Source organism: Streptomyces sp. NPDC058457 (assembly GCF_042720695.1).
Taxonomy (GTDB): domain Bacteria; phylum Actinomycetota; class Actinomycetes; order Streptomycetales; family Streptomycetaceae; genus Streptomyces.
Genome location: NZ_JBHXLU010000021.1, coordinates 41,970 through 130,762, shown reverse-complemented (window position 1 = coordinate 130,762; position 88,793 = coordinate 41,970). Strand labels below are relative to the sequence as shown.

Sequence of the window (88,793 nt, the reverse complement as noted above, 5' to 3'; positions counted from 1 at the left end):
CGAGCACGAGCCTTGCCTCCTCAGGCATGCGATGCGCTGACCGACCTGCTTTTAGGGGCGCGGGGAACTGCGCGACCAGCCACAACGCACCCGCAGACGGCAATGGCGAGTGACGACAACGGCGAGGGGCCACCGTCTCCCTGCTGACGGCGACCCCTCGGTCCCTGCGGCTCTGCGGACGTCACATGTGAACAACCGGCGCCGCGTCCGCGTCCTGCTGCGGCACCCCCCGGCGGAACAGCAGGAAGGCGATCACCGCACCCGCCGCGTACATCCCGGCCGACCACCAGAACGCGGTCGTGTAGCTCTCGATCGTCGCCTGTGCCTGCACCAGCTTGCTGGTCGCGTCCTTCCCGGCCAGGTAGTCGGTCGCCGCGCTCGCCGCGAGCGTGTTGAGCAGCGCTGTACCGATCGAACCGCCCACCTGCTGCATGGCGTTGACCGTCGCCGAGGCGACACCCGCCTCGTCGGCCGTCACCCCGCCCGTGGCCAGCTGCATGGCCGCCGGCATGACCAGGCCGAGGCCGAGGCCGGTCACGATCAGCTGCGGCAGCACCGCGCTGGCGTAGCTGGAGCCGACATCGATCCCGGCCAGCCAGGCCATGCCGACCGCGGAGACCGCGAAGCCCAGCGGAACGACCGCCTTCGGACCGATCCGCGGCACCAGGACCTGGGTGCCGACCTGTGCCGTCACCATCAGGGCGCCGATCATCGGCAGGAACGCCACACCGGTCTTCGTCGGGCTGAAGCCGAGGTTCAGCTGGAGGTAGTAGGTGAGGAAGAGGAACACGCCGAACATGCCGCCCGCGGAGATCAGCACGGCGAGGAACGAGGCGGCCCGGTTGCGGTCCAGCAGGATGCCCAGCGGCAGCAGCGGGTACTTGGCCTTGGTCTGCCACCAGGTGAAGGCCGCCAGCAACACGACGCCGGCGATCAGGAAGCCCCAGGTCAGCGGCGAGCCCCAGTCGTGCGTCTCGGCGTTGGAGAAGCCGTAGACCAGCGAGAACAGACCGGCCGCGACCAGGACGGTGCCCGGCACGTCCAGCTTGGAGCTCCCGGCGTCACGGTGGTTGTGCAGCAGCGCCATGCCGCCCGCGAAGGCGACGACGGCGATGGCGACGTTCACGTACAGGGTCGAGCGCCAGTCGAACGTGTCGGTGAGGACACCGCCGAGCAGCAGGCCCACCGCACCGCCGGCACCGGCGATGGCGCCGTAGACGCTGAACGCCCGGGCCCGCTCACGGGCGTCGGTGAACGTGGTGTTGAGCAGCGAGAGCGCGGTCGGGGCGAGCAGCGCGCCGAAGGCACCCTGGAGGGCGCGCGCGGTGACCAGCATCCCGAAGCCGTTCGAGGCGCCGCCCAGCGCCGACACGGCGGCGAAGCCGACGACTCCTATGAGGAAGGCGGTCTTGCGGCCGAACAGGTCGGCGATCCGGCCGCCGAGCAGCAGCAGGGACGCGAAGCTGAGGGCGTACGCGGTGACGATCCACTGCCGGTTGCCGTCGGAGAACCCGAGGTCGGCCTGGGCGGACGGGAGGGCGATGTTCACGATCGTGGCGTCGAGCACCACCATCAGCTGGGCGACGGCGATGACCGCGAGGATCCACCACCGCTTCGCGGAGGCGGCGGCCGGAGGTGCCTCCGCGGCACCGACGCGGGCGTCGTCGGTCAGAGTCTTCTCAGACATGGGGGAACCACTCCAGGGAAGTCGTTCGGGATTTGCGGGGCCGCGAACGAAACGGTTTCGTACACATCGAGACTAGAGCACTTTCAGCGAAACGGCAACGTTTCGCTGGGGACGGAGACCGATCATGACCGACGGCATGCTCGCGGTGGCCGGCGCGGACCTCTACTACGAGGTGCGGGGTGCCGGCCCGGCCCTCCTGATGATCAGCGGCGCGGGCGGCGACGCGGGCTACTACTCGGCGGTCGCCGAAGACCTCGCGGACGCCTTCACCGTGATCACCTACGACCGGCGTGGCAACTCGCGCAGTACAGGCGGGAACGGTACCCCGACGACCCTCGACGAACAGGCGGCGGACGCCCGCGCGCTCGTCGAGGGCCTCGCCGGCGGACCCGCCCTGGTGTTCGGCAGCAGCGCGGGCGCGATCGTCGGGCTCACCCTGGCCGCCCGCCACCCCGAGGTGCTGACCGGCCTGATCGCCCACGAGCCGCCCGCCGTGAACGTCCTGCCCGACGGCGACCCGGCCCGCGGCTTCTTCCGCGAGTTGGCCGCGGTCCATGCCGAGGGCGGGGCGCCGGCCGCGGGCCGCCGCTTCGCCCAGGGCGTCCGGGGTGAGGGGACCTACCGCTGGCCGGACGACCTCTGGAAGCGGTTCCTCGGTAACCAGGACCACCTCTTCACCGCCGAGTGGCCCGCCCTGGCCTCCTTCCTCCCCGACGGGGAGGCCCTGCGCTCGGCGCCGTTCCCGATCGTGCTGGGGGCGGGCAGCGAGGGCCGCGGCACGTACTACGCCCGCCCGTCGATCGAGATCGCTCGTCGAATCGGCGCGCAGTGGGCGGAGTTCCCAGGCATCCACATGGAGTACCTGCGCGATCCGGCGAAGTTCACGGCGGCGCTCCGCGTGCTGGCCACGCTTCTGCACTGGAAGGGAGCGGCAAGTGCACCCACCTAGGGGCGCGGGGCTGTATCGATATGCGGCTCCGCCGCGCGGGCGCGACAAGCCCCCACCGGCCTCAGGTGTCTGTGACAGCCGTCGGTGGGGCCGTGTATTCCTTGACGAGAATATAACCGTGAAGGCATATTGAACGGATGTCCGCCGACACCCTCTGGACCGCCCTGGCCGACCCCCACCGCCGTGCCATAGTCGGCCTCCTCCTCACCCGCCCCCGCCCCGTCGGCGAGATCGTGGACGCCTGCGGCCTCAGCCAGCCGAGCACCTCCAAGCACCTCAAGGTGCTGCGCGAGGCGGGCCTGGTCCGGGTACGGCAGGACGCACAGCGCCGCGTCTACGCCCTCGACCCGGCACCCATCGCCGAGCTGGACGCCTGGCTGGCCCCCTACCGCCGGCTGTGGAACAGCAGCCTGGACGCCCTGGGGCGCCGCCTGGACGAGACAGCGCACGTCCCGGACGCCCCGGAAGACCCCTCCTCGAAGGACTGATCCCGATGCCCGCCGAACTCACCGGCACCTACGTCACCCTCGACGACGGCCGCCCCGCCGTCCGCTTCAGCCGCGTCTACGGCCATCCGATCGACCGCGTCTGGCACTTCGTCACCGACCCAGGCGAACTCGCCGAGTGGTTCCCCTCCCGCGCCGAGATCGACCTGCGCCCCGGCGGCGGCATCAAGTTCACCGGCGACCCGAACATGCCCGAGTCGACCGGCACGGTCCTGGCCGTCGACCCGCCCCGGCACCTGTCCTTCGACTGGGGCGGCGACGAACTCCGCTTCGACCTCGAACCGGACGGTGCAGAGCACACCCGCTTCACCCTCACTCACGTCCTGGGCGAGGAGAACACCGCCGCCCGCAACAGCGCCGGCTGGGAGGTCTGCCTCTCCGCCCTCGAAGCGAAGGCCCGCGGCGAGCGTTTCCAGGGCCCGCACGCCGGCGTCACCACACCCTGGAAGGAGTACTACCAGGGCTACCTCGACGCCGGCCTGCCCTCCGGCGCCCCCGTCCCCGGCGCCTGACCCGTCACGTCAGCTGCCGCCGTACCAGCTCGTGCAGCCGCCCGCCGGTGTCGGCGAGCAGCTGGGCCGGCGGGCCCTGCTGGGCGACCTTGCCGTCCTCCATCACGATCACCCGGTCGGCGTCCATGACCGTCGACAGCCGGTGGGCGATCACGATCCGGGTGGCGTTCAGTTTCCGCGTGCTCTCGATGACCGTGCGCTGGGTGTCGTTGTCCAGCGCGCTGGTGGCCTCGTCGAAGAAGAGGATGCGGGGCCGCCGGATCAGCGCCTGGGCGATCATCAGCCGCTGCCGCTGGCCGCCCGAGATCGCGCCGCTGCCGGCGACGATCGTGTGCAGCCCCATCGGCATCCGCTTGATGTCCTCCGCGAGCCCCGCCAGCTCGGCCGCCGCCATCGCCTCCTCGGGGGTGTACGGCTCGGTGCCGCAGATGACGTCCAGGATCGAGCCGGTGAACGGCTGCGCGTGCTGCAGCACCACCCCGCACTGGCGGCGGACCGCGGACTGGTCGAGGGCGCCCAGGTCCTGGCCGTCGTAGAGCACGCTCCCCGAGACCGGCTTGTCGAAGCCGATCAGCAGCCGCAGCAGCGTCGACTTGCCGCAGCCGCTGGGGCCGACGACCGCCACGAACTCGCCCGGGCGGATGTCGAACGAGACGTCGTCCAGGACCAGCGGACCGTCGTCGGTGTACCGGAAGGAGAGGCGGCGGGCCTCGACGGCGCCGGACAGCGGGCCGGGGCGGGTGCTGGCGGTGCGGACCTCCGGGGCGGCCTCCAGGACCGGCTTGATCTCCTCGAACAGGGGGAGCGCGGCCACCGCCGACACGAAGGAACCGGTCAGGGACGTGACCGCGGTGAGCAGCATCGTCACCGAGGTGTTGAAGGTCAGGAAGGCCGCCGCGTCCATGGCGCCCCGCGCCGGGCCCGCGAGGAGCATGAACATCAGGAGGGTGCAGACCGGGAGGTAGACCGAACCCAGCACGCTGGTGAGGTTCTTGATCCGGCCCACCTTCTGCTGGAGCTCCCGGCTGCGCGCGAACTCGCCCGCCCAGGCCGCGTACGCGTAGTTCTCGGCCGCCGCCACCCGTAGCTTGGGCAGGCCCCGCAGGGTCTGGAAGGCCTGGTTGTTCAGCTTGTTGCCGAGTACCACGAGCTTGCGCTGCCAGCGCACCTGCCACAGCCCGAGCCCCAGGAACAGGGCGGCGATGACGACGAGCATGCCCAGGGCCGCCAGCGCCATCGGCACGCTGTACCAGAACAGCAGGCCCAGGTTCATCGCCCCGACGGTCACCGACTGCGCGACCACCGGGCCGACCCCCGCCAGCACCCGGCGGATCGCGCTGACGCCCATCGCCGCGCTGGCCAGCTCACCGGTCGAGCGCTGGGTGAAGAACTTCGTCGGCAGCCTCAGCAGCCGGTCCCAGACGGCCGGTTGGAGGGTCGCCTCGATACGGCCTTCGAGGCGGAGGATCGTGAGGTTCTCCAGGAGCGTGAACGCGGCCGACACCACCGCGCTGATCATCACCGCCAGGCAGACCTGCACGATCAGGTTCGTCTGGGCCTTCGGCACGTAGTCGCCCAGCACCTTGCCGGTCGCGATCGGTACAAGCGAGCCGATCGCCACGGTCACCAGCCCGGCGAGGAGCAGACCGCCGAGGTCGCCGCGGGTGCCGCGCATGCTGAACCGGAGCAGGCCGAGCGGGCTGAGCGCCTTGTCGGGCAGCGGCCGGTAGAACATCACCGCGCGCGGCTCGAACTCCGCCGCGTTCGCCTTCTCGATCGGCGTCTCGCGGCCGGTCGCCGGATGGACGGCCACATAGCCGCCGCGCCGCCACAGCAGCGCGACCGGGGCGCCGGACAGGGCGCGGTGCCCGACCAGCGGGCCCACGTTGTCGCGCCACCAGCGGCCGTCGAGCCGTACCGCCCGGGTCCGCACCCGGGAGGCCAGCGCCACCCGCTCGACCGGGTCGATCCGGTCGCTCTCGGTGCCGCTCTGCGCGGGCTCCGCGAGGGTGATGCCAGCGGCCTCGGCGACCAGTCTGCAGGCCGCGTAGGAGGCGTCGGCGTCGGCGGCCGTGGTGCGCTTGGCCGCCTTGCCGATGGAGGCGAGGAGGGTCCGGTCGGCCTGGGCGCGGACCGCCTCACCGGCCTTGATGCCGGCCGCCGTACGCGTCTCGTGGGTGCGCTCCAGCTGCTCGATCCACCGGTCGAGGGTGGTCAGCAGCCGGTACTGCTGGTCGACCATGCTCTGCCACAGCGCAGGGTCCATCAGCAGGTCGGCGGCCGCCTCCGCGCCGTACAGGGAGCCGTACTGCACACTGCCCGGCGGCACCTGCATCCAGAACACGTCGTCGTCGGTGGGGGCCGCGGCGCGCTCGCCGGCGGTCATCGGGGCCTGGAAGAGGATGGACAGGCCGCGTCCGACGCCGAGCGCGAGGGCGTACTCCAGGGGGCTCGTGGTCGGCGGCACGTACTGGGGGTTGCCGTACTCGTCGTAGGACCAGGTCTGGGTGCCGGCGGTCTGGTACAGCTCGCGCAGGCCGATGCGGTGCACGACGCAGTCGCGCAACGGGCGGGCCACCAGGGTGTGCTGCGGTCCCGCGACCGGACCGAGCAGCAGCGCGCCCGACTCCAGACGGCCGAGGTGGTGCCAGTGGCCCTGCTGTTCGGCGTCCACCGCGAACAGGTCCAGGGCGCCGGACGCGACCAGCCACAGCGTCTGCGGGCCTTCGAGGTCCAGTCGGTTGAAGCCGGTGCAGTCGATCCGGGCGCCCAGTGAGCCGAACGCGCCGAGTACGAGGTCGCCTTGGTCCACGGTCGTCATCTCATCGCTCCCTGACCAGCGCGGCGTACGTCCCGCCGTGTGCCACCAGCTCGTCGTGCCGCCCGCGCTCCACGATCGTGCCGTGCTGGAGCACGACGATCTCGTCGCTGTCGCGCACCGTGCTCAGCCGGTGCGCGATGACGACACAGGCGCAGCCGCGGCGGCGCAGGTTGTCCATCACGGTCAGCTCGGTCTCGGCGTCCAGGGCGCTGGTCACCTCGTCGAGGACCAGGATGCTCGGCCGGCGCACCAACGCCCGTGCGATTTCGAGGCGTTGGCGCTGGCCGCCGGAGAAGTTCCGGCCGTCCTGCTCGACCCTGCTGTGGATGCCGCCGGGCCGGCGCGTCACCACGTCGTACAGGGCCGCGTCCCGCAGCGCCTCCACCACGGCCTCGTCCGGGATGGACGGGTCCCACAGCGTCACGTTGTCGCGCACCGACCCCTCGAAGAGGAAGACGTCCTGGTCGACGAAGGAGACGGAGGCGGCGAGGGCGCCGCGCGGGATGTCCTCCAGGCGCTGTCCGTCGATGCGGATCACGCCCTCCCAGGGAGAGTAGAGACCCGAGATCAACCGGGAGACCGTGGACTTGCCGCTGCCCGAACCGCCCACCAGGGCGACCTGGCGGCCGGGGCCGACGGTCAGGTCGAAGCCGGTGAGCAGGGGCTTGTCGAGGGGGCTGTAGCCGAAGGTGATGTTCTCCAGCTCGACATGGCCCTGCAGCCGCCGGGTGGAGTCGCCGGCGCCGGGGCGGGCGTAGACCGGGTCCGCCTGGAAGTTCTCCACGTCCTTGAGGCGGGCCACGTCGGCCGCGAAGTCCTGGATCCGGCCCGCGACGCCGTTCAGCCGGGTCAGCGGGGCGGTGAAGCGAGTGACCAGGGACTGGAAGGCGACCAGGAGTCCGACCGAGATGCCGCCCTCGACCGCCCGCATGCCGCCGATCCACAGGATCAGCGCGCTGTTGAGGGTGGCCAGTGTCGGGGCCACCACGCCCAGCCAGGCGCTCGGCACCCCGAGCCGCTGCTGCTCCTCCAGAGTGGCCGCGTGCTGCCCGGCCCATCTGCGGAAGTAGCCGTCCTCGCCGCCGGTCGCCTTCATCGTCTCGATCAGCTGGAGGCCGGTGTAGGAGGTGTTGGTGAGCCGGGCGGTGTCCGCGCGCAGCTTCGCGGTCCGGGTCGCGCGCAGCCGTATGACGAGCCGCATCGCCACGATGTTCAGCAGGGCCACGCCGATGCCGAGGAAGGTGAGCTGCGTGTCGTAGGTGTAGAGGAGCACCGCGTAGAGGACGACGACGACCGCGTCCACGCCGGCCGCCGCGAGATCGCGGGCCAGGGTCTCGGCGACCTGGTCGTTGGACTGGAGGCGCTGGACCAGGTCGGCGGGGCTGCGCTGGGCGAAGAACGTCACCGGCAGGCGCAGCAGGTGGCGCAGGAAGCGGGCGCTGGACAGGGTGGAGGAGACGATGCGGCCGTGCAGCAGGTTCGCCTGCTGCAGCCAGGTCAGCACCAGGGTGAGCAGGACGCAGGTGCCCATCGCGGCGAACAGCACGGTCAGCAGCGAGGTCTGGCCGCCGATGAGGAACAGGTCGATGTACTGGCGGCTGAGCGCGGGCACCGCCGCGCCCACGACCACAAGCAGCAGGCTGGCCAGGACGGCGGCGGGCATGGTGCCGGCGGTGCCGCGCAGCCGGGCCGGCATCGCGCCGAGCACGCCGGGACGCCGGCCGCCCTTCGCGAAGCCGTCGCCCGGCTCCAGGGTCAGCACGACACCGGTGAAGCTGCCGTCGAACTCCTCCATGGGCACGAACCGGCGGCCCTTGGCGGGGTCGTTGATGTAGACGCCCCGGCGGCCGAAGCGGCGGCCCACGCCGTCGTAGACGACGTAGTGGTTGAACTCCCAGAACAGGATCGCCGGCCCCTGCACGTCGGCGAGGGCGGCCAGGTCCATCTGCATGCCCTTGGCCGTGAGGCCGTAACTGCGGGCCGCCTTCAGCAGGTTGCTGGCGCGCGAGCCGTCGCGGGAGACACCGCAGGCGATGCGCAGCTCCTCCAGCGGGACGTGCCGGCCGTAGTGGCCGAGGACCATGGAGAGGGAGGCGGCGCCGCACTCGACGGCCTCCATCTGGAGCACGGTGGGCGTACGGACCGTCCGGCCGCGGCCCTTGGGGACCGGTCGCTTGGGCGGGGCGGCGCGCCGGCGGCCGCGGGTCTCCTGGGCGGTGGTCACGGGAGCAGCCAATCGACGGGACGCTGGTCGGCCAGCCGGATCGAACCCGAGGCCAGGGTCATGGAGTCGAGCCGGAACGGCGGCCCGTCGGCCGAGGACCACTTGTAGCCGCTCTTCGTCCTCCTCGACGTGTCCAGCCGGACCAGTACGGCCACCGGACGGCCCTTCTTGGTGAACTGCTCGCCCAGCTGGCTGTCCCCGAGGAACGCGGCGATCGACTGGGCCGACTGGGCGGAGCGGTCCACCGACTTCACATGGCCGCGCAGCACGCCGTACTCCTGCGTGGACACCGACGACACGGTCAGGTCGACCCGGGCGTTCGCCGGTATGGAGGAGGCGTTCTCGGCGGGGACGTAGACCGTCGCGTACAGCGGGTCCGAGGTGTGGGCGACCTTCTCCACGGCGGCGACGTTCGCGCCGGTCTGGATGATCTGGCCGATGGTCGCGGCGAGCGCGCTGATCCGGCCCGCGGCGACCGTGCGCACGACCGAGTCGCCCTGACTGGTGCGGACCTTGAGCACGGGGGCGTCGGCCGGCAGCCGTTCGCCCTGCTCGGCGAGGACCGCCGTGACCTGCCCGGCGACCGGGCTCTGCAGGATGTAGCTGCCCTGCCCGTGGGTGAGGATGGCCTGCGCGCTCACCGTGGAAGCGACCGAACCGGTCACCGCCCACACCGAGGCCGCCGCCATCACGACGACCGAGACGGACAGCGCGAGCCAGCCCTGCGGACGGGCGAAACGCACCGGGAGATCGAGCTCCTCCGGTGACTGGAGCTTGGCGAGGGCCTGTTGGCGGAACTGCACGGAACTTCCCTCACCTAGGGGAGAGGCACTGGTGAAGAGGGTGCTTCAGAACAAGGGGATGTTTCGGAACACCCGAGAGCCCCGGGGCCGGGATCCGGCTCCGGGACTCAGCGGCAACGAGGTGCGGTCAGAGACCGGCGACCAGGTTGGTGACCGGCTGGGTGTTCAGGCCGGTGACACCCTCGACGGTGCCGACGACCGTGTTGACCAGGCCGGAAACCGGGGCGACGCCGTCCACCAGGCCGGTGACGGTGCCGAGGGCGTTCAGGGACAGGCCGCCGGAGACGTTGTCGAGCTCGGCGTCGGAGATCTCGACGGTCTCGACCTGGGGGGTGGAGTTCATGATGGAACTTCCCTTCATATGGATATTCACAAGGGGGGAGCGGCCCCCCGACGCCCTTCGGGGACGAACAACGGCCCTTGGGGGACGAGCGGACGGCCGTGACCGCGGGCGCCGGACGCCCGTTTCCGGGAGCCTCGGCGGCCCCTGCGGTGCGATGGATCAAAGCACGCCCACGGTCCGCGCTTCCAATCAACCAGGCGCCTCACCTGGGAACTTGGGCCGCAGTAGGGCTCATCCGTGCAGGCGTGCGCACCGCTTGTCGGCGACTCCTTCACAAGCCGCACGACTTCGCCCCTGCCGCACGGCTTGCCCTCCCCGCGGCGAATCCGGCACTCCGGGCCAAGGGCACGGCAGGGGGCGCGCGGTTGTGCAGATCCGCCGCTCCCCGTGACTTGCTTGGGTATGGGATGTGCAGATTCCCTGAAGCAAGGATTCCGGTCCGTGATCGCAACAGACCGTCAATGACCGGTTGCTGACCGTGTCGTTCGGGTCAGCCCAGAAGTGCGTAGACCGTGCTTGCCCGGGCCGCGAGCGCGCCCGACCTCTGATCGCGCATCGTGATGTCGGCGAACGCCATCCGGCGGCCCAGTCTGGTCAGCACCGCTTCGATCAGGACATCCGAACCGGTCACCGCGCGCTGGAACGAGGTCGACTGCTGCACCGTCGTCATCGGCACGAAGCCGCCCCGGGCCGCCGAGACCGCGATCACCGTCGCCGTGTCGGCCGCCGCCATCAACGCCTGCCCCGACAGCCCGCCGCCCTCCCTGGACAGCCGCTCCGACCAGGGCAGACGCAGTGTCGCCCGGTCCTCGCCCAGCGCCTCGACGGCCAGCCCGAGATCGAGCACCCAGGGTGCGAAGTTGACCGAAAGGATCTTGTCGGCTTCGGCGGTGGTCATCGTCATATGGGGGATTGTTCCCGGGCCGGCGGCCCGGCACGCAGACCTGTTCGACCACGGGTGCGCCATGGCCGATTCATCACCGGGTCAAGGAAGTTGGGAACCGGAATTGAACGCACCACGTGACCCGCCCGTACCTATGGCCATCCAGGCGCCGCTCACGAACGACTGCCCCGCAACGGCAGGCACTCCGTCCCTTGGAGGTCGAGAAGTTTGAGTCACAAGCGAATTCCGAAGCGCAAGGCCGCTATCGCGGTGGGCGGTGTCGCGGCGCTCGGAGCTGCGGCGTTTCTGCTGCCGATGGCCAACGCGTCTCAGGACAACGCCTCCGGCGCCACCGCAGCCCCCAAGACCCTGAAGGCGACGGGCGCCTCGGACCTCGCCGCGCAGCTCCAGCAGCTGCTCGGGCAGGCCTTCGCCGGGTCTTATTACGACAGCGCCAAGCAGCAGCTCGTCGTCAACGTCGTCAACGGCGACAACAACGTGATCGTCCAGGCGGAGAAGGCCGGCGCGGTCGTCCGCGAGGTGCAGAACAGCACCTCCGAACTGGCGGCCGTCGCCCAGACGCTGAAGACCAAGGCGACCATCCCGGGCACCGCCTGGGCCGTCGACCCGAAGACCAACAAGGTCGTGGTCAGCGCCGACAGCACCGTCACCGGCACCAAGTGGGACACGCTGGAGTCGACGGTCCAGGGCCTCGGCTCGAACATGGCGACCCTCAAGAAGTCGTCGGGCACCTTCAAGACCCTCGTCTCCGGCGGCGACGCGATCTTCTCCCAGGTGCAGGACGGCACCGTCCGCTGCTCCCTCGGCTTCAACGTCACCGCCTCGGACGGCACCCCCGCCTTCCTGACGGCCGGTCACTGCGGGGTCGCCGCCAAGGACTGGTCCGACTCCGAGACCGGTCAGCCGATCGCCACCGTGGACCAGGCCCAGTTCCCCGGCAACGGCGACTTCTCGCTCGTCAAGTACAACGACGCCACCACCCAGACGACCAGTGACGTCAACATAGGCAACGGCCAGACCGTCGCCATCAACCAGGCCGTCGACGCCACCGTCGGCGAGACCGTGTTCCGGATGGGCTCCACCACCGGGCTGCACGACGGCCAGGTCACCGGCCTCGACGCCACCGTCAACTTCCAGAGCGAGACCGACCCCAACGGTGTCGACACCGTCACCGGCCTCATCCAGACCAACGTCTGCGCCGAGGCCGGCGACAGCGGCGGCTCGCTGTTCACCCAGGACGGCGGAGCGGTCGGCATGACCTCCGGCGGCAGCGGCGACTGCACTTCCGGCGGCGAGACCTTCTTCCAGCCGGTGACCACCGCCCTGCAGGCGACCGGCGCCACCCTCGGCGGCGACGCGGGCGCCGGTGACGCCGGTGCCACGGCCGACCCGTCCGCCACCGCCGGCGACCAGGCCGGCGGTGACCAGATCGGCGGCACCGCCGACCCGTCCGCGACGGCCGCCGACCCGTCCGCGACGGCCGGCGACCAGAGCGGCACCGGCACCGGTGACGAGACCGGTACCGGCGACGCGACCGGCACGGGTGACGCGACCGGCACGGGCGACCAGTCCGGGACCGGCGCGGACGACGGCACCACGTCGTCCAACTGACCCATCGCACGGCCAACCAAGCGGTTCCCGGCCGACGGTGGACGGTCCGGCCCTCCGGCGGGAGGGCCGGACCGGATCGCTTCCGGCGAGGGCCGGGCGAGGCTCAGTGGCCGGCCTCCGCCCGCAGCAACAGCACCGCGACGTCGTCGACACGCTCCTGCGCCGCCGCACTGTGCCGCACGAGCGTGTCGGCGAGCTTGTCCAGCGGCTGGTCGCCGCTCTCCGAGAGCAGTTCCCCCAGGTCGACCAAGGCGTCCTCGATGTCCACACCGGGGGACTCGACCAGCCCGTCGGTGTAGAGGGCGAGCACCGAGCCCGGCGCGAGCGACACCTCGGTCGTCGGGTACGTCGCCTCCGCGTCGATGCCCAGCAACGGACCCCCGGCCAGGTCGAGGACCCGTACCCGCCCGTCCGGACGTCTCAGCAGCGGCGGCGGATGCCCCGCCCGGGCCATCACCGCGCGCCCCCGCTCCGGATCCAGCCGCAGGTACAGACAGCTCGCGAACAGATCGGCGCCGGAGTCGATCAGCAGCCGGTTGGTGCTGCCCATCACCTCCGCCGGCGTCTGCCCGACACTCGTGAAGGCCCGTACTCCGGTACGGATCTGGCCCATCAGCCCGGCCGCCGTCACGTTGTGCCCCTGCACGTCCCCGATCACCGCCGCCGCCAGCGGCCGGGTGGGTACCAGGTCGTAGAAGTCGCCGCCGATCTCCATGCCGTGCATCGCCGGCAGATAGCGGGCCGCCGCCTCGATGCCGGACGGCGGGGCCAGCGAGTGCGGCAGCAGGGCCGCCTGCAGACCGTGCGCCAGCTGGTTCTTCGCGTCGTAGAGCAGGGCCCGTTCCAGGGCCTGTGCGATCAGCCCGCCGAGACTGGTGAGCACGGCCCGCTCGTCGGCGGGGAAGGCGTGCGGCTCGGCGTAGGCGAGGACACAGGTGCCCACCGGCCGGCCCGACGCGATCAGCGGCAGATACGCCCAGGCCGCGAACCCGTCCGGGGTCTCGTTCCGGTCCGGATACAGGCGCTCCAGTTGCTGCTTCGACTCGAAGAACGCCGGTACGCCGGTGTTCAGGACATGGGTGCCGGGCGTCCGCTCGGCCAGTGGAAGGCCGTCGAAGCGATCCACGATCCGTGGATCCTCGTACCCGCGCTGCCCCAGCACGTGCAGCCGTCCGCCCCGTGACGCGAGGACCACCAGGGCCTGGCTGCCGACGGCCGGGGCGACCTCGTCCGCCACCAGCTGCACCACGTCCTGCACCCCGACGGCCTCGGTCAGCGCCGCGGTCAGGCTCAGCACCTGGGAGATGGTGACCAGCCGCGGGGACGGCGTCGCATCCGCGCGCGGCGCCGCGCCCACCATCTCGGCGACCGCCCGCGCCCGGCTGATCCGGGTGGTCAGCCCGGTCGTGCTCGGATACATCCGGAACGACAGCCAGTCGCCCGGCGGCCTCAGCGCCACGAACGACGTCACATGCTGGCTGATCAGCGCCGCCCGGTAACGGTCCTCGTACATCGGGTCGTTCAGCCACGGCACCGAGACCCACGGCTGGGTGCCGAGCAGATCGTCGACGTGCACGCCGAGCAGCTCGGCCGCCGCCGTGTTGGCGAAGGCGACCCGCCCGTGCAGATCGAGCGAGGCCAGCCCGTACGGCAGCCGCGCCACCATCCGTGCCGCCTCCACCGTGCCCAGTGTGGCCGCCACCCCCGACGACGGCGCCGCCAGCAGATCCGGCTCGCTGCGCGGTGCACGGTTCTCCCGGGCGGCCCGCTCCAGCCGCACCGCCAGCCGGCCGCACGCCGCCGTCAGCGACTCCCGCTCCCGGTCGGACAGCACCGTCGGATGGGCACCGGGCCAGGTCACGTACACCGCCCCGTACACCGTGTCCGCCGTCGCCACGGGCAGCGCGGCCAGCGCGAACGCGTACGGCAGCACCACCGCGATGCGCGGGTACCGGCGCGCCATGTCCTCCTCGCCGCCCACCCACACCAGCCGCCGCTCGCGCACCGCCTCCGCGACCGGGATCGGCGAGCTCAGCCCGACCCGCTCCCAGGGCGCCACGAACGCCCGGGGCAGACCCGCCGTCACCGCCATCTCCAGGACCGGCTCGTCGGTCGCCAGCAGATAGACCCCGCCGGAGTGCGCCTGGACCTCCTCCATCATCGAGGCCAGCGCCAGCGACAACAGCGGCGTGCCGGGTCGGGTGCCGTCGGCCGCCGGGGCCTCGACGCCCGGCTCCGCACCCGCTGGAGGTGCCCCCATCCCGTCGGACACGCCCGACCACCTCCTCGTCCGGCCGCCGTCGCGTCCTCGGGATCAAGGCTCCCTCGTGGCGGCGACCGGCGCACGGCGAGAGCAGCGGGGACACACGGACCGGGCCATCTCCGGGTACCCCGTTCGCCCCGGCCCAGTCCCGCACGGCCGAAGCGCGCGGCAGGCGTACGGGCGCCGGGTGCGTGTCCCCCTGACGGCGGCACCGCGCCGTGGAGCGGCCCGGCCCGGGGGAGCCGCCGTTCGCGGCGGCGCGGCGCGCGGCGCCCCCGGGGCACCGGCAGTACCGGACGCGGCCCGGTCGCGGACAGTCGTGTCCGGCGCGAGACCGCCGTGCGGAGTGCTCGGGGGCAGGACATGTTCGGTGCGTTTCGGGCGCACTCGCCCACCCCGCTCTCCACGGAACAGTCACAGGGGCTGCGCAGACGCCTCATAAGCGCTGTAATGGCGGCGTGGTCAGTGAGGGCGCTGCGGTACGCGGAACGAGAACTGATCGCGCCGAAATCGCCCTCGAAACGCTCACTGGCGATTCCGGCGCACCCGATCGGCTCCGTCGCGTTCTCGAGCAGGCACTGGTGTTCGCCGGCGCGGCCTTCGCCGGGGTGTACACGCCGGGCGACGACGGCACCGTGCTGCGTCTCGCCGAGTCGGCGGGCCTGCCCCGCACCCTGTACGGACTGCGCGACGCCTACCCGGCCATCGGGCGGTCGCCGGTGGCCGAGGCGTACGGCAGCGGGCGGCCCGTCTGGCTCGGCCCCGACGAGCTGGCCGACTGCCCGGAGGCGCGGCGGACCCCGTCCCAGGAGTTCTGGCTCGCCGCCCTGCCGGTGCCCGGCGCCGCCGGACTCCTAGTCGCCGTCGGCGAACGGGACGACGGATTCGGCCCCGAGGACCGCGCCTGCCTGGAGCTGGTCGCCGACGCGATCGCCCTGCCCGCCCCGCTCCCCACGGCCACGGACACCGGCGAACTGCCCGCCGACGCCTTCAGCCTCGCCATGGACACCGGCCGGATCGCCGTCGGCGACGGCATCCTCGACCTCTTCCGGATGGGCCGGGACGAGTTCGACGGCAAGGTCGAGACGCTGCTGGGCCGTACCGTGCCCGAGGACCTGCCCGCCCTGATGTCCGTCGTCGAGGCCGACCACATGTCCATCGGCGACCGCGAGCTGGAGTTCCGGATCCTGCAGCCCTCCGGCCCGCCCAAGTGGCTGCGGCTGCGCGGCCGGCTGGTCCCCGGCGGCGAGGGGCGCCCGGCCCGCCTGGCCGGCACCGTCGCCGACGCCTCCACACTCCGCTCGGACGTCACCGATGTGACCCGCGTGCAGCAGCTGGCCGCCGCCCTGGCCACCGCCGGCACCGTCAAGGACGTCAGCCAGGCCGTCGTCACCGCCCTGCGCGCGCCGCTCAAGGCGGACCGGATCGCCTTGGCCGAACTGGAGAACGACCGCCTGGTCGTCATCGTCCTCGACCCGCCCGAAGCCGAGTGCTGGCCCGAACTCTGGCGCAGCGAGTGGCGCACCGAATGGCCCGACGCACCCGTGCGCGCCATGCCCACCCTCGCCACCGCCCTGCGCGAGGGCCGGGCCCAGATCTGGCCCGCGGCGGCCGCCCTGGAACCCGCGCTCGCCGAGGTCGGCCCCGGCGGCCTCGCCATCCTTCCGCTGCCCGCCGCCGGCCGGATGGCCGGCGCCTGCCTGATCGGCTGGGACAGTCCGCACGACTTCGGCCCCGACGAACGCGCCCTGCTCACCGCCTCCGCCGGCCTCGCCGGCGAGGCCCTGATGCGGGCCCACTCCTTCGACGCCGAGCACGAACTCGTCGGGATGCTCCAGCGCGCCCTGCTGCCGCGCCGGCTGCCCGGTCTGCCCGGCGGCGAGGCCGTCGCCCGCTACCTGCCCACCACCGTGGGCCTGGAGGTCGGCGGCGACTGGTACGACGTGATCCCGCTGTCCGACAACCACGTCGCCCTCGTCATCGGCGACGTCCAGGGCCACAACGCGAGCGCCGCCGCCCTCATGGGCCAGATGCGCACCGCCCTGCGCGCCTACGCCGCCGAGGGCCACACCCCCGACGTCGTCGTCTCGCACGCCAACCGGCTCCTCCTGGACATGGAGAGCGACCTCTTCGCCACCTGCTGCTACGTCGACGTCGACATGGAGGACGGCACCGCCTGGTGTGTGCGCGCCGGACACCTGCCGCCCGTCCTGCGCGACCCGGACGGCACCACGCGGATCACCGAGACCGAGGGCGGCCCCCCGCTCGGCGTGCTCGACCAGACCGAGTTCCCGATGACCCAGCTCAGCCTGAGCCCCGGCAGCCTGCTCGCGCTCACCACCGACGGCATGGTCGAGTCGCCCGACGCCGACATCGACGACGGCATGGAGCGCTTCGCCCGCGACCTCGCCGCCGCCGACCCCGCCCACCTGGGCCTGGCCGCCGACGCCCTGCTCGGCAACGCGCACCGCGCAGACGACGTCGCCCTGCTGGTGATGCGCTACGACGGCATGGCCGTCCGCCCGCTGCGCGAGAGCTGGACGGTGTGGCGGGTCCCGGAGGCCGCCCGGCACGCCCGCCGCTTCAGCCGCCGTGTGCTGCGCTCCTGGGGCATCACCGACGATGCGATGGACGCCGCCCTGCTGGTGGTCTCCGAACTCGTCACCAACGCGCTCATCCACACCGACGGACCGGTCCGGCTCGACCTGACCCTGGTCGACCACCGGCTGCGGATCGCCGTGGCCGACGCCTCTCCGCGCAGTCCGGTGAAGCCCACCAACATCGGCTGGGAGGCCACAGGCGGGCGCGGCATCCTCCTGGTGGAGGCCATGTCGGCGGCCTGGGGGACCGTGCCGGCCAGCGGCGGCAAGCAGGTGTGGGCGGATCTCGTCCTGGAGGACTGAACCCCGTCGGGCCCGCTCTCGACAGGCGGCGCGGGCCGACCCTCCTTAGTGTCCTTGACGTGGCACACACCTTCGAAGAACTCGTGGCGAAGCACCGCGCGGCCGACGCGGCCCACGACAAGGTCCTGGAACTGCGGGACGCCTACGGGCCACCGGCCCGGCAGCAGCCGGGCGGCGCCCAGTCGGCGACCTACGAGACCGCCCTGCGCGCCTGGCGCGACCTGGCCCGCGACGAACTGACCGCGGTGAACGACTACGCCCGCGACGAGGGCCGGTCGAGGGCCGAGGTCGAGGCGGCGGTGGAACGCGCGGCGGCTCGGCCGGAGGGTTCCTGAACCACGGGACAAACCGGGCTGGATGCCGCTCGCGGGCACCTCGCGGTCACGTGGCATCCGCACCAGGGCCATACTGTCGTAACCCATCAGGAAAACAGAAGAACGTCTCAATCGGATGTTCACCTATAAGGTGTAGCGAATGAAGGCTTTGGTGCTCTCCGGCGGTGCCGGAACCCGGCTGCGGCCGATCACCCACACATCGGCGAAACAACTCGTACCGGTGGCGAACAAACCCGTGCTGTTCTACGGGCTCGAATCCCTTGCCGCCGCGGGCGTCACCGAGGTCGGGATGATCGTCGGCGACACCGCCGCCGAGATCGAGGAGGCGGTCGGCGACGGGTCGAAGTTCGGCCTGGACGTCACCTACATCCCCCAGGAGCGCCCGCTGGGCCTGGCGCACGCCGTGCTGATCGCACGCGAGTTCCTCGGCGACGACGACTTCGTCATGTACCTCGGCGACAACTTCATCGTCGGCGGCATCAGCGGACTGGTCGACGAGTTCCGCGAGACCCGCCCCGACGCCCAGATCCTCCTCACCCACGTGCCCAACCCGCGGGCCTTCGGTGTCGCCGAGCTCGACGCCGACGGCCAGGTGGTCGGCCTGGAGGAGAAGCCGCAGGAGCCCAAGAGCGACCTGGCCCTGGTCGGCGTCTACCTGTTCACGCCCGCCATCCACGACGCCGTACGCGCCATCAAGCCGTCCTGGCGCGGCGAGCTGGAGATCACCCACGCCATCCAGCACCTCATCGACCAGCGCGCCGACGTGCGCTCCACGGTGATCAAGGGCTACTGGAAGGACACCGGCAACGTCGTCGACATGCTGGAGGTCAACCGGACCGTCCTGGAGGCCCAGGAGCCGCGCATCGACGGCGAGGTCGACGAGGCCAGCCAGATCGTCGGCCGCGTGGTCGTCGAGGCCGGTGCGCGCGTCACCAACTCCCGGATCGTCGGCCCGGCCGTGATCGGCGCCGGAACCGTCGTCGGCGACTCCTACGTGGGTCCCTTCACGTCGATCGCCGAGAACTGCCGGATCACCCACAGTGAGCTGGAGTTCTCCATAGTGCTGCGGGACTCCTCCATCGACGGGGTGGGCAGGATCGAGTCCTCGCTGATCGGCCGGCATGTCGAGGTGACTCCGGCAACCGGCACCCCCAGCGCCCACCGCCTCGTTCTCGGAGACCACAGCAAGGTGCAGATCCGTTCATGAATCTCCTCGTCACCGGCGCCGCCGGCTTCATCGGCTCCACGTACGTCCGCGGCCTGCTCGCCGCCGACACGCCCGACGCGCCGCACATCACCGTGCTGGACAAGCTCACCTACGCGGGCACGCTGACGAACCTGCCCGCGTCGCACCCCCGGCTGACCTTCGTGCAGGGCGACATCTGCGACGCCGAGCTGGTCGACAAGCTCATGGCCGAGGCCGACCAGGTCGTGCACTTCGCGGCCGAGTCGCACGTCGACCGCTCCATCGACGGCGCCGGCGCGTTCGTCCGCACCAACGTGGTCGGCACCCAGACCCTCCTCGACGCGGCCCTGCGGCACGGCGTCGGCCCCTTCGTGCACGTCTCCACCGACGAGGTGTACGGCTCCATCGAGACCGGCTCCTGGCCCGAGAGCCACCCGCTCCAGCCGAACTCGCCGTACTCCGCCTCCAAGGCCTCCTCGGACCTGCTCGCGCTGGCCTTCCACCGCACCCACGGCCTGGACGTCCGCGTCACCCGCTGCTCCAACAACTACGGGCCGCACCAGTTCCCCGAGAAGGTCATCCCGCTCTTCGTGAGCAACCTCCTCGACGGCAAGAACGTCCCGCTCTACGGCGACGGCAGCAACGTCCGCGACTGGCTGCACGTCGAGGACCACTGCCAGGGCATCGACCTGGTCCGCACCGGCGGCCGGGCCGGTGAGGTCTACAACATCGGCGGCGGCACCGAGCTCAGCAACAAGGAGCTCACCGGGCTGCTCCTGGAAGCCTGCGGCGCCGACTGGGACCGCGTCGACCGCGTCGCCGACCGCAAGGGCCACGACCAGCGCTACTCCGTCGACTGGAGCAAGATCCACGACGAGCTGGGCTACACCCCCAAGCACGACTTCACCTCCGGCCTCGCCGACACCGTCGCCTGGTACCGCGACAACCGGGACTGGTGGGAGCCGCTCAAGGAGCGCGCCGCCCTGGAGTCCCGCAAGGAGCAGGAGAAGCGCTGATGAAGTGGCTCGTCGCCGGAGCGGGCGGCATGCTCGGCCACGACGTGACCGAGGAACTCGCCCGCCGGGGTGAAGCGGTGGTGGCCCTCGGCCGCGCCGATCTCGACATCACCAGCGCCGACTCGGTGGCCTCGGCACTCGCCGGGCACCGGCCGGACCTGGTGGTGAACTGCGCCGCGTACACGGCCGTCGACGACGCCGAGACCGACGAGGAGCGGGCCCTGCTGATCAACGGCGAGGGTCCGCGGCTGCTGGCCCGTGCCGCCGCCCGGCACGGCGCCCGCCTCGTCCACGTCTCGACGGACTACGTCTTCGACGGCGAGGCCCGTACCAGCCCGTACCCCGAGGACCACCCGACGGCCCCGCGCACCGCCTACGGACGGACCAAGCTCGCGGGCGAGCGGGCCGTCCTGGCGGAGCTGCCGGGCGCGAGCGCGGTGGTCCGCACGGCGTGGCTGTACGGCACGCACGGGAAGAACTTCGTGCGCACGATGATCGAGCTGGAGTCCCGCCGGGACACCCTCGACGTCGTCGACGACCAGCGCGGCCAGCCCACCTGGAGCGCCGACCTGGCCGCCCGGATCGCCGACCTCGGCCCCCGCCTCGGCCGGGACGGGCGCGCGCACGGCGTCTTCCACGGCACCAATTCCGGTGCGGCCACCTGGTGCGAGCTGGCCCGGGAGGTGTTCCGCCTGCTCGGCGCCGACCCCGAGCGGGTGCGCCCCACCACCAGCGCGGCGTTCGTCCGCCCGGCACCCCGCCCCGCCTACAGCGCCCTCGGGCACGACCGGTGGGCCGAGGCCGGTCTGGAACCGCTGCGGGACTGGCGGCAGGCCCTCGCGGAGGGGCTGCCGCTCATCCGCAAGGAGATGTCCGCATAAGGCACCTCGCAGCAACGCGCCGCAGGGCGGCCGACGGCTCACCGAGCATGTCGGCCGCCCTGCGGCGTATGGAAATACCGGAGCCCGCCGGTCTTTTTCACGAGCCGTCGTGTTCGCCCCTTGTGGAGTGCCCCACGTCACTACGATGATGCTTTGAATGTCTTGTGGGTCGGGTGTGGAAAGGATTTGTCCCGCGATGTCGATGCGAGCGACCGTGAAGTCCGTACTGGGTGAGAAGAATGTGCGGGTCCTGCGACGACTGAAGCGGCGGCTGTCCGCCCGGCCGGCCCAGCCGGCCAAGCCGACAGGGCTGGACGCGATCTCCGGCGATCTCAACAAACTCGCCCAGCACTTCAAGACGGACAAGTGGGGAATACACCGCTACACCCAGCACTACCAGCGCCACCTCGAACACCTGAGGGGCGAGTCCTTCAACCTGCTGGAAATCGGCATCGGCGGCTACAACAGGCCAGGTCAGGGCGGCGCTTCCCTGCGGATGTGGAAGCAGTTCTTCCCGAAGGCGCAGATTTTCGGAATGGACATCCAGGACAAGTCATTTGTCGACGAGGACCGCATCACGACGTTCATCGGTGACCAGTCCGACCCGTCGTCCCTGAACTCGATCGCCGACAAGATCGGTGAGCTGGACGTCATCATCGACGACGGAAGCCACCGCAGTCCGCATGTGCTCACGACCTTCGCCACGCTCTTCCCGCGTCTCAAGGACGGTGGCATCTACATCGTCGAGGACACGCAGTCGTCGTACTGGCCCGAATGGCAGGGCAGTGAGGACCTCGATGCCGCGCACACCAGTATGGGGATGCTGAAGCGGCTGACGGACGGGCTGAATTACGAGGAATTCGTGACCGAGAACTACCAGCCGACGTACACGGACCTCAATATCGTCGGCGTGCACTTCTATCACAACCTGGTGATCATCGAAAAAGGCCGGAATGCCGAGGGAAGCAACAAGCGGAGCGCGCTGAAGCAGCGCTACGCGAAGTCCTGACGCCGCACCGACCACCGGGGAGCCGGGCCACCGCCCGGCTCCCCCACGCGGTCAGCCGCGCAACTGCTCGTAGTAGGCCACGCAGTCCGCGTACGACGGCAGCAGCCCGGACGCCGCCGCCTCGGCCAGCGACGGCGCCTCGGCGTCCTTCTCCGACAGCACCGGCTCCAGGCCCTCGGGCCACTCGATGCCCAGGGCGGCGTCGAGCGGGTTGATCCCGTGCTCACGGCCGGGCGCGTACCCGGCCGAGCACAGGTACACCACGGTCGCGTCGTCGGTCAGCGCCATGAACGCGTGGCCGAGGCCCTCCGACAGGAACACGGCGTGCCGGTTCTCGTCGTCCAGCCGGACCGCCTCCCAGCGGCCGAAGGCGGGGGAGCCGACCCGGATGTCCACGATCACGTCCAGCACGGCCCCGCGCACGCACTTGACGTACTTGGACTGGCTCGGCGGCACGTCGGCGAAGTGGATGCCACGCAGCACACCACGCCGGGAGACCGAGCAGTTGGCCTGCGCGAGGTCGAGGTCGTAGCCGAGGGCCTCGCGGAACTCCCCGGCCCTGAACCACTCGTGGAAGCTGCCCCGGTCGTCGGGGAAGACCTTGGGTTCCTGGACCCAGGCGCCTTCGATGCTCAGCGGTCGCACGGTTCTTACTTGCCTTCCTGTCGTGCGGGCTTCCGGCCCCTGCCCAGAGCCCTGACCAGCGCGCGCCGCACCGGCAGCGGGAGCTTGCGGGCGAGGCGGCGGGCGACGCCCGGCCGGGGCTTCGGCCGGGGCGCGGCGGCGGCCTTGGGTTTCTTCGCGGCCGGCTTGGCGACCTTCAGGCCCTCGGGGGAGTTGCGGACGACGAGCGGCAGCGTGAAGAAGCGCGGCTCGGCGGCGTCCGCGACCAGGCACAGGGCGATCCGCCAACTGCCCTGCTGCAGCGACCGCACCGGCAGCGGGGCGTCCAGCACGGCGTGGCCGCCCTCGGCGGGCGACAGCGTGGCCGGCACCTCCAGCACCTCGGCGGCGGGCTTCGGACCGGTCAGCCGGACCGCCGCCTTCACGTCGCCGGTGACGTGGAACGGCAGCACGGCGCGCAGCCGGTCGCCGGCCACGGTGAAGTCCTCGGGCCGGAACTCGCCGAAGCCGAGCCGCTTGCCCGCCTGGTCGACGTCCAGGGCGAAGTTGTTCTTGACCGTCCAGTACGGCAGCACCCGGTGGCCGCCGACGACGCCCGGGACGGGCAGCGCGGGGAGCGGCTCCCGGGACACCGGGAACAGCCGGTGCTCGCGCGTCCAGCCGCCGATCGTCAGGCGCACGAACGCGTCCCACAGCCCGGGCGGCAGCGGAGTACCGCTGGCGGCGGTGGCCGGGTCCACGGTGGCGGTGGCCTTGACGACCAGGCGGACGCGGTCCGGCTCGCCCTCGACGGGGAGGGTCTCGCGGGTGATCTCGATCGGCTGGAAGAACTGGGCGTGCGTCTCGCGCTCGCGCATCATCAGGTCGACCCTGGCCCTCGCGAAGCGGGCGGCGGTGCCGCGCTCCAGCCGTGCGATCGCGTCCGCGGCCGTGGCGGCCGGGCCCTCGGGCTCGGCGCCCGAGGTGTCGGCCGGGTAGGTCTTGGGCGCACCGTCGGCGGCGTACTCGGCGCTGAACTCGATCTTCAGGGCGTCGCCGTCCCAGGTGACGCTCTGCGCGGCCGTCGAGGGGGCGATGGCCGCCTCCCACTCGGCGACGGCGAGCACGTCCTCGTAGCGGCCGGCGCCGGCCAGCTCGGTGACCACCCGGTGGGCAGGCTCGAGGAGGGCGAACACAGAGGGGCCCATGCGCTCGGCGATCACCTTGTGGATCTCGTCGAAGAGCTCCCTGCGGTAGTCGTCCGGCAGCTTCAGGAACCGGTTGCCGCGCAGCCGCTCGCCCATCTCGCTGCGCAGCCAGCGGCGGAACATCAGGTCGCGCCGGTGGCCGGGCTCGGTGTAGCGCTCGACGACGTCGAGGGCCTCACGGAGGTTCGCGAAGTAGCCGACCGGGTCGAAGCGCTGGAAGCCGGCGTTGGAGGCGTCGTCCCGCTTGAGGTGGTAGTAGCAGACATAGTCGCCGAGCACGGAGATGTTCGACGCGCGCAGGTACGCCTCGGCGACGAAGACGTGGTCCTCCAGCCGCCTGCGGCCCTCGGGGAAGCGCAGCCCGATACGGTCCAGGAAGGACCGGCGCAGCATCTTGTGCGGGGTCAGACTGTCCATCAGCGGGGCGTTCTCGACGGTGGCCCGCGGGTGGTTGCGGCGGAACAGCTCCACCGGCACCGGGCGGCCCTTGCCCGCCATCTTGCCGATGACCAGGTCGGCCTCGTTCTCGACGCCGTAGTCGTACATCCGCTCCAGGGCCTCGTCGCCCAGGAAGTCGTCGTTGTCGACGAACATCACGAACTCGCCCTTGGACGCGGCGATGCCCACGTTGCGGGGCTTGCCGGACCAGCCGGACGGCTCCTGGTGGATGACGTGCACGTGCGGGTGCTCGGCCGCGACGGCGTCGAGCCGGGCCGGTGTCTCGTCGCTGGACCCGTCGTCCACGAAGATCACTTCGTACTCGTCACGCGGCAGTGACTGCCGCAACAACGAGGCGATGCAGTCCTCGATATAGGGCCCCGGGTTGTACACAGGGACGACAACACTGACTTTGACCGGCATCCGGTTTCCTAGCCCCCTGGATAAAGCCGCCCATTTGCCTGGACGGCACCTACTTGTGGCCGAATGCTAACCCGGCCCTGTCCAGGGGATGGTCCCGCCTCTGGGTAAGACCGGGTTGTGAAGCGTCATCCGTGCGTCAAAAGGACTGTTCCGGAGCGGTCTCAGCCGTGGGTCTCGGCGAGCAGCTCCAGGACCTCGGCCGTGCTGCCGGATTCGCCGAGCCGCGGGAAGATCCGCTCGACGCTGTTGTGGTGCGCGTCGGCGTCGGCGTCGGCCATGGCGTCCGTGGCGAGCGTCACGTGGTAGCCGTGCGCGTAGGCGTCGCGGGCGGTGGACTCCACGCCGATGCTGGTGGCGATGCCGGCCAGCACGATCTGGGTGACGCCCCGGCGGCGCAGCTGGACGTCCAGGCCGGTGCCGTGGAAGGCGCTCCAGTTGTGCTTGGTGACGTGGATGTCGCCGTCGCGGCCGGCGAGCTCGTCGACGACGACGTCCCAGCCCTCCGGGAACGCGAGGCCGCGCGCCTGGCGCTCGGTGCGGCCCGGGACGGCGTCGGCGAAGTCGGCGGCGAAGGAGACCCGGACCAGGACCACGGGCAGGTCCCGGTCGCGGAAGGCGTCGGCGAGCTCCACCGTGCGGGCCACCACCTCGGGGCCGGTGTGCGGCTGGGTGGGCATGGCCACGATGCCCTGCTGGAGGTCGATGACGACAAGGGCGGTGCGCGGGTCGAGCGTGCTCAGAGACATGGGGTGGATCAGGCCTTTCGGGGGGCTTGACTGGGTTGGGGGGTGAGCCGGGCCAGGGAGCGGTCCGGCAGGGTGATCGCCAGCAGCAGTGCCGAGCCGGCGAGCATGAACAGGGCCAGGCCGTGCAGCCCGCCCGTGTCGGCGCGGTGCGGGTAGAACGCCGCGGTGGCGGCGGAGGCGCCCAGCGCGCCGAGGCGCATGAAGGTGTGCAGCAGTCCGGCGGCGGAGCCGATCCGCTCCGGGTCGGCCTGCCGGTACAACGCGGTCTGCGCGGCGAGCCTCACGGCCACGGTCTGGGCGGACACGGCGAGCGCGGTCAGCACCCCGGCCGGGCTGTCCTGCCCGGCGCGCTCGGCCTCGATGCGGGTCAGCCGCATCGCCGTCGAATCCGGCGGGGGCCGGGCGGGTGTCCTCGCGGCCGCCCGCGGTGAGCCTCGGTATCACGGGCGCGACAGCCGTTCCAGCAGCTCGATCGCGGTGAGGAGGGCCCGGCGCTCGTCCTCGGTGTACCGGTCCTGGAAGGCGCGGGCCAGCCACTCGTCGCGCGCCTGCCGGTTGCCCTCGACACGTGCCTGGCCGGCCTCGGTCAGGGTGACCAGCTGGCGGCGGCCGTCGGTCGGGTCGGGGCTGCGGCGGATCAGCCCCTGCTGGTCGAGCGCGGCCAGGGTGGCCGCCATCGACTGCGGGCGCACCCCTTCGGCGGAGGCCAGCGCACTGGCCGTGGCCGCGCCGTGCTTCGACACCAGGGTGAGGGCCGACTCCTGCGACGGGGTGAGGTCCGCGTCCTGGGCGACCTCCCGGATACGGCGGCGCATCCTGCTGAACATCACGCGCAGGTCGCGCGCCGCGCGGGTCGCGGACTCGGAGATCTCTGCCATGCGCCCACCGTAGAACCGTCAGCTGAAACTGTCCAGTCGAGACTGTTGAGTCTGGACTGAAGATCTCGACGGGGTTCCCTGGCCTACGCTGGCCGGGTGCGCCTGCTCCTCACCTCCGACACGCATCTCCCGCTGCGTGCCAAGCGGCTCCCGGACCAGCTCCTCGCCGAGCTCCCGCGCGCGGACGTCGTCCTGCACGCCGGCGACTGGGTCGACGAGGCCACCCTCGACCTGCTGGAGAGCCGCAGCCGCCGCCTCATCGGGGTGTACGGCAACAACGACGGCCCCGGCCTGCGCGCCCGGCTCCCCGAGGTGGCCTGTGCGAGCCTGGGCGGGCTGCGCTTCGGGGTGGTCCACGAGACCGGCCCCGCCCAGGGCCGCGAGGCCCGCTGCGCCGCCCGCTTCCCGGACCTGGACGTCCTGGTCTTCGGGCACAGCCACATCCCGTGGGACACCACGGTCCCGGGCGGCCTGCGGCTGCTCAACCCCGGTTCCCCGACCGACCGCCGCCGTCAGCCGCACTGCACCTACCTCACCGCGGCCGTCGCCGACGGCGTGCTCACCGAGGTGACGCTGCACCGGCTGCCGCCGCGCCTGCCGACGCCGTGACAGGACGCACGGACGATCTCCCGGGACCGTCAGGGTGCGATCCCGACCCCGTCGATCCTGCTCCACCGCTTCTCCTGCGCCGCCGTCATGGCCGGCCAGCGCAGCCCGCCCGGCCGCGGCCGGACCCGGGAGGCGTAGGAGGCGGGGTGGAAGTCCGGGTCGTAGAAGCAGCCCGTGGCGTAGGTCCGGTCGAACGCGGCGCAGGAGCCCGCGATGGTCCCGGGCGTCGGCTTCCGGCCCGTGCGCACCCAACCGTCCAGTGCCGCGATCGAGTCGGCGTACTCCGCGTCGCTCAGCGCGCTGTGCTCGGACTCGTGGGTGAACGTCTGCACGAGGTACCGGTCGCGGTGCGCGCCGCGCAGGGTGGCCCGGTAGGCCGCCTCGTGCTCCACGAACGCCGTCGGATCGTCGATCGCGTGCAGCGTGAGCACCGGGATCGACACCTTGCCGGTGAGATCACTGTCGTAGGACAGGTCGCGTACCGCCGTCGGATCGGCGGTGAACCGCTCGACCCCGGCGTTGAGCGCCTCGTCGTCGTGCGACCCCGAGTACCGGACACCCTCGTTCGAGAACGGGTTACGGCCGCCGAGCCGGTCGTGCACGATGTCCCGGAACGTGAAGACCGCGAACCGCAGATGGGACTCCAGGGTGCGCTCGGGGACGCCGGTGACGGCGAGGATGTCGTCGAGGTTGCGCTGCTGGCGGGCGGTGCGCTCCTGCGGGGCCGAGGCGTAGCCCGTGCACTCCTGGAGCCGGGCGCGCAGTCCGGCCGTCGTCAGCGTCGAGTCCGCGCGCAGTCCCTGCCACAGCGGGTACTGGGGTTCCTCCGGCCGGGGCATGTTGCGGCAGTAGTACTGGTAGACGACGCGGAGGTCGACGCGGTAGTCGTAACCCCGGGACCCGCCGCCGAGGACACCGCTGGTCAGCAGCGCCCCGTCGTACGCGCCGCCCCGCCTGCCGTACACCTCGACGACCTTGGCGGCGACGTCCCCGCCCCAGGACTGGCCGTGCACATAAGTCCGCCGCGGCTTCCCGAAGTTCGCGACGAACAGCCGGCGCACGTTCTCCGTGTCCTCGGCGGCCATGCGGGTGCCGTAGCCGCCCCTGCGGTACGACGAACCCGCCCAGGCGTAGCCCTCCTTCACCATCACCGACCAGCGGGCCAGGTCGTCGACGCTGCGCGCCGGGTCCGAGCCGGTGCCGAGGTCGGGCCCGCCGTGGGCGTGTACGACCAGGGAGCCGTTCCAGTGCTCGGGGACGGCGACGGCGTAGTAGGCGCCGTTGGCGTCCTGGCCGGTGTAACAGGCGGCCCTGCCGTCGAGTTCCGCCGGGCAGGAGACGGCGGCCGGCGGTGGTGTCCCCGCCTGTGCGGAAGGGGCGCCGGCGAAGGCGGCGGCGAGGACCGCCGTCAGCGAGGCGAGCAGTCCGGTACGCCGGCTACGGCTCGTCCGGCGGACCCGTGCGGGGGTTCTCGACCTGTCCAAGGCGCGGCTCCCTGTCCTCGTCGGCGCTTCTTCGCGCCGTCCGCGGCGATGCTAGGGAGCGGGCCGGGACCGGAACCATGGCCCGGGCGTTGTGTTCATAGTGTTCGACGGACGGAACACGTCATCGGTGGCCGGCGCGGTGGCGCCGGCACCGGCGCAGCCGTGCCGCCGCCACCGTGAGCACGGCCAGCACGGCGGCCACCGCCGCGGCCCGCTTGGCCACCGGCACCCCGGCCGTACGCAGCAGGTCGAGCGGCTGTGCCGGTACGGCGTCCCCGAACTCCTCGTCCAGCGGCTCCCCTTCGCCGTCGGAGCCGGGCGGCCGCTCGGCCAGCCGGGCCGCGAGGCACTCCGCGAACCGCCCCACCAGCCGGTCGCCGACCTCCGACAGCACCCCGCGCCCGAACTGCGCGGGGCGGCCGGTCACCGTGAGGTCGGTGCGCACCGACACCGCCGTACCGCCGTCGTGTTCGGCGAGCGTCGCGGTGACCGTCGCCCGGGCCGTGCCCTGCCCACGGGTCTCCCGGCCGCTCGCCACCAGCACCATCCGGTGCACCGCCGGGTCCTGCTCCTCGAAGACCGCCGTACCCCGGTAGGTCACGGTGACCGGGCCGACCCTGACCTTCACCGAGCCGGTCACCGTCCTGCCGTCGTAGTCCTCGACCACCGCGCCCGGCAGGCACGGCGCGACCCGCTCGATGTCGAGGAGCGCCTGCCAGGCCTCGTCGACCGGGACGGGCACGGTGAACTCGTGGTGCAGTTCCATGACTCACTCCTCCTGGCGGTCAGCGGACGGCTGGTGCGTGGATGGCGCCGCTGGTCGTGGTCAGCGGCGCGCCGCTGCCGCCCCAGCGCAGGGCCACGATCTCGGCGGCGACGGACACGGCGACCTCCTCGGGGGTACGGGCGCCGAGATCGAGGCCCAGCGGCGAGCGCAGCCGGGACAGTTCGGCCTCGGTGAGACCGGCCCCGGCCAGCCGTGCCCGCCGCTCCTCGTGGGTCCTGCGGCTGCCCATCGCCCCGATGTAGGCGGCCGGCCGGCGCAGCGCCTCCTCCAGCAGCGGTACGTCGAACTTCGGGTCGTGGGTGAGGACGCAGATCACCGTGCGGTCGTCGGTGTCCGTGCCGCTCAGGTAGCGGTGCGGCCAGTCGACGACGACCTCCACGGCGGCCGGGAAGCGTTTCGGGGTGGCGAAGACCGGGCGGGCGTCGCACACGGTCACCCGGTAGCCGAGGAAGTCGCCGATGCGGGCCACCGCCGCGGCGTAGTCGATGGCGCCGAACACCAGCATCCGGGGCGGCGGCGCGAACGACTGGAGGAACACGGTGACCGCGTCCTCACGGCGCTCGCCGTGCGGGCCGTAATGTCTCAGGACCGAGGCGCCGAGCGCGAGTTCACCGCGTGCGTCCGCGGCGACGGCGACGTCCAGGCCGCTCGCGCCGAGCGTGCCGGCCGCCCGGTCCGGCCAGACGGCGAGCGTGGCCCCCTGCGGTGCGGGTCCGTCCACCACGGTGGCCACGGTCACCGGCTCGCCCTCCGCGACGGACGCGGCGACCGCGCCGAACGCCGGGTCGGAGCCGGCGGTCACCGGCCTGACCAGCAGGGTGATCTCGCCGCCGCAGGTCAGCCCGACCGCGAACGCGTCCTCGTCGCTGTAGCCGAAGGTCTGGAGCCGGGGCTCGCCGGTCGCGACGACCTCCTGCGCCAGCTCGAAGACGGCGCCCTCGACGCAGCCGCCGGACACGCTGCCCACCACCTCGTCGTCCGGCCCCACGGCCATCGCCGCACCGGGTCCGCGCGGCGCGCTGCGGCTGACCGCGACCACCGTGGCGAGGCCGAACGGGATCCCGGCCGCATGCCAGCCGGCCAGCGTCGGCAGAATCTCACGCACCGTCCGCTCCCTTCCCCGGCGCGGTACCGGCCCGCGCCCCGCGCACCACCGCCGCGAGCCGCTCAAGGGCTGCCAGGCTGTGCCCCGCCACGAAGGCGTCGACGCTGGGCAGCGCCGCCGCCATCCCGGCCGCCAGCGGCGCGTAACCGGGCCGCGCCTTGCGCGGGTTCGCCCAGACCACCTGGTGCGCCAGGCCGTGCAGCCGGCGCATCTGCTGCCCGAGCAGCTCGGGATCGCCGCGCTCCCAGCCGTCCGAGAGCAGGACGACGATCGCGCCCCGTGCCATGCCGCGCTGCCCCCACCGGTTCAGGAACTCGCGGAGCAGCTCGCCGAGTCGGGTGCCGCCGCGCCAGTCCGGCACGGCCGCCGCGACCTCCGCCATCGCCAGATCGGGGTCCCGGTGCGACAGTTCGCGGGTCACCCGGGTCAGCCGGGTGCCGACGGTGAACACCTCCGTGCGGCCCGCGCGCACCGCCGCGTGCGCGAACCGCAGCAGCGCGTCGGCGTACGGCCCCATCGAACCGCTCACGTCGACGAGCAGCACCACCCGGCGCGGCCGCGGCACCCGCGCGTGCCGCCGCAGCAGGGCAGGCTCCCCGCCGCGCCGCAGCAACTCCCGTACCGTGCGGCGCGGATCGACCTCCCCGCGCCGGGCGGGCCGGCGCCGCGCAGAGCGCCTGGTCTGTCCCTCCAGTGTGAACGCGGCCAGCAGACGCCGTAGTTGGGCCCGTTCGGCGGGGTCCAGCTCGGTGACGTCGCGATGCCGCAGCACCTCGGCGGAGCTGGCGAGGACGGCCGTGGGCGGACCCGGCGGCTCGCTCTCGCCACGGGTACGGCGTGCCCCGGCCGTCTCCCGCACGACGAGCCGCAGCCGCGGCGAGGGGGCGGTGCGCACCGGCTGCCGGGCGGGTGCGCCGGCCGCTCCGAAGTACGCGGCGAACACCCTCTCGTACCGCTCCAGGTCGTCATGGCCGCCGCACAGCGTCGCCCGGCCCGCCCAGTACACGTCCGAGCGCAGCCCCGGCCGCAGCGCGGCCACGGCGCGCAGGAACGCGTACCCGCGCTCGGCGCTCGCCTCCACCCCCGCCGCCCGCAACGCCCGTACGAAACCGAGCAGTACGGCATCCGCCGGCACCCCGGCCGTCCTCGGTGGCGCCGCGTCCATGCCCGCTCACCCGCCCCGGGCCGCGAGGACCGCCGAGAGGTCGAGCCCTCGCGCCCGCTCGGTGTCCTCCCGGTACTTCAGCACCGAACCCAGCGTCGCCACGGCCAGTTCCGCGTCCACCTCGCTCGCCCCCAGCGCGTCCAGCGCCTCCGCCCAGTCCAGCGTCTCGGCCACCCCGGGCGGCTTGACCAGGTCCGTGCCGCGCAGCGCCTGCACCAGCGCGGTGACCTGCTCGGCCAGCCGGGCCGACACCTGCGGCAACCGGCTGCGCACGATGGCCAGTTCGCGGGCGAAGGACGGGTGGTCGAACCAGTGGTAGAGGCACCGCCGCTTCAGCGCGTCGTGCACCTCGCGGGTCCGGTTCGAGGTCAGGACCACCACCGGCGGCACCTCGGCCCGCAGCGTGCCCAGCTCGGGGATGGTGACCGAGTACTCGGACAGCAGCTCGAGGAGGAACGCCTCGAACTCGTCGTCGGCCCGGTCGATCTCGTCGACCAGCAGGACCGACGGATGCTGCTGGAGCGCCAGCAGCAGCGGCCGGGCGATCAGGAAGCGCCGGTCGTACAGCTCGCTCTCCAGTCGGTCCGCGTCCTGCACGCCCGCCGCCTCGGCGGCTCTCAGGTGCAGCAGCTGGCGCGGGAAGTCCCAGTCGTACAGGGCCTGGGAGGCGTCGATGCCCTCGTGGCACTGGAGCCGGATCAGCGGTGCGTCCAGCGCCTCGGCGAGGGCGGCGGCGAGCGCGGTCTTGCCCACGCCGGCGTCACCCTCGCAGAACAGCGGCCGGTGCAGTCTCAGGGCCAGGAAGCAGGTGACGGACAGCCCCTCGTCGACGAGGTACCCCGTCTCCGCCAGGCGGGCCCCCACCTGCTCCGGGTCGTCCATCGGGGGAATCGGCGCTCACCCCGTTCCGCCGGCGGCCAGCACGGCCCGCCTGGTCAGCACCCGTGCGAGGTGCTCCCGGTAGTCGGGCGAGGCCGACAGGTCCCGGGCCGGCCGGGTGCCCTCGGCGGCGGCCTCGGCGGCCCGGGCCACGGCCCCCGGGCCGTCGGCACCGGACAGCGCCTGTTCGGCCGCGGTGGCCCGCAGCGGGGTGGAGCCCATGTTGGTGAGCCCGATGCGTGCCTCGGCGATGTGCCCGTCGGCGCGCCGCACCAGCGCGGCGACCCCGACGATCGCCCAGGCCTGCGCGACCCGCTGGAACTTCTCGTAGTGGAAGCCCCAGCCGTCGGTCTTCGGGACCCGCACCTCCACCAGCAGTTCGTCGGGCGCGAGCGCCGACTGCAGGTAGTCCACGAAGAACTCCCGGGCCGGGATCACGCGCCGGCCGCCCGGTCCGGCGACGACCAGTTCGGCGTCGAGGGCGAGCGCCACGGCGGGCAGGTCCCCGGCCGGGTCGGCGTGTGCGAGCGAGCCGCCGAGGGTGCCCCGGTGCCGTACGGCGGGGTCGGCCACCGTGGCCGTGGCCTCCGCCAGCAACCCGGCATGCCGCCGTACCAGCGGGTCGCGGATGACGTCGTGGTGGGTGGTGAGCGCGCCGATGACGAGGGTGTCGCCGTCCTCGCGCACCCCGCGCAGCTCCGGGATCCGGCCGACGTCGACGACCAGCTCCGGGAAGGCCAGCCGCAGCCGCAGCAGCGGCAGCAGGCTCTGCCCGCCGGCCAGCACCTTCGCCTCCTCGCCCGCGTCGGCGAGCGTGCGCACCGCCTCACCGACGCTCGTCGGACGGGCGTACTCGAATGCCGGGGGAATCATGCCGACGCCTCCTTCACCGCTCGCCACACCCGCTCGGGGGTGCACGGCATCCGTACGTCCGTCACGCCCAGCGGACGCAGCGCGTCCACCACGGCGTTGACCACCGCGGGCGTCGACGCGATCGTCCCGGCCTCGCCGACCCCCTTGACCCCCATGGCGTTCGAGGCCGCCGGGGTCTCCGTCCGGTCGGTGACGAAGTCCGGCAGGTCGGCCGCCGACGGCACGAGGTAGTCGGCCATGGTCCCGGAGACGAGGTTGCCCTCGTCGTCGTAGACGGCCTCCTCGTACAGCGCCTGCGCGATGCCCTGCGCGAGACCGCCGTGCACCTGGCCCTCGACGATCATCGGGTTGACGACATGGCCGACGTCGTCCACGCAGACGTACGACCTGATCCGGGTCCGCCCGGTCTCCGTGTCGACCTCGACCGCGCACAGGTGGGTGCCGTGCGGGTAGGAGAAGTTCTCCGGGTCGACCACCGTCTCGGCGTTGATGGACGGTTCGACGCCGTCGGGCAGGTCGTGGCCGGTGAACGTCTCGAAGGCGATCTCCTGGATGGTCTTCCGCGCCTCCGGCGATCCCTTCACGGCGAACACGCCGTCCGCGAACTCCAGGTCCTGCTCGCTGGCCTCCAGCAGGTGCGCGGCGACCTTGCGTGCCTTCTCGACCACCTTCACCGCCGCCCGGTGCACGGCCTCGCCGCCCACGGCCAGCGACCGCGAACCGTAGGTGTCCATGCCCTGCGGGGCCGCCCTGGTGTCGCCGTGCACCACCTCGACGTCGTCGAACGGCACGCCCAGCACGTCGGCCGCGATCTGGCTCCAGCAGGTCTCGTGCCCCTGCCCGTGCGGACTGGTGCCGGTCACCACCTCGACCTTGCCGGTGGGCAGCATGCGGATGCTCGCCGCCTCCCAGCCGCCGGCCGCGTACCTGAGGTCGCGCAGCACCCGGCTCGGCGCCAGCCCGCACATCTCGGTGTACGTCGACACGCCGATGCCGAGGCGCACCGTGTCGCCGCGTTCGTTGCGCTTCTGCTGCTCGGCGCGCAGGCCGTCGTACCCGAACAGGGCGAGGGCCTTCTCGGTGGCCGCCTCGTAGTTGCCGGTGTCGTAGGTCAGCCCGGCGATCGAGGTGTACGGGAACTCCTCGTGCCGGATCCAGTTCCGGCGCCGCAACTCCACGGGATCCAGGCCGAGTTCGGCGGCCAGCTCATCCATGATCCGCTCGATGGCGAAGGTCGCCTCGGGGCGTCCGGCGCCGCGGTAGGCGTCGGTGGGGGTGCGGGTGGTGAAGACACCGGTGCAGGTGAACTCGTACGCGTCCATCTTGTAGATCGCCGGGTACATGAAGGCGCCGAGGATCGGGATGCCCGGGGTGACCAGCATCAGGTAGGCGCCCATGTCGGCGATCAGGTCCACCTTCAGGCCGAGCAGCCTGCCCTCGCGGGTGGCGGCGACCTCGATGTCCTGGATCATGCCGCGGCCGTGGTGGGTGGCGAGGTAGCCCTCGGAACGCGACTCCGTCCACTTCACCGGGCGGCCGAGCCGGCGGGCCACGGCGAGCGCGAGGGCCTCCTCGCCGTACACCTGGAGCTTGGAGCCGAAGCCGCCGCCCACGTCCGGGGCGATCACCCGGAGCTTGTGCTCGGGGATCCCGGTGACGGTGGCCAGCATGATCCGCAGGATGTGCGGGATCTGGGTCGCCGAGTAGACCGTGTACTCGCCGGAGGCGGCGATCGGCGTGACCACGACCGCGCGCGGCTCCATGGCGTTCGGGATCAGCCGCTGCTGGTGGTAGCGGCGCTTGAGGGTCACCTCGGCGCGCTGCCGTACGGCCTCGAAGCTCTCGCCGGTGGCGAGCGGCCAGGTGTAGCAGCGGTTGGTGCCCTTGTCGGAGTGGACCAGCGGGGCGTCCTCGGCCAGCGCGGCCTCCAGGTCGAGGACCGGGGGCAGCGGGTCGTAGTCGACCTCGATCGCCTCCAGCGCGTCGGCGGCGGCGTACCGGTCGCGGGCCACCACCACGGCCACCGGGTCGCCGGCGTGGCGGACCTCGTCCACGGCGACCGGAGGGTGGTCCGGCAGCACCATGTCCTCGGTCACCGGCCAGGCACAGGGCAGCGAGCCCAGGCCCTCGGCGAGGTCCGCGCCGGTGAACGCGGCGACGACACCGGGGCGTTCGAGGGCGGGGGAGACGTCGACGCGGGTGAGGCGGGCGTGCGCCATCGGGCTGCGCAGGACGGCCAGGTGGAGCAGCCCGGCGACCTGGATGTTGTCGGTCCAGCTGGTCTGGCCGGTGATCAGCCGGGCGTCCTCCTTGCGCAGCCGGGAGCGGCCGATCTCGTGTTCGACGGCCTGGTCGGTCATGCCGTGACCTCCTCGCCGACCGGGCGCCCGGAGGCGTCCGGCTTCCCGTTCTGCTGTCCGTGCCGCTGTCGGTCCTGCTCTCCGTCCGGTTGTCCGGCGGCGGCGAGCACCGCGCGGACGATGTTCTGGTAGCCGGTGCACCGGCACAGGTTGCCCTCCAGGGCCTCCCGGACCTCGTCGGAGGACGGGCGCGGGTTCTCCCGCAGCAGATCCCGGGCCGCCATGATCATCCCGGGGGTGCAGTAGCCGCACTGCAGCCCGTGCCGCTCGTGGAACGCCCGCTGCAACGCCGTCCACTCCCCGTTCTCGGCCAGCCCCTGGACGGTGGTCACCGTGCAGCCGTCCGCCTGGACGGCCAGCACCGAGCAGCTCTTGACGGTCGCCCCGTCCAGGTCGACCGTGCAGGCACCGCAGTTCGAGGTGTCGCAGCCGATCGGGGTGCCGGTCAGGCCGAGACGGTCGCGCAGGTAGTGGGCCAGCAGCAGACGGGGTGCCACCTCGTCCTCGTAGCGCGTGCCGTCCACCGTCACCTTGATGTGGGTCATGCGGCCTCCAGACCGTGCGCGGGAACGGGGGAGATATTCAGTCAAACGGCGTGATGTAGGTCACTCTAGAACCGCGCCGAAGGGGTGGCGAGCGCTGGGACCGGGCTTTTGTTGAGCGTTAATCCATTGCCGTCGCCGGGGCCGCCCTGCTGCACTCTCCTCACCCGACGTCACCGAGAGAGGACCCCCGATGCGCGCTGCGTGCATGTCCACCGAGGAAGGAATCCCACCCATGCCGAAGGACATCACGCCCAGTGCATCTGCTCAATCTCGGAATTCTCGCCCATGTCGACGCAGGTAAGACCAGCCTGACCGAACGGCTGCTGCACACCGCCGGCGTCATCGACGAGCTCGGCAGTGTCGACGACGGCAGTACCACGACCGACTCGCTCGCCCTGGAGCGGCAGCGCGGCATCACCATCAAGTCCGCCGTCGTGTCGTTCCCCCTCGACGGCGTCACCGTCAACCTCATCGACACCCCGGGGCACCCCGACTTCATCGCCGAGGTGGAGCGGGTTCTCGGTGTGCTGGACGGTGCGGTCCTTGTCGTCTCGGCCGTGGAGGGCGTCCAGGCGCAGACCCGCGTCCTGATGCGGACCCTGCGGCGGCTGCGCATCCCCACGCTGGTCTTCGTGAACAAGATCGACCGGCGGGGCGCCCGCGACGACGCCGTGCTCGCCCAGCTGGCCCGCAGGCTCGCCGTGCCGCTCGTCCCCATGGGCCGGGCCGCCGCGCTCGGTACCCGCGCCGCCCGCTTCCTGCCCGGCCTCGGCCCGGCCGCGCTGGACACGCTCGCCGACCGGGACGACGCGTTGCTCGCCGCCTACCTCGACGGCGGTGTGCCCGACGTCCGGCTGCGCGCCGCCCTCGCCGACCAGACCCGGCGGTCCCTGGTCCACCCGGTGTACTTCGGCTCCGCCGTCACGGGCGCCGGGGTACCCGACCTGATCGCCGGCATCGAGCGGCTGCTCCCGGCCGCCGCCGGCGACCCGGCCGGGCCCCTGTCGGCCACCGTCTTCAAGGTGGAACGGGGTCCGGCGGGCGAGAAGATCGCGTACGCGCGCCTCTTCTCCGGGACCCTCGGGGTCCGTGACCGGGTCCTGTTCGGGGACGGCCGCGCCGCGCAGGAGGGCAGACCGGAGGGCCGGGTCACCGCGCTCAGCGTGTTCGAGCGCGGTACGGACCGCCGGCAGGAGCGTGCCGGTGCCGGGCGGATCGTCAAGGCGTGGGGGCTCGGCGGCATCCGGATCGGTGATGCGCTCGGCGCGCCCGGCCGGGCGTACGTGCACCACTTCGCGCCCCCGACCCTGGAGACCGTCGTGGTCCCCGGGCCGGGCACCGACCGCCGTTCCCTGCATCTCGCCCTCACCCAGCTCGCCGAGCAGGATCCGCTGATCGACGTGCGGCACGACGAGGTGCGGCAGGAGACCTCCGTCTCCCTCTACGGCGAGGTGCAGAAGGAGGTGATCCAGGCGACCCTCGCCGACGAGTACGGCCTGGACGTGGCCTTCCGGGAGACGACGACCATCTGCGTCGAACGGCTCACCGGCACGGCGGGCGCCGTCGAGTTCAACAAGAAGGACGGCAACCCCTTCCTCGCGACGGTCGGCCTGCGGGTGGAACCGGCCCCGCCGGGTACGGGCGTCGGCTTCCGTCTGGAGGTGGAGCTGGGCTCGATGCCGTACGCCTTCTTCAAGGCCGTCGAGGACACCGTGCGCGAGACCCTCGGCCAGGGTCTGCACGGCTGGCGCATCCCGGACTGCTCGGTGACCATGACCCACTCCGGCTACTCGCCCCGGCAGAGCCATGCCCACCAGGGCTTCGACAAGAGCATGTCGAGCACCGGCTACGACTTCCGCGGACTGACCCCGCTGGTCCTGACCGAGGCGCTGCGGCGGGCCGGCACCCGGGTGCACGAGCCGATGCACCGCTTCCGCCTGGAGGCCCCCGCGGACACGCTGGGCGCGCTGCTGCCGGTGCTCGCCGGGCTCGGTGCGGTACCGCAGCGGACCGGGACCGAGGGGATGCTCGCGGTCCTGGAGGGCGCGGTGCCCGCGGCGCAGGTGCACGGACTGGAGCAACGGCTGCCGGGGCTGACCCGTGGCGAGGGCGAGCTGGAGACCGCCTTCGACCACTACGCGCCGGTGCGGCGGGGCCCCGTCCCGGAGCGGCCGCGCACCGACCACAACCCGCTGAGCCGCAAGGAGTACCTGTTGAACGTGACCGGTCGAGTGGCCGGCTGAGGGAACGGGTACTCAACTTACTCGTGAGTCAGAAGTATTGACTGTGTCCGGAAATCACCCGACTGTAATGGACATGACGAATATCCGGGCACGACTGATCGTTGTCCTGGTTGTCCTCTGCGGATTCCTCGCGGTGGCGGGCGCCCCGTCCGCCACCGCAGCCACCCCGTCCGACTCCCTCTGGTTCGACGGCACCGCGCTCACCGTGCAGAACGGCCGTTTCGTCGACGGCCAGGGCCGTGAGGTCGTGCTGCGCGGCTACAACGTCTCCGGCGAGACCAAGCTGGAGGAGAACAGCGGCCTGCCCTTCGCCTCGGTCGCCGACGCGAAGAAGTCCGCCACCGCGCTGCGCGCCCTCGGCGGCGGCAACGCCGTGCGCTTCCTGCTCTCCTGGGCGCACGCCGAACCCGTCCAGGGCCAGGTCGACACCGCCTACCTGGCCGCCGCGACCGCGCAGATGCAGGCGTTCCTCGACGCCGGCATCCGGGTCTTCCCCGACTTCCACCAGGACCTGTACTCCCGCTACCTGTTCAACTCGGGCAGCTGGTACACCGGCGACGGCGCGCCCAAGTGGGCGGTGGCGCTGGGGAACTACCCTGCCGAGTCCTGTGGCATCTGCCTGTTCTGGGGCCAGAACATCACCCAGAACTCGGCTGTCCAGAAGGCCCAGTACGACTTCTGGCACAACAACTACGGCCTCCAGGACGCCTTCCTGGCCACCGCCCAGACCACCATGACCTACCTGGCCCAGCACCTGACGTCCGACGAGTTCGCGGGCGTGGTCGGCTTCGACCCGTACAACGAGCCGTACGCCGGCTCCTACGACTCCGGCGAGGCCTCCCGCACCTGGGAGCAGAACCGGCTGTGGCCCTTCTACCAGAAGTTCCGCGCCCGGATGGACGCGGCCGGCTGGAGCAGCAAGCCCGCCCTCGTCGAACCGAACCTCTACTGGAACGGCAACGTCACCAAGGAGGAGGGCGGACTGCTCGACGCGGGCACGCTCGGCTCGCGGTACGTGTTCAACACCCACTTCTACGACCAGAAGGCCATCTCCGGCATCCTGATGTGGGGCAACGCCGCCGACGGCCAGTACAGCACCGACTTCGGCACCATCCGGGACCGGGCGTCGGCCGCCGGGACCACCGCGATCGTCAGCGAGTTCGGGCATCCGCTGTCCGGCACCACCTCCGGCAAGGCGCCCACCGTCGACAAGGCGATGTACCAGGCCCTCGACTCCCGTCTCTCCGGCGCGAACTGGTGGTCCACACCGGCCTCCTCCGGTCCGGTCCTCTCCGGTACCCAGTGGCAGTGGGACATCTACAACGGCCGTCACCACGAACTCATGAACGACAACGCCAGCAAGGTCCTCACCTCCGGTGACGCCTGGAACGACGAGGACCTCTCGGCCGTCAACATGACCGACTCCGGTACCGTCACGCTCCGTCAGGACGCCCGGCTGCTCGACCGGATCTACCCGGGCGCCACCTCCGGCTCCACCCTCGCCTTCACCTACGAGGACCGCTCCCGGGACGGCTCCACGACCCTGACCTGGAACCCGGTGCCCAGCTCGCTGCCGAACGTGGCCGCGCTGGTCGGCTCCGGCCAGTACGCCGTCCAGGTCTGGCGCTCCGGCAGCGCCACCGCACCGACCGAACTCCACCTCCCGGCCTCCTTCGCGAGCGCGTCCACCACCGTCGTCTCCGACCTGGGCACGGCCTACGGGCCGCCGTCGTACACGTCCTCGACCCCGGTCGGCGTGGCGGCGGAACCGGGTGGGACGGGCAGCCGCCGACTGCTGCTCACCGACTCGGACTCCGGCGTGCTGCACTTCGCGCTGGTGACCAACGGGGCGACCGCACCGAGCTCCACCCTGCTGAACGCGGCCAAGGCGGAACTGGCCGCCTGGGTGGCGGCGAAGTTCTGAGCAGTGCTTCGGCCTCCGGGGTGCCGCGCACCCCGGAGGCCGATGGGTTTTGATGATCCGTCAACTGCCGGTGGCACCGGTCCAGCCGGCCTGTACATGGCCGAGCCGGACGCGCTGCGGGTGGTCGCCGACCGCGACCGAGGTCACCTTCTGGCCGGTGCCGAAGTCGATGGCCGTCACCTGGTCGGCGCCCGCCTCGGAGATGATGCAGTCCTTGCCGTCACCGCTCACCGTCGCCCAGTACGGGGTGGACGCGGTGACCAGCGGACCCTCCTGGAGGGTGGTCCGGTCGACGATGGTGGCGTAGTTGTCCATCGTCCCCGCGACGCACAGCTTGGTGCCGTCCGGCTTCATCGAGATGCCGTGGTGGCGCGAGTCGAGGAGCCAGGTGGTGCGGTCGGTGCTGGTCGCCGGGTTCGCCGGCAGCGTCTTCACCCGGGTGATCTTGTCGGTGGCGATGTCGTACTCCAGGAAGCCGTTGAAGAACGACACCTGGAAGTACATCTTGGACCAGTCGGGCGTGAAGGCCGCGGGCCGGACCGCGTCCGAGAAGTTCGTCAGGCCGATCGCGTCCAGCCGGTCCCGCATGTCGATGATCTTGACCTGCTTGTAGGTGGTGGCGTCCGCGACGGTGATGTGCCGGTCGCCCTTCGTCCAGTCCCAGATCGGGTCGTCGAGCGAGGTGGTGACCTCGCCGATCGCCATGTTCCAGATGTACTTGCCGTCGGGGCTGAAGACGTTCTCGTGCGGCTTGTCACCGGTGGCGAACTCGCCCAGTTCCTTGCCGGTGTTGATGTCCAGCACCTGCACCTTGTTCGCGGTGGAGGCCGAGACCGCGACCTTCGTGCCGTCGGGGGAGACGGCCATGTGGTCGGCGCGGTAACCGGCCACCGGGAACCGCCAGTTGATCGTGTCGGTGGCGAGGTCGATGGAGACGACGTCGGCGAAGCTCGGGCGCGAGACGACCACGGACTTCCCGTCCGGCGTGGAGTACATGTCGTCCACGTACTGGTCGTGGCCCTGGCCGACCTCGTTCCGGATCGACGTGTAGTAGATCCACTTGATGGGGTCGGCGTTGATCTCGGCGATCCGTGCGTCCTTGTCGGGGATGACGTTGAGCTGGCCGACCTTGGCGAAGTCGCCGGTCGAGTTCAGGACGGTCGCGGTGCCGTCCCAGTTGTTGCCGACGAACAGCACCTCGCGCAGGGACGCGTCGGCCGCGGCGGTGGCGGCGGTCGCGGGTGCGGCGACGGTCAGGACGAGGGCGGCGGCTACGGAGCAAAGGTGCCTGGGTCTGAAGGCAGGCATGGCTGCTCTCTCCTCTGAGGGGGGTGGGGACGCGCCCGCGCGGTCACAGGGGCACGGAATCTGAACACGGGTGCGTTCAAAGTGAACTTACTGAAAAGTAAGGAGGGGGTGGCTGAGTCCACAAGAGGCGTACGCGAGAAAATTGGCCATCGGGCGGTTGACGGAGGGGGCAATCTTGGCGGGCAGGCTCAAGGCACCGACGGGTCGCTACGGCGGCCGGTCCGCCGAGGAACGCAAGGCCGAGCGGCGCCGGCGCTTCCTGGACGCGGCGCTTCAACTCTTCGGCGACACACCGGGGTTTCGCGCCACCACCGTCGCCGCGCTCAGTCAGGCGGCGGGTCTGTCGACCCGTCAGTTCTACGAGGAGTTCCGCACACTGGAGGACGTGCTCGCCGCGTTGCACCTGGAGGTCAACGGATGGGCGGAGGCGGCGGTGGCGGCGGCGTTCGCGGAGGCGGAGCCGCTGCCGCTGGTCGAGCGGGTGACGGTGCTGTTCCGGGCCTACGCCCGTGATGTCACCTCCGACCCCCGGCGTATCCGTATCGCCTTCGTCGAGATCATCGGCGTCAGCACCCGGCTGGAGGAGCAGCGGCTGGCGCGGCGGGCGCGGTGGGTGGAGCTGATATGCACCGAGGCGAACGCGGCGGCGGCGCGGGGAGATGCGGCGCCGCGGGACTACCGGCTGGCGGCGACTGCGTTCATCGGCAGCGTGAACGGGTTGCTGCACGACTGGAGTGCGGGGTGGGTGGACGCGAGTCTGGATGACGTAGTGGAGGAGTTGGTGCGGTTGTTGGTGGGGATACTGCGGCCGGAGGGGTGGAAGCCGGGGGGATCGCGGTAGTTGTGTGCCTGCGGGTGCGTTGTGGCTGGTCGCGCAGTTCCCCGCGCCCCCAAACGGGGCGCTCTCGCCTCCCGGCGCCTAGAAGGCCAGCCCGTCCAGCGCCCCGACCACCGGAGCCACGCCGTCTTCCGCTCGGATTCTGCGGCCCAACTCGGCTGCTCGCTGGGTGAGTTCGGGTCGTTCGGTCGCTTGGTGGAGCGCATGCGCCAGTGTCTCCACGCGCAACCCCCGCAGCGGAACAACAGTCGGCGCCACCCCGAGGCCCACGAGTCGTGCCGCCCAGAACGCCTCGTCGAACTGGATCGGCAGGGGTACCGCCGGCACCCCGGCCCGTAGGCCTGCCGCCGTGGTGCCCGCGCCCGCGTGGTGGACCACCGCCGCCATGCGGGGGAACAGGGCCGAGTGCGGCATCTCGCCGATGGTCAGCATGTCGTCGCCGTCGGCGGTCAGGCCGCCCCAGCCGCTCTGGATCACCCCGCGCAGCCCGGCCCTGCGCAGCGCCGTCATGACCTGCCCGCTCAGCCGCCTCGCGTCGGGCACCGTGGCGCTGCCCAGGCCGACGAACACCGGCTTCGGCCCGGCGTCCAGGAACGCCCGTACGTCGTCGGGGAGTCGGGCCTCGGCGTCGTAGGGCCACCAGTAGCCGCACACCCCGAGGCCCCGGCGCCAGTCGCGGGGGCGGGGGACCACCTGCGGGCTGAAGCCGTGCTGGACGGGCCACAGCCGGCGCTCCCTGGCCCGGCGGGCGGCGCCGGAGCGCTGCGGGGGCAGGGTCAGGCGGGCGCGCAGCGCGGGGACGGTGGATGCGAAGACCTGTTCCACGGCCAGGTTCACGCCGTGTCCGGCGATCCGGTTCCCGGTGGCGCCCCAGGTGCCGCCGCCGAGCACGGGCGGCGCGAACTCCCGGGTGGCGGCCAGTGGTTGGAGGTAGACGCCCATGCTCGGCAGTCGTAGCCCCTCCGCGATCGTGTGGCCGATCGGGGCCAGGGAGCCGGACAGCAGCAGTACGTCGCTGGCCTGTGCGGCCGCGAGCAGGTCGTCCGTCATCCGTCCGACCAGCCGGCGGGCCAGCTCCACCACCCGCAGCAGTTTGCCGACCCCGCTGGTGCTGCGATGCAGCCCGCGTCCCCGGGTGGACTCCAGCTCGGTCCGGGGGTCGACCGGCAGGGGGTGGAAGCCCACTCCGGACCCTTCGACCAGCCCCGCGAAGCGGCCGTGTGTGACCAGGGTGACCTCGTGTCCGGCACGGCTCAGCCCGTACCCGAGTCCGGTGTAGGGGGCCACATCGCCCCGCGAGCCAGCCGTCATGATCGCTACGCGCACGACCAGCAGTATGGCGGCGAGCGTGCCCCGGCGGGGTGAACGACGCGAAGGCAAGGGCGACTTCACGCCTGTCACAGCCGTTGACTTCACCCTCCGGCGGCTCTACGGTCGGCGCGCGACATGTTCGGAACATCGATCCATGTTCGCAATATCGAACATGACGCCGAGTGAGTGAGCCGTAACCCCCTCGTGCACCCCCGTGGAGGAGCCGCATGTACCCCCCGCCCAGATCGACCGGCAGCGGTCTCGTACGACACCTGTGGGCCGCTGTCGTACGCACCCTCGCCCTGACCCTGACGGCCGCGGCCGCGCTCCTCTTCGCCACCCCGGGCCCGGCCCAGGCGGCGACGGTTCCGCAGGTCTCGGTGCCCACCGCCCCGATGGGCTGGGCCTCCTGGAACAGCTTCGCGGCGAAGATCGACTACGACGTCATCAAGGCGCAGGTCGACGCGTTCGTCGCGGCCGGTCTCCCGGCCGCCGGCTACAAGTACATCAACATCGACGAGGGCTGGTGGCAGGGCACCCGGGACAGTGCCGGCAACATCACCGTCGACACCAGTGAATGGCCCGGCGGCATGAGCGCCATCGCCGACTACATCCACAGCAAGGGCCTGAAGGCCGGCATCTACACCGACGCGGGCGCGAACGGCTGCGGCTACTACTACCCGACCGGCCGTCCCGCCGCCGCCAACACCGGCAGCGAGGGGCACTACGCCCAGGACATGCTCCAGTTCTCGGAGTGGGGCTTCGACTTCGTGAAGGTCGACTGGTGCGGCGGCGACGCCGAGGGCCTGGACGCGGCCACCACGTACAAGTCGATCAGCTCGGCCGTCGCCACGGCCGCCGCCACCACGGGCCGCCCACTGACCCTGTCCATCTGCAACTGGGGCTACCAGAACACCTGGAACTGGGCGACGGGCCTCGCCCCCATGTGGCGGACCAGCACGGACATCTACTACTACGGAGGCACGGCGTCCCAGTCGAGCGTGCTCTCCAACTTCGACCAGACCCTGCACCCGGCCGCCCAGCACACCGGCTACTACAACGACCCCGACATGCTCACCGTCGGCATGTCCGGCCTCACGGCAGCCCAGAACCGCACCCACATGGCCCTCTGGGCGATCTCCGGTGCCCCGCTGCTCGCCGGCAACGACCTGACCACGATGACCAGTGAGACGGCCGCCATCCTCAAGAACTCCGACGTCGTCGCAGTCGACCAGGACCCGCGCGGCCTGCAGGGCGTCAAGGTCGCCGAGGACACCACCGGCCTCCAGGTCTACGGCAAGGTCCTCGCCGGCACCGGCAACCGTGCGGTCGTCCTCCTCAACCGCACCTCCTCCGCCCAGAACATCACCGTCCGCTGGGCCGACCTCGGCCTGACCGGCGCCTCCGCGACGGTCCGCGACCTGTGGGCGCAGACGAACCTCGGCTCGTACGCGACGAGTTACACCACCAGCGTCCCGGCCGGCGGCTCGGTGATGCTCAAGGTCAGCGGCGGTACGGAGGCGGCGAGCACCAGTTACAGCGCCACCTCCACCGGCAAGTACAGCGGGGTGAGCGCCGCGAGCACCGGCCTGGCCGTCGTCGACGTCGCCTACACCAACACCGGCTCGACCGCGGTCACCGGCACCCTCCAGGTCAACAGCCAGACCGCCACGACGGTCTCCTTCCCGCCGACCGGGTCCGCGCAGGGCACCGTGTCGGTGCAGGTCGACCTGAGCAAGGGATCCGGCAACTCGCTCACCTTCACCGGGAGTTCGCTTCCGGCGCTCGGCTCGGTCGCGGTGAGCCCGATCCCCGGCACCAACGGCACACTCGTCGTGGGCAAGGCCTCCAGTCGCTGCGCCGACGTCTACAACAACACCATCACCAACGGCACCCAGGCCGAGATCTGGGACTGCAACGGCGGCCAGAACCAGGCCTGGACGTACACCTCGCGCAAGGAGTTCGTGGTCTACGGCAACAAGTGCCTGGACGCCAACAACTCGGGCACCACCAACGGCACCAAGGTCATCATCTGGGACTGCAACGGGCAGAACAACCAGAAGTGGAACGTCAACTCGGACGGGACGATCACCAACGTCAACGCCGGGTTGTGCCTGGACGCGTACAACGCGGCCACGGCCAACGGGACCTCGCTGGTGCTGTGGGCCTGCAACGGCGGGACCAATCAGCAGTGGAGTCAGAGTTGAGTCGCTAGTTGTTCGGGTGCGGGTGGGCTGTGGCTGGTCGCGCAGTTCCCCGCGCCCCTATGGGGCGCTTATGCAGAGAGCGTCAGAAGAGCTGTTGCCGTCAGTAGCACGCAGATCAGCAGGAGGCCGGCCAAGAGGCGTTGGCGCAGGGACTGGTATCTGATCTCGTAGTCACGTCTCAGCTGCTCCCCGCGCTCCGTCGTGCGCCGCCAGGACGTTCTGGCCAGGTCCAGGTATTCGGCCTCGAAATGGCATTCAAGATCGGCCCGCTGGGTGTCCGTGAGCCAGCCGATGCGGTCTGCCAGTCGAGCCGCCGCCCTGCGGCCCTCCTCTCTGGTCGCCGCCAGGAGCAGATGTCCCTCGATCTGCGCGACGAGCGCCCGTTCCTCCTCGTTCACGCTCATCGCGCACTCAACTCCCGTTCCACGCAGTGGTGCAGGTCGAACGCCGGTGACTCGCTGCGGATCCGGGGCAGGGTGACGAAGTTGTGGCGCGGGGGAGGGCACGACGTGGCCCACTCCAGGGAACGGCCGTAGCCCCACGGGTCGTCGGACTCGACCTTCGTCCCGTACTTGGCCGTCTTCCAGACGTTGTAGAAGAACGGGAGCAGGGACGAGCCCAGCAGGAACGAGAAGATCGTCGAGACCGTGTTGAGCGTGGTCAGGCCTTCGACCGCCAGGTAGTCGGGGATCCGGCGTTGCATGCCTTCGGCGCCCAGCCAGTGCTGGACCAGGAACGTGCCGTGGAAGCCGGTGAACAGGGTCCAGAAGGTGATCTTGCCGAGTCGCTCGTCCAGCATCTTCCCGGTGAACTTGGGCCACCAGAAGTGGAATCCGGCGAACATCGCGAAGACGACCGTGCCGAAGACCACGTAATGGAAGTGGGCGACGACGAAGTACGAGTCGGAGACGTGGAAGTCGATCGGCGGGGACGCGAGCATCACGCCGGTCAGGCCGCCGAAGACGAAGGTCACCAGGAAGCCCGTGGTCCAGAGCATGGGCGTCTCGAAGGACAGCGACCCCTGCCACATGGTGCCGATCCAGTTGAAGAACTTCACTCCTGTCGGGACGGCGATCAGGAAGGTCATGAAGGAGAAGAAGGGGAGAAGCACGCCTCCCGTGACGTACATGTGGTGGGCCCAGACGGTGACCGACAGACCCACGATCGCGATGGTGGCCGCGACCAGGCCCAGGTAGCCGAACATCGGTTTCCGCGAGAAGACCGGGATGATCTCCGAGATGATCCCGAAGAACGGCAGGGCGATGATGTACACCTCGGGGTGGCCGAAGAACCAGAAGAGGTGCTGCCAGAGCAGTGCTCCGCCGTTGGCCGCGTCGAAGACGTGGGCGCCGAGTTTCCGGTCCGCCTCCAGGGCGAACAGGGCGGCGGCGAGGACGGGGAAGGCGAGCAGGACCAGCAGTGCCGTCAGGAGAACGTTCCAGACGAAGATCGGCATCCGGAACATGGTCATGCCGGGGGCGCGCATACAGATGATCGTGGTGATGAAGTTGACGGCGCCGAGGATGGTGCCGAAGCCGGAGAGCGCCAGGCCCATGATCCACATGTCGGCGCCGACCCCCGGGGTGCGCACCGCGTCGGAGAGCGGGGCGTAGGCGAACCAGCCGAAGTCGGCAGCCCCCTGCGGGGTGAGGAAGCCGCCGACCGCGATGGCGGAGCCGAGCAGGTAGAGCCAGTAGGCCAGCATGTTCAGGCGTGGGAAGGCCACGTCCGGGGCGCCGATCTGGAGCGGCATGATCCAGTTCGCGAAGCCGGCGAACAGCGGTGTCGCGAACATCAGCAGCATGATCGTGCCGTGCATCGTGAACGCCTGGTTGAACTGCTCGTTCGACATGATCTGGAGGCCCGGGCGGGCCAGTTCGGCGCGCATCAGCAGGGCCATCACCCCGCCGACGCAGAAGAACGAGAACGCCGTGACCAGGTACAGCGTGCCGATCGTCTTGTGATCCGTGGTCGTGAGCCACTTGAGGTTCCGCATGCCCCGCCTGTGTCCGGGCCGTGCGCGCCGGTCACACCCGACGGATGCGACGAGCGTCACGGAGACGGGTGTGACGATCGGGAAGGTGCCGGACAAGAACGGGACATGAGCAACGTCGAGATCTTCGCCGCTGCCTATCGCGAGCACTACTGGGCGGTCAGCCGCTATGTCGCGCGGCGACTGGACGGGCGGACCGGCGAGGTGGAGGAAGTGGTGGCGGAGGTGTTCACGGTGGCCTGGCGCCGTCGCGCCGACCTGCCGGCGGACCCGCTGCCCTGGCTGTACGGCGTGGCACGCAACTGCCTCGCCAACGCGGTACGCGGGTACGGGCGCCGGCGACGGCTGCTGGACCGGCTGGGCAACGACGACACCGCGCACCGACGGCACGTCGTGGACAGCCCTGGCGGCGAGCGGCCCGGCGCCTGGGTGCACGAGGCGCTCGTCCGGCTGTCCCCGGCCGACCAGGAGGTGCTGCGGCTGACGGCGTGGGAGGAACTCGGCATCGACGAGGTCGCCGTCGTCCTGGGCTGCGGGAAACGGGCTGCGGCGATGCGGCTGCACCGTGCCCGCCGTCGGCTCAGAGCCGAGATCGACCGACTGCGACCCCCCGCCGCCGAGGCTCTCTCCGAGGGACACCGCCATGGCTGACGAACTCGACCTGCTGCGCGCCGCCGACCCGGCCCCCGCCGCCGGCCCCTACTTCGGCGACGGCCCTCTCGACCACACCGCCGAGCGGCACCTCGCCCGGCTGCTGCGGGAGCCGCGCCCCGTGCGCCGGACCCGGCCGCGGCTGGCGTGGGGGCTGGTCGCGGCCGCCACCGTGGTCGCGACCACGCTGACGCTGCTGCTCGGCGGCTCCGCCGGTACCCCCGCCCTCGCCGCGCCCCGGCCGCTGACCGTCCGCGCCCACTCCGTGCCCGTACCGCTCGCGGACGTGGCCGAACTGGCCGCCGTCGCGGCCCGGGACGGGTCGCCCGCCCTGCGCCAGGGCACCCATGTGCAGTCCTGGAGCCTGGGCATGAGTGACGACAAGCCGCCCGTCACCCTGCCCCAGGAGAGGGTGGTGCGCTGGCGGGCCGACGGCAGCCACACCGAACTGGTCGTGGCCACCGACCCGGGCCGTCCGGGCCGCCCGGTCCTCACCGACGCCGGCGACACACCCCGGCTCGTCGAGGACGGCCATGTGCTCAGCCGGCGGACCTATCCGCCGATGTGGGGCGACGCCCCGCCGCTGGCGGCACCCCCGCACGACCCGGCGAAGCTGCGCACCTACCTCACCGAGCTGAACTACACCGACACCCTCAGCACGCCCGAACTCCTCGACGCGGCGGCGGAGTTGCTGGACAACTGGACGCTCGGCGCCCGGGAGTCGGCGGCGCTGGCCGAACTCTTCGCGAAGGCCGGAGGACTGCGCCCGGTGGGGGAGGTCACCGACCGGCTGGGCCGCACCGGGCAGGCGTACGTCTGCGACGACGGCTCCGGGCTGCGCCGGATGCTGATCCTGGACCCGGCCACCGGGACCGTCCTCGGCATGGAGGCCGTGCTCACCCGGGACGATCCCGAGTACGGCGTGAAGGCCGGGGCCGTCATGCAGTACAGCGCCTGGATGCGCTGAGCGCGCCCCGCGTCAGGCCCCGAGCTGCCGGGCCGCTGCCGTCACCGTCTGCTCCAGCAGCACGGCGATGGTCATCGGGCCGACCCCGCCCGGCACCGGCGTGATCAGCGAAGCCCGCTCGACGGCGGTGTCGAAGTCGACGTCACCGACGTTGCCCTCGTTGTAGCCGGCGTCGAGCACGACCGCGCCCGGCTTGATGTCCTGGCCCCGGATCAGCCGGGGCCGGCCCACGGCGGCGACCACGATGTCGGCCTCGCGGACGGCCGCCGAGAGGTCGCGGGTGCGGGAGTGGCAGTAGGTGACGGTGGCGTCGCGGGCCAGCAGCAGCATGCCGGCCGGCTTGCCCAGGATCGCGCTGCGGCCGACGACCACCGCGCGCTTCCCGGCCGGGTCGACGTCGTACGCGTCGAGCAGGCGCAGGATGCCGCCGGGCGTGCAGGAGACGAAGCCCGGCAGGCCGAAGCTCATCGTTGCGAACGACGCGAAGGTCACGCCGTCCACGTCCTTCTCCGGCGCGATCGCCTCGAACGCGGCCCGCTCGTCGATGTGTTCGCCGACCGGGTGCTGGAGCAGGATGCCGTGCACGGCCGGGTCGGTGGACAACTCCCGCAGTACGGCCACGAGTTCCTCGGTGGTCGTGGCGGCGGGCAGGGCCACGTGCCGGGAGGCGATGCCCGCCTTGCGGCTGCGGTTCTGCTTCATCCGGACATAGGTGACGGAGGCGGGGTCCTCACCGACCAGCACGGTCGCCAGACACGGCGTGACACCGGTCCGTGCGGTGAGGTCGGCGGCCTTCTCCGCGGTCTCCTCGACGATCCGGCGGGCGACGGCGGTTCCGTCAATGAGACGGGCCTGGGTCATGCGGCACACTCCTGAGCCGGTTCGACCTTGATCGCCCAGGCGCACGGCATCGACAGTGCGGACCGCTCCCCGGTGGTGCTCCACCTCAGCGCCAGTCACGGCCCGTCCCCAGCGTAACCGAGCCGTCAGTGCTTCCTGCGGCGGTGCGGCGCCCGCAGGACCGTCCACAGCAGCAGGGCGGGCGCACGGCGACGCGGGCGGCGGGCCTGTCCCAGCGCCGCCCGTGCTGAGAAGGTCCAGGTCAACCGGGAGCTGACCTGGATCCTCGCGGTCCTCCCGACTACTCGTCCCATGCCTGGATCATGATCTGCTCGGCGATCTTGGCGTCGCGCAGCGTGATCATCGACTCGGCGAGCACCCGGACCCCGTCCTCGTACTCGCAGGACTCGCTGAAGGCGGCCTTGTCGCCCTGGACGATGCACTGGTCCAGTGTGTGCGTCATGTCGCGGCTGTAGACGTCGTCCAGCAGTGCGGCGATGTCCTTGCGGCCGTGCAGGACCTTGGGATGGCTGGGCTGGGTGTTGCGGTCGATGATGCGGATCTCCGCGTCGTCCGCGTAGAGCGCCAGAAGGCTGTTCCCGGTGTTCCCCTCTATGGCCCGGCGCAGCGTGGCGGTGTCGAACGTGGAACCGGTCGCGGTGCCCATGGTGACCTCCTGCGGGAGCCCGCGACCCGATGCGGAGCGGGCCGCGCGAGCCCCTCACATCGAGCGTCCTCCGCCCCACCGGGCTCGGCAAGCGCAGGCCGCGCACTCCGCCTGACGGGTGAGGGGGACCGGCTGCCCGTGTCCGGCCAGGCGCCGGGGCCGTTGCTGAGGACATGATCTCAACACGACGTATCGTCGCCGCCGTCGGCATCGCCGTCGGGGTCACCGGCCTCGCCGCGCCGCTGGCGAACGCGGCCGACGCGAGCGCGCAGCACCCCGGGAAGCTCACCGCGCTCGGCGTGCTCGACTCGCTCGCCCGCAGTGACATCCCGGCGCCCTACAAGGACGAGATCCCGAAGGTCTCGGAGCAGGTGCAGGGGCTGAACGGAGTCCAGAGGCTGGGCGAACTGCACCAGGTCACCGACCTGGCCGCGCCCGTCATGGGGCTGCTGCCGGCCATCGAGTCCTGACCCCCGCCCGCACCCGGAGGGCCGCCCCGCTTCCGGGGCGGCCCTCCGCCGTATCCGGTCCTCGGACGCCCTACCCGGTCCTCGGACGCCGTACCCGGTCCCCGGAAGCCGTGACCGGTGCCCGGACGTCGTGACCGATGGCCGCCCGGCTCTCGGGTCTCAGTGCTCGGCGGCGAGGAACTGCGTCGCCGCCAGCTCCGCGTACAGCGGGTCCGCCGCCACCAGCTCGCGGTGCGTGCCCACCGCGCGGACCAGGCCCGCGTCCATGACGACGATCCGGTCCGCCATGGTCACCGTCGACAGCCGGTGCGCGACCACCAGCACCGTGGTCGACCGCGCCACATCGGCGACCGTGTCCCTCAGTGCCGCCTCGTTCACCGCGTCCAGCTGCGAGGTGGCCTCGTCCAGGAGCAGCAGCCGGGGCCGGCGCAGCAACGCCCGGGCGATCGCGACCCGTTGCCGCTCCCCGCCCGACAGCTTGGTCCCGCGATGCCCGACCAGCGTCTCCAGCCCCTGCGGCAGCCGGGCGACCAGACCGTCGAGCCGGGTCGTCTTCACCACCCGCGCGACCGCGTCCTCGTCCGCGTCCGGGTTGCCGAGGAGCAGGTTGTCCTTCAACGACCCCGACAGCACCGGCGCGTCCTGCTCGACGTACCCGATGGCCGAGCGCAGCAGCGGCAGTTCCCAGTCGGCGACCGGGCGGCCGTCCACGGCGATCGTGCCGGACTCGGGGTCGTAGAACCGCTCTATCAGCGAGAACACGGTGGTCTTGCCCGCGCCGGACGGCCCGACGAACGCCGTCATGCCCCGCGCGGGGACGTCGAAGCTGACGCCGTGGTGGACGTACGGCAGGTCGTCGGCGTAGCGGAAGCGTACGTCGGTGAAGGCGACCGAGGCCGGTTCGGCGCCGCCGGACGGCAACTCGGCGGGCCGGGAAAGGGGTTCGGCGGGGAGTTGCAGGGCCTCCTGGATCCGGGCGAGCGCGCCGGCGCCGGTCTGGTACTGGGTGATCGCCCCGACGACCTGCTGGATCGGCTGCATCAGATAGAAGACGTAGAGCAGGAACGCCACCAGCGTGCCCACGCCGATCGCACCGGTCGCCACCCGGGCGCCGCCCACCGCGAGCACCGTGATGAACGCCAGCTGCATCGCGAGCCCCGCCGTGTTCCCGGCGGCCGCCGACCACTTGGCGGCCCGCACGCTCTGCCGCCAGGACTCCTCGGCGGCCTCGTGCAGGGCCCGCTCCTCGCGGTGCTCGGCGCCCGACGCCTTCACCGTGCGCAGCGCGCCCAGCACCCGCTCCAGCGAGGCTCCCATCACCCCGACCGCGTCCTGCGCCCGGCGGCTCGCCCGGTTGATGCGCGGCACGATGGTGCCCAGCACGATACCCGCCCCAACGATCACGGCGAGGGTGACGGCAAGGAGCACGGGATCGACCACCCCCATCATCACCACGGTGGCGACCAGGGTGAGCCCGCCGGTGCCGAGCGCGACCAGCGAGTCCGTGGTGACCTCGCGCAGCAGGGTGGTGTCCGAGGTGATCCGCGCCATCAGGTCGCCGGGTTCGGTGCGGTCAACGGCGGTGATCCGCAGCCTGAGCAGATACGACGACAGGGTGCGCCGCGCCCCGAGCACGACCGACTCGGCGGTGCGCCTGAGGACGTACGAACCCAGTGCGCCCACCGCGGCGTTGCCGACCACCAGACCCGCCATGGCGAGCAACTTGGCGGTGATGGAACGGTCGTGGGACAGATCGTCGATCAACCCCCGGGCCACCAGCGGCAGCAGCAGCCCGGTGGCGCCCGTCACCAGCGAGAGCGCCGCACCGGCCAGCAGGGCCCAGCGGTGCGGCCGTACGTAGGAGAGGAGCAGCCGGAACACGGGCTCTTTCGGCTGTGTCGTCGGAACTGCGTCTGCGGTGGTCACGGTGCTCCTCGTCCGGCGGTGGGCGGCGCCCTCCGACGGCCCCAGGCTACGTCGGCCGTTCCCGGTACCGGCGTGCGGTCAGCCGCGGGCGGAACCCAGGGCCGCGAGGGTCGCGTCCAGGTCCGCCGGGCGGGGCCGGTTGTGCGGCAGTCTCGCCAGCAGCGCGGCCATGCCGCAGGTGTCGGTGAGCGCCGAGAACACCAGGCCGCCCGCCACGCCGGCGGACAGCAGCAGCCAGGCCGGGTGCAGTTGCCCGAGGGCCAGCCCGGCGAGGACGGCCGTCCCGGCGGTGAGCCGCACCTGGCGCTCCATGGCCCATGCCGCCCGGGACTCGCCCCGGGGCCGGTGCAGTTCGTGACCGCGCCCGGCCCAGCCGCGGGTGCCGCCGGTGAGGGTGGCCGCCGGGATGCCGTGCCCGGCGAGGACCGTCCGGGCGTTCTCGGCGCGGGCGCCGGAGGCGCAGACGAGGAGCAGTTCGCCGTGCGCCGCGCGGAGCGTGGGCAGTGCCCGGTCCAGGCTGTCCAGCGGGATGTTGTGGGCGCCGGGCAGGTGGCCGGAGGCGTACTCGCCCGGGGTGCGGACGTCGACGACGGTGAGTTCGTGGAGGCGGGCGAGGGCGTGGTCGGGGTCGAGTGTCGGGTGCGAGGGTGTGGTGGGCATGGGGGTGCGATTCTTTCTGGAGGTGATGAGCAACGGGGTAACATACCCCTACGGGTATGTGAGGAGTGATCGTGGAGCTTCAGTTCGAAGGTGATGAGCTCAAGTCGGTGCTGAACCGGCTGCGCCGGGCGCAGGGGCAGATCTCCGGCGTGATCAAGATGATCGAGGAGGGCCGCGACTGCGAGGACGTGGTCACCCAGCTGGCCGCCGCCTCGCGCGCCCTGGACCGGGCGGGCTTCGCGATCATCGCGACCGGGCTCCAGCAGTGCATCGCCGATCCCGGGCGGGGCGGCGCGGACGGCGAGACCACCGAACAGATGAAGGCACGGCTGGAGAAGCTGTTCCTGTCACTGGCCTAGGGCCGGTCAGACCGGCCCCAGCGCGTCCGCCAGCATGAACGCGGCCACCGCGAGCAGCGCGTAGGCGAAGAGCCGCTGGAGGGTGCCCGCGGACAGCCGGGCCGCGAGCCGTCTGCCGTCCCAGGCGCCGAGGATCGCGGCCCCGGCGAACGGGCCCACGGCCGACCAGTCGACGTCCACCGCCGAACCGGCTCGTGCCGCCAGCGCGGTGAGCGAGTTGATCGTGATGACCAGCAGGCTCGTTCCGATCGCCGCGCGCATCCGCAGTCCCACGACGTTCACCAGGGACGGTACGGCGAGAAACCCGCCGCCCACCCCGAGCACCCCGGTCACCGCGCCGAGACCGGCGCCCGCCCCGGCCACCCGGGACGCCCGGGCCGGTACCGGCGCCGAGGTGGACCCGGCGGCGGACGGCCGCAGCATGCGCAGTGCCGCCACGGCGGCGAGCACCGCGAACGCCCCGGTCAGCAGCGCCGCCGGCAGCTGCCGGGAGACCGCCCCGCCGACCGCCGCCGGCACGATCCCGGCCGCCGCGAACACGGCCCCGGCCCGCCATCGCACCGCGCCCTCGCGGGCGTGCGCGACGAGCGCGGTGGCCGAGGTGACCGTGACGACGACCAGGCTGGCGGTGGTGGCCGCGGCCGGGGTGAAGCCGAGCAGATAGATCAGCGCCGGTACGGCCAGAACGCTGCCGCCACCGCCCAGGGCCCCGAGCGCCAGCCCGGTGACGGCCCCGGCGCCGAGGGCGAGCAGAAGCGTGCTCATCCGGCGGTGCCCTCGGCGCTGACCGCGAGGCCCGCCGCGCGCCAGGCGGTCATCCCGCCCACGACGTCCACCGCGTCCAGCCCACGGGCGGTCAGCAGCACCGCCGCCTCCCGCGACCGCCGCCCCGAGCGGCAGATCACGACGAGCGGGCGGTCCGCGGCGGCCGGCGGCAGCGGAGCCCCGGCCGCCAGGTCGGACAGCGGGGCGTGCACGGCCCCCGGCGCGTGTCCGGCCGTCCATTCGCCGGCCTCGCGGACATCCAGCAGCACGGCATCCGCGTCCGTGCGCTCCCGCGCCTCGGCCGGGGTGAGCCGGGCCATCGGCAGCCCGGCCGCGCGCGCCGCCGCGAACCCGTCGTCGACGGCGACCACGGCACGCCCGGCCGCGTCGAGCAGCGAGGCGGCGACGGCCGCCCGCATCCCGCCCGCGCAGTGCACCCACACCGTGCCGTCGGGTATCTCGCCCAGCCGCTCCCGCACCTGGTGCAGGGGTATGTGGAGGGAGCCGCGAATGTGACCGCCGGCCCGCTCCGTGTCCCGGCGCACGTCCAGCACGACGACGGACCGTGTCCCGTGCGCCGCCAGCTCCGCGAACGTGGCACGGGGGAAGGAACGGGGCCGCTCACCCGTGCGCAGCCAGGCCCCGGGGGTGCCGGTGGCGGCCGCGGCCGGGCGGTCGATGCCGACGCGGGTCAGTTCCCGCTGGGCGGCGGCGAGCTGCGCGGCCGACTCGGCGAGCAGCGTGACCGGCCTGCCCCAGGGCAGCAGCCAGGCCAGATAGGTGGCCAGCTGCCCGTCGGCCTCGAAGTTCAGCGTGCCCGGGACATGGCCCTCGGCGAACGCCACCCGGTTGCGCAGGTCCACCACCCACTCCCCGGCGGCCAGCCGCGCCGCGATCTCCGCCGCGTCCGCGCGGCGCGGCGGCGTGAGGTCGACGGGTGCCGGACCCCCGGAGTTCAGCGGGCCCATGTGGGCGTAGTACGCCGGTACGTCGTCGAGCCCGGCCAGCAGGTCGGCGACGAACGTGTCGACATCCTTGACCAGCGCCTCGTTCACCGTGCGCTCCCGGCCGATGGTGGTGGCGGAGCCGGACGCGTCCCCGGCCGAGCAGAAGCTGCCGAAGCCATGGGTCGGCAGCACCGCCGTCCCGTCCGGCAGCTCGGCGGCCAGCCGGCGCGCCGAGGCGTGCTGCGCCCGGGCCAGTTCGCCGGTGAGCCGGGGCTCCACCAGGTCGGGCCTGCCGACCGTGCCGATCAGCAGCGAGCCGCCGGTGAACACGGCCACCGCGCGGCCGGTCTCCTCCAGGACGTACGACGTGTGGTGCGGGGTGTGCCCGGGGGTGGCCAGCGCGCGCAGCGCGAGGCCCGCCTCGATCTCCAGGACGTCCCCGTCGGCCACCGGTATCCGCTCGTACGCCACCCGCGCCCCGGCCGGCACCACGTACGCGGCGCCGGTCAGCCGGGCCAGTTCGAGGCCGCCGGAGACGTAGTCGTTGTGCACATGGGTCTCCACGACCTGGGTGAGCCGCACCCCGCGCCGGGCGACGGCCGCCAGCACCCGGTCCACGTCCCGGGGCGGATCGACCACGACGGCGCCGTACGCCCCGCCCGCCAGGTAACCGCGGTTGCCCAGTCCGGGCACCTCGATGGTGTCGATGAAGGACACGGCAGCACTCTCCTCTCCTCGATCCCCCTGGTGGATTACCCCCGGGGGTATGTGTATCACCGTAGCAGAGGTACCCCCGGGGGTATGTGGTGGAGGTGGCGGGCACCACGGACGGCGGCTGTCCGGGAAGATCCGCGACGAACGATGCGTGCCGTCGCTGATCGTTCCCGCGTAGGGTCGGAAGGCAGCACGTCAGGAGAGCGACGAAAGGGCAGGCCCATGGCGCAGGAAGTACGCGGCGTGATCGCACCGGGCAAGGACGAGCCCGTGCGGGTCGAGACGATCGTGGTGCCGGACCCGGGGCCGGGCGAAGCCGTCGTACAGGTGCAGGCCTGCGGGGTCTGTCACACCGACCTGCACTACAGACAGGGCGGGATCAACGACGAGTTCCCCTTCCTGCTCGGCCACGAGGCCGCCGGGGTGGTGGAGTCGGTCGGCGAGGGCGTCACGGACGTCGCGCCCGGTGACTTCGTGATCCTCAACTGGCGTGCGGTGTGCGGGAACTGCCGGGCCTGCCTGCGCGGCCGGCCCTGGTACTGCTTCAACACCCACAACGCGAAGCAGAAGATGACCCTCGCCGCCACCGGCCAGGAGCTCTCCCCGGCGCTCGGCATCGGTGCCTTCGCCGACAAGACCCTGGTCGCCGCCGGGCAGTGCACCAAGGTCGACCCGGCCGTCTCCCCGGCGGTCGCCGGGCTGCTCGGCTGCGGGGTGATGGCGGGCATCGGCGCCGCGATCAACACGGGCAACGTCGGCCGGGGCGACTCGGTCGCCGTGATCGGCTGCGGCGGGGTCGGCGACGCCGCGATCGCCGGGGCCCGCCTTGCGGGCGCCGCGAAGATCATCGCCGTCGACATCGACGACCGGAAGCTGGAGACGGCCCGCTCCCTGGGCGCCACCCACAGCATCAACTCGCGCGAGAGCGACCCCGTCGAGGCGATCCGCGACCTGACCGGCGGCTTCGGCGCCGACGTCGTCATCGAGGCGGTCGGCCGCCCGGAGACCTACCAGCAGGCCTTCTACGCCCGCGACCTCGCCGGCACCGTCGTCCTGGTCGGCGTACCCACCCCCGAGATGAAGCTCGAACTGCCGCTGCTCGACGTCTTCGGCCGCGGCGGCGCGCTCAAGTCCAGCTGGTACGGCGACTGCCTGCCCTCCCGGGACTTCCCCATGCTGATCGACCTGCACCTCCAGGGGCGGCTGCCCCTGGACGCCTTCGTCACCGAGACCATCCAACTCGACGAGGTGGAGAAGGCGTTCGAGCGGATGCACCAGGGCGACGTGCTGCGTTCGGTGGTGGTGCTGTGATGACCACGCGCATCGAACGCCTCGTCACCTCCGGGCAGTTCACCCTCGACGGCGGCACCTGGGACGTCGAGAACAACGTCTGGATCGTCGGCGACGAACGCGAAGTGATCGTCATCGACGCCGCCCACGACGCCCAGGCCATCGCCGCGGCGGTCGACGACCGCGTCCTGAAGGCGATCGTCTGCACCCACGCCCACAACGACCACATCGACGCGGCGCCCGCCCTCGCGGACCTCACCGGCGCCAAGATCTGGCTGCACCCCGACGACCTGCCGCTGTGGAAGCTCACCCACCCCCACCGCGACCCCGACAACCACCTGTCCGACGGACTGGTCATCGAGGCCGCGGGCGCCGACCTGACCGTCCTGCACACGCCCGGCCACGCGCCCGGCGCCGTCTGCCTCTACGACCCGGGGCTCGGCACCGTCTTCACCGGCGACACCCTCTTCCAGGGCGGCCCCGGCGCGACCGGACGGTCGTACTCGCACTTCCCGACGATCATCGACTCCATCCGGGACAAGCTGCTCACCCTCCCGCCCGAGACGAAGGTCCTGACCGGGCACGGCGACCCGACCACCATCGGTGCCGAGGCACCCCACCTGGCGGAGTGGATCGCCCGGGGACACTGACCCGCACGTGATGTCGGCTTCCGCGGAACGCCCGCCACCGGCTTCCGCGGAACCGGCACGCCCCTCAGTCGTCGGACACCGGCCGGGTCGACCAGAGCGCCGGGTGCCCCGGAGGCAGCGCGAGGTCCTCGCGTACGGCGGTGTAGTAGCGCTCCCGGCAGGCCCGCTGCCGTGCCAGCAGGTCCTGCCAGGCGTCCGGGTCGACCGTCCCGGCGCGCATGAACCGCTCCATGGCCATCACCGTGGTCACCCACTCCCGCGCCTGCTCCACCACCTCCCGGCTGCCCAGCATGATCAGCGCCTCCCCGGCCGGATCACGGCCGTCGGTGGCCGCCGCCAGCTGCGGCTCGGCCTCGACCGGGGAGATCGGGTGCGGATGCGGGTCGTTGCCGAGATGGGCCGCGACGCGGTAGGTGAGGTTCACCGTTTTCTTCAGCGCCCGCGCGTAGTCGCTGTACACCACCAGCCGCCGCTCCTCCCAGCGCGCCTCCTGCTCCTGCCGGAACCGCGCCCGGTCACCCCGCACCACCGCGAGATACGAACCGAGCGCGCCGATCACGACGCCTATGAGGGCCGGGAGTTGCTGCAAGAACGAGGACATGTGCGCACGCTATCTGTCCTGTTGATCGTCCGGCCCGTACGGTCGTCGTCATGACCGGACTCGATCGCTTTGCCGGACACGGAGTTCTCGTCACGGGCGCGGCCCGCGGCATCGGCGCGGCCGTCGCCCGCCGGCTCGCCGAGGAGGGCGCACAGGTGCTGGCGGCCGACCGGGACCTGCCGGAGGCGGAGCGGACGGCGGCCGCGCTGCGCGAACAGGGGCTGGCGGTCACGGCGTTCGCCTGCGACGTCGCCGACCGGGACTCGGTGGAGGCCGCCGTCGCCCGTGCCGTCGACGTCTTCGGCACGCTCGACGTCCTGGTGAACTGTGCCGCGCACTGCACCCCGGACGTCCCCCTCTTCGAGGACCAGCCCGACGACGGGTGGGCCCTGGACCTCGACGTCACCCTCACCGGCGTCCACCGCTGCTGCCGCGCCGCCCTTCCGCACCTGGTGGCCTCCGGACGGGGCGCGATCGTGAGCATCGGCTCCGTGAACGCCGAGGCCGACTTCGGCAACCACGCCTACAGCGCCGCCAAGGCCGGACTCGTCTCGCTGACCCGCACCCTCGCCGGGCACGCGGCCGCGCGCGGGGTCCGGGTCAACCTGGTGGAGCCCGGCACGGTCCGCACCTCGGCCTGGGCGGACCGGGAGGACGAACTCGCCGCCCTCCGGCCGCTGTACCCGCTCGGCCGGGTCGGCGAACCGGAGGACGTCGCCGCGGCCGTCGCCTTCCTCGCCTCCCGCGACGCCGCCTGGATCACCGGCACCACCCTCCGTGTCGACGGCGGACTCACCGCCGTGCACGGCGGATTCCACGCGGCGCTGCGGCCGCACCGGGAGGCCCGGCGCGGGTCAGAGAGCCGCTGAGGCGGCCGCGAGCACGGCCAGCACGCGCCGGGTGTCGTCCTCGGTGGTCCGCCAGTTGCTGAACGCCGCCCGCAGCGCCGGGACCCCGCCGTACACCGTCGGCGTCAGGAACGCCTCCCCCGACGCGGCGACCGACCTGGCCAGGGCGGCCACCCGCTCCTGCGTGGGGTTCGCGGCGAGGGTGAAGCAGACGACGTTGAGCCGGACCGGGGCGAGGAGGCGCAGTGCGGGGAGTTCCCCGATGCCGGAGCCGAGGCGGCGGGCCTCGGCGACATTGCGCTCGACGATCTCGCGGTGCCCGTCCCGGCCGTACGCCGTCAGCGCGAACCAGGCCGGCAGCGCCCGCATCCGGCGGGAGTTCTCCGGAGTGAGGTGCAGGAAGTCCGGAGTGCCGGTGGGCGGGCCCAGGTACGGGGACTCGTTCTGGAAGACGGCCACCTGGAGGTCGCGGCGGCGGGTGAACTGGACGGCCGCGTCGTAGGGGACGTTGAGCCACTTGTGCAGGTCCACACAGACCGAGTCGGCCGCGTCGAGACCTGCCACGAGCGGGGCGTGGGCGGGGGAGAGGGCGGCGAAGGCGCCGAACGCGGCGTCCACGTGCAGCCAGAAGTCGTACCGCTCCCTGAGCGCGGCGATCGCCCGCAGGTCGTCGAAGTCGACGGTGTTCACCGTGCCCGCGTTGGCGACGACGATCGCGGGCCGCCCGGCCAGCCCGGCCAGCGCCGCGTCCAGCGCGGTCACGTCCACCGCCTCCCGGTTGCCGGGCAGCAGGGGCACCGGACGCAGCCGGTCCCGCCCGATGCCGAGCACCGACAGCGCCTTGCCCACGCTGGAGTGCGGGCTGCCGGAGAGCACGTCGACCGGGCCCAGCGCGGCGGCCCCCGCCCGGGAGACGTCCACCCCGAGCCGTTCGCCGAGCCACTCCCGGGCGATCGCCAGGCCGACCGTGTTCGACATCGTGGCCCCGGTCACAAAGGCCCCGCTGTGCGCGTCGCCGAGTCCGAAGAGTCCGGCCAGCCAGGTCACGGTCTCGCGCTCCAGGGCGGCGCCCCAGGAGCCGGCGTCCCCGGACAGGTTCTGGTCGTAGGCCGAGGTCAGCCAGTCGCCGGTGAGGGAGGCGGGCGTGACACCGCCGGTGACGAAACCGAGGTAACGTGGCCCGGCCGAGGCGGACATCCCCGGCGCCCATCGCTCGGTGAACCGGGCCAGCGCGCCGTCACCGCCCTCCCCCCGCTCGGGCAGCGGCGCCCGCGCGGGTGCGGGCCCGGGCGCGGCCACCGGCCGCTCGGCCGACCCGGTCGCCGCACGGGCGGCCACGTCGCGGGCGGACTGGAGGAGTTCGGGAAGCCGGGCGAGATCGTCGGCGAGCGCGGGATGCATGACCCGCAGACTAGGTCGGCCACGATGCTGTGGCGCGGTCCACTTCCGGGTAGGTGGACCGATGCCGGCCGCGGCGGCCGCGGCGGCGAAGTTAACCGTTTCGTCACAGCCTGACCAGGGCTACAACCAATGCCGTGCATCGGCAGGTCCAGTACGACGAGACCGCAGGACAGATAAAAGGAGACAGACGTCATATGGGGGACATACGCAGACGAAGTGCCGTCGTGCTCGGCGTCACCGGGCTGGTGGCGCCGCTCACACTCGCCCTCACCTCCGCTCCGGCGCAGGCCGCGAGCTGCACCACGCAGGCCGGGCCGTACCAGAAGCAGGTGGAGAAGTTCCTCGGGCGGCCGGTCGACGGCAAGCAGTCCACCGCCGACTGCAAGGCGATCCAGGCGTTCCAGAACAAGCACGGCATCACGCCCGCCGTCGGGTACGCGGGTCCCGTCACCTGGGGCGTGATGGACCTGATGAACAAGCAGAAGGCCGTCGGGAACAACCCCAACAAGGACGGCAAGTGCCCGACGAACAAGGGACGCATCGCCTGCGTCAACCTCACGCTCCAGCTGAGCTGGATCCAGGACGGCAGCAGGCTGGTCTACGGCCCGGTGCCGGTCCGTACCGGCCGTGACGGGTACGAGACCCGGACCGGTCTGAAGAAGATCTACTGGCGTGACATCGACCACGTCTCGTCCGTCTACAACGTGCCGATGCCCTACAGCCAGTTCTTCGACGGCGGCCAGGCCTTCCACTCGGTGAACCTCAGCATGTGGAACCCGCCGGGCTCGCACGGCTGCGTGAACATGACCACGAAGGACGCCAAGAAGTACTGGTCGCTGCTGAAGACCGGCGACGACGTCTACGTGTACGGCCGCAAGCCGGGCACCTGACGGCACCCGGCCCCGGCCGGCGGTTTCGGCCCGCGGTTTCGGCTCAGCTCTCCGGGGCGTCCCCGAAGTCCGGGATCTCCAGCCTGGCCCCACCCTGCCGCGCCGACTCGTGCGCGATGATGCCCGGCAGGGTGTAGCGGGCCGCGACCCAGGCGTTGACCGACGGCAGGCCGCGCGTGTTGACGGCGGTCACGAAGTCGTCCACCAGGAAGTGGTGGCTGCCCTCGTGCCCGTTGTGCAGCGCGTCGAACTCCCGCGGCAGCCGGGCCCGGTCGTGCACCGGCGCGGACCCGGAGGTGAAGGCCGCCCGCAGCTCCGGCGCGATGTGCTGGAGGGACGGGTCGTCAGGAGACATGGTGGGCTTGGGTTCGAGCAGCTCGCTGATGTCCTGCACGCCCTTCTTGTCCTGCCACAGCGCCACCGTCGCCAGCTGCTCCATGCTCGCCTCCGTGCCGAAGAACCGGAAGCGGGACTCACGGATGTGCGACGGGTAGCCCACCCGCCGGAACTCGTTCGTGCGGAACGAACCGCCGCCCGCCACCTCGAAGAGCGCGGTCGCGTTGGACACGTCGTTGCCGAACTGGCTGACCTCCTTGTCGAAGACGCCGTCGCCGCGGTCGTCGACCACGCCGATCGCCGACACGCTCACCGCGTGCGTCTGCCAGGCCCCGAGCACCCCGCCCACCGCGTGCGTCGGGTAGAGCAGCGGGGGATAGCTGGCGGTCGCCTTCCAGTTCTCGCCGCCGCTGTAGCGGTAGGCGTCGTAGAACCCGAGGTCCATGTCGTGGACGTAGTCGCCCTCGGCGTAGAAGAGCCGCCCGAAGGCGCCCTCGGCGATCTGGTTGCGGGCGTGCACGGTCGCCGGGTTGTACTGGCTGGTCTCGCCCATCATGTAGGTCAGGCCGGTCGCCTTGACCGTGTCGATGATCGCGGCGATCTCCTCGGCCGTGATCGCCATGGGGACCGCGGAGTACACGTGCTTGCCGGCGTTCAGCCCCTGCAGGACCAGTGGGCCGTGCGTCCAGCGCTGGGTGAAGATCGCGACCGCGTCGACATCGGACTCCAGCATGGCCTCGTACGACGGGAAGGTGCCCGCCAGGCCCTGGGCGGCGGCGAGCTTCTCCGCCCGCTCGGGCAGCAGGTCGGTGACGTACACGTCGCCGACGCCGGGATGGGCCTGGAACAGCGTCGCGAACTGGCCGGAGAACTGACCGGCGCCGACGATGCCGAGCGAGAACGTCATTGGTACGTGCCCTTCACTGGTTGGATCTCACGTCTGGGCTCCCTTTGGGGCTCCCTTACTTTCGTCACGAAAGAATTCTGCCGTCAAGGGGCGCACACTGGTCTTCCTGGGAGCACGGTACCGGCATAGGGTTGACTCCCTTGCTTCCATCGCAGAAGAAAACCATCGAGAGACCCCCTATGACCCCTGCCGCCAACTGGCTGCCGCTGAGCGCGGGCGAGCGCTCCGTGGCGATCGAGGTGCTCGTCCACGGCCCGCTGTCGCGCACCGAGCTGGCCCGCCGGCTGAACCTCTCCCAGGGCAGCCTCACCCGCCTCACCAAGCCGCTCATCGAGTCCGGCCTGCTCGTCGAGGCCCCCTGGACGGGCGCCCCGGCGGAGGCGCGCCAGGGGCGCCCCTCGCAGCCGCTCGACGTGGTCGCCGAGTCCCGGTCCTTCCTCGGCTTCAAGATCACCGACGAGATGGTCTACGGCGTCGTCACCAGTCTCAGGAGCGACATCGTCGCCCGCCTCGACCGGCCGCTCGCCAGCCATGACCCGAAGTACGTCGCCGACCTGCTGGCCGCCATGACCGCCGAGCTCGCCGGCCGCCACCCCGCGGTCGCGGGCATCGGCATCGGCGTCGGCGGGTTCGTGCGCGAGTACGCGGTGGTCGGCGAGTCGCCCTACCTGAGCTGGCGTGACGTCCCGCTGGCCGGGCTGGTCCGGGAGCGCACCGGGCTGCCGGTCGTCGTGGAGAACGACGTGGCCGCCCTGGTCGAGGCCGAGACCTGGTTCGGCGCGGGCCGCGGACTCGACCGCTTCGTCGTGCTGACCATCGGCGCCGGCATCGGCTACGGCCTGGTGCTCGGCGGCAAGCGGGTCCCCTGCGCCGAGGAGGACCGCGGCTTCGGGCGGCACTGGATCATCGACCCGCAGGGCCCGCTCACCCCGCAGGGCGAGCGCGGCAGCGCCGTGTCGCTGCTCACCATCCCCAGCATCCGCTACCAGGTCCGGGCCGCCACCGGCCGGGACGCGTCCTACGAGGAGATCCTCGCCGGTGCCGCCGCGGGCGACCCGATGGCCGCGCGGGTGATCGGCGAGGCCGGCCGGGCGCTGGGCACGCTGCTCGCGCAGATAGCCAACTTCGTCATGCCGCAGAAGATCCTGCTGGCCGGAGAGGGGGTCGGCCTGATGGAAGTGGCCGGCGACGCGGTGCGGGACGCGGTCGGCGCCCACCGGCATCCGCTCGCCGCCCCGATAGGCCTGGAGACCAAGGTCTCCGACTTCCACGACTGGGCGCGGGGTGCCGCCGTACTGGCGATCCAGGTGCTGGTGCTCGGCGGGGCGGGCGGCTGAACTGCCGTTTCCGTTCGGGCAGCCGGTTCCGCACCGCATCGAACTCCCGTTTTCCCTTGACACATTGACGTGATGAGTAACACGGTCCGATATGCCCGTATCGGTCGTACTTACTCACGGCGCCTTCACGCCGACCGGCATATGCTTCACACCATGTCCACCACTGTTGAAGCCGTCACCGAGCGATCGGCCGACGAGGTCAACGAGGAGATCCGGGCCCTGTGGCTCCGGTCGGGCGGGACACTGAGCACCGAGCAGCGCGAGGAGTACCAGCGGCTCGTCCTCGAATGGGCGGCAGCGACCCCGTAGCAGCCGGACCAGGCGGCCTGACCGCCCGTCCCGGGCACCCGTCGGAACGGGTGCCCTTCTCGTAGGACCTCGCCGAGGCCCCTTTCCCCTGTCAGCCCCAGGTCGCCGAGTAGTAGCGCTGGTACGCCTTGCGGTCCTGCTCCGCGCGGATGTAGCGGGTCGCGACCAGCGCGACCAGACTGCCCCCGATCACCAGCAGGCCCGGACCGACGTTCCGGGTGTCCGTGAGGCGGGCGACCAGGCTGGTGTCCTCCCCGGTGACCGGCGCCGTCGAACCCGGCGAGGCCGCGCTCGGCGCGATGGCGCTGTGGTTGGCCGACGCGGACGGCGCCGGCGCGGCACTCTGGCTCCCGGCGGCCTGCTTCGTCACGATCAGCTGCACGTTCAGCGCCGCCATCGCCCGCGTCACCGGCTGGAAGAACGTCACCCCGCCCGTGGTGCAGTCACCGCTGCCGCCCGAGGTGACCCCCAGCGCGATGCCGTTGGAGAACAACGGACCCCCGCTGTCGCCCGGTTCGGCACACACGTTGGTCTGGATGAGCCCGGTGACCGTGCCTTCCGGATAGTTGACGGTCGCGTTGAGCGCGGTCACCGTGCCGTCGTGCAGCCCGCTGGTGGAGCCGCTGCGGAACACCTTCTGCCCGACCGTCGGATCGGCCGCCCCCGTGATCCGCACGCCCTGGCCGTTGCCGATGGCGACCACGTCCGCGTTGTCACCGGCCTTCCCGGACGCGTACTGGATCAGCGAGAAGTCGTTGCCCGGGAACTGCGTGTTGATCGTGGTGCCCAGCTGCTGGTTGCCCTGGCTGTCGTCGAACCAGATGGTGTTGGCGGGACCGCAGTGACCGGCGGTGAGGATGAAGTCGGTCGTCCCGTTGGTGACGTTGAACCCCGCCGAACAGCGGCCGCCCGTCGACAGGATCGGCTGCGCCGCGTTCAGCCGGGTGGTGAACGTCCCCTCGGAGCGCTGCATCTGCACGAAACTGCCGATGCCCGCGGCGACCCGGCTCAGGTCCGACCAGTCGGAGGCGGAGACCGTGCTGTCGGCCTCCACCATCACCCGGTTGGTCTTGTAGTCCACCACCCACGCGGTGCCGGCCACCCGCGGCGCCGCCTTCAGCGTGGCGGTGGCCGCCTTCAGCTCGTTCATGCTGTGCGACACCATCTTGGGCTCGGCGCCCGCCTGCTTCACCATCGCCGCGGCCTGCGCGTCCGTGACCGCGACCACCGGCTTGCCGTCGGCGCCGATCCAGCTGCCCGCCGTGCGGGCCGTGCCGAGCTTGGCCACCAGCGCGGCACCGGCGTTACCGGCCTCGGTCGCGGAGCCGGAACTGAACGGGACGGCGGACGTCCCGGGAGTCTCGCTCGCCATGGCCGTGGTGACCATGGCGCCTCCCAGAAGGAGTCCGCCGACCGCCGCCAGCTGTGTACCGCGCCGGACGACCCGTCGTCGTGCGTGCCTCATCCATGGCTCCCGAACCCCGAACGCGCGGTGCCTGCACCGCGGGGCCCTCCGGTCGTCGAGCGCCCTGCTCTCCATACGTGGGCGGCCCGCAGGGTGTTCACAGCGTTGGTGATCTTTACGATCCCGTGGCAGTACGGCATGGCCGCACGCCTCGTTCCCGGGTCCGCCCCGGCCGCCTATCTTGAGCCCATGACCAGCATCCCGCAGGAGAATCCGGGCGAACCGAACCCGCTGCGCGCCCTCACCCTCGACCGGCTGCGATGTCGTACCAGCATGAAATGGCGCACCTACCCCAAGGACGTGCTCCCGGTCTGGGTGGCCGAGATGGACGTGCCGCTCGCCGCACCGGTCGTCCGCGCGGTCACGGCCGCGATGGAACTCGGCGACACCGGCTACCCGGCGGGCACCGCCTACGCCGAGGCGCTCGCCGCGTTCGCCGCGAAACGCTGGGGCTGGGACGGGCTCGACGTGGCGCGCACGGCGATCGTCCCCGACGTGATGCTCGGCGTGGTCGAGATGCTGAAACTGGTCACCGGGCCGGGTGACCCGGTGGTCGTCAACTCGCCCGTGTACCCGCCGTTCTACCAGTTCGTCGGGAACATGGACCGCCGGGTGGTGGAGGCTCCGCTCGGCGCCGGCGGGCGTATCGACCCCGACGTGCTGGAGGCGGCGTTCCGCGGGCTCGGCGGCGGGCGCGCCGGCTATCTGCTGTGCAGCCCGCACAACCCGACCGGCACCGTGCACACCGCAGACGAGCTCACCGCCGTCACCGACCTCGCCGAGCGGTACGGCGTCCGGGTCGTCGCCGACGAGATCCACGCCCCGCTGACGGCTTCGGGCGTCGACTTCGTGCCGTACCTGAGCGTGCCCGGCGCCGAACGCGGGCTGTCGCTGATGTCCGCGTCGAAGGCCTGGAACCTCGCGGGCCTCAAGGCCGCGCTCGCCCTCGCCGGACCCGGCGCCGCAGCCGACCTCGCCCGGCTGCCGGAGGAGGTGAGCCACGGCCCGAGCCATGTCGGCGTCATCGCCCACACGGCCGCGCTGACCGACGGCACCGCCTGGCTCGACGCCCTGCGCACCGGCCTCGACGAGAACCGGCAGCTGCTCGCCGGGCTGCTCGACCGCCACCTGCCCGGCATCCGGTACCGACCCGCCGAGGCCACCTACCTCGCCTGGCTGGACTGCCGCGCCCTCGGCCTCGGCGACGACCCGGCCGAGGTCTTCCTGGAGCGCGGCCGGGTCGCCGTGAACTCCGGCATCCCCTTCGGGACCGGCGGCGCCGGGCACGTCCGGTTCAACCTCGCCACCTCGCCCGAGGTGATCACCGAGGCGGTACGGCGGATGGCCGCGGCGCTCGCGTGAGGCGTGGCCGCCCGGCTGACATCATGGCCGTATGCGTGTGCTGATGCCCCTTCCTGACCGGGACTTCGACGTGACCGAGGTGGCCGTGCCCTGGCGGGAGCTGACCCGGGCCGGTCATCAGGTCGTGTTCGCCACCGAACGCGCCGGCACCCGGCCCGCGGCCGACCCCCGGCTGCTCACCGGCGTCCTGTTCGGGCAGCTCGGCGCCGCGGACGAACCCCGGCGGTGCTACGAACAGCTCACCGCCGCACCGGAGTTCACCGCCACCGTGGCCTGGGCCGACCTCGACGTCACCGGCTTCGACGGGCTGGTGCTGCCCGGCGGACACGCGCCCGGCATGCGCCAGTACCTCGGCTCGCCCGAACTGCGCGACCAGGTACGGAAGTTCTGGGCGCTGGGCCGCCCGGTCGGCGCGATCTGCCACGGCGTCCTCGTCCTCGCCCGCACCCGGGACCCGGCCACCGGGCGCAGCGTCCTGTCCGGCCGCCGTACCACCTGCCTGCCCAAGTACATGGAGCGCACCGCCTACTTCACCACTGCCTGGCGCCTCGGCCGCTACTACCGCACCTACCCCGCCTACGTCGAGGACGAGGTGCGCGCCGCGCTCGACGACCCGGCGGGTCGGTTCGAGCGCGGCCCCCGCACTCTCACCCGGCGCGGCACCGCGACCGACGACACGCATGCCTTCGTCGTGGAGGACGGCACCTATCTCTCGGCCCGCTGGCCCGGCGATGCGTATCTGTTCGCGCGGAGGTATCTCGAGCTGCTCGACCGGAGTGCGGCCACCTGAGCGCCTCGCGGGAAGTACCGCGATATGCCGTCTACCGACTGCGGCGTCGTCGTGGCTGGTCGCGCAGTTCCCCCCGCCCCTTTCGGGGTGCGACTCCGCCTAGACTCCGGGCATGGACGACAACACCCGGACGGCCCTCGACCGGCTCGGCGCCGGCAAGTACCTGCTGGTCACCAGCTACCGCAAGGACGGCACCCCCGTCCCCACCCCGGTGTGGGTGGTGCGGGACGGGGACACGCTCGGCGTCTGGACGACCGCCGACTCCTGGAAGGTCAAGCGCATTCGGCGCCGCGCCGACGTCAAGGTCGGCGCCTGCGACCTGCGCGGCCGCCCGACCGGCGACCCGGTCGCGGCCACCGCGGAGATCGCCGACGCGGCCACCACCGCCCGCTACCGCGGCCTCATCGCCCGCAAGTACGGCATCACCGGCCGGCTCACCCTCCTCGGCAGCAGGCTGCGTCGCGGCGTCGACGGCACCGTCGGCATCCGGGTGACGCTGAGCGCCTGAGAAGGCCGCGCCCTGGGGAAACCACGGTCTCCCCAGGGCGCGCGGACCGCTACGAGGCGTCCAGCACCGTTCCGGTGAGCGCCAGACCGCCGGGCAGCGGCCTGCCGTCGTCGCCCGCCTGCTGGAAGGTCACCGACTCGGCCGGTTCCCGGACCCCGTCCCGCACGGTGGGCAGGGTGACGTCGAGGCCGGTCTTCCCGGCGGGCACGTCCAGCCACAGGTACAACCCGTCCACCTGGGACAACGGCCGTTCCGGGTCCGGTTCCGCGCCGGAGGCGCTGGCCAGCCAGCCCGGGTCGACGTCCTTGGTGGACAGCTCCGTCCCGCCGCTGCCGGCCGGGACGGGGACGAACAGCGCGCCGATGTCCGTGTCCGCGGCCGCGGACAGCGAGATCCGCCACTTCAGGGCCGCACCCTCGGTCACCCGGTCCGCGAGCGGGGTCACCGTGACCGTGGGAGCCGGATCGTCGTCGTGCACGGTCAGCCCGCCCCGGTAGGAGCCGACCACGGCCCCGTGGACGGCCTTGACCAGCACGTCGTACGGCACGTCCGCGCCGTAGCGGGTGTTGCCCCGCACCTCGACCGGCACGTCGATGCCGTGGCCGCCCGGCCGCACGGTGACCAGGCGGTCCTTCGCGGTGCCGGTCGCCGGGTCGACGACGTACACCCGAACCCGGCCGCTGCCCCGCCCCGACACCTGCACCGGGACGTGGTACGTGCGTACGCCCGAGTCGCCCTCGTCGACCGTGAGCCGGCCGACGTCGACGCGCGGCAGCACGGCCGCGCGGACCGCCGGGGTGCCCGGCCGCCAGCCCCAGGCGTCCATCAGCCAGGCCCGCCCGGACGCCGAACGCGGCGTCAGCTCAAGGGAGGTGACGGACCGCAGGTCGAGCCCGGCCCGGCGGGCCGCGGTGAGCGGTACGCGCAGCTCGCGCGCCCAGTAGGACGCGGTGCGGTCGCTGCCGGGCAGTCCGTCGGCCCGCACCCGGCCCAGCGTGGCCCGCCGGCCGTGGCTGTCGGTGAGGGACACGTCGAGCGCGGTGCCCCGGGAGTTCGGCGGTACGAAGACCCGCAGTGCGAGCGCCTCGGCACCGGAGAGCGAGACCGGCCGTGCCACCCGGACCCGGGTCGGGGATCCGGCGGACGTCCAGTGCAGCGCGACCGCGTGCCGGCCGGCCTCCTGTCCCGTCTCCCACTGCGCGAAGTGCGGCGAGACACCCGTGACGCCCTGTCCCAGGCAGGCCACCGCCGGGTCGGGGTCGACCGCCGAGCACAGCCGGCCACCTGTCACCGTCACCGCGCCGTCCGGCAGGAACCCGGCCCCGCGGTTCGCACCGACCGCGTGGCTGATCACCCGAGCCGGATCCGCCGACGGCGCCCGCCGCCCCGAACCGTCCAGCAGCGGACGGACCTTGTCGTCCCCCGCGACGAACAGCCGGGCCGCCGCCGCGATGTACGTCGAGCCGGCCCGGTGCTGCTGGTCGGCGGTCAGCCGGGTCGCGGCCCGCGGGGAGCAGACCGGGTCCGGGTGGTCCGGGTCGTCGGAGAAGTCGTCCTCCGCGGGGGCCTGCGCCTGTCCCGGCGTCCACTCGGTGTTGAAGAAGTTGTGGTCGGCGCCGATCACGTACACCGCGCTGTGCAGGGCCCTGCCGCTGCTGACCGCGCGGGTGCCGTCGACGTAGATCTCGCCCTGCAGGTCGGAGACGTCGCCGTCGCAGCCCGGCAGGATCGTGAGCGACGGGACGTCCGACACCGGGTTCTGGCCGAAGACGGTCGGGCCGATCAGCACGGTCCCGCTGATGTGCCAGCGCACCCTGCCGTGATAGCCGTCCTGGGCGGCCGGCGGCGGGTACAGGCTGTCCAGCGCCGCCCGGTTGACGCCCTCGCCGCCCCTCGAGTGGCCGATCAGCAGCACGCGGGACAGGTCGGCGCGGGGTGACTCGCGCACGATCGGGGGCGCGAGGCGCGGGTGGCGCGCCCAGTCGGCCCAGTGCGCCAGGTGCAGCCGGATCAGCGACGACCGGGCTTGTGCGCCGCCGTCCTCGGCCTGCCAGTCCTGGCCGTTGATCCCGTTCGCGGAGATCGACACGGTCACGTAGCCCTGGGAGGCCAGCAGCCGTTGGTCGCGCAGATAGCCCCGGTGGCTCGGCACCGGGAGCGTGCCCGCCGGGCAGGGCCAGGCGCCGGAGGCGTCGTCCCCGCCGCCGTGCGGGGCGTAGCAGGTGGCGTGGCGGCCGTGCAGGAACAGCGCCAGCGGGCGCGCCCCGGAGACCCCGGTGGGCGCGACCACCACGGCGCGCATCTCGACCGGGACCGGGAACCCGGGCAGGCTCACCGGCCTGAGCTGGTACGAGCCCGTCTTCGTGCGGTACGGGCCGGGCCTGCCCGGGTCCACCGGACCGGCGGGCAGCGGCGCCGGGGGCCGGACCGCCGCCGGGGAAGCGGACGCGGCCGGGCGGGCGTCCAACCGGCGTCCGCCGGACCAGACTTGAAGGTCCGTCAGCGCTCCCGTCCGTGCCCCGGCCAGACCGAGCCGGAAGGTGTGCCCGTCCCGCTCCGGCTTCGGCACCCCCAACAGCCGCCCGTCCGCCCGGAATTCGACCCGCGCGTCACCCATCGGCACCCGTCTGCCGGACCGCCACACCAGCTGGGGCGCCGACCGCCCCTGGTCGATGTGCCAGCCAGGCGGCAGCTTTCCGCCGGACGCAGCCGCGGATGCGGCCTGTTGAGCTTGTGCGGTGGTGCCGGACACTCCTCCCGCGAGCGCGAGCACCGCTGCCGCGATGACCCATATGCGCCGGGTACGGACCAATGTTCCCTCCTCCTCGGATGGCGAGCACGGGCCGTCCCGGCCGTCCCGGGGAGCCCCTCGCCCTCCGGAGGACGGGGAGTTGAGTCTGTGGGTTGCCTGTGAGGCTTGAGTGAAGGGTCAAGTGCGGGGAAGACGGCACCTGTCGAGTTCGGGGGCGGCCTGCCCGGTGGCAAGTTCCGCCGCGACCAGACGGCCGACGGTGGGGGCGAGGGTGACCGCGGAGTGGGCGACGGCCAGGTACGCGGAGCCGTCCGGGGTGAGCGGGCCGATCAGCGGGCCGCCCTCGGGCATCGGGCGGACGCCCACCCGGGACCCGAGTACCTGGAACTCGCCCTCGAACGCCGCGCGGAGGCCGGCGACGGCCGTTTCGTCGTCCGCCCTCGTACGGGTCAGCAGCAGCCGTCCCGCGCTCACTTCGCGTACTTCGAAGTCCGGTCCGGCCACGACGGACCGCACCAGCCCCGGCGGCGCGGCCAGCCGGAGCAGCCGGGCGGGGGATCCGACGACGGGCAGGGCGGTCCCGAGGGGTGCGGCCAACTCGACGACTCCCGTGCCGGCGGCCAGGACGACGACGCGGGCGGGACGGAATCCGGCGGCGGTGTCGACCCCCGTGACGCGCCCGGTCTCCGTCCGCAGTGCCACGTCCGCCGCCTCGTACCCGACCCGGGCGCCTCGGTCCCGCGCCGCTCCGACCAGCGCCGCCGTGACCGCGACGGGGTCCACGCCCGCGTCGGACGGGGTGTGCACGGCCGTGTCGGGGGGCGTACGTGGGGCTCCAGCGCCTGGATCGCCGCGCGGCCGACCCGATGCCGTCCCTCGGAGAGCCGGCCGCCGCCGGGACCGTACGGCACCGGCCAGGTGAGCGAGCCGGTCCGGCGGACCGTGACGCCCGGCACCTCCCGCTCCAGCCGCCGCCAGTCCGCCAGGACCGCATGGCGCAGATCCTCGGCACCGCCGGGCCAGTCCCCGCCGGACGTGCCCCCGATCCACGCGAAGGAGTCCCCGGTGGCGCCCGCGGCCGGACCGGGCCCCCGCTCGACCAGCGTCACGGGTACGCCCCGGCAGGCCAGGTGGTACGCCACCGACGCGCCGAGGATCCCGGCGCCCACCACGACCACCGTCACGGCTGTCCCCGGCCCGGCGCGCTACTCGACGCCGGGCGGAACGGTCGTGGCCTGGTGGTAGTACATCCGCCAGCCGCTCTGTTCGTCGCGCCGGCGCCAGAGGGAGCTGTGCCGGGAGCGCCGGTCGCCGAGACGGGCCTCGAAGGTCACCTGCACAAGACCCGGTGCGAGGACGACACCGGCCATGCCGGACGGCTGGTACCGGGGGCCGTCCTTCGACGCGCCCGGCTTGTCGGGCAGTTCGGCGAGCAGCTGCTCGTACGCGTACCTGCGGCCGGACGCGCCCACCTCCACGAACTCCGGGTCCAGCAGCTCACCCGCCAGCTCCCGGGAGGCGCGCACCTCGGGGTCCATGAGCCGCAGCTCGCCTGCGATCGCAGCGGCCACCTGGGCCGTTTCCTCGCTCATGGGCACATCCTCGCCCACGCCGCCGGTCGCCGGGCAACCGGATTTCCGGCCGTCAGCTCCAGGCGCGGTACGGCTCGTCGAGCAGCTGGAAGACCGGCTCGCCCCGCACCGGGTCCTTGGCCGTGGAGAGCTTGACCCGGTCGCCGCTGTGGATGCCGATGGGCGGGCCCATGACCCGGCCCCGCACCACGAACCCCTCGGCCATCTCTATCAGGGACACGTTGCGCGCGGCGGGCGTGTTGCGGTGCACCACCGTCGAGTGGCGGACCGTGCCCGTGCCCTCGCTGCGCTCCGTCCGCAGCTCGCTGCCCTGGCACACCGGACACAGCAGCCGGTGGTACATCGCCGTGCCGCACCAGGCGCAGCGCTGGTAGACGATGGCGTCCTGGGTGCGGTCCGCGGGCGCGGGGTCGAGAACGCCCGTCGCGAATCCGACCGCCGACTGCGCGGCGCTCGTCGAGTGGTGGTACACGCTGGTCAACTCCCTGGGCTCGCCCGGAATCCCGCGTGTCCGGACCCGGCCGGGCACGCCTGTGCCCGGTCCGCGGTGCCACCGTGCACGCCGACAGCGTATGGCACTCAGTGTCAGCCGTAAAGGCACTGCGTACCCCCAATATGGGCCCGCCGGAACTTCTCAGGTGCGGCCGAACGCGGTCTCGATCTCCTGCACCACCCGCCACAGCGGGGCGTCGCGCCGTGAGACGAGGACGACCACGTCGTCCGGGTGTTCCACCGGGCCGCCGAACAGCGCCGCCGGCGCCCCACCCGGGGCGGGGCCGGCGGGCACGGCGGGCCCGGTGCCGAACGCGTCCTGCACGTACCCGAGGGCGTGGTCGACCGTCTCGTCCGCGTCGCTCCGCCCGTCCGAACGCAGCCAGGAGCGGAGCGCGTTGTTGTGCGCCGCGACCACGGCCGCCGCGATGACGTCCGCCCGCAGCGTCCCGTCCGGGCGGCCCGCGTACCGGCCCCGCAGGTACTCGGCGAGCGCCCGCTCGTAGCGCCACACCACCGACAGCTCGTACGCGCGCAGCCCCGGCACCTGCTTGGTGAGCCGGTAACGCTGCACGGAGAACGTGGGGTTCTCGGCGTACATCCGCAGCACCAGCCGCGCCGCGTCGCACACCCGCCGCACCGGCTCGCACTGCGGGTCGTCCGCCGCCAGGAACGCGGTCATGTCGGCCAGGCACCCCTCGTGGTCGGGGAAGACCACGTCCTCCTTGGACGGGAAGTAGCGGAAGAACGAGCGCCGCCCGACCCCCGCCAGGGCGACGATGTCGTCTACGGTCGTCTGCTCGTAACCGCGCTCCAGGAAGAGCCGGAAGGCCGCCGCGACCAGGGCGTCCCGCATGGGCGGCTTGGCGGGCGGTGCCGCGCTGCTGGAGCTCATGGACGCGAACGTAGCATTCCGTCCACCTGTCTGGCACTCAGTGCACGCAGTCGGGGGACTGAGTGCTCTGCCGGCCGTCCCCATGCCCGCTCTCGCTCCGGGCTGAACCGGCGGGCCGGTCCTCCCGTATGTGTTCTCGGGGATCGCGGACACCCGTGCGCACGGGTGCGTGGAAGGAGAGCAGTGTGTCGACACCGCCCGACCCGGAACAGCCGCACCGCGGACCGGTCCTGGAACCGGTCCGGGTCCTGCGCCCCCGCAGGCTCGACACCCTCGCGGAGCTGATGCGCGAGTTCCACGAGGGGACGGAGGCCGACGCGAAGGCGAGGGCGCCGAAGAGCCGGGACCCGGCGGACTTCGAGGCCTTCGACCCGGCGTTCGACTCCGGTACGGAGGACGAGACCCAGGAACTCCCGCCTGTCACCGACGGCCCGCGCACCACGCCGGGCGGCCGTGGCCGCGGGTACGGGCACGATCCTGACTCCCACCCGGCCCGTGCCTTCGGCTTCGGGCCGGGACTGCGCAGGGCCGCCGTGGTGGTGGCCGTCGGCGCGGCCGCCCTGGTCGGCTTCGGCTGCGCCCTTCTGCTGCCCGGCCGCGAGGGCACCGCCGAGGCCGCCCAGCCGTCCGCTTCCGCCACCACGGCACCGGCCACCACCCCACCGGCCTCCGACACCTCCACCGACCCCGACGGCGCCGGCACCCTCCGCCAGGGCGACGCCGGCTCCGAGGTCGTCGAACTGGAGCAGCGCCTGCTGCGTATCCCGGACGTGTACCGCGACGGCTCCACCGCCGGCACCTACGACGCCGCCCTGACCGCCGCCGTGGAGCGCTTCCAGGTCTGGTACGGCATCAGCGGCGACGAACGCGGTGTCTACGGCGACGACACCCGCCGCGCCCTGGAGTCCCGCACCAGCCTCACCGACAGCTGACCGGCGGCTTCGACCGGCGGGCAGTGGATCAGGAGAACAGCGACGGTCCGGCTACTCCTCGTCCGCCACCGGCACCCGGATGTCCAGCACGCACACGTCGTCCCGCCGTTCGCCCGCCAGCATCGCGGCGAGGAGCGCGTCCAGGGAGGCCGGCCCGGCGGCGAGGGCGGCCGCGGCCAGGCGGTCGAGACCCGCGTCGATGTCCTCGCCCGGGCGCTCGACGAGGCCGTCGGTGTAGAGCAGCAGCCGGTCGCCGGGCTCCAGCCGGAACTCGGCGGACTCGTAGACCGGGTCCGCGCACGCCCCGAGCAGCAGGCCGGCCGGACGGTCCAGGCGGTGGGCCCTGCCTCCGCGCACCAGCAGGGGCGGCGGGTGACCAGCCTGGGCCCAGGCGAGACGGCGCCCGGCCGGCTCGTAGCGGGCGAGGACGAGCGTCGCGGTGGACTGGGCGTCGCGCGAGTGCAGGAGGAGGAAGTTGAGCCGGGCCAGCGCGCCGGTCAGGGAGGAGCCGGTGGTCACCATGCCTTTGGCGGTGAACCGCAGCTGGGCCATCGTGGCGACGGCGTCGACGCCGTGGCCCGCCACGTCGCCGACCACGAACAGCGCGGCCTCGTCGGGGAGTTCGATGGCGCTGAACCAGTCGCCGCCGACATGCACCCCGGCCTGGGCGGGCAGATAGGCGACCTCGACCCGCAGCCCGCGCAGCCGCACCGGCCTGCTGGGCAGCGGCAGCAGCGCGTGCTGCAGCCGGGCGGCCAGGGCGCGCTCGGCCTCCAGGACGCCGCGCTGCACCAGGATCGCGCGCTCGCTGTCCACCAGGGCGAGTTCGGCGCTGCGCTGCGCGGTGAGGTCCTGCACGAAGCCGTGCACCTCGACGACCGTGCCGTCCGGGGCGGTCACCGCCTCCGCGACGGCCCGCAGATGCCGTACGGCGTTCCCGGACCTGATCCGGAACGGCACGTCGAACGGGCGCCCGGTGCGGGCGAGTTCGGAGACGGCGCGGGCCAGCGCGTGGGCGTCCTCGGGCAGCACGAGGTCCGGCAGCAGGTCCAGCGGCACCGCCCCGCGCCCCGGCTCGCGGCCCAGGATGGTGTACACCTGGGAGGACCAGTTGACCTGACGGGTGATCAGGTTCCAGTTCGCCCAGCCGAGGTTGCCCAGCCGCTGCATGTCCGCCAGCCGCTGCTCCTGCCGCTCCTCCGTGTCGTGCCGCAGCCAGGTCACCAGCAGCCCGTCGCCGAGCCGCGCGGCCCGCACCGAGTAGGTGCCGGTCACGGTCACCCCCGCGACGACCTCCTCGTGGACGAACGGCTCGCCCTCGTACGGCTCTCCGCCGAGCGCCTTCAGATACCCCTGCCACAACGACTCGCCGGCGACGGAGGGGTAGCTCTCCAGGATGTGGGAGCCGACCAGCTCGCGGCCGGTGCGGCCCAGGATGTCCACGGCGCCGGGGGTGGCCGCCTCGACGCGGTAGTCCTCCACCTCTCCGGTGCCGGTACGCAGCGGGACCAGCAGGACCGCCGCTCCCGGCAGCGCGTCCAGCACCGTCTGCACCGCAGCGGAGAGCCCCGACGTCACCGGCTCGGCGGGGGCGCCCAGGGCGCCGAGCCGGCCGGCGCACAGCCGGGCGGCGGAGCGCAGCAGCTCACGGCCGGCGGGACCGAAGGCGGCCGCGGACCGGCGCAGTACGCCGAGGGCCACGCCGGCCGTGACCGGCAGCCAGGCCCGGGACAGCCAGCGGCCGGGCGGCTCGTCGATGAGCTGGAACACCTGCCGGTCCTCGGTGAAGTCCTCCAGCCAGAGCGGCTCACCGGCCCTGAGCGCCTCCAGCGGGGCGAACCCCTGCAGCGGCGGCACCTGGTGCCACTGGGCGGCGAGCGTCGCGTCCAGCCCCGCGTACCCGATCAGTTCGAGCCCGTCGCCGGGCGGCAGCCGCCGGTACAGCAGTACCGCGTCGGCGTCGACCCGGGGTGCCAGGTGCTCGAGCAGCGTCCCGGCCAGCTCCTGCGGGGAACCGACGTGCAGCAGGGCCCTGCCGAGCCGGCCGAGGGCCTCGGCGGTGCCGGGCGGGGCGGGCGACCCCGGGGGCACCGTGGAGGCGGGCGGGCCGGTGACGGGGGCGGTCCCGGCCGCGGATGCGGACGGCATCAGGGCGCCGAGGGTGAGCCAGCACTCCTCAAGCAGCGTGCGGTTCCCGGCTTCGGCCCGCTGCAGAAGTTCCTCGTGGGCGACGTCCGGGGAGCAGCCCGTGGCGGCCATCAGAGCACCCTTGGCACGCTCCACCGCCGCGGACGTGGCCACCGAGTCCCGCAGCCGGTCCAGCTCGGCGCGCTGCCTGGACACGACCCTGGCCAGGGCTGCCAGCTCGGCGACGGCACCGGCGTCCGTGGAAGGCACGTACTCGCTCGTCACCGCTTGAGCATGGCACAGGAGGGTGTCTCTGATCACTCTCGTACCCGATCCATGAAGGATCCGGGCAACCGTGGACCGAAATGGTCAGCGGCCGGTGCTGTGCCCGACCAGCGCCTCGGTGACCACGCGGACGCTGCGGGCGATGTGCTGCAGCTGCATGACCTCCGCCGCGTACAGCTTGATCGTGTGCTCGATGACCGACTCCGGCAGGCCCAGCAGGGGCAGTTCGGCGCGTGCCGTCTGCAGCGCCGTGCGTGCCACCCGGACCTCTTGCTGGACCTGGATCTGCGCGTGCCGGGCGAGCAGCACGGGGTGCCGGATCAGCGCCGGGTAGCTGGCGTAGCGGGCCGGCACCAGTTCGCGCAGCCACTTGGCGGCGGAGCGCTCCCAGTCGTAACTGCCCGGTGCCTTGACCTGGCAGGGCCAGTCGGGGCTGATGCGCGCGGTCGTCGTCAGAGTCATGATCATCGCTTCCGGGTGTGCGGCGTCGTGAGGGTGCTCGACGGGGGTCTGGGCGGCTCCGGCCTAGGGGATGGCCGGAGCCGCCGCGGGCGAATCGCCAAGGCGATGCCCGTTCGAACATCCCCGGCGCCGACGCGGGTAGGAGACGGCGGCTGGGGGTGTCCGTGCGAGGCCCCGGGCGTCGGCCGCCGGCACTGCTGGTGGTGCTGCGTGCGCATGGGCGGTCCGTCGGCTTTCTCGGGGCGGGTGCGAGCGGTGCGTCCTCGGGTGCGGAACGTGCCCGGAGTGGGCCGGGGGTGATCCGTGAGCAGTATTTATATATGCCGTCCGGTTTGCAAGACGTATGAAAACATTCATGCGCGAAATGCGGTGAATACTCCCCCTACGAGGTCATGCGGAGGGGAAGGGGAGACGTCCGTTACGCCGGGATCCCCGGGTCAGTCCTTGAGGAAGAACTGGTGCTCCTCGGCGACCTGCTCGTACTCCTCCAGGCGCGCCTGGGTGCGCTCGGGATCGGCGTCGGTCATGGCCTGGAGCAGCGCGGCAGCCAGCAGGCCGGGCGCCGCGTAGGTGTCGAAGACCAGGCGGGACCCGATGCCGGTGCTGAAGGTGACGTCGGCCTCGTCGGCCAGCGCACCGAGCGCCTGGTCGGTCACCAGCGCGACCCGCAGCCCCGCGGTGCGCGCCACCCGGATCGCGGTCAGCGTCTCCTGCGCGTGCCGTGGCATGCCGAACGCCAGCACCCAGGTGCCGCCCGCCTCGCGCGACTGCAGCAGCGCGTCGTAGGCCACGCTGCCGCCCCGGGTCACCAGCCGTACGTCGGGGTGGATACGGCGGGCGGCGTAGGCGAAGTACTCCGCAAGCGAGACGGAGATGCGCAGGCCGAGCACGGTCAGCGGGGACGACTGGGACAGCTCGCGGCCGATCCAGATCACCCGGTCCGGGTCGGCGAAGTCCCGGCGCAGGTTCTCCAGGTTCTCGATCTCGGCGTCGACGGCGGCCTGGAGTTCGTTGCTGCGGTGCTCGGTGGCGGCCCCCGTGCCGCCCGCCAGGGTGCGCAGCGCGATCGACTGGAGCCGCTCACGCAGCGCGGGGTAGCCGCTGAAGCCGACCGCGCCCGCGAACCGGGTCACCGACGGCTGGCTGACCCCGACCCGCTCGGCGAGGTCGGTGATCGACAGGAAGGCCGCCTCGGTGATGTGGTCGATCAGGTACTGGGCGATGCGACGCTGGCCGGGGGAGAGCCGGGGGCCGTCGAAGAGCTCGCGGAGCTGGGAGGTGGGCGCGGCCTCGGCCTCCGGCACCGTTTTGCCCGAGGTGATCGCGGATGCCTGTGCACGTGCCTGCTGCGGCGATGGCACCGAAGCGCCTCCTTTGTCTCCCACGAGGACTCAACATAGCTCACGGACCGTGGTGACCAGGGGTTGTGCGGTACGCCGGACCGTCCCGGCGCCGAACGCTCAGGATGCGGAAACAGCACCGGGATTCCGGCGCTCACCGGCGGCGGATGCGGTGGCCGTCGCCGGTGGATCGGGTGGATCGTACGGTCACCGCCGATAGATGGTGATCGAATGACCGACATCATCGACCGGACGGCTGGTGTCGATCAATTCGGCGAGTGCGCCTCGGGCCTTGGCGACCGACGAGTCCGAGACGACCAGCAGCCCGTGCACCTTCCCGGCCGGCACCTTGCGGGGGTCGGCGGCGTGGATGCCGTAGTACTCCGGGACGCCACTGCCCTTGTAGACCAGCCAGATCCGCTCGCCCGGGTAGCGCTCCCTCAGCCGGTCGGCGAGCCGGCCGAGATCCTGCCCCCAGTCCACGTTGGAGTCGTGCAGCCACAGATGCGTCTTCGCCGGACCGCCGAACGCCTCGTTGGCGTACGGCAGATAGAACGGGAACGTGCGCAGCGAGCTCACCGCGACGAACAGCACCAGCGCCCCGGCCACCGGCCGCGCCCATCGCCGACGCACCGTCAGGACCGCGGCCGCGCCCACCGCCAGGAACATCGGCATGAAGACCGCGTACCGCGTGCCGAAGTCCCGTGACCCGGTCATCGCCGAGGCCAGCAGCACGGCAGGCGGCAGCAGCAGGTACGGCGCGGCCGGCCGCAACCGCCGTACCGCCACCAGCGCGACGGCACCGGCCGCCCACAGGGCCAGCATGCCGAGCGGGGTCTTCACCAGCAGGGCGGCCGGCAGGTAGTACCAGCGGGAGCCGGTGTAGAGGTGCCCGAACAGATAGCCCTGCCAGGGGTAGTCCTCCAGGGCGAACTGCATCCGCATGCCGTCCCGGTAGGCCTGCGGAAAGGGCATCAGGCCGGTCAGCAGGCCCCGCAGTCCGTGCGCCGCCGGCACGGCCTCGGCGGACAGCGGACGCAGCCGGGGATCGACCGCCAGATAGGAGAGCCACACGACGGCGACCGCGGTCACGGCCACCACGGCCGCGGCCGCGAGGGCGCGCAGCGCACGGCCCGGACGCGCGCCCCACACCGACACCGCCGCCAGCGCCACGAGCACCGGGACCGCCGGCAGCGCGCTCATCTTCGTCGCCACCGCCGCCCCCAGCGCGGCCCCCGCGAGGGGCAGACACAGCCGGGGCCGGCGCCGGGCCCGCCACACCAGCCAGGCCGACGTCAGCACGAACCCGGCCGACGGCACGTCCAGGGTGGCCAGCGAGCCGTGCGCGACGACGTCGGGGGAGAAGCAGTACAGGGCGAGCGCCAGCAGCCCGGCGGCCGTACCGAGGACCTCACGGGCGAAGGCGAACGCCACCAGACCGAACAGCAGTGTCAGAACGATGACCGGCAGCCGCGCCCACAGCATCACCCGCCAGGGGTCGTTGCCGGACGCGTACAGCAGGTGCTGTCCCACCTGCCCCTGGTCGCCCTGGTACGACGGGTCGTAGTGCGGGTCGGCGACGGCGATGCCGGCCATGATGACGAGTTTCCCGAGCGGCGGGTGCTCGGTGTTGTAGCGCAGCCGGTGCTCGTGGAGGTAGTCGGTGGCCGTGGCCACGTAGACCGGCTCGTCGATGGTGGGTGTCTGCTGGACGGCGGTGGTCACCATCGCCGCCGCCATCTGGGCGAGCAGCAGCACCGCGAGGACCGGCACCAGCCACCGGCGGCGGGCCCGCAGGGCGGCGGTCAGCCGGGCCGCGGCGGTGCGCCGGGGGAGCGGCCCGGGGGCGGCGGGGAGGTCGGGTTCGAGGACCGACTGCTGTTCGCTTGCCATCTTCCGCCCCGCGGGGACACCGGGCCCGCGGTGGCGGGAGCGATCACGAGCAGTCATGGGCCCTACTGTCGCATCGCTCCCGCCACCGGGCGCGTCACCGCTTCACGAGTCGTACCGACAGACCGTCTGCCGTGTAGACGGGTACGGCCCGCAGCGTGGCGGAGTTCAGCTCCACCTCGTCGAACTGGCCGCGCAGCCGCGGCGCGTCGACGACCGGGAGGGTGCTGCCCGCGGCCGGCGGGCGCTCGGTGTCGAGGTTCAGGGACAGCGTGGTGCCCCTGCCCAGGACGGCCAGGTGCTTCACCGCCAGCGGCGCCTTGCCGCCCTTGGCGAGGGTGACCTCCAGGGCGCCCGCGTCCTGCGTGTACGTCCCGCGCACGAACAGCTCCGAGGCGACCCGCAGGGTGCCGGCCGAGACCCGGACGTCACCGCGGCCCAGCGCGTCCTCGGAGGCGGCGACCAGGGTGCCGGCGGCCAGCACCGTGCCGCCCCGGTAGCGGTTGCGGCCGGTCAGGGTCAGCGTGCCGGTGCCCTTCTTGGTCAGAGCACCGTGGCCGTCGATGTCGTTGCGCCAGCTGTCGGCCGCCGAGAAGCCGCCGGCCGCCGCGTCCAGGGTGACCGTGACGTCCGCGTCGAAGGCGCCGTAACCGTCGGCGGCGGCGAACAGGTTGAGGCGGCCCCACTGCTCCGGGCCGTCCAGCAGCACGTACCCGGAGGGCAGGCCGGTGCTGCGCAGCACCTCGCGGCGCTGGTCCCCGGTGAGGTACGGCTGGCGGGTCTCCAGCAGCACCTCGGCGCCCTTGGGCACGGTGAGCGGGAGCTCGCGGCCCTCCCGGTCCAGGATGTACGTCAGCCGGGGCGTGGCCGCGCGCTCGTTGGCCTCGCGGTCGGCGTACGGGTCGGTGGCGGCGTCGGCCGAGTGGGCGTAGGCGTACAGGGTGTCGGCGGTGGAGCCGGTCTGCGCCGCGAAGTACGCGAGGGCCTGGGCGCGGGCGGCCGCCTTGAGATCGGCGTTGGCCGGGTCCGCGAGGGTGGCGGCGGCCAGGGCGGTGGCCATGACGCGGCCGCCGATCACGTCGACCGTGTTGTGCATGCCCGCGATGATCCGGGTGTCGCTGAGCTCCAGGGCCCGGGCGACCAGCTCCTGGAAGCGCTCCGGCACCGCGTACGCGTAGGCCAGGCCCGCCAGGTGGAAGGCGTTGGTGTGGCCGGACGGGAAACCGCCGTCGTCGGTCGGGGAGGTGCTGCGCTGGCGCAGCAGCTGCGGGGCGACGACCACGTCGGACTCGTAGACCGGGTAGCCGTAGGCGTCCGTCGTGCCCGTGTCGACGACCTCGCTGTTCTCGGTCATCCGCCACGGACGCGGGTACTGGTAGGCGTACTTGGACGGGTTGCCGGACGCGTAGTTGCCGCGCAGCGTGTCGACCAGGGTGGCCACCTTGCCCAGCGCCGAGTCGTGCGAGCCCGCACCGAGCGCCGAGCCCGCCGGGGCGTCGGCCGGGACGGCGTCGCTGATCGTGGTGGCGGGCGTGCCGTCGGGGGCGCTGGTGATCGAGGTGACCGCGAGGGAACCGGCCTTGTAGAGGCCGGCGAGCGGGCCGAGGCCGGCGATCATCGCGTAGCTCTGGTGCTGCCGGTCGTAGAGGAACGCCTTCTTCGCCTCGGCGGTGCTGCGCCTTCTGGTGATCTTGGCGCAGTAGCGCATGTTGGCGCGCAGGATGTCGGCGCGCAGCACGCTGCCGGTGTTCCAGGCGGAACCGGTCTTCCAGATCTGCGCGAAGCCGCCGAGGATGCGGACCACCGCGTTGGTGTCGGCGGTGAGGTTGGTGCTGATGTTGGTCTTGTAGTCGTCGACGAACGCGAGGGCGGCGGTCGCGGCCTTGGCGTCGGCGGCGGCGAGCCAGCCGACGAGGGTCGGAGCGGCCACCACACCCGCCGACGCGCCGAGCGAGGTCTTCAGGAATCCCCGTCGGCCGACGGCGAGTCCACGGGCCGGAGAAGCGGAGTGGTGCCCGGCAGGTGACGGCATGGGTGTGCCTCTCTTGAGTTCTGGGGGAGTTCACGCGGGCGGCCGATGCTCCGGATGCGCGCGAGCGTGCCGGTTCGCGTGGGAAAAGTGTCGAACGAGCGAAGTTCTAGGGCGAGTTCGTGTCCCGGCGGTCATCGCCCGACGACCGTCACGTGACCCGGAGTTGAACGGCAGGTCGGTGGTTCACAGGAAGAACCGGCCGGGACCTGCGTGTTCGCAGCCTCGAACGGCCCGTGGTCCGGACCTGCGGGACCGGACGGGCTGCGGTCGGGTCTCTCACAGGATCGAACGTGCCAGCGCCACCGCGCCCTCGACCGGCGGGAGCCGCAACGGCTGTGGCCGCGCGCCGGGTACGGCCTCGGCGAGCGCGTCGGCGAAGGCGTCGTACAGACGCGGCTGGGAGAGGATCGTGCCGCCCGCGACCACCACGTCGTCCACGGCGAGACCGCGGGCGGCGAGCCGGGCCACGAGGCCGGCGAGGGCGCGGCCGCCGTCGGCTATCACATCCGCGGCGATCCGGGAGCCCGCGTCGGCCGCGGCGAAGAGCGCCGGGGCGTGCCGGCCCCACTCGGCGGAGACGTCGGAGGCGCTCTCGAGGGCGGCGCCGAGCGCGGGTACCTCGGCCACCTCGAAGGCGGCGACGAGTCCGGTGGCGAGGGCGTCGGGGGCCTCGCCGCGGTCGTGTGCGGCCCAGACGGCGCGGGCGGCCTCCCGGACGAGTCCGGCGGCGCCGCCCTCGTCGCCGAGGACCGCGCCCCAGCCGCCCACCTGCACGGGGCTGCCGTCGGGCTGTCGGCCGACGGCCACCGAGCCGGTGCCGGCGACCAGGCCGACGCCCTTGTCCAGGCCGGCGGCGGGGACGAGGAGCTCGGCGTCGCCCACCACCCGGACGGGGACGTCGAGAAGCCCCCGCAGCGCGGCGGCGATGCCGGCGCACTGGCGGGGGGTCTCACAGGCGTGTCCGCCGACGGCCAGGGCGGCCGGGCGGGTGCCGGCCGGCAGGGCGTCGTGGACGATCGCGGTCAGCCAGCGGGCCGCGGCGGCAGGATCGTGCGGCCGCCAGCCGCTGCTCGGGCGTACGTGGTCGGCGACCCGGTCCGCGCCGGCGAGGGCGCGGAGCTGGGTCTTGGTGCCGCCGACGTCGATGCCGACCACGAGCGGGGAAGAAGGAGTGTCCTGCACGGATCCTCTTTCGTCGTCTGGGCGAAGAGCGCCGAAGAGCTTGGCACTCAGGGCCTGGCCGGCGGATCCAGCCGCAGACGCGGAGTGTGGTGCGCACATCTGCGACTTGATCCGCCGGCCGGGCCCTAGCTGCGACGGCGGGCGAACCGTGCCTGGCCGAACAGGAGTTGAGCAAGTAGGGAAGCCCCGGGACGGGCTTCTTGCGGAGCACGGCAGGCGAGTACCGTGTACTTCGTTAGGAAGTTAACTAACGAAGTACAGTGCGTCAAGAGTTGCCGCGGACTCGATCAACGGGACGCTGTCGAGGCCACAACCGCGCGGCACAAGGGCACCGCATCGCCGCATCCCGCGACACCCGGGGGAGCGCGGCCCCTGACCCATGGGGGAACTGTGGAACACGTCGTGGCTGAAGCCCCCCGGCTCACCGAGAGCGCCGGCGCGGTCTTCGCCGTGCTGGCCCAGGCCGGCAGCGCCACCCGGCCGCGGCTCGCGAGCCTCGCGGGCCTGTCCAAGCCGACGGTCTCCGCCGCCGTCGCGGAGCTGGAGGGGGCCGGACTGGCCACCCACTCCGGCACCGCGTCCAGCGGCACCGGCCGCTCCGCCGCCGTCTACGGCCTCGGGCCCGCCTCCGGCTCGGTCCTCGCCGTCGACCTCGGCCCGGCCCGCACCCGGGTGCGTGGCTGCGCCCTGGACGGCACCCTGCTCGCAGAGGCGGACACACCCCGCCCCCGCGCCGCCGACGCCGTCCGCGAGGCCCTGGCGGCGCTGCCCGCGGGCGCCCCGCTGCGGGCCATCGTCGTCGCCATCGGTGACGTCAGCGCCCCCGACCGGGCGGGCACCGGGATGCGCCCGGCGACCGCCAAGGCCGGGCCCGTCTTCGACGCGGTCTCCGTCGCCCTGCCGTCTGGGGTGCCCGTCCACCTGGAGAACAACGTGAACTGCGCGGCCCTCGCCGAGCTCCACGAGGGCGCCGCCCGGGGCCGCCGGACCTTCGGCTACCTGCGGATCGGCGTCGGTATCGGTCTGGGCATCGTCATCGGCGGCCATGTGCTGCGCGGCGCCAACGGCGCGGCCGGTGAGCTGGCCCGGCTGCCCTACCCCTGGGACGACGACCGGGAGCCCCGCCAGGAGGCCCTGGAGGCCTACGTCGGCTCGCAGGCCCTGCTGCGCCGGGCCGCCGAGGCCTGGCGGGAGAGCGACGGCCCGCGCCCGCGCACGGCCGATCGGCTCTTCGCGCTGGCCGCCCAGGGCCGGGAGCCCGCCCGTGCCGTCGTCGCCCGGCACGCCGCCGACGTGGGCCGGCTGGCCGCCGCGGTGACCGCCGTACTTGATCCGGGGCTGATCGTCCTCGGCGGCAGCACCGGCGCGGATCCCCAGCTCCTGGCCGGGGTGCGGGCCGAGCTGGGGCGGCTGAGCTGGCCCACCGAGGTGGTCAGCAGCCAGATCGGCGATCTCGGTACCGTGGTGGGTGCCGCCCGGCTCGCCGTGGCCAAGGGAGTCCAAACCGTGACCGAAGGCGCGCAGGTGAAGGATTGACGGCTTCCTTATCGGTCTGCCAATGTCCGGACAAGCGCTTTCTAAGTCGGCCGGGACGCCGGCTTGGGGTGAGCGTCCCAGCCCGTACACGACGTACGGCAACCGCGCGAGGGCGTGCCCGTGCGGTGACGGCCAGGACGGCCGGGGAGCTCGCCCCGCGTGGACGATGCGGCCGGGCGAGGCCGCGCCCCCGGAAAGCGACTTTTCCTTCAAAATGCACCAGTGCCGCCTCAGCCGGCGCCGTGCTCCGTCCGTTCGACGAAATGGGATCGAAGATGACCACTGTGGGTGTGCGGCGCTCCAGCCGACTCGGCCGCGGCGGTATGCGCCGCCTGATTCCCCTCGCTGCCGTTGCCTCGGCAGGAGCCCTGCTGCTCTCCGCCTGCGGGTCGGGGTCCGGCTCCGGCGGCACCGCGAAGTCGCTGACGTTCTGGATCTCCACGGTTCCGGGGCAGGACGCGGGCTGGAAGAAGCTGGTGACGCAGTACAAGAAGGAAACCGGCGTCAGCGTCAAGCTCGTCAACATCCCCTACGACGGCTACCCGACGAAGCTGCACAACGCCGCCCAGGCGAACTCGCTGCCGGATGTCGCCGACGTGCCGGCCCTTGACCCGATCTGGTCGAGCAAGCTGATCGACCTCAGCTCCATCGCCAACAACAAGAGCTACAACATCAACGCGAACTTCCTCGCCAAGGACTCGTCCGGGAAGGTGCTGTCCATCCCCTCGGACGTCACCGCGTCCGGCCTGTTCATCAACAAGACGCTGTTCAAGAAGGCCGGCGTCGCGGTCCCGACCTCGCCCTCGGACACCTGGACCTGGGACGAGTTCATCAAGGCGGCGAACAAGGTCCGGGAGAAGACCGGCGCCAAGTACTCCCTGACCTTCGACCAGTCGCCGTCCCGGCTCCGCGCCATGGTGTACGAGATGGGCGGGACGTACGTCCACGCGGACTCCTCCGGCAAGTTCTCGGTGGACGCGGCGACCACGAAGGCCGTGAAGTACTTCGTCGGACTGAACGACGACAAGACCATGCCGAAGTCGGTGTGGACCAGCGGCGCCGACCCGTCCGCCATGTTCCAGAGCGGTGACGTGGTCGCCTACTGGTCCGGCGTCTGGCAGGTCGCCTCCTTCGCGGACAGCATCAAGAAGTTCGACTGGGCGAGCGTGCCGACCCCCGCCCAGCCGGTGCAGGCCAGCGACGTCAACAGCGGCGGCATGATGGTGGGCTTCAACAACAACGGCGCCGCGTCCACCGCCGCGAAGAAGTTCCTGTCCTGGGTCTACGAGCCGGACCAGTACCGCACACTGTGTGAGGCGTCCGGGTTCCTGCCCGTCGAGAGCGGTCTGAACCCGAAGTACCCCTTCACCTCCTCGGCGGCGCAGGCGGCGTTCACGCTCTACAACCAGGAGATCCCGCTCTACGCCCCGATCTCGGGCTACTTCAACGGCGCGCAGACCAGCTGGGTGCTGAAGGGCAAGAGCCTCACCACCGACCCGACCAAGACGGAGCTCGGCAAGGCGATCAACGGCCAGCAGTCGGTCGACAAGGCCCTCCAGAACATCGTGGACGGCTACAACCAGCAGGTCGGCGGCTGATCGTAGGCCAGCGGGCCCGGGCGGCGGGGTCGAGACACCCCCCCCCCCCCCCGGTGGGCCCGGGAGGCCCGGCGCAAGCCGGGAGCCCCCCCCCCAAACAACACCCCCCCCCAGGCAGGAACAATTAAAAAAACCCCC

The 88,793-nt window shown here is 72.4% G+C and carries 77 protein-coding genes, 1 pseudogene and 1 riboswitch; of the genes and pseudogenes, 31 read left to right on the top strand and 47 right to left on the bottom strand.

Annotated elements, in window-relative coordinates:
• Nucleotides 1-181: 181 nt before the first annotated feature.
• Nucleotides 182-1,687, bottom strand: a complete 1,506-nt coding sequence (locus tag ACFWPS_RS19240) for an MFS transporter (protein WP_383706563.1) — start codon at nt 1,685-1,687, stop codon at nt 182-184.
• A 124-nt stretch (nt 1,688-1,811) separates the two neighbouring features.
• On the opposite strand from ACFWPS_RS19240, the gene ACFWPS_RS19235 reads away from it, so the two are divergent.
• From ACFWPS_RS19235 to ACFWPS_RS19225, 3 genes are all read left to right on the top strand, one after another.
• Complete coding sequence (locus ACFWPS_RS19235; RefSeq protein WP_383706561.1) at nt 1,812-2,636, top strand: alpha/beta fold hydrolase; 825 nt, start codon at nt 1,812-1,814, stop codon at nt 2,634-2,636.
• Nucleotides 2,637-2,773: 137 nt separating this feature from the next.
• Entirely contained in the window at nt 2,774-3,124 is a 351-nt protein-coding gene (locus tag ACFWPS_RS19230) for an ArsR/SmtB family transcription factor (protein ID WP_383706559.1), read from the top strand.
• Between the two features lie 5 nt (nt 3,125-3,129).
• Nucleotides 3,130-3,654, top strand: coding sequence for an SRPBCC family protein (locus ACFWPS_RS19225; protein WP_383706557.1), 525 nt, complete (start codon nt 3,130-3,132; stop codon nt 3,652-3,654).
• A 4-nt stretch (nt 3,655-3,658) separates the two neighbouring features.
• On the opposite strand, the gene ACFWPS_RS19220 is transcribed toward ACFWPS_RS19225, so the two are convergent.
• From ACFWPS_RS19220 to ACFWPS_RS19200, 5 genes are all read right to left on the bottom strand, one after another.
• Complete coding sequence (locus tag ACFWPS_RS19220) at nt 3,659-6,475, bottom strand: NHLP bacteriocin export ABC transporter permease/ATPase subunit (RefSeq protein ID WP_383706555.1); 2,817 nt, start codon at nt 6,473-6,475, stop codon at nt 3,659-3,661.
• 1 nt (nt 6,476) lies between these two features.
• Nucleotides 6,477-8,699 carry an NHLP family bacteriocin export ABC transporter peptidase/permease/ATPase subunit gene (locus ACFWPS_RS19215; protein ID WP_383706553.1) on the bottom strand — a complete coding sequence of 741 codons (2,223 nt, stop codon included), beginning with the start codon at nt 8,697-8,699 and terminating at the stop codon, nt 6,477-6,479.
• Nucleotides 8,696-9,502, bottom strand: a complete 807-nt coding sequence (locus ACFWPS_RS19210; protein ID WP_383706551.1) for an HlyD family efflux transporter periplasmic adaptor subunit — start codon at nt 9,500-9,502, stop codon at nt 8,696-8,698. The genes ACFWPS_RS19215 and ACFWPS_RS19210 overlap by 4 nt, the downstream gene beginning before the upstream one ends.
• Nucleotides 9,503-9,629: 127 nt before the next feature.
• Nucleotides 9,630-9,845, bottom strand: coding sequence for a type A2 lantipeptide (locus ACFWPS_RS19205; RefSeq protein WP_351711832.1), 216 nt, complete (start codon nt 9,843-9,845; stop codon nt 9,630-9,632).
• Nucleotides 9,846-10,335: 490 nt separating this feature from the next.
• Nucleotides 10,336-10,749, bottom strand: coding sequence for a PaaI family thioesterase (locus ACFWPS_RS19200; RefSeq protein ID WP_383706549.1), 414 nt, complete (start codon nt 10,747-10,749; stop codon nt 10,336-10,338).
• A 207-nt stretch (nt 10,750-10,956) separates the two neighbouring features.
• Here ACFWPS_RS19200 and ACFWPS_RS19195 point away from each other — a divergent pair, with 207 nt between their 5' ends.
• Entirely contained in the window at nt 10,957-12,360 is a 1,404-nt protein-coding gene (locus ACFWPS_RS19195) for a S1 family peptidase (RefSeq protein ID WP_383706547.1), read from the top strand.
• Between the two features lie 103 nt (nt 12,361-12,463).
• On the opposite strand, the gene ACFWPS_RS19190 is transcribed toward ACFWPS_RS19195, so the two are convergent.
• Nucleotides 12,464-14,620, bottom strand: coding sequence for a SpoIIE family protein phosphatase (locus ACFWPS_RS19190; RefSeq protein ID WP_383706569.1), 2,157 nt, complete (start codon nt 14,618-14,620; stop codon nt 12,464-12,466).
• Nucleotides 14,621-15,081: 461 nt separating this feature from the next.
• Between ACFWPS_RS19190 and ACFWPS_RS19185 the strand changes: the two genes are divergently transcribed.
• From ACFWPS_RS19185 to ACFWPS_RS19160, 6 genes are all read left to right on the top strand, one after another.
• Complete coding sequence (locus ACFWPS_RS19185) at nt 15,082-17,526, top strand: SpoIIE family protein phosphatase (protein WP_383706545.1); 2,445 nt, start codon at nt 15,082-15,084, stop codon at nt 17,524-17,526.
• A 59-nt stretch (nt 17,527-17,585) separates the two neighbouring features.
• Entirely contained in the window at nt 17,586-17,861 is a 276-nt protein-coding gene (locus ACFWPS_RS19180; protein WP_383706543.1) for a hypothetical protein, read from the top strand.
• A gap of 139 nt (nt 17,862-18,000) precedes the next feature.
• Entirely contained in the window at nt 18,001-19,068 is a 1,068-nt protein-coding gene (locus ACFWPS_RS19175; protein ID WP_383706541.1) for a glucose-1-phosphate thymidylyltransferase, read from the top strand.
• Nucleotides 19,065-20,063: a dTDP-glucose 4,6-dehydratase gene (gene rfbB / locus ACFWPS_RS19170; RefSeq protein WP_383706539.1), complete on the top strand. Its 999-nt coding sequence runs from the start codon at nt 19,065-19,067 to the stop codon at nt 20,061-20,063. Before ACFWPS_RS19175 ends, rfbB begins: the two co-directional genes overlap by 4 nt.
• The gene (gene rfbD / locus ACFWPS_RS19165) at nt 20,063-20,944 is read left to right on the top strand and encodes a dTDP-4-dehydrorhamnose reductase (protein WP_383706537.1); all 882 of its coding nucleotides are present in this window, start codon (nt 20,063-20,065) and stop codon (nt 20,942-20,944) included. Before rfbB ends, rfbD begins: the two co-directional genes overlap by 1 nt.
• A gap of 196 nt (nt 20,945-21,140) precedes the next feature.
• On the top strand, nt 21,141-21,953 hold the full coding sequence (locus ACFWPS_RS19160) for a hypothetical protein (RefSeq protein ID WP_383706535.1): 813 nt from the start codon (nt 21,141-21,143) through the stop codon (nt 21,951-21,953).
• A 51-nt stretch (nt 21,954-22,004) separates the two neighbouring features.
• On the opposite strand, the gene rfbC is transcribed toward ACFWPS_RS19160, so the two are convergent.
• The 5 genes from rfbC to ACFWPS_RS19135 form a co-directional block, all read right to left on the bottom strand.
• The gene (gene rfbC / locus ACFWPS_RS19155; protein ID WP_383706533.1) at nt 22,005-22,598 is read right to left on the bottom strand and encodes a dTDP-4-dehydrorhamnose 3,5-epimerase; all 594 of its coding nucleotides are present in this window, start codon (nt 22,596-22,598) and stop codon (nt 22,005-22,007) included.
• Nucleotides 22,599-22,603: 5 nt separating this feature from the next.
• On the bottom strand, nt 22,604-24,625 hold the full coding sequence (locus tag ACFWPS_RS19150) for a glycosyltransferase family 2 protein (protein WP_383706531.1): 2,022 nt from the start codon (nt 24,623-24,625) through the stop codon (nt 22,604-22,606).
• Between the two features lie 161 nt (nt 24,626-24,786).
• Entirely contained in the window at nt 24,787-25,371 is a 585-nt protein-coding gene (locus tag ACFWPS_RS19145; protein ID WP_383706529.1) for a hydrolase, read from the bottom strand.
• A gap of 8 nt (nt 25,372-25,379) precedes the next feature.
• Nucleotides 25,380-25,748 carry a hypothetical protein gene (locus tag ACFWPS_RS19140; protein WP_383706527.1) on the bottom strand — a complete coding sequence of 123 codons (369 nt, stop codon included), beginning with the start codon at nt 25,746-25,748 and terminating at the stop codon, nt 25,380-25,382.
• A gap of 63 nt (nt 25,749-25,811) precedes the next feature.
• The gene (locus ACFWPS_RS19135; protein WP_383706525.1) at nt 25,812-26,249 is read right to left on the bottom strand and encodes a MarR family winged helix-turn-helix transcriptional regulator; all 438 of its coding nucleotides are present in this window, start codon (nt 26,247-26,249) and stop codon (nt 25,812-25,814) included.
• 96 nt (nt 26,250-26,345) lie between these two features.
• Here ACFWPS_RS19135 and ACFWPS_RS19130 point away from each other — a divergent pair, with 96 nt between their 5' ends.
• Nucleotides 26,346-26,858: a metallophosphoesterase family protein gene (locus ACFWPS_RS19130; protein WP_383706523.1), complete on the top strand. Its 513-nt coding sequence runs from the start codon at nt 26,346-26,348 to the stop codon at nt 26,856-26,858.
• Nucleotides 26,859-26,887: 29 nt separating this feature from the next.
• Here ACFWPS_RS19130 and ACFWPS_RS19125 read toward each other — a convergent pair whose 3' ends face one another.
• From ACFWPS_RS19125 to ACFWPS_RS19090, 8 genes are all read right to left on the bottom strand, one after another.
• The gene (locus ACFWPS_RS19125; RefSeq protein WP_383706521.1) at nt 26,888-28,342 is read right to left on the bottom strand and encodes a hypothetical protein; all 1,455 of its coding nucleotides are present in this window, start codon (nt 28,340-28,342) and stop codon (nt 26,888-26,890) included.
• Between the two features lie 121 nt (nt 28,343-28,463).
• On the bottom strand, nt 28,464-29,108 hold the full coding sequence (locus tag ACFWPS_RS19120; RefSeq protein WP_383706519.1) for an SRPBCC family protein: 645 nt from the start codon (nt 29,106-29,108) through the stop codon (nt 28,464-28,466).
• A 19-nt stretch (nt 29,109-29,127) separates the two neighbouring features.
• A complete protein-coding gene (locus ACFWPS_RS19115; protein ID WP_383706517.1) occupies nt 29,128-30,234 on the bottom strand; it encodes an XdhC family protein in 1,107 nt (368 codons plus the stop codon).
• A complete protein-coding gene (locus tag ACFWPS_RS19110; protein WP_383706515.1) occupies nt 30,227-31,399 on the bottom strand; it encodes a VWA domain-containing protein in 1,173 nt (390 codons plus the stop codon). The genes ACFWPS_RS19115 and ACFWPS_RS19110 overlap by 8 nt, the downstream gene beginning before the upstream one ends.
• A 6-nt stretch (nt 31,400-31,405) precedes the next feature.
• Complete coding sequence (locus tag ACFWPS_RS19105; protein ID WP_383706513.1) at nt 31,406-32,281, bottom strand: AAA family ATPase; 876 nt, start codon at nt 32,279-32,281, stop codon at nt 31,406-31,408.
• Nucleotides 32,282-32,296: 15 nt separating this feature from the next.
• Entirely contained in the window at nt 32,297-33,151 is an 855-nt protein-coding gene (locus ACFWPS_RS19100) for an FAD binding domain-containing protein (protein ID WP_383706511.1), read from the bottom strand.
• Entirely contained in the window at nt 33,148-35,511 is a 2,364-nt protein-coding gene (locus tag ACFWPS_RS19095) for a xanthine dehydrogenase family protein molybdopterin-binding subunit (protein ID WP_383706509.1), read from the bottom strand. Before ACFWPS_RS19095 ends, ACFWPS_RS19100 begins: the two co-directional genes overlap by 4 nt.
• The gene (locus ACFWPS_RS19090; protein ID WP_383706507.1) at nt 35,508-36,056 is read right to left on the bottom strand and encodes a (2Fe-2S)-binding protein; all 549 of its coding nucleotides are present in this window, start codon (nt 36,054-36,056) and stop codon (nt 35,508-35,510) included. Before ACFWPS_RS19090 ends, ACFWPS_RS19095 begins: the two co-directional genes overlap by 4 nt.
• Nucleotides 36,057-36,310: 254 nt before the next feature.
• On the opposite strand from ACFWPS_RS19090, the gene ACFWPS_RS19085 reads away from it, so the two are divergent.
• Nucleotides 36,311-38,299, top strand: coding sequence for a GTP-binding protein (locus ACFWPS_RS19085; RefSeq protein WP_383706505.1), 1,989 nt, complete (start codon nt 36,311-36,313; stop codon nt 38,297-38,299).
• A 67-nt stretch (nt 38,300-38,366) separates the two neighbouring features.
• Nucleotides 38,367-40,223, top strand: a complete 1,857-nt coding sequence (locus tag ACFWPS_RS19080) for a cellulase family glycosylhydrolase (protein ID WP_383706503.1) — start codon at nt 38,367-38,369, stop codon at nt 40,221-40,223.
• Between the two features lie 60 nt (nt 40,224-40,283).
• Here ACFWPS_RS19080 and ACFWPS_RS19075 read toward each other — a convergent pair whose 3' ends face one another.
• A complete protein-coding gene (locus ACFWPS_RS19075) occupies nt 40,284-41,531 on the bottom strand; it encodes a YncE family protein (RefSeq protein WP_383706501.1) in 1,248 nt (415 codons plus the stop codon).
• Between the two features lie 175 nt (nt 41,532-41,706).
• Here ACFWPS_RS19075 and ACFWPS_RS19070 point away from each other — a divergent pair, with 175 nt between their 5' ends.
• Nucleotides 41,707-42,372 carry a TetR/AcrR family transcriptional regulator gene (locus tag ACFWPS_RS19070; RefSeq protein WP_383706499.1) on the top strand — a complete coding sequence of 222 codons (666 nt, stop codon included), beginning with the start codon at nt 41,707-41,709 and terminating at the stop codon, nt 42,370-42,372.
• 78 nt (nt 42,373-42,450) lie between these two features.
• Here the strand turns inward: ACFWPS_RS19070 and ACFWPS_RS19065 are convergent, their stop codons facing one another.
• Nucleotides 42,451-43,680, bottom strand: a complete 1,230-nt coding sequence (locus ACFWPS_RS19065; RefSeq protein ID WP_383706567.1) for a glycosyltransferase — start codon at nt 43,678-43,680, stop codon at nt 42,451-42,453.
• Nucleotides 43,681-43,907: 227 nt separating this feature from the next.
• On the opposite strand from ACFWPS_RS19065, the gene ACFWPS_RS19060 reads away from it, so the two are divergent.
• Nucleotides 43,908-45,887: an RICIN domain-containing protein gene (locus ACFWPS_RS19060; protein ID WP_383706497.1), complete on the top strand. Its 1,980-nt coding sequence runs from the start codon at nt 43,908-43,910 to the stop codon at nt 45,885-45,887.
• Nucleotides 45,888-45,955: 68 nt separating this feature from the next.
• Here the strand turns inward: ACFWPS_RS19060 and ACFWPS_RS19055 are convergent, their stop codons facing one another.
• Entirely contained in the window at nt 45,956-46,291 is a 336-nt protein-coding gene (locus tag ACFWPS_RS19055; protein WP_383706495.1) for a hypothetical protein, read from the bottom strand.
• The gene (gene ctaD, locus ACFWPS_RS19050) at nt 46,288-47,883 is read right to left on the bottom strand and encodes a cytochrome c oxidase subunit I (protein WP_383706493.1); all 1,596 of its coding nucleotides are present in this window, start codon (nt 47,881-47,883) and stop codon (nt 46,288-46,290) included. Before ctaD ends, ACFWPS_RS19055 begins: the two co-directional genes overlap by 4 nt.
• A gap of 105 nt (nt 47,884-47,988) precedes the next feature.
• Here ctaD and ACFWPS_RS19045 point away from each other — a divergent pair, with 105 nt between their 5' ends.
• Nucleotides 47,989-48,531 carry an RNA polymerase sigma factor gene (locus tag ACFWPS_RS19045; RefSeq protein ID WP_383706491.1) on the top strand — a complete coding sequence of 181 codons (543 nt, stop codon included), beginning with the start codon at nt 47,989-47,991 and terminating at the stop codon, nt 48,529-48,531.
• Complete coding sequence (locus ACFWPS_RS19040; protein ID WP_383706489.1) at nt 48,524-49,498, top strand: CU044_5270 family protein; 975 nt, start codon at nt 48,524-48,526, stop codon at nt 49,496-49,498. The genes ACFWPS_RS19045 and ACFWPS_RS19040 overlap by 8 nt, the downstream gene beginning before the upstream one ends.
• A gap of 12 nt (nt 49,499-49,510) precedes the next feature.
• On the opposite strand, the gene ACFWPS_RS19035 is transcribed toward ACFWPS_RS19040, so the two are convergent.
• The 3 genes from ACFWPS_RS19035 to ACFWPS_RS19025 all read right to left on the bottom strand — a co-directional run bounded on the left by ACFWPS_RS19035 (nt 49,511) and on the right by ACFWPS_RS19025 (nt 51,005).
• Entirely contained in the window at nt 49,511-50,359 is an 849-nt protein-coding gene (locus tag ACFWPS_RS19035) for a bifunctional 5,10-methylenetetrahydrofolate dehydrogenase/5,10-methenyltetrahydrofolate cyclohydrolase (RefSeq protein WP_383706487.1), read from the bottom strand.
• A 26-nt stretch (nt 50,360-50,385) separates the two neighbouring features.
• Nucleotides 50,386-50,468: riboswitch (ZMP/ZTP riboswitch) on the bottom strand.
• 16 nt (nt 50,469-50,484) lie between these two features.
• The gene (locus ACFWPS_RS19030; protein WP_383706485.1) at nt 50,485-50,652 is read right to left on the bottom strand and encodes a hypothetical protein; all 168 of its coding nucleotides are present in this window, start codon (nt 50,650-50,652) and stop codon (nt 50,485-50,487) included.
• Nucleotides 50,640-51,005: a nuclear transport factor 2 family protein gene (locus ACFWPS_RS19025; RefSeq protein WP_383706483.1), complete on the bottom strand. Its 366-nt coding sequence runs from the start codon at nt 51,003-51,005 to the stop codon at nt 50,640-50,642. The genes ACFWPS_RS19030 and ACFWPS_RS19025 overlap by 13 nt, the downstream gene beginning before the upstream one ends.
• Before the next feature lie 173 nt (nt 51,006-51,178).
• Between ACFWPS_RS19025 and ACFWPS_RS19020 the strand changes: the two genes are divergently transcribed.
• Nucleotides 51,179-51,475, top strand: a complete 297-nt coding sequence (locus ACFWPS_RS19020; RefSeq protein WP_383706481.1) for a hypothetical protein — start codon at nt 51,179-51,181, stop codon at nt 51,473-51,475.
• 159 nt (nt 51,476-51,634) lie between these two features.
• On the opposite strand, the gene ACFWPS_RS19015 is transcribed toward ACFWPS_RS19020, so the two are convergent.
• On the bottom strand, nt 51,635-53,401 hold the full coding sequence (locus ACFWPS_RS19015; protein WP_383706479.1) for an ABC transporter ATP-binding protein: 1,767 nt from the start codon (nt 53,399-53,401) through the stop codon (nt 51,635-51,637).
• Between the two features lie 78 nt (nt 53,402-53,479).
• Nucleotides 53,480-54,061, bottom strand: a complete 582-nt coding sequence (locus ACFWPS_RS19010) for a rhodanese-like domain-containing protein (RefSeq protein ID WP_383706477.1) — start codon at nt 54,059-54,061, stop codon at nt 53,480-53,482.
• A gap of 71 nt (nt 54,062-54,132) precedes the next feature.
• Here ACFWPS_RS19010 and ACFWPS_RS19005 point away from each other — a divergent pair, with 71 nt between their 5' ends.
• Nucleotides 54,133-54,420 carry a metal-sensitive transcriptional regulator gene (locus tag ACFWPS_RS19005; protein ID WP_361291823.1) on the top strand — a complete coding sequence of 96 codons (288 nt, stop codon included), beginning with the start codon at nt 54,133-54,135 and terminating at the stop codon, nt 54,418-54,420.
• Nucleotides 54,421-54,426: 6 nt separating this feature from the next.
• Here ACFWPS_RS19005 and ACFWPS_RS19000 read toward each other — a convergent pair whose 3' ends face one another.
• On the bottom strand, nt 54,427-55,185 hold the full coding sequence (locus tag ACFWPS_RS19000) for a sulfite exporter TauE/SafE family protein (protein ID WP_383706475.1): 759 nt from the start codon (nt 55,183-55,185) through the stop codon (nt 54,427-54,429).
• Nucleotides 55,182-56,849, bottom strand: a complete 1,668-nt coding sequence (locus ACFWPS_RS18995; RefSeq protein ID WP_383706473.1) for a rhodanese-like domain-containing protein — start codon at nt 56,847-56,849, stop codon at nt 55,182-55,184. Before ACFWPS_RS18995 ends, ACFWPS_RS19000 begins: the two co-directional genes overlap by 4 nt.
• Nucleotides 56,850-57,068: 219 nt before the next feature.
• Between ACFWPS_RS18995 and ACFWPS_RS18990 the strand changes: the two genes are divergently transcribed.
• Nucleotides 57,069-58,157: an S-(hydroxymethyl)mycothiol dehydrogenase gene (locus ACFWPS_RS18990; RefSeq protein ID WP_383706471.1), complete on the top strand. Its 1,089-nt coding sequence runs from the start codon at nt 57,069-57,071 to the stop codon at nt 58,155-58,157.
• Nucleotides 58,157-58,786 (top strand): MBL fold metallo-hydrolase, encoded by a 630-nt coding sequence (locus ACFWPS_RS18985; protein WP_383706469.1) that lies wholly within the window; start codon nt 58,157-58,159, stop codon nt 58,784-58,786. The genes ACFWPS_RS18990 and ACFWPS_RS18985 overlap by 1 nt, the downstream gene beginning before the upstream one ends.
• A gap of 64 nt (nt 58,787-58,850) precedes the next feature.
• Here ACFWPS_RS18985 and ACFWPS_RS18980 read toward each other — a convergent pair whose 3' ends face one another.
• Complete coding sequence (locus ACFWPS_RS18980) at nt 58,851-59,387, bottom strand: hypothetical protein (RefSeq protein ID WP_383706467.1); 537 nt, start codon at nt 59,385-59,387, stop codon at nt 58,851-58,853.
• Between the two features lie 50 nt (nt 59,388-59,437).
• Between ACFWPS_RS18980 and ACFWPS_RS18975 the strand changes: the two genes are divergently transcribed.
• Entirely contained in the window at nt 59,438-60,256 is an 819-nt protein-coding gene (locus tag ACFWPS_RS18975; RefSeq protein WP_383706465.1) for an SDR family NAD(P)-dependent oxidoreductase, read from the top strand.
• On the opposite strand, the gene ACFWPS_RS18970 is transcribed toward ACFWPS_RS18975, so the two are convergent.
• A complete protein-coding gene (locus tag ACFWPS_RS18970) occupies nt 60,242-61,636 on the bottom strand; it encodes a pyridoxal phosphate-dependent decarboxylase family protein (protein ID WP_383706463.1) in 1,395 nt (464 codons plus the stop codon). The two genes, ACFWPS_RS18975 and ACFWPS_RS18970, sit on opposite strands and share 15 nt — an antisense overlap.
• Before the next feature lie 194 nt (nt 61,637-61,830).
• On the opposite strand from ACFWPS_RS18970, the gene ACFWPS_RS18965 reads away from it, so the two are divergent.
• The gene (locus ACFWPS_RS18965; protein ID WP_383706461.1) at nt 61,831-62,526 is read left to right on the top strand and encodes a L,D-transpeptidase family protein; all 696 of its coding nucleotides are present in this window, start codon (nt 61,831-61,833) and stop codon (nt 62,524-62,526) included.
• Between the two features lie 43 nt (nt 62,527-62,569).
• Here ACFWPS_RS18965 and ACFWPS_RS18960 read toward each other — a convergent pair whose 3' ends face one another.
• A complete protein-coding gene (locus ACFWPS_RS18960) occupies nt 62,570-63,769 on the bottom strand; it encodes a Gfo/Idh/MocA family protein (RefSeq protein WP_383706459.1) in 1,200 nt (399 codons plus the stop codon).
• Nucleotides 63,770-63,948: 179 nt separating this feature from the next.
• Here ACFWPS_RS18960 and ACFWPS_RS18955 point away from each other — a divergent pair, with 179 nt between their 5' ends.
• Together ACFWPS_RS18955 and ACFWPS_RS18950 are read left to right on the top strand one after the other, a co-directional pair.
• Nucleotides 63,949-65,106, top strand: coding sequence for an ROK family protein (locus tag ACFWPS_RS18955; protein ID WP_383706457.1), 1,158 nt, complete (start codon nt 63,949-63,951; stop codon nt 65,104-65,106).
• Nucleotides 65,107-65,259: 153 nt separating this feature from the next.
• On the top strand, nt 65,260-65,415 hold the full coding sequence (locus ACFWPS_RS18950) for a hypothetical protein (RefSeq protein ID WP_167450010.1): 156 nt from the start codon (nt 65,260-65,262) through the stop codon (nt 65,413-65,415).
• Between the two features lie 91 nt (nt 65,416-65,506).
• Here ACFWPS_RS18950 and ACFWPS_RS18945 read toward each other — a convergent pair whose 3' ends face one another.
• Nucleotides 65,507-66,880, bottom strand: coding sequence for a S1 family peptidase (locus ACFWPS_RS18945; RefSeq protein ID WP_383706455.1), 1,374 nt, complete (start codon nt 66,878-66,880; stop codon nt 65,507-65,509).
• 189 nt (nt 66,881-67,069) lie between these two features.
• Between ACFWPS_RS18945 and ACFWPS_RS18940 the strand changes: the two genes are divergently transcribed.
• The 3 genes from ACFWPS_RS18940 to ACFWPS_RS18930 all read left to right on the top strand — a co-directional run bounded on the left by ACFWPS_RS18940 (nt 67,070) and on the right by ACFWPS_RS18930 (nt 69,540).
• Entirely contained in the window at nt 67,070-68,242 is a 1,173-nt protein-coding gene (locus ACFWPS_RS18940) for a MalY/PatB family protein (protein WP_383706453.1), read from the top strand.
• 31 nt (nt 68,243-68,273) lie between these two features.
• Nucleotides 68,274-69,032: a type 1 glutamine amidotransferase domain-containing protein gene (locus ACFWPS_RS18935; RefSeq protein ID WP_383706451.1), complete on the top strand. Its 759-nt coding sequence runs from the start codon at nt 68,274-68,276 to the stop codon at nt 69,030-69,032.
• A gap of 112 nt (nt 69,033-69,144) precedes the next feature.
• Nucleotides 69,145-69,540: a PPOX class F420-dependent oxidoreductase gene (locus ACFWPS_RS18930; protein WP_383706449.1), complete on the top strand. Its 396-nt coding sequence runs from the start codon at nt 69,145-69,147 to the stop codon at nt 69,538-69,540.
• A 49-nt stretch (nt 69,541-69,589) separates the two neighbouring features.
• Here the strand turns inward: ACFWPS_RS18930 and ACFWPS_RS18925 are convergent, their stop codons facing one another.
• From ACFWPS_RS18925 to ACFWPS_RS18900, 6 genes and pseudogenes are all read right to left on the bottom strand, one after another.
• On the bottom strand, nt 69,590-72,352 hold the full coding sequence (locus ACFWPS_RS18925) for a hypothetical protein (protein ID WP_383706447.1): 2,763 nt from the start codon (nt 72,350-72,352) through the stop codon (nt 69,590-69,592).
• A gap of 117 nt (nt 72,353-72,469) precedes the next feature.
• The gene (locus tag ACFWPS_RS18920) at nt 72,470-73,099 is read right to left on the bottom strand and encodes an NAD(P)/FAD-dependent oxidoreductase (RefSeq protein WP_383706445.1); all 630 of its coding nucleotides are present in this window, start codon (nt 73,097-73,099) and stop codon (nt 72,470-72,472) included.
• A 164-nt stretch (nt 73,100-73,263) separates the two neighbouring features.
• Nucleotides 73,264-73,434 (bottom strand): annotated as a pseudogene (locus ACFWPS_RS18915) (FAD-dependent oxidoreductase); the annotation flags it as partial.
• A gap of 63 nt (nt 73,435-73,497) precedes the next feature.
• The gene (locus tag ACFWPS_RS18910) at nt 73,498-73,884 is read right to left on the bottom strand and encodes a DUF4440 domain-containing protein (RefSeq protein ID WP_383706443.1); all 387 of its coding nucleotides are present in this window, start codon (nt 73,882-73,884) and stop codon (nt 73,498-73,500) included.
• Nucleotides 73,885-73,936: 52 nt separating this feature from the next.
• A complete protein-coding gene (locus tag ACFWPS_RS18905) occupies nt 73,937-74,356 on the bottom strand; it encodes a Zn-ribbon domain-containing OB-fold protein (RefSeq protein ID WP_383706565.1) in 420 nt (139 codons plus the stop codon).
• A gap of 162 nt (nt 74,357-74,518) precedes the next feature.
• Nucleotides 74,519-75,271, bottom strand: a complete 753-nt coding sequence (locus ACFWPS_RS18900; protein WP_383706441.1) for a TetR family transcriptional regulator — start codon at nt 75,269-75,271, stop codon at nt 74,519-74,521.
• Between the two features lie 185 nt (nt 75,272-75,456).
• Between ACFWPS_RS18900 and ACFWPS_RS18895 the strand changes: the two genes are divergently transcribed.
• Nucleotides 75,457-76,203: a peptidoglycan-binding protein gene (locus ACFWPS_RS18895; RefSeq protein WP_383706439.1), complete on the top strand. Its 747-nt coding sequence runs from the start codon at nt 75,457-75,459 to the stop codon at nt 76,201-76,203.
• A gap of 51 nt (nt 76,204-76,254) precedes the next feature.
• On the opposite strand, the gene ACFWPS_RS18890 is transcribed toward ACFWPS_RS18895, so the two are convergent.
• From ACFWPS_RS18890 to ACFWPS_RS18865, 6 genes are all read right to left on the bottom strand, one after another.
• On the bottom strand, nt 76,255-78,615 hold the full coding sequence (locus ACFWPS_RS18890; RefSeq protein WP_383706436.1) for a SpoIIE family protein phosphatase: 2,361 nt from the start codon (nt 78,613-78,615) through the stop codon (nt 76,255-76,257).
• Nucleotides 78,616-78,699: 84 nt separating this feature from the next.
• The gene (locus ACFWPS_RS18885) at nt 78,700-79,083 is read right to left on the bottom strand and encodes a hypothetical protein (protein WP_093506788.1); all 384 of its coding nucleotides are present in this window, start codon (nt 79,081-79,083) and stop codon (nt 78,700-78,702) included.
• Nucleotides 79,084-79,514: 431 nt separating this feature from the next.
• Nucleotides 79,515-80,438 carry a MurR/RpiR family transcriptional regulator gene (locus ACFWPS_RS18880; protein ID WP_383706434.1) on the bottom strand — a complete coding sequence of 308 codons (924 nt, stop codon included), beginning with the start codon at nt 80,436-80,438 and terminating at the stop codon, nt 79,515-79,517.
• A 186-nt stretch (nt 80,439-80,624) separates the two neighbouring features.
• Nucleotides 80,625-82,310: a phospholipid carrier-dependent glycosyltransferase gene (locus tag ACFWPS_RS18875; protein ID WP_383706432.1), complete on the bottom strand. Its 1,686-nt coding sequence runs from the start codon at nt 82,308-82,310 to the stop codon at nt 80,625-80,627.
• A 94-nt stretch (nt 82,311-82,404) separates the two neighbouring features.
• Nucleotides 82,405-84,339: a phosphatase PAP2 family protein gene (locus tag ACFWPS_RS18870; RefSeq protein WP_383706430.1), complete on the bottom strand. Its 1,935-nt coding sequence runs from the start codon at nt 84,337-84,339 to the stop codon at nt 82,405-82,407.
• Nucleotides 84,340-84,615: 276 nt separating this feature from the next.
• Nucleotides 84,616-85,521, bottom strand: a complete 906-nt coding sequence (locus tag ACFWPS_RS18865) for an N-acetylglucosamine kinase (protein ID WP_383706428.1) — start codon at nt 85,519-85,521, stop codon at nt 84,616-84,618.
• A 402-nt stretch (nt 85,522-85,923) separates the two neighbouring features.
• Between ACFWPS_RS18865 and ACFWPS_RS18860 the strand changes: the two genes are divergently transcribed.
• Complete coding sequence (locus ACFWPS_RS18860) at nt 85,924-87,057, top strand: ROK family transcriptional regulator (RefSeq protein ID WP_383706426.1); 1,134 nt, start codon at nt 85,924-85,926, stop codon at nt 87,055-87,057.
• Between the two features lie 275 nt (nt 87,058-87,332).
• Nucleotides 87,333-88,655: an ABC transporter substrate-binding protein gene (locus ACFWPS_RS18855; RefSeq protein WP_383706424.1), complete on the top strand. Its 1,323-nt coding sequence runs from the start codon at nt 87,333-87,335 to the stop codon at nt 88,653-88,655.
• Nucleotides 88,656-88,793 lie beyond the last annotated feature (138 nt).

Excerpts from the sequence above, each read along its gene's own strand:
- ACFWPS_RS18970 (WP_383706463.1), bottom strand. The coding sequence starts at position 61,636 with ATGCATCCCGCGCTCGCCGACGATCTCGCCCGGCTTCCCGAACTCCTC.
- ACFWPS_RS19030 (WP_383706485.1), bottom strand. The coding sequence starts at position 50,652 with ATGGGACGAGTAGTCGGGAGGACCGCGAGGATCCAGGTCAGCTCCCGG.
- ACFWPS_RS19220 (WP_383706555.1), bottom strand. The coding sequence starts at position 6,475 with ATGACGACCGTGGACCAAGGCGACCTCGTACTCGGCGCGTTCGGCTCA.
- ACFWPS_RS19000 (WP_383706475.1), bottom strand. The coding sequence starts at position 55,185 with ATGAGCACGCTTCTGCTCGCCCTCGGCGCCGGGGCCGTCACCGGGCTG.
- ACFWPS_RS18965 (WP_383706461.1), top strand. The coding sequence starts at position 61,831 with ATGGGGGACATACGCAGACGAAGTGCCGTCGTGCTCGGCGTCACCGGG.
- ACFWPS_RS19205 (WP_351711832.1), bottom strand. The coding sequence starts at position 9,845 with ATGAACTCCACCCCCCAGGTCGAGACCGTCGAGATCTCCGACGCCGAG.
- ACFWPS_RS18885 (WP_093506788.1), bottom strand. The coding sequence starts at position 79,083 with ATGATCATGACTCTGACGACGACCGCGCGCATCAGCCCCGACTGGCCC.
- ACFWPS_RS19140 (WP_383706527.1), bottom strand. The coding sequence starts at position 25,748 with ATGCGGCTGACCCGCATCGAGGCCGAGCGCGCCGGGCAGGACAGCCCG.
- ACFWPS_RS18955 (WP_383706457.1), top strand. The coding sequence starts at position 63,949 with ATGACCCCTGCCGCCAACTGGCTGCCGCTGAGCGCGGGCGAGCGCTCC.
- ACFWPS_RS19200 (WP_383706549.1), bottom strand. The coding sequence starts at position 10,749 with ATGACGATGACCACCGCCGAAGCCGACAAGATCCTTTCGGTCAACTTC.
- ACFWPS_RS18975 (WP_383706465.1), top strand. The coding sequence starts at position 59,438 with ATGACCGGACTCGATCGCTTTGCCGGACACGGAGTTCTCGTCACGGGC.
- ACFWPS_RS19235 (WP_383706561.1), top strand. The coding sequence starts at position 1,812 with ATGACCGACGGCATGCTCGCGGTGGCCGGCGCGGACCTCTACTACGAG.
- ACFWPS_RS19110 (WP_383706515.1), bottom strand. The coding sequence starts at position 31,399 with ATGGACGCGGCGCCACCGAGGACGGCCGGGGTGCCGGCGGATGCCGTA.
- ACFWPS_RS19100 (WP_383706511.1), bottom strand. The coding sequence starts at position 33,151 with ATGATTCCCCCGGCATTCGAGTACGCCCGTCCGACGAGCGTCGGTGAG.
- ACFWPS_RS19120 (WP_383706519.1), bottom strand. The coding sequence starts at position 29,108 with ATGGAACTGCACCACGAGTTCACCGTGCCCGTCCCGGTCGACGAGGCC.
- ACFWPS_RS19035 (WP_383706487.1), bottom strand. The coding sequence starts at position 50,359 with ATGACCCAGGCCCGTCTCATTGACGGAACCGCCGTCGCCCGCCGGATC.
- ACFWPS_RS19020 (WP_383706481.1), top strand. The coding sequence starts at position 51,179 with ATGATCTCAACACGACGTATCGTCGCCGCCGTCGGCATCGCCGTCGGG.
- ACFWPS_RS19045 (WP_383706491.1), top strand. The coding sequence starts at position 47,989 with ATGAGCAACGTCGAGATCTTCGCCGCTGCCTATCGCGAGCACTACTGG.
- ACFWPS_RS19160 (WP_383706535.1), top strand. The coding sequence starts at position 21,141 with ATGTCGATGCGAGCGACCGTGAAGTCCGTACTGGGTGAGAAGAATGTG.
- ACFWPS_RS19010 (WP_383706477.1), bottom strand. The coding sequence starts at position 54,061 with ATGCCCACCACACCCTCGCACCCGACACTCGACCCCGACCACGCCCTC.
- ACFWPS_RS19230 (WP_383706559.1), top strand. The coding sequence starts at position 2,774 with ATGTCCGCCGACACCCTCTGGACCGCCCTGGCCGACCCCCACCGCCGT.
- ACFWPS_RS18960 (WP_383706459.1), bottom strand. The coding sequence starts at position 63,769 with ATGACGTTCTCGCTCGGCATCGTCGGCGCCGGTCAGTTCTCCGGCCAG.
- ACFWPS_RS19175 (WP_383706541.1), top strand. The coding sequence starts at position 18,001 with ATGAAGGCTTTGGTGCTCTCCGGCGGTGCCGGAACCCGGCTGCGGCCG.
- ACFWPS_RS18940 (WP_383706453.1), top strand. The coding sequence starts at position 67,070 with ATGACCAGCATCCCGCAGGAGAATCCGGGCGAACCGAACCCGCTGCGC.
- ACFWPS_RS19095 (WP_383706509.1), bottom strand. The coding sequence starts at position 35,511 with ATGACCGACCAGGCCGTCGAACACGAGATCGGCCGCTCCCGGCTGCGC.
- ACFWPS_RS19190 (WP_383706569.1), bottom strand. The coding sequence starts at position 14,620 with ATGGGGGCACCTCCAGCGGGTGCGGAGCCGGGCGTCGAGGCCCCGGCG.
- rfbB (WP_383706539.1), top strand. The coding sequence starts at position 19,065 with ATGAATCTCCTCGTCACCGGCGCCGCCGGCTTCATCGGCTCCACGTAC.
- ACFWPS_RS18875 (WP_383706432.1), bottom strand. The coding sequence starts at position 82,310 with ATGGCAAGCGAACAGCAGTCGGTCCTCGAACCCGACCTCCCCGCCGCC.
- ACFWPS_RS19080 (WP_383706503.1), top strand. The coding sequence starts at position 38,367 with ATGGACATGACGAATATCCGGGCACGACTGATCGTTGTCCTGGTTGTC.
- ACFWPS_RS19240 (WP_383706563.1), bottom strand. The coding sequence starts at position 1,687 with ATGTCTGAGAAGACTCTGACCGACGACGCCCGCGTCGGTGCCGCGGAG.
- ACFWPS_RS18935 (WP_383706451.1), top strand. The coding sequence starts at position 68,274 with ATGCGTGTGCTGATGCCCCTTCCTGACCGGGACTTCGACGTGACCGAG.
- ACFWPS_RS19105 (WP_383706513.1), bottom strand. The coding sequence starts at position 32,281 with ATGGACGACCCGGAGCAGGTGGGGGCCCGCCTGGCGGAGACGGGGTAC.
- ACFWPS_RS18990 (WP_383706471.1), top strand. The coding sequence starts at position 57,069 with ATGGCGCAGGAAGTACGCGGCGTGATCGCACCGGGCAAGGACGAGCCC.
- ACFWPS_RS19150 (WP_383706531.1), bottom strand. The coding sequence starts at position 24,625 with ATGCCGGTCAAAGTCAGTGTTGTCGTCCCTGTGTACAACCCGGGGCCC.
- ACFWPS_RS19090 (WP_383706507.1), bottom strand. The coding sequence starts at position 36,056 with ATGACCCACATCAAGGTGACGGTGGACGGCACGCGCTACGAGGACGAG.
- ACFWPS_RS18985 (WP_383706469.1), top strand. The coding sequence starts at position 58,157 with ATGACCACGCGCATCGAACGCCTCGTCACCTCCGGGCAGTTCACCCTC.
- ACFWPS_RS19135 (WP_383706525.1), bottom strand. The coding sequence starts at position 26,249 with ATGGCAGAGATCTCCGAGTCCGCGACCCGCGCGGCGCGCGACCTGCGC.
- ACFWPS_RS18980 (WP_383706467.1), bottom strand. The coding sequence starts at position 59,387 with ATGTCCTCGTTCTTGCAGCAACTCCCGGCCCTCATAGGCGTCGTGATC.
- ACFWPS_RS18870 (WP_383706430.1), bottom strand. The coding sequence starts at position 84,339 with ATGCCGTCACCTGCCGGGCACCACTCCGCTTCTCCGGCCCGTGGACTC.
- ACFWPS_RS19040 (WP_383706489.1), top strand. The coding sequence starts at position 48,524 with ATGGCTGACGAACTCGACCTGCTGCGCGCCGCCGACCCGGCCCCCGCC.
- ACFWPS_RS19225 (WP_383706557.1), top strand. The coding sequence starts at position 3,130 with ATGCCCGCCGAACTCACCGGCACCTACGTCACCCTCGACGACGGCCGC.
- ACFWPS_RS19145 (WP_383706529.1), bottom strand. The coding sequence starts at position 25,371 with ATGTCTCTGAGCACGCTCGACCCGCGCACCGCCCTTGTCGTCATCGAC.
- ACFWPS_RS19025 (WP_383706483.1), bottom strand. The coding sequence starts at position 51,005 with ATGGGCACCGCGACCGGTTCCACGTTCGACACCGCCACGCTGCGCCGG.
- ACFWPS_RS19055 (WP_383706495.1), bottom strand. The coding sequence starts at position 46,291 with ATGAGCGTGAACGAGGAGGAACGGGCGCTCGTCGCGCAGATCGAGGGA.
- ACFWPS_RS19060 (WP_383706497.1), top strand. The coding sequence starts at position 43,908 with ATGTACCCCCCGCCCAGATCGACCGGCAGCGGTCTCGTACGACACCTG.
- ACFWPS_RS19065 (WP_383706567.1), bottom strand. The coding sequence starts at position 43,680 with ATGACGGCTGGCTCGCGGGGCGATGTGGCCCCCTACACCGGACTCGGG.
- ACFWPS_RS18950 (WP_167450010.1), top strand. The coding sequence starts at position 65,260 with ATGTCCACCACTGTTGAAGCCGTCACCGAGCGATCGGCCGACGAGGTC.
- ACFWPS_RS19075 (WP_383706501.1), bottom strand. The coding sequence starts at position 41,531 with ATGCCTGCCTTCAGACCCAGGCACCTTTGCTCCGTAGCCGCCGCCCTC.
- ACFWPS_RS18945 (WP_383706455.1), bottom strand. The coding sequence starts at position 66,880 with ATGAGGCACGCACGACGACGGGTCGTCCGGCGCGGTACACAGCTGGCG.
- ACFWPS_RS18900 (WP_383706441.1), bottom strand. The coding sequence starts at position 75,271 with ATGAGCTCCAGCAGCGCGGCACCGCCCGCCAAGCCGCCCATGCGGGAC.
- rfbD (WP_383706537.1), top strand. The coding sequence starts at position 20,063 with ATGAAGTGGCTCGTCGCCGGAGCGGGCGGCATGCTCGGCCACGACGTG.
- ACFWPS_RS18910 (WP_383706443.1), bottom strand. The coding sequence starts at position 73,884 with ATGAGCGAGGAAACGGCCCAGGTGGCCGCTGCGATCGCAGGCGAGCTG.
- ACFWPS_RS18930 (WP_383706449.1), top strand. The coding sequence starts at position 69,145 with ATGGACGACAACACCCGGACGGCCCTCGACCGGCTCGGCGCCGGCAAG.
- ctaD (WP_383706493.1), bottom strand. The coding sequence starts at position 47,883 with ATGCGGAACCTCAAGTGGCTCACGACCACGGATCACAAGACGATCGGC.
- ACFWPS_RS18855 (WP_383706424.1), top strand. The coding sequence starts at position 87,333 with ATGACCACTGTGGGTGTGCGGCGCTCCAGCCGACTCGGCCGCGGCGGT.